This is a genomic window from Commensalibacter melissae (assembly GCF_003691365.1).
Taxonomy (GTDB): domain Bacteria; phylum Pseudomonadota; class Alphaproteobacteria; order Acetobacterales; family Acetobacteraceae; genus Commensalibacter; species Commensalibacter melissae.
Window position 1 is genome coordinate 1,770,001 of the sequence record NZ_CP033087.1, and the last position, 115,343, is coordinate 1,885,343.

General features: G+C 38.4%; 110 protein-coding genes and 1 tRNA gene (2 of these 111 only partly in view). 51 read left to right on the forward strand and 60 right to left on the reverse strand.

Features of this window, described 5'->3' with window-relative positions:
* From D9V35_RS08010 to spt, 3 genes are all read left to right on the forward strand, one after another.
* Positions 1-1,336, forward strand: partial view of a fatty acyl-AMP ligase gene (locus tag D9V35_RS08010; RefSeq protein WP_122124052.1) — the 3' portion only. 398 nt of this gene lie to the left of the window's left edge; the window shows 1,336 of its 1,734 coding nt (coding positions 399-1,734); its start codon lies off the left edge, out of view; it ends in the stop codon at positions 1,334-1,336.
* Between the two features lie 158 nt (positions 1,337-1,494).
* The gene (locus D9V35_RS08015; protein ID WP_122124053.1) at positions 1,495-1,737 is read left to right on the forward strand and encodes an acyl carrier protein; all 243 of its coding nucleotides are present in this window, start codon (positions 1,495-1,497) and stop codon (positions 1,735-1,737) included.
* Positions 1,738-1,749: 12 nt separating this feature from the next.
* Positions 1,750-2,949, forward strand: coding sequence for a serine palmitoyltransferase (gene spt, locus D9V35_RS08020; RefSeq protein ID WP_122124054.1), 1,200 nt, complete (start codon positions 1,750-1,752; stop codon positions 2,947-2,949).
* Positions 2,950-2,954: 5 nt separating this feature from the next.
* On the opposite strand, the gene D9V35_RS08025 is transcribed toward spt, so the two are convergent.
* Together D9V35_RS08025 and D9V35_RS08030 are read right to left on the reverse strand one after the other, a co-directional pair.
* Complete coding sequence (locus D9V35_RS08025; RefSeq protein WP_122124055.1) at positions 2,955-3,893, reverse strand: hypothetical protein; 939 nt, start codon at positions 3,891-3,893, stop codon at positions 2,955-2,957.
* Positions 3,894-3,909: 16 nt separating this feature from the next.
* Positions 3,910-4,884: a diacylglycerol/lipid kinase family protein gene (locus D9V35_RS08030; RefSeq protein WP_122124056.1), complete on the reverse strand. Its 975-nt coding sequence runs from the start codon at positions 4,882-4,884 to the stop codon at positions 3,910-3,912.
* A 195-nt stretch (positions 4,885-5,079) separates the two neighbouring features.
* On the opposite strand from D9V35_RS08030, the gene D9V35_RS08035 reads away from it, so the two are divergent.
* The 5 genes from D9V35_RS08035 to D9V35_RS08055 all read left to right on the forward strand — a co-directional run bounded on the left by D9V35_RS08035 (position 5,080) and on the right by D9V35_RS08055 (position 9,901).
* A complete protein-coding gene (locus D9V35_RS08035; RefSeq protein ID WP_122124057.1) occupies positions 5,080-5,967 on the forward strand; it encodes a metallophosphoesterase family protein in 888 nt (295 codons plus the stop codon).
* Positions 5,968-6,034: 67 nt separating this feature from the next.
* Positions 6,035-7,192: an LptF/LptG family permease gene (locus D9V35_RS08040; RefSeq protein WP_122124058.1), complete on the forward strand. Its 1,158-nt coding sequence runs from the start codon at positions 6,035-6,037 to the stop codon at positions 7,190-7,192.
* Entirely contained in the window at positions 7,192-8,289 is a 1,098-nt protein-coding gene (locus D9V35_RS08045; protein WP_122124059.1) for an LptF/LptG family permease, read from the forward strand. The genes D9V35_RS08040 and D9V35_RS08045 overlap by 1 nt, the downstream gene beginning before the upstream one ends.
* A complete protein-coding gene (locus tag D9V35_RS08050; RefSeq protein WP_240993363.1) occupies positions 8,286-9,110 on the forward strand; it encodes a sterol desaturase family protein in 825 nt (274 codons plus the stop codon). Before D9V35_RS08045 ends, D9V35_RS08050 begins: the two co-directional genes overlap by 4 nt.
* Positions 9,111-9,127: 17 nt before the next feature.
* Positions 9,128-9,901 carry a nucleotidyltransferase family protein gene (locus D9V35_RS08055; protein ID WP_122124060.1) on the forward strand — a complete coding sequence of 258 codons (774 nt, stop codon included), beginning with the start codon at positions 9,128-9,130 and terminating at the stop codon, positions 9,899-9,901.
* 52 nt (positions 9,902-9,953) lie between these two features.
* Here the strand turns inward: D9V35_RS08055 and D9V35_RS08060 are convergent, their stop codons facing one another.
* Together D9V35_RS08060 and D9V35_RS08065 are read right to left on the reverse strand one after the other, a co-directional pair.
* Positions 9,954-10,844, reverse strand: a complete 891-nt coding sequence (locus D9V35_RS08060; protein WP_122124061.1) for a glucosamine inositolphosphorylceramide transferase family protein — start codon at positions 10,842-10,844, stop codon at positions 9,954-9,956.
* Between the two features lie 13 nt (positions 10,845-10,857).
* The gene (locus D9V35_RS08065; RefSeq protein ID WP_122124062.1) at positions 10,858-11,154 is read right to left on the reverse strand and encodes a putative quinol monooxygenase; all 297 of its coding nucleotides are present in this window, start codon (positions 11,152-11,154) and stop codon (positions 10,858-10,860) included.
* Positions 11,155-11,320: 166 nt separating this feature from the next.
* On the opposite strand from D9V35_RS08065, the gene D9V35_RS08070 reads away from it, so the two are divergent.
* Positions 11,321-12,109, forward strand: a complete 789-nt coding sequence (locus tag D9V35_RS08070; RefSeq protein WP_122124063.1) for an inositol monophosphatase family protein — start codon at positions 11,321-11,323, stop codon at positions 12,107-12,109.
* Between the two features lie 70 nt (positions 12,110-12,179).
* Positions 12,180-13,040 carry a lipid-binding SYLF domain-containing protein gene (locus D9V35_RS08075; RefSeq protein ID WP_240993364.1) on the forward strand — a complete coding sequence of 287 codons (861 nt, stop codon included), beginning with the start codon at positions 12,180-12,182 and terminating at the stop codon, positions 13,038-13,040.
* A gap of 38 nt (positions 13,041-13,078) precedes the next feature.
* On the opposite strand, the gene mltG is transcribed toward D9V35_RS08075, so the two are convergent.
* From mltG to D9V35_RS08120, 9 genes are all read right to left on the reverse strand, one after another.
* Complete coding sequence (mltG, locus tag D9V35_RS08080) at positions 13,079-14,038, reverse strand: endolytic transglycosylase MltG (RefSeq protein ID WP_122124065.1); 960 nt, start codon at positions 14,036-14,038, stop codon at positions 13,079-13,081.
* Positions 14,039-14,072: 34 nt separating this feature from the next.
* Positions 14,073-15,353, reverse strand: a complete 1,281-nt coding sequence (gene fabF, locus D9V35_RS08085) for a beta-ketoacyl-ACP synthase II (protein WP_122124066.1) — start codon at positions 15,351-15,353, stop codon at positions 14,073-14,075.
* A gap of 48 nt (positions 15,354-15,401) precedes the next feature.
* Positions 15,402-15,644, reverse strand: coding sequence for an acyl carrier protein (locus D9V35_RS08090; RefSeq protein WP_110439039.1), 243 nt, complete (start codon positions 15,642-15,644; stop codon positions 15,402-15,404).
* A gap of 191 nt (positions 15,645-15,835) precedes the next feature.
* The gene (gene fabG, locus D9V35_RS08095) at positions 15,836-16,579 is read right to left on the reverse strand and encodes a 3-oxoacyl-ACP reductase FabG (protein WP_110439040.1); all 744 of its coding nucleotides are present in this window, start codon (positions 16,577-16,579) and stop codon (positions 15,836-15,838) included.
* 24 nt (positions 16,580-16,603) lie between these two features.
* On the reverse strand, positions 16,604-17,557 hold the full coding sequence (gene fabD / locus D9V35_RS08100) for an ACP S-malonyltransferase (protein ID WP_155568533.1): 954 nt from the start codon (positions 17,555-17,557) through the stop codon (positions 16,604-16,606).
* Positions 17,558-17,581: 24 nt separating this feature from the next.
* Positions 17,582-18,835 carry a class I SAM-dependent methyltransferase gene (locus D9V35_RS08105; RefSeq protein ID WP_122124067.1) on the reverse strand — a complete coding sequence of 418 codons (1,254 nt, stop codon included), beginning with the start codon at positions 18,833-18,835 and terminating at the stop codon, positions 17,582-17,584.
* Complete coding sequence (locus tag D9V35_RS08110) at positions 18,835-19,596, reverse strand: glycine betaine ABC transporter substrate-binding protein (RefSeq protein WP_122124068.1); 762 nt, start codon at positions 19,594-19,596, stop codon at positions 18,835-18,837. The genes D9V35_RS08105 and D9V35_RS08110 overlap by 1 nt, the downstream gene beginning before the upstream one ends.
* 34 nt (positions 19,597-19,630) lie before the next feature.
* Positions 19,631-20,458: a ferritin family protein gene (locus tag D9V35_RS08115; protein WP_122124069.1), complete on the reverse strand. Its 828-nt coding sequence runs from the start codon at positions 20,456-20,458 to the stop codon at positions 19,631-19,633.
* 101 nt (positions 20,459-20,559) lie between these two features.
* Complete coding sequence (locus tag D9V35_RS08120) at positions 20,560-21,558, reverse strand: enoyl-CoA hydratase/isomerase family protein (RefSeq protein WP_122124070.1); 999 nt, start codon at positions 21,556-21,558, stop codon at positions 20,560-20,562.
* Positions 21,559-21,806: 248 nt separating this feature from the next.
* Between D9V35_RS08120 and D9V35_RS08125 the strand changes: the two genes are divergently transcribed.
* On the forward strand, positions 21,807-22,721 hold the full coding sequence (locus tag D9V35_RS08125) for an acyltransferase family protein (RefSeq protein WP_122124071.1): 915 nt from the start codon (positions 21,807-21,809) through the stop codon (positions 22,719-22,721).
* A 54-nt stretch (positions 22,722-22,775) separates the two neighbouring features.
* A complete protein-coding gene (bioB, locus tag D9V35_RS08130; protein WP_122124072.1) occupies positions 22,776-23,783 on the forward strand; it encodes a biotin synthase BioB in 1,008 nt (335 codons plus the stop codon).
* Positions 23,784-23,833: 50 nt separating this feature from the next.
* Here the strand turns inward: bioB and D9V35_RS08135 are convergent, their stop codons facing one another.
* On the reverse strand, positions 23,834-26,056 hold the full coding sequence (locus D9V35_RS08135) for a heavy metal translocating P-type ATPase (protein ID WP_122124073.1): 2,223 nt from the start codon (positions 26,054-26,056) through the stop codon (positions 23,834-23,836).
* Between the two features lie 109 nt (positions 26,057-26,165).
* Between D9V35_RS08135 and D9V35_RS08140 the strand changes: the two genes are divergently transcribed.
* The gene (locus tag D9V35_RS08140; RefSeq protein ID WP_155565989.1) at positions 26,166-26,357 is read left to right on the forward strand and encodes a heavy-metal-associated domain-containing protein; all 192 of its coding nucleotides are present in this window, start codon (positions 26,166-26,168) and stop codon (positions 26,355-26,357) included.
* A 37-nt stretch (positions 26,358-26,394) separates the two neighbouring features.
* On the opposite strand, the gene D9V35_RS08145 is transcribed toward D9V35_RS08140, so the two are convergent.
* From D9V35_RS08145 to D9V35_RS08155, 3 genes are read right to left on the reverse strand one after another with little or no spacing between them, the layout of a single operon-like run.
* Positions 26,395-27,027: a phosphoribosylanthranilate isomerase gene (locus tag D9V35_RS08145; RefSeq protein WP_122124074.1), complete on the reverse strand. Its 633-nt coding sequence runs from the start codon at positions 27,025-27,027 to the stop codon at positions 26,395-26,397.
* A 4-nt stretch (positions 27,028-27,031) separates the two neighbouring features.
* Positions 27,032-27,733, reverse strand: a complete 702-nt coding sequence (pyrF, locus tag D9V35_RS08150; protein ID WP_122124075.1) for an orotidine-5'-phosphate decarboxylase — start codon at positions 27,731-27,733, stop codon at positions 27,032-27,034.
* Between the two features lie 52 nt (positions 27,734-27,785).
* On the reverse strand, positions 27,786-28,178 hold the full coding sequence (locus D9V35_RS08155; RefSeq protein ID WP_110439051.1) for a LapA family protein: 393 nt from the start codon (positions 28,176-28,178) through the stop codon (positions 27,786-27,788).
* Between the two features lie 570 nt (positions 28,179-28,748).
* On the opposite strand from D9V35_RS08155, the gene D9V35_RS08165 reads away from it, so the two are divergent.
* From D9V35_RS08165 to D9V35_RS08185, 5 genes are all read left to right on the forward strand, one after another.
* Positions 28,749-29,252: a protein-export chaperone SecB gene (locus tag D9V35_RS08165; RefSeq protein WP_122124077.1), complete on the forward strand. Its 504-nt coding sequence runs from the start codon at positions 28,749-28,751 to the stop codon at positions 29,250-29,252.
* Between the two features lie 26 nt (positions 29,253-29,278).
* Positions 29,279-29,881 carry an NUDIX domain-containing protein gene (locus D9V35_RS08170; RefSeq protein WP_122124307.1) on the forward strand — a complete coding sequence of 201 codons (603 nt, stop codon included), beginning with the start codon at positions 29,279-29,281 and terminating at the stop codon, positions 29,879-29,881.
* A gap of 68 nt (positions 29,882-29,949) precedes the next feature.
* Positions 29,950-31,260 carry a dicarboxylate/amino acid:cation symporter gene (locus tag D9V35_RS08175; protein WP_198185009.1) on the forward strand — a complete coding sequence of 437 codons (1,311 nt, stop codon included), beginning with the start codon at positions 29,950-29,952 and terminating at the stop codon, positions 31,258-31,260.
* 51 nt (positions 31,261-31,311) lie between these two features.
* Positions 31,312-32,181 (forward strand): bifunctional methylenetetrahydrofolate dehydrogenase/methenyltetrahydrofolate cyclohydrolase FolD, encoded by an 870-nt coding sequence (gene folD / locus D9V35_RS08180; RefSeq protein ID WP_122124078.1) that lies wholly within the window; start codon positions 31,312-31,314, stop codon positions 32,179-32,181.
* Positions 32,182-32,355: 174 nt separating this feature from the next.
* A complete protein-coding gene (locus tag D9V35_RS08185; RefSeq protein ID WP_122124079.1) occupies positions 32,356-32,949 on the forward strand; it encodes a hypothetical protein in 594 nt (197 codons plus the stop codon).
* Between the two features lie 36 nt (positions 32,950-32,985).
* Here the strand turns inward: D9V35_RS08185 and D9V35_RS08190 are convergent, their stop codons facing one another.
* The gene (locus D9V35_RS08190) at positions 32,986-33,489 is read right to left on the reverse strand and encodes a lytic transglycosylase domain-containing protein (protein WP_122124080.1); all 504 of its coding nucleotides are present in this window, start codon (positions 33,487-33,489) and stop codon (positions 32,986-32,988) included.
* 108 nt (positions 33,490-33,597) lie between these two features.
* On the opposite strand from D9V35_RS08190, the gene D9V35_RS08195 reads away from it, so the two are divergent.
* The gene (locus D9V35_RS08195) at positions 33,598-34,344 is read left to right on the forward strand and encodes a methylenetetrahydrofolate reductase (protein WP_110439058.1); all 747 of its coding nucleotides are present in this window, start codon (positions 33,598-33,600) and stop codon (positions 34,342-34,344) included.
* On the opposite strand, the gene D9V35_RS08200 is transcribed toward D9V35_RS08195, so the two are convergent.
* Positions 34,341-35,717, reverse strand: coding sequence for a dipeptidase (locus tag D9V35_RS08200; protein WP_122124081.1), 1,377 nt, complete (start codon positions 35,715-35,717; stop codon positions 34,341-34,343). The genes D9V35_RS08195 and D9V35_RS08200 overlap by 4 nt on opposite strands.
* A gap of 63 nt (positions 35,718-35,780) precedes the next feature.
* Between D9V35_RS08200 and D9V35_RS08205 the strand changes: the two genes are divergently transcribed.
* Positions 35,781-36,986 carry an MFS transporter gene (locus D9V35_RS08205; protein ID WP_122124082.1) on the forward strand — a complete coding sequence of 402 codons (1,206 nt, stop codon included), beginning with the start codon at positions 35,781-35,783 and terminating at the stop codon, positions 36,984-36,986.
* Between the two features lie 24 nt (positions 36,987-37,010).
* Positions 37,011-37,571: an LOG family protein gene (locus D9V35_RS08210; protein WP_122124083.1), complete on the forward strand. Its 561-nt coding sequence runs from the start codon at positions 37,011-37,013 to the stop codon at positions 37,569-37,571.
* Positions 37,572-37,635: 64 nt separating this feature from the next.
* Here the strand turns inward: D9V35_RS08210 and D9V35_RS08215 are convergent, their stop codons facing one another.
* The 7 genes from D9V35_RS08215 to hpnA all read right to left on the reverse strand — a co-directional run bounded on the left by D9V35_RS08215 (position 37,636) and on the right by hpnA (position 45,838).
* Positions 37,636-38,289: a phosphorylase family protein gene (locus D9V35_RS08215; RefSeq protein ID WP_122124084.1), complete on the reverse strand. Its 654-nt coding sequence runs from the start codon at positions 38,287-38,289 to the stop codon at positions 37,636-37,638.
* Positions 38,289-40,253: a squalene--hopene cyclase gene (gene shc / locus D9V35_RS08220; RefSeq protein WP_122124085.1), complete on the reverse strand. Its 1,965-nt coding sequence runs from the start codon at positions 40,251-40,253 to the stop codon at positions 38,289-38,291. Before shc ends, D9V35_RS08215 begins: the two co-directional genes overlap by 1 nt.
* 90 nt (positions 40,254-40,343) lie before the next feature.
* Complete coding sequence (hpnE, locus tag D9V35_RS08225; RefSeq protein ID WP_122124086.1) at positions 40,344-41,633, reverse strand: hydroxysqualene dehydroxylase HpnE; 1,290 nt, start codon at positions 41,631-41,633, stop codon at positions 40,344-40,346.
* An 11-nt stretch (positions 41,634-41,644) separates the two neighbouring features.
* Entirely contained in the window at positions 41,645-42,520 is an 876-nt protein-coding gene (hpnD, locus tag D9V35_RS08230; RefSeq protein ID WP_122124087.1) for a presqualene diphosphate synthase HpnD, read from the reverse strand.
* Between the two features lie 128 nt (positions 42,521-42,648).
* On the reverse strand, positions 42,649-43,536 hold the full coding sequence (locus D9V35_RS08235) for a squalene/phytoene synthase family protein (protein ID WP_122124088.1): 888 nt from the start codon (positions 43,534-43,536) through the stop codon (positions 42,649-42,651).
* 3 nt (positions 43,537-43,539) lie between these two features.
* Positions 43,540-44,796: a glycosyltransferase gene (locus D9V35_RS08240; RefSeq protein WP_240993365.1), complete on the reverse strand. Its 1,257-nt coding sequence runs from the start codon at positions 44,794-44,796 to the stop codon at positions 43,540-43,542.
* A 49-nt stretch (positions 44,797-44,845) separates the two neighbouring features.
* The gene (hpnA, locus tag D9V35_RS08245) at positions 44,846-45,838 is read right to left on the reverse strand and encodes a hopanoid-associated sugar epimerase (protein WP_122124090.1); all 993 of its coding nucleotides are present in this window, start codon (positions 45,836-45,838) and stop codon (positions 44,846-44,848) included.
* 156 nt (positions 45,839-45,994) lie between these two features.
* On the opposite strand from hpnA, the gene D9V35_RS08250 reads away from it, so the two are divergent.
* The 3 genes from D9V35_RS08250 to D9V35_RS08260 all read left to right on the forward strand — a co-directional run bounded on the left by D9V35_RS08250 (position 45,995) and on the right by D9V35_RS08260 (position 49,693).
* Positions 45,995-47,062 (forward strand): lysylphosphatidylglycerol synthase domain-containing protein, encoded by a 1,068-nt coding sequence (locus tag D9V35_RS08250; protein WP_155568557.1) that lies wholly within the window; start codon positions 45,995-45,997, stop codon positions 47,060-47,062.
* Between the two features lie 23 nt (positions 47,063-47,085).
* The gene (locus tag D9V35_RS08255) at positions 47,086-47,988 is read left to right on the forward strand and encodes a prephenate dehydrogenase/arogenate dehydrogenase family protein (protein ID WP_122124092.1); all 903 of its coding nucleotides are present in this window, start codon (positions 47,086-47,088) and stop codon (positions 47,986-47,988) included.
* 85 nt (positions 47,989-48,073) lie between these two features.
* Positions 48,074-49,693, forward strand: coding sequence for an ATP-binding response regulator (locus D9V35_RS08260; protein ID WP_122124093.1), 1,620 nt, complete (start codon positions 48,074-48,076; stop codon positions 49,691-49,693).
* Positions 49,694-49,724: 31 nt separating this feature from the next.
* On the opposite strand, the gene pyk is transcribed toward D9V35_RS08260, so the two are convergent.
* Together pyk and D9V35_RS08270 are read right to left on the reverse strand one after the other, a co-directional pair.
* On the reverse strand, positions 49,725-51,170 hold the full coding sequence (pyk, locus tag D9V35_RS08265) for a pyruvate kinase (protein WP_110439072.1): 1,446 nt from the start codon (positions 51,168-51,170) through the stop codon (positions 49,725-49,727).
* Between the two features lie 88 nt (positions 51,171-51,258).
* Positions 51,259-51,939, reverse strand: coding sequence for an SH3 domain-containing protein (locus D9V35_RS08270; protein ID WP_162988616.1), 681 nt, complete (start codon positions 51,937-51,939; stop codon positions 51,259-51,261).
* Positions 51,940-52,393: 454 nt separating this feature from the next.
* On the opposite strand from D9V35_RS08270, the gene D9V35_RS08275 reads away from it, so the two are divergent.
* Positions 52,394-52,924: a DUF2939 domain-containing protein gene (locus D9V35_RS08275; RefSeq protein WP_162988617.1), complete on the forward strand. Its 531-nt coding sequence runs from the start codon at positions 52,394-52,396 to the stop codon at positions 52,922-52,924.
* A gap of 11 nt (positions 52,925-52,935) precedes the next feature.
* Here D9V35_RS08275 and D9V35_RS08280 read toward each other — a convergent pair whose 3' ends face one another.
* The 6 genes from D9V35_RS08280 to zapE form a co-directional block, all read right to left on the reverse strand.
* Entirely contained in the window at positions 52,936-53,163 is a 228-nt protein-coding gene (locus D9V35_RS08280; protein ID WP_110439075.1) for a DUF3126 family protein, read from the reverse strand.
* 93 nt (positions 53,164-53,256) lie between these two features.
* A complete protein-coding gene (locus D9V35_RS08285; protein WP_146206666.1) occupies positions 53,257-54,267 on the reverse strand; it encodes a L,D-transpeptidase in 1,011 nt (336 codons plus the stop codon).
* Positions 54,268-54,349: 82 nt separating this feature from the next.
* On the reverse strand, positions 54,350-56,074 hold the full coding sequence (lpdA, locus tag D9V35_RS08290; protein WP_122124096.1) for a dihydrolipoyl dehydrogenase: 1,725 nt from the start codon (positions 56,072-56,074) through the stop codon (positions 54,350-54,352).
* A gap of 45 nt (positions 56,075-56,119) precedes the next feature.
* Positions 56,120-57,325 (reverse strand): 2-oxoglutarate dehydrogenase complex dihydrolipoyllysine-residue succinyltransferase, encoded by a 1,206-nt coding sequence (gene odhB / locus D9V35_RS08295; RefSeq protein ID WP_122124097.1) that lies wholly within the window; start codon positions 57,323-57,325, stop codon positions 56,120-56,122.
* 44 nt (positions 57,326-57,369) lie between these two features.
* Entirely contained in the window at positions 57,370-60,225 is a 2,856-nt protein-coding gene (locus D9V35_RS08300; RefSeq protein WP_122124098.1) for a 2-oxoglutarate dehydrogenase E1 component, read from the reverse strand.
* Between the two features lie 134 nt (positions 60,226-60,359).
* On the reverse strand, positions 60,360-61,463 hold the full coding sequence (gene zapE / locus D9V35_RS08305; protein WP_122124099.1) for a cell division protein ZapE: 1,104 nt from the start codon (positions 61,461-61,463) through the stop codon (positions 60,360-60,362).
* A gap of 216 nt (positions 61,464-61,679) precedes the next feature.
* Between zapE and D9V35_RS08310 the strand changes: the two genes are divergently transcribed.
* The 6 genes from D9V35_RS08310 to D9V35_RS08335 all read left to right on the forward strand — a co-directional run bounded on the left by D9V35_RS08310 (position 61,680) and on the right by D9V35_RS08335 (position 67,322).
* The gene (locus D9V35_RS08310) at positions 61,680-62,702 is read left to right on the forward strand and encodes an aspartate-semialdehyde dehydrogenase (RefSeq protein ID WP_110439081.1); all 1,023 of its coding nucleotides are present in this window, start codon (positions 61,680-61,682) and stop codon (positions 62,700-62,702) included.
* A gap of 351 nt (positions 62,703-63,053) precedes the next feature.
* Positions 63,054-63,506 (forward strand): succinate dehydrogenase, cytochrome b556 subunit, encoded by a 453-nt coding sequence (sdhC, locus tag D9V35_RS08315; RefSeq protein WP_230873109.1) that lies wholly within the window; start codon positions 63,054-63,056, stop codon positions 63,504-63,506.
* Between the two features lie 64 nt (positions 63,507-63,570).
* Positions 63,571-63,984 (forward strand): succinate dehydrogenase, hydrophobic membrane anchor protein, encoded by a 414-nt coding sequence (gene sdhD, locus D9V35_RS08320; RefSeq protein ID WP_230873110.1) that lies wholly within the window; start codon positions 63,571-63,573, stop codon positions 63,982-63,984.
* A 27-nt stretch (positions 63,985-64,011) separates the two neighbouring features.
* Positions 64,012-65,823, forward strand: coding sequence for a succinate dehydrogenase flavoprotein subunit (sdhA, locus tag D9V35_RS08325; RefSeq protein WP_122124100.1), 1,812 nt, complete (start codon positions 64,012-64,014; stop codon positions 65,821-65,823).
* 19 nt (positions 65,824-65,842) lie between these two features.
* Positions 65,843-66,625: a succinate dehydrogenase iron-sulfur subunit gene (locus tag D9V35_RS08330; protein ID WP_110439083.1), complete on the forward strand. Its 783-nt coding sequence runs from the start codon at positions 65,843-65,845 to the stop codon at positions 66,623-66,625.
* A 34-nt stretch (positions 66,626-66,659) separates the two neighbouring features.
* A complete protein-coding gene (locus D9V35_RS08335; RefSeq protein WP_408869342.1) occupies positions 66,660-67,322 on the forward strand; it encodes a tyrosine-protein phosphatase in 663 nt (220 codons plus the stop codon).
* 13 nt (positions 67,323-67,335) lie between these two features.
* Here the strand turns inward: D9V35_RS08335 and D9V35_RS08340 are convergent, their stop codons facing one another.
* Complete coding sequence (locus tag D9V35_RS08340; protein WP_122124102.1) at positions 67,336-67,839, reverse strand: helix-turn-helix domain-containing protein; 504 nt, start codon at positions 67,837-67,839, stop codon at positions 67,336-67,338.
* Positions 67,840-68,320: 481 nt separating this feature from the next.
* Here D9V35_RS08340 and D9V35_RS08345 point away from each other — a divergent pair, with 481 nt between their 5' ends.
* Complete coding sequence (locus tag D9V35_RS08345) at positions 68,321-69,103, forward strand: NAD kinase (protein ID WP_110439086.1); 783 nt, start codon at positions 68,321-68,323, stop codon at positions 69,101-69,103.
* Positions 69,104-69,129: 26 nt separating this feature from the next.
* On the opposite strand, the gene D9V35_RS08350 is transcribed toward D9V35_RS08345, so the two are convergent.
* From D9V35_RS08350 to D9V35_RS08360, 3 genes are all read right to left on the reverse strand, one after another.
* The gene (locus tag D9V35_RS08350; RefSeq protein WP_122124103.1) at positions 69,130-69,819 is read right to left on the reverse strand and encodes a response regulator transcription factor; all 690 of its coding nucleotides are present in this window, start codon (positions 69,817-69,819) and stop codon (positions 69,130-69,132) included.
* Between the two features lie 181 nt (positions 69,820-70,000).
* Complete coding sequence (locus D9V35_RS08355; RefSeq protein WP_122124104.1) at positions 70,001-70,438, reverse strand: hypothetical protein; 438 nt, start codon at positions 70,436-70,438, stop codon at positions 70,001-70,003.
* A 30-nt stretch (positions 70,439-70,468) separates the two neighbouring features.
* The gene (locus D9V35_RS08360; protein ID WP_122124105.1) at positions 70,469-70,726 is read right to left on the reverse strand and encodes a hypothetical protein; all 258 of its coding nucleotides are present in this window, start codon (positions 70,724-70,726) and stop codon (positions 70,469-70,471) included.
* 668 nt (positions 70,727-71,394) lie between these two features.
* Between D9V35_RS08360 and D9V35_RS08365 the strand changes: the two genes are divergently transcribed.
* The 4 genes from D9V35_RS08365 (at position 71,395) to D9V35_RS08380 (ending at position 75,883) form a co-directional block, all read left to right on the forward strand.
* Positions 71,395-71,589 carry a DUF1656 domain-containing protein gene (locus tag D9V35_RS08365; RefSeq protein WP_110439090.1) on the forward strand — a complete coding sequence of 65 codons (195 nt, stop codon included), beginning with the start codon at positions 71,395-71,397 and terminating at the stop codon, positions 71,587-71,589.
* A gap of 30 nt (positions 71,590-71,619) precedes the next feature.
* On the forward strand, positions 71,620-72,531 hold the full coding sequence (locus D9V35_RS08370) for an efflux RND transporter periplasmic adaptor subunit (RefSeq protein WP_110439091.1): 912 nt from the start codon (positions 71,620-71,622) through the stop codon (positions 72,529-72,531).
* On the forward strand, positions 72,528-74,057 hold the full coding sequence (locus D9V35_RS08375) for an efflux transporter outer membrane subunit (protein ID WP_122124106.1): 1,530 nt from the start codon (positions 72,528-72,530) through the stop codon (positions 74,055-74,057). The genes D9V35_RS08370 and D9V35_RS08375 overlap by 4 nt, the downstream gene beginning before the upstream one ends.
* Positions 74,058-74,203: 146 nt before the next feature.
* On the forward strand, positions 74,204-75,883 hold the full coding sequence (locus D9V35_RS08380; protein ID WP_122124107.1) for a DUF4435 domain-containing protein: 1,680 nt from the start codon (positions 74,204-74,206) through the stop codon (positions 75,881-75,883).
* 31 nt (positions 75,884-75,914) lie between these two features.
* On the opposite strand, the gene D9V35_RS08385 is transcribed toward D9V35_RS08380, so the two are convergent.
* The 3 genes from D9V35_RS08385 to xseA all read right to left on the reverse strand — a co-directional run bounded on the left by D9V35_RS08385 (position 75,915) and on the right by xseA (position 78,211).
* Positions 75,915-76,001, reverse strand: a tRNA-Leu gene (locus D9V35_RS08385).
* 163 nt (positions 76,002-76,164) lie between these two features.
* A complete protein-coding gene (locus tag D9V35_RS08390; protein WP_122124108.1) occupies positions 76,165-76,602 on the reverse strand; it encodes a YcgN family cysteine cluster protein in 438 nt (145 codons plus the stop codon).
* A gap of 157 nt (positions 76,603-76,759) precedes the next feature.
* Entirely contained in the window at positions 76,760-78,211 is a 1,452-nt protein-coding gene (gene xseA, locus D9V35_RS08395; protein ID WP_122124109.1) for an exodeoxyribonuclease VII large subunit, read from the reverse strand.
* Between the two features lie 53 nt (positions 78,212-78,264).
* Here xseA and purD point away from each other — a divergent pair, with 53 nt between their 5' ends.
* Positions 78,265-79,539, forward strand: a complete 1,275-nt coding sequence (gene purD / locus D9V35_RS08400; protein ID WP_122124110.1) for a phosphoribosylamine--glycine ligase — start codon at positions 78,265-78,267, stop codon at positions 79,537-79,539.
* Positions 79,540-79,703: 164 nt separating this feature from the next.
* Here purD and D9V35_RS08405 read toward each other — a convergent pair whose 3' ends face one another.
* Complete coding sequence (locus D9V35_RS08405; RefSeq protein WP_122124111.1) at positions 79,704-80,738, reverse strand: NAD(P)H-dependent flavin oxidoreductase; 1,035 nt, start codon at positions 80,736-80,738, stop codon at positions 79,704-79,706.
* Positions 80,739-80,921: 183 nt separating this feature from the next.
* On the opposite strand from D9V35_RS08405, the gene D9V35_RS08410 reads away from it, so the two are divergent.
* The gene (locus tag D9V35_RS08410; RefSeq protein ID WP_122124112.1) at positions 80,922-82,712 is read left to right on the forward strand and encodes an FAD/NAD(P)-binding protein; all 1,791 of its coding nucleotides are present in this window, start codon (positions 80,922-80,924) and stop codon (positions 82,710-82,712) included.
* A gap of 110 nt (positions 82,713-82,822) precedes the next feature.
* Here the strand turns inward: D9V35_RS08410 and D9V35_RS08415 are convergent, their stop codons facing one another.
* From D9V35_RS08415 to truB, 4 genes are all read right to left on the reverse strand, one after another.
* Entirely contained in the window at positions 82,823-84,241 is a 1,419-nt protein-coding gene (locus D9V35_RS08415; RefSeq protein WP_122124113.1) for an NAD(P)H-dependent flavin oxidoreductase, read from the reverse strand.
* 131 nt (positions 84,242-84,372) lie between these two features.
* Positions 84,373-86,541, reverse strand: a complete 2,169-nt coding sequence (pnp, locus tag D9V35_RS08420) for a polyribonucleotide nucleotidyltransferase (protein ID WP_122124114.1) — start codon at positions 86,539-86,541, stop codon at positions 84,373-84,375.
* A 238-nt stretch (positions 86,542-86,779) separates the two neighbouring features.
* On the reverse strand, positions 86,780-87,049 hold the full coding sequence (rpsO, locus tag D9V35_RS08425; RefSeq protein ID WP_110439101.1) for a 30S ribosomal protein S15: 270 nt from the start codon (positions 87,047-87,049) through the stop codon (positions 86,780-86,782).
* 19 nt (positions 87,050-87,068) lie between these two features.
* Complete coding sequence (gene truB, locus D9V35_RS08430) at positions 87,069-87,995, reverse strand: tRNA pseudouridine(55) synthase TruB (protein WP_110439102.1); 927 nt, start codon at positions 87,993-87,995, stop codon at positions 87,069-87,071.
* 219 nt (positions 87,996-88,214) lie between these two features.
* On the opposite strand from truB, the gene D9V35_RS08435 reads away from it, so the two are divergent.
* Genes D9V35_RS08435 through D9V35_RS08450 form a run of 4 tightly spaced genes read left to right on the forward strand, consistent with a single transcriptional unit; the run spans position 88,215 to position 91,686 of the window.
* Positions 88,215-89,354: an MlaE family ABC transporter permease gene (locus D9V35_RS08435; protein ID WP_110439103.1), complete on the forward strand. Its 1,140-nt coding sequence runs from the start codon at positions 88,215-88,217 to the stop codon at positions 89,352-89,354.
* A 3-nt stretch (positions 89,355-89,357) separates the two neighbouring features.
* Positions 89,358-90,149, forward strand: coding sequence for an ABC transporter ATP-binding protein (locus tag D9V35_RS08440; protein ID WP_122124115.1), 792 nt, complete (start codon positions 89,358-89,360; stop codon positions 90,147-90,149).
* A complete protein-coding gene (locus D9V35_RS08445; protein WP_122124116.1) occupies positions 90,146-91,096 on the forward strand; it encodes an MlaD family protein in 951 nt (316 codons plus the stop codon). Before D9V35_RS08440 ends, D9V35_RS08445 begins: the two co-directional genes overlap by 4 nt.
* Positions 91,093-91,686 carry a PqiC family protein gene (locus D9V35_RS08450; RefSeq protein WP_122124117.1) on the forward strand — a complete coding sequence of 198 codons (594 nt, stop codon included), beginning with the start codon at positions 91,093-91,095 and terminating at the stop codon, positions 91,684-91,686. Before D9V35_RS08445 ends, D9V35_RS08450 begins: the two co-directional genes overlap by 4 nt.
* A gap of 5 nt (positions 91,687-91,691) precedes the next feature.
* On the opposite strand, the gene rbfA is transcribed toward D9V35_RS08450, so the two are convergent.
* The 6 genes from rbfA to acnA form a co-directional block, all read right to left on the reverse strand.
* Entirely contained in the window at positions 91,692-92,117 is a 426-nt protein-coding gene (rbfA, locus tag D9V35_RS08455) for a 30S ribosome-binding factor RbfA (RefSeq protein WP_122124118.1), read from the reverse strand.
* A complete protein-coding gene (gene infB / locus D9V35_RS08460) occupies positions 92,117-94,933 on the reverse strand; it encodes a translation initiation factor IF-2 (protein WP_122124309.1) in 2,817 nt (938 codons plus the stop codon). Before infB ends, rbfA begins: the two co-directional genes overlap by 1 nt.
* 59 nt (positions 94,934-94,992) lie before the next feature.
* On the reverse strand, positions 94,993-95,577 hold the full coding sequence (locus tag D9V35_RS08465; protein WP_122124119.1) for an RNA-binding protein: 585 nt from the start codon (positions 95,575-95,577) through the stop codon (positions 94,993-94,995).
* Positions 95,578-95,669: 92 nt separating this feature from the next.
* Positions 95,670-97,199, reverse strand: coding sequence for a transcription termination factor NusA (nusA, locus tag D9V35_RS08470; RefSeq protein WP_122124120.1), 1,530 nt, complete (start codon positions 97,197-97,199; stop codon positions 95,670-95,672).
* A 61-nt stretch (positions 97,200-97,260) separates the two neighbouring features.
* Positions 97,261-97,725, reverse strand: a complete 465-nt coding sequence (gene rimP / locus D9V35_RS08475) for a ribosome maturation factor RimP (RefSeq protein ID WP_408869343.1) — start codon at positions 97,723-97,725, stop codon at positions 97,261-97,263.
* A 291-nt stretch (positions 97,726-98,016) separates the two neighbouring features.
* Positions 98,017-100,701, reverse strand: coding sequence for an aconitate hydratase AcnA (gene acnA / locus D9V35_RS08480; RefSeq protein WP_122124122.1), 2,685 nt, complete (start codon positions 100,699-100,701; stop codon positions 98,017-98,019).
* Positions 100,702-100,884: 183 nt separating this feature from the next.
* Here acnA and ccmA point away from each other — a divergent pair, with 183 nt between their 5' ends.
* A complete protein-coding gene (gene ccmA, locus D9V35_RS08485; RefSeq protein WP_122124123.1) occupies positions 100,885-101,505 on the forward strand; it encodes a heme ABC exporter ATP-binding protein CcmA in 621 nt (206 codons plus the stop codon).
* A gap of 12 nt (positions 101,506-101,517) precedes the next feature.
* The gene (gene ccmB / locus D9V35_RS08490; protein WP_122124124.1) at positions 101,518-102,180 is read left to right on the forward strand and encodes a heme exporter protein CcmB; all 663 of its coding nucleotides are present in this window, start codon (positions 101,518-101,520) and stop codon (positions 102,178-102,180) included.
* A 6-nt stretch (positions 102,181-102,186) separates the two neighbouring features.
* Here ccmB and D9V35_RS08495 read toward each other — a convergent pair whose 3' ends face one another.
* Entirely contained in the window at positions 102,187-102,552 is a 366-nt protein-coding gene (locus D9V35_RS08495; protein ID WP_110439115.1) for a copper resistance protein CopC, read from the reverse strand.
* Between the two features lie 131 nt (positions 102,553-102,683).
* Here D9V35_RS08495 and D9V35_RS08500 point away from each other — a divergent pair, with 131 nt between their 5' ends.
* Complete coding sequence (locus tag D9V35_RS08500; RefSeq protein WP_122124125.1) at positions 102,684-103,046, forward strand: hypothetical protein; 363 nt, start codon at positions 102,684-102,686, stop codon at positions 103,044-103,046.
* A gap of 125 nt (positions 103,047-103,171) precedes the next feature.
* Here the strand turns inward: D9V35_RS08500 and D9V35_RS08505 are convergent, their stop codons facing one another.
* A complete protein-coding gene (locus tag D9V35_RS08505; RefSeq protein WP_162988618.1) occupies positions 103,172-106,522 on the reverse strand; it encodes a S41 family peptidase in 3,351 nt (1,116 codons plus the stop codon).
* Positions 106,523-106,670: 148 nt separating this feature from the next.
* Here D9V35_RS08505 and D9V35_RS08510 point away from each other — a divergent pair, with 148 nt between their 5' ends.
* On the forward strand, positions 106,671-106,913 hold the full coding sequence (locus D9V35_RS08510) for a DUF3297 family protein (RefSeq protein WP_122124127.1): 243 nt from the start codon (positions 106,671-106,673) through the stop codon (positions 106,911-106,913).
* Between the two features lie 64 nt (positions 106,914-106,977).
* Here the strand turns inward: D9V35_RS08510 and D9V35_RS08515 are convergent, their stop codons facing one another.
* The 4 genes from D9V35_RS08515 to D9V35_RS08530 all read right to left on the reverse strand — a co-directional run bounded on the left by D9V35_RS08515 (position 106,978) and on the right by D9V35_RS08530 (position 110,068).
* Positions 106,978-107,715: a dienelactone hydrolase family protein gene (locus tag D9V35_RS08515; RefSeq protein WP_122124128.1), complete on the reverse strand. Its 738-nt coding sequence runs from the start codon at positions 107,713-107,715 to the stop codon at positions 106,978-106,980.
* A gap of 21 nt (positions 107,716-107,736) precedes the next feature.
* Positions 107,737-108,183: an META domain-containing protein gene (locus D9V35_RS08520; protein WP_122124129.1), complete on the reverse strand. Its 447-nt coding sequence runs from the start codon at positions 108,181-108,183 to the stop codon at positions 107,737-107,739.
* A gap of 91 nt (positions 108,184-108,274) precedes the next feature.
* Entirely contained in the window at positions 108,275-108,661 is a 387-nt protein-coding gene (gene crcB / locus D9V35_RS08525; RefSeq protein ID WP_110439121.1) for a fluoride efflux transporter CrcB, read from the reverse strand.
* A gap of 111 nt (positions 108,662-108,772) precedes the next feature.
* The gene (locus tag D9V35_RS08530) at positions 108,773-110,068 is read right to left on the reverse strand and encodes a radical SAM protein (protein WP_122124130.1); all 1,296 of its coding nucleotides are present in this window, start codon (positions 110,066-110,068) and stop codon (positions 108,773-108,775) included.
* A gap of 399 nt (positions 110,069-110,467) precedes the next feature.
* Here D9V35_RS08530 and D9V35_RS08535 point away from each other — a divergent pair, with 399 nt between their 5' ends.
* Positions 110,468-110,707, forward strand: a complete 240-nt coding sequence (locus tag D9V35_RS08535) for a TRL-like family protein (RefSeq protein WP_205910299.1) — start codon at positions 110,468-110,470, stop codon at positions 110,705-110,707.
* 142 nt (positions 110,708-110,849) lie between these two features.
* On the opposite strand, the gene D9V35_RS08540 is transcribed toward D9V35_RS08535, so the two are convergent.
* Both D9V35_RS08540 and D9V35_RS08545 read right to left on the reverse strand, forming a co-directional pair.
* Positions 110,850-112,403 carry a trypsin-like peptidase domain-containing protein gene (locus tag D9V35_RS08540; protein WP_122124132.1) on the reverse strand — a complete coding sequence of 518 codons (1,554 nt, stop codon included), beginning with the start codon at positions 112,401-112,403 and terminating at the stop codon, positions 110,850-110,852.
* Positions 112,404-112,492: 89 nt separating this feature from the next.
* Complete coding sequence (locus tag D9V35_RS08545; protein WP_110439125.1) at positions 112,493-112,924, reverse strand: nucleoside deaminase; 432 nt, start codon at positions 112,922-112,924, stop codon at positions 112,493-112,495.
* A gap of 233 nt (positions 112,925-113,157) precedes the next feature.
* Between D9V35_RS08545 and D9V35_RS08550 the strand changes: the two genes are divergently transcribed.
* The 4 genes from D9V35_RS08550 to D9V35_RS08565 all read left to right on the forward strand — a co-directional run.
* A complete protein-coding gene (locus D9V35_RS08550; protein ID WP_122124133.1) occupies positions 113,158-113,859 on the forward strand; it encodes a gamma-glutamyl-gamma-aminobutyrate hydrolase family protein in 702 nt (233 codons plus the stop codon).
* Positions 113,840-114,616 carry a pseudouridine synthase gene (locus tag D9V35_RS08555; RefSeq protein ID WP_122124134.1) on the forward strand — a complete coding sequence of 259 codons (777 nt, stop codon included), beginning with the start codon at positions 113,840-113,842 and terminating at the stop codon, positions 114,614-114,616. Before D9V35_RS08550 ends, D9V35_RS08555 begins: the two co-directional genes overlap by 20 nt.
* A 4-nt stretch (positions 114,617-114,620) precedes the next feature.
* Positions 114,621-115,178, forward strand: coding sequence for a 16S rRNA (guanine(966)-N(2))-methyltransferase RsmD (gene rsmD / locus D9V35_RS08560; RefSeq protein WP_122124135.1), 558 nt, complete (start codon positions 114,621-114,623; stop codon positions 115,176-115,178).
* A 70-nt stretch (positions 115,179-115,248) separates the two neighbouring features.
* Positions 115,249-115,343: the beginning of a DNA translocase FtsK gene (locus D9V35_RS08565; RefSeq protein WP_231504025.1), read on the forward strand. The gene runs 2,590 nt beyond the window's last position; the window shows 95 of its 2,685 coding nt (coding positions 1-95); its start codon is at positions 115,249-115,251; its stop codon lies off the right edge, out of view.

Below are 115,343 nucleotides of genomic sequence, written 5' to 3' on the forward strand. Positions count from 1 at the left end.
TATTATTCCACAAACAATTCAAAGCTGGACGCGGGAAATTATTGAAAAATTTCCTTTATTGTTCGGAGGAAGTCCTGCCCAGCTAAAAGAAATAAAAGTTAATAGCGCCATAGAATTACCAGTTATTCAGGCTGATGATCTTTCTTATCTTCAATTTTCTTCAGGAAGCACTCGCTTTCCTATGGGGGTTGCTGTCACCCAGAAAGCCTGTTTGGCCAATGCTCATGCAATCTCATATTATGGATTGGCAGTAAAAGAAACAGGAGACCGATGCGTTTCATGGTTACCCTTGTATCACGATATGGGGCTGGTTGGATTTTTCCTAACCCCTATGACATGCCAGTTAACCATTGATCTTTTGCCTACCAGGGATTTCGCAAGGCGTCCACATGTCTGGTTGGATCTGATCAGTCGTAATAAAGGGACCCTATCTTATAGTCCATCTTTTGGGTATGAACTTTGTACACGCCGTATGCCTTCCTCAACCCTGGAACTTGATTTATCCTCTTGGCGTGCGGCAGGTATTGGCGGAGATATGATACGTTCTCATATTTTAGAACAATTTGCCGAACAATATCAAAAATATGGTTTTAATTCAAAAGCTTTTGTCGCAAGCTATGGTATGGCGGAAGCGACATTAGCCCTTTCATTCGCACCTTTGGGAGAGGGACTTAAAACCGATACTATTGATTTGCCCCTTCTTGAAACGACAGGTATAGCAAAACCTTCTAATGATCCTTGCGTTACAACCAGAACTTTTACTCTTTGTGGTCCGATACTTCCTGATCATGAAATTGAAATACGGGACGAAAATGGAAATATTCTTCCCGAAAGAAGAGCGGGCAGCATTTACGTGCGAGGCCCAAGCCTTATGAAAGGTTATTTCAATAAAGAAAAAGAAACAGAAGCCGTTCTTGACAAAGAAGGATGGTTAAAAACAGGTGACCTAGGTTATATTTTAAATAACGAAATTGTCATAATTGGACGCGAAAAAGATTTGATTATCATTAATGGGCGAAATATATGGCCCCAGGATCTGGAATGGGCGGCTGAACATGCTTTTAACTCGCTAAGAAGCCGCGATGTCGCTGTATTCTCGGTTGATAAGAATAATCAGGAAACTGTCGTTGCACTTGTCCAATGCCGTGCCATTGATGAGTCTGAAAGAAAAAGACTTCAAGAAGATATGACCAGTCTGTTTAGAAGACAAAATGGTGTAGAAGTATCTGTCCTGTTAGTCCCTCCACATAGCCTGCCGCAAACCTCCTCTGGAAAATTGACACGGGCAAAAGCAAGACAAATGCTTTTAAAAGGAGAATTCGGATTTCATTTTTAAAAATTCAGGTATGAAATGAAATTTTATGGCCTCTTGAACAGAATTTAAAAGCTATTTACAATAAATCAATTCTTTCCTTAGGATATGCGACTGATTGCGTTAAATGTCATCCAATCAGTCATAATCGTTCAAATATTGATATTTAACAAGGTAACACTATGACTGAAACGGTTGAAGAAATTTCAAAAATAATTATTGATACATTATTAGAAAACCCAAAAGTTCCCAAAAACATTTCACCAGACAGCAAAATTATTGAAGATTTGGAATTCGATTCTCTAGCTGTCATGAATTTCGTCATGGAAATTGAAGATAAACTAGACGTATCCGTTCCTTTGGATCGCCTGACAGACGTAAGAACGATTCGTGATCTTGCAGATGCCATCGTTTCCCTTAAATAAAAGCCCTCTCCTATGGATATATTTACAAAATTCAAGCCACTTGAAACTGCTTTCAACCAACTTATTTCCTTTGCCCCGCACAATCCGTTTGGGGTTACAATCGAAAAAACACTTACTGCAACAGTTGGTACTATCAACGGGAAAGAAACACTTCTTTTTGGAACAAACAATTATCTAGGCCTCAGTCAATCCGAAGAGGCACGAAAAGCAGCTGCTGAAACAGCTATGCAATATGGTGTTGGAACAACGGGATCCAGAATTGCCAATGGCTCTTATTCCTTACATCAATCACTCGAACAAGAGCTGGCTCAGTTCTTCAACCGTCGTTCCTGCATGGTTTTTTCAACAGGATATCAAGCAACCCTCGGCATGGTATCAACTCTTGCCGGTAAGGATGATTACCTTTTCTTGGATGCGGACTGTCATGCCAGTATTTATGATGGCAGCAGACTCAGTCAGGCACAAATTATACGTTTCCGACACAATGACGCTGACGACTTACGTAAGAGATTACGCCGAGTTGGCAATATAAACGGTATTAAACTGGTTGTTGTGGAAGGAGTTTACTCCATGTTTGGAGATATCGTTCCCCTCAAAGAATTTATCCAGGTCAAGAAAGAGGAAAATGCTTATCTCATGATTGATGAGGCACATTCTTTTGGTGTTTTTGGTGAACATGGTCGAGGAATTGCAGAACGTGAAAACGTGGAACAAGACGTTGACTTCATCGTGGGAACTTTTTCTAAAAGCTTGGGTACTGTTGGAGGATATTGTGTTTCCGATTATCCACAAATGGATAAATTACGTCTTTGTACCAGACCCTACATGTTTACGGCCTCTTTACCTCCCGAAGTAATCGCCGCAACACGTGAAAACTTGAAAATCATCGCTAACCGTCCTGAATTGAGAAATAAACTAAAGAATAATGCCTCCCGGTTTTATCATGCATTACAGAATGCTGGTTTTCAAACTGGTCCAGATATCAGCTCTGTTGTTTCTGTCATCTTGAATGAATTACCTCAGGCTGCTCATTTCTGGAACAGGGTGTTAGAATTGGGGGCTTATATTAATCTTAGCCTGCCTCCCGCTACACCGGATAACAGACCTTTATTAAGAGCGAGTATCGCCGCGGCCCATACAGAAGAACAGATTGACCGACTAGTTCAAATCTACATTCAGGCGGCCAAAGATGTAGGGATGACTCTTAATTAAAATTATTACCTCTTGAATAAACCCTGTCGATATAATTTGAATAATATCCAGGGTGCATTTATAAGGGGATGTTTTTTTTGAAACACTGTCAACTCAAGATTAATGTCACGGTGTCGGTTAATTTTCCATACAATATACTGCGCACCTCCCTCAAACGTGAAAGCGGCCTTAATTAATCGGCAAATATTCAAGGGTCGGCCCAATATTTTCCGAATCTTCCAGCGTTTTCTAGCATATTCTCGTTGATCCTTTGACACAGATGGAAATAGAGAACAATCCTTTGTCTCGTTATAGAATATTCCTGCTTTTTGCCAGCCCAGTTTTAAAAGTTGCGTAAAGTAATCTTCTCTATTTTCCAAAATCAACATTGGACGATTATTTGATTCCACCCTTAACTCGACATTATAAGTATGACGGAATAATGAACACCAATATTTTTCCGCAGTCCCATATTCTGGCCCTAAAAAAGTGGCCCACCATATGGCTGTATTTACCGCTCTTATGAGACAATCCAACAATGCCTGTTTTCCTTTATCATCCTTCCACCAAAGAATCTTAACAGGCTGACAAAAACGCGCCCACATCGTTGTATCAATGGATTGTAAAGCAGTAGCTTTTTGAAGTTGATCTATTGATAATATCGCAACTTTGGCCCTCAAATTAACATTCCCCTCACTCCATTCATGATATTCAATATTCGGAGGTAGACAATAATTAATCACAATTTTAAAACAATCTTCCGGATACCAATCAGACAAATTTTGACAAACAACATAAAAATCAAGCAAACCTGTAAGTTCTTTTTTCCATAAAGAAGAACCGTAATAGATAACACCTATGGGTTGCCGATCTCCTATGATCTGTTTAACAAAGGCGGTAACAGATTCTGGAACAGAATGCTGATCAAATGAAGTGGCTAATAATTGTGACAAGGATGATGACATAAACAGCCGACATTATCTATAAACGGACAAACGAAAATTTGGGACCGGTCGAAAGAAGGATACAATGATCCTCGCCTGTATCAAACTGTTCTCCATCAAGAATAATATCCTCTTTGATTGACAGTTTTATTTTATTGGCGGTACCACTAAGATAATTAGGATCATTCAATAACCATTCCGGCGTTTTACCTCTTAATAAGGCGAAACATGCCGCCAACAGATGTGGAGGACGTGCTTTAACATTCAAATAATGAAGACTATCATCCCCTGCATATCGGTTAAAAAATGGCCACATTCCATGAGATAGGCTCTGTAAAGTCGTCGATAAAAACAAAAAGCAATTCTCCTGATATGATTTCTTTTCATCAATGAAAAAAGAGCATACATTACCGTTAAGCCACAAATCCCGTGTTTTTGAAAAAAATAATTTTAGTAAAGACGTTATTATGGTGATTGCCACAGCACCATCATGAGGAAAATTTTTTAAAATCGTCGGGTTATGTGCAATCTGAATAGCCTTCGTAAATGCCGCTGCACCTTGAAACATTCCCAAAACAGGCGGGCGAGAGGGATCAGACCATTCAATTTTTAATGCATGACGATGCTGAACCATAAAATGCAATCGCTGACGTTCTGCCAAAGTCCTGATACGCTTAAGAGCATTGATTCCCCGAATACCGAATCCAATATCCTTGGCTATTAAATTTGTATTTCCTGAAGGAAGAATAATGAGGCTTGGCAATTTATCATGTGGATAACAGCTATAAATAGCTGTCATGACATGACTAATCGTGCCATCTCCACCATCTATAATGATACAATCAACCCCTGTTGCGACAAAACGATTTAACGTTTGCATCATATCATCAACAGTTCGTGGCGTAGAATAATTTTCACCTAACCAGTTCAAGGCAAAATCTGTAAATTCCTTATCCTCTTTCTGATTTAATCGACTGACAGGATTTTTAATTAAGGCAATATTCTGATTCACGGATTGCTTCTAACATTCTATAGTATCTTGTTTTAATTTAATATGAGGAGTAATAAACGTTTTTATAGTTTTGATGTTATCATTCCTTCCCATTTGCTTCTTTTATGAAAAAAATTGTGCAAAAATCAACTATATTATCATGATTTCAAGTGTGTTACATAACATAGCATAGAATATATTTAAGGATAGTCTCTTTTGAAACGCTTTACAATTGCCCATATTTCGGACATTCATCTTCCCTTGGAAAGCATTCAATTTCCGAAATTATCCCTTGTCAATAAACGATTTTTAAGTTTTCTGTCCTGGAAAAAAAGACGCCTTTCTTTGCAAAAAAAGAGACTTGATATCATTATTGATGATATTTCCAGAGAATCTCCCGATCTTTTGTTAATATCGGGAGATCTCACCAACTTGGCTTTGCCTGAGGAATTTAAACAGGCAGCTGACTGGTTGCATCATCTTCCTTTTAAAAATATAAATATTATCCCAGGGAATCATGATGCGCTTGTTAAAACACAATGGCACAATAGCTACGCTTTTTGGTCACCCTGGTCACAGGCTTACAATCATGACGATTACCCTATCATAACCCGTTATGGTTCTATCGCTGTCATTGGCATTAATACAGCCGTTCCCACGCCTCCCTTTTTTGCAAATGGCCAGGTTGGAAATTATCAGCTGAATCAAATAAGATATGCACTCCAACGACTTAAAAAAGATAATTTATTCAGGATTGTTATTTTGCACCATCCCCCTGTATCAGGAATTGTTTCGGAAAGAAAGGCCTTAAAAGACAGGAAAAAATTGCAAAAAATATTATATGAAGAGGGTGTCGAGATTATTCTTTTTGGGCATGTCCATCGTACCATTACCCGAAAATTTCTTAACACCAATATACCGATGCTGGGAATTGCTTCAGCCTCTTCCAATTCAAACCGTCCGTATCACCAAGCCGCTTGGCGTAAAATCGTAATTGAAAAATTGGATGATCACTTTCATACATTTTCAACGGTACGCTTTATAGACAAAAATGGTGATTTTTCTCAAACCCACTCCTTTTATATAGATCACTATTTTCAGTAAGTCCTTGTTGAAATTTCATTTAAAAAACCAGAGTTTAACCAGATTTTTATCAACGATCCACATCAAGATGTTGGATTCCTACCTTTTTGCGCAAGCTCTACCAAGTTTTATTATTTCTCTTGGAGTTATCCTTGCCGCCTTGATGCTGGAAAGATTGCTTGTTTTACTTGACCTATTAGCGGCAGACAGCAGCCCCCTAAGTACTTTTCTTGGCTTACTGGCTGATCTGATCCCTCATTATCTTGGTCTTGCCATTCCGGCAGCCTTTTGCGTATCAATTTTTTCAAGTATTCGTCAGTTAAATCTTAATAATGAAATTGATGCATTATTAAATGCTGGAAAATCCCTTTTTCAATGTACACGGTCTTACATCATAAGTGGTATTGCCGTCAGTTTTTTTTGTATAATATTATATGGTTATATTCAGCCATATGCCCGATATGATTTTCGCGCAGCTTTTTTTTATGCCTCCCATGCTGGATGGGCACCCCATATTCAAAGCCATATGATTGTTCAACCCAATAACCACACTGTTATGATCGTTGACAAAGCTAGCCAAAATGGAACCCAGCTTTCAGGAATCTTCATAAGACAAACAAAATTAAATGATAAAAAACAACTGGTTGAACAAATTATTCTGGCCGATAAAGGGAATTTTTATTCACTGGCCGATCATTCAAAAATAATGCTGACCCTTTATGATGGTCAAAATCTTACATTAAATCCGAATAACAACAATAATATAACAGATTTTTCCAATGCTTCACGAATAATACAAAACACAAACAAGAAAAACATTTTTAGGGAAAGAGGCAGCGATGAACGCGAACTAACCCTGACAAATCTCTACGAACAAATTCAGCACCATACCTATCAAGACATTCCAATTTTAGATATAAAGGCTGAATTTCATTTTCGTTTAGTCCGCGCCTTATCAATTATTGCCATTCCTTTTCTTGCTGTCGCCTTAGCCATTACACCAAAACGTCGTAAAAGAAATTTAGGTCTTGGAATCGCGGCAATCATTCTTGTTGCCTATGATCATATTCAACAACTGGGTTTAACCCTTGTTTCACACGGACATGACAATGCTTTTGTCGCTTTATGGCTACCATTTTTTATATTCTTGTTTTTTTGCTTTAGCTGTCTATTCTTAAAAAACAATCCTTTTCTCCTTACCTCTCGCAATTTGTTAAGACACTTTTCAAAGTCTTCGGATAAATAATGAAAAAATTATTGAAACGTTATGTGTTAACCTTTTATTTATCCAGTCGCTTGTTATCAACGACTTTTACTACTGTCATTATTTTAACAGCAATCATGGAGGTTTTAACCCTATTGGAACAAACCTCTTCCATTTTGGAACGACAACTTGGGCTAAAAGGGGTTGTTCATTTCATGATGCTGAAATTACCTTTACTTTTTAATTCTGTTTTACCCTTAAGTACCCTTATCGGTTTCTTGATCGCCCTCACTCAATTGACAATCAACAATGAGATAACCATCCTACGATCCATAGGCCTATCGACATGGGGGCTGATAAAAAAATTAATACCTGTTACGCTATTGCTAAGTTTTCTATGTTTTATTATGTCTGACCAAATTACACCCAAAACGGAACTGGATCTGGCAACATGGTGGAACAAAACCAACCCGCATCCCGAAAAAGAAAATAATTTCTATTTTTACAGCAATCTTGATATCATCAATATTGATCATATTGCCTATGGAGGAAATAAAATTACAGGGCTGACGATCATCAAGCGTCGTGATTTATCTCATATTGACTCGGTGCTTATTGCTGATGAAGTCATTCATAAAAACCACCAATGGATTTTCTCTCATGCAAAATTCCTGCAAAACAAACCGGATATTCCATTAAAATTTCATGAATTAACAAATGAAAAAGAAAAAATATGGAATATTAACCTGACACCACATACCCTTATAAGACTATCTTCAAAATCAATGCCACAATCCATCCATAATATGGTTCTAGAATTATCATATCAACAACCTTTCAAAATGCCTACGAATTATATAAAAACAACAATTTGGGGAAGATTGTGTTTACCCTTTACTTTTATCATGATGCTAATTATTACTGTACTTGTAACCTACATTCCGCCACGTGCCGGGTTACGTAGCTGGATCCCCATCTATTGTTTGGGATATGGATTGTTATTTATTATATTCCAAGAAGTCCTGCATGCTTTGGGGAAAGCAGGAACCATACCCGCCCCAGTGGCTTCACTTTCTGCCTTCCTTGTCTTTATGTTAGCTACATGCACTATCATTCTATCAGTTGAAGAAAAACAATGAGCAACCAATCTATCTTTCAAATTATGCGCAATCAAGACCTACGTTCCGGACGTAGTTACGATTTAGGTAAAATGGGACTAAAACAATTATGGGTGGCCTATTTGACGCATCCAACCATCCTATTATATTTCAGCCTTATTATTGGATGTATTGTCGCCGTCTGCTACACGTTCAATGGATGGGTTTCTGTTTTAAGTTCAATTATCGTCATGATATTTGGTTTTCCATTAATCTGGTATATTATCCATCGCTGGATCATGCATGTTTCGTTACTATACAGAATGAAATGGTCGGCTTCACTATGGAAACGCATTCACTTTGATCATCATCAGGATCCCCATCTTTTAAATGTATTATTTGGATCACCCTTGAATACCATACCAACCATCATTATCATTGGGGGCGGCTTGGGATATTTAGTTGGTGGATTTTGCGGTTTCTTTGCCTCTATTGGTACAGCTGTGTACATGTCATGTTTTTATGAATTTTTTCATTGCATTCAACATTTGAATTATAAACCAAAATCCAGGTATGTAAGTCATATTAAACAGGTTCATGTTTTACACCACTTTCATTATGAAAAGGGAAACTTTGGTATTACCAACTATTTTTGGGATAAAGTCTTCGGTACCTATTATGAAGATGCCAAGGCACGCCCACGGAGCCCAACTGTATTTAACATGGGATATACTGTGAAAGAAGCTGAACATTATCCTTGGGTTATGCTAAAAACCGGGGCTCCTCCACGTGATCGTCCCGCAGGATCTAATTTTCGGGAGCATAAAAAAGATTGCACCCAACACACTCAAAAAGCAGCCTAAAAGGAATTGGGGCCATTATGGAACGTGAACCCATCAATGCTTTAATTCTGGCTGGGTCAAGGCAAGAGAAACAAGATCCTTTGGCTTTGCATGCTCACGTTTCGCACAAGGCGATTATTCCCGTATTGGGAAAACCAATGATCGAATATGTTACCGAAACCCTTGCAAAAATAGAATCCATTAATAAAATTGCTGTTTCAATTGAAAAGTTCGAGGTTGTTAGGGATATTCTACCCAATTTTATTAAGTATCTTCCCACCTGTCCTGGTCCAAGTGCAAGCATCATTCAAGCCATTCAAGCATTGGGAACCCCCCTATTAATAACAACCGCTGATAACCCCTTACTTCAACCGGAATGGGTGGAATATTTCATACAGGAAGCGGAGGCCTCACAATGTGACCTTGCTGTTGGTATCGCGCTAAAGGAACAGATTGAAAAAGATGTTCCAAACACAAAAAGAACTTACATCAAATTAGCTGACGGTTCTTTTTCTGGTTGCAATATTTTTATGTTTCGAACACCAAGGTCCATTCAAGTCGCAAAACTTTGGCAAAAATTGGAAAGTTATCGCAAAAGTCCACTAAAAATGGGCTTGCTATTGGGATATTCGATAATCTTGCGATATATCCTGCATCGCTTGACTAGAAAAGCACTTAAAAAAAGAATTTTCAAATTAACCAAGGTTAAGATCCATTTTGTAATTATACCCTGGGGGCAGGCTGCCGTGGATGTGGATAAACCTGATGATCTCCACTTGGTTAATAATTTGATGTCTGACCGATCAAATTAAATCAATTCTTACACATTTCATTGGTTTAAAATCAATAAATATTCCAAGTTTTTTAAAATGTTCCATGTATTTGATATCGCCTGTCAATCAAGAAACGCCTCACAGGCTGTCTAAGTATTTTTTTGCCATCTATCAGACTATAGGGGCCAGCCTTACTTAATGTATGCACCCCTTGATTATATTCGCCAAATATTGAACCTTTATTGAACTGACCTGTAATTCTTGCTTCAAATTGATCAGGGGTTAATTCAATAATGTTTAAAAATGTTAGTCCCCCTCCATACGTCAGGCTACAATCCTGTGTCGGTAAAATAATACCCTGAGATGTAATGACTGCATTACCACCAGGACGTGCACTTGAGGGGGAAATCCTTACGGGATTAAGTGAATGAGAATGCCATGTTCCTGCGAGACTTTCCGACCAGGCAACAGATAAAACGCTTTGCCGACTTAACCCTTCCCTTACAGGGGTATAAAACATCCACCATAAATCATTATAAAATAATACAGTCGGATCAATGGCCACTTCAGGAAAAGAAAAAGAAGATACCTTCTCCCAATGAAATGGAAACTCAACTGCTTTATATAAACTGGTTTCACCTGATTTGTATGCCTCTGGCAGCATGTAAACCAACCCCTGATCCTCAATTAACATTGGATAGGATAGATGCCAGGGTTTCTCCAATACAATTTTTCGATCAATAAGTGAAAGCTGTTGATCAAGAATTAATACCTCTATACGGCCATGACGATCTCTGTAATCATATGCTTCCGCAAAAACATATAGTTTATTATCTCTATAGAGGCCAAAAGGATCAGCAAGAAATTTGAACGTATCCTCCTCTTTTATCCAATGAATATCGCAAACATCACAAGCTATCACATCCTCAACCGGTGCCTTGACAATACCAATGCGCCATATATCCGTTTCAAAAATCGACATCAGAAATACAAATTTATTTTGCGGGTATTAAATTCAGTAATTCAAGGGGCTTCACAGCAAAAGGTTTTGCCACGCGCATCAGATTCTGGAAATGTTCCGTTTCGCAATGCGCATCCAAAGCCTGTTGATTTGCCCAACGTTCAATAAAAACAATTTTATTAGGCTTGTCACTTTGAAAATAGGCTGTATAGCTATGATTTCCTTTTTCCTCTCTTGAACGAGAAACACACACATTCACAGCATCTGAAATTTTTGACCAGGCCCCTTCATCAATTTCCAGTATAGCAACCAAATTAACTTCCTGAGACATAATTTGTTCCTTATTTTTTAAATAAAAATAATACGTTTCATCTTTATCAAATTTTTATCTTAAAATAGTAAACAATCTGATTCTATAAAAAATTAAATATTTCTGATAAAATTCACTATAATCATATGATTTAAATTCATTCAATCATTTAAGGTTAAGACCAATTATGAGTGACGCACTTTCACGTCGTTTTATAGCTGCACAAGAAATTGTCAAAAATGCATCTGAAATTGCCTTACAAATGCGGCCCAGTCCAGGGGGACCCCAAGGATCCCTTAAACATGCCCAAGACTGGTTGACCGAAACAGATGGCAAGATCGAAACCTATATTTCAAAAGCAATTCAATCCTTCTTTCCCGAAGATGGTTTTCAAGGAGAGGAAAAGGGGAAAACACGTTCAGGGTCGTTAAGATGGATTGTCGACCCTATCGATGGAACATCAAACTATGCACGTGGCAGAAATCGGTGGTGTATTTCTCTTGGCCTTATGGAAGAAAATGTTCCCACTCTCGGTATTATTGCAGCTCCATGCGTAAACGAATTCTATACTGCCCGTCTAGGAAAAGGGGCATTCATGAATGAAAAGCCCATTCATGTTTCCGATGTTAAAGATCCAAAAATATCCATGATTGAACTGGGCTGGAGTCACGTCAGTAAAATCGATGAATTTCTAAAAAATGCAGAAGCTATCTTAAAAACTGGCGCAATGATTCGCACTTTGGGTTCTGGCACCATGTCCCTCGTCGATGTTGCGAGCGGTAGACTGGATGGACATTTTGAAATGGCCATTAATTTATGGGATGTGGCGGCAGCACTCGTTTTACTTAGAGAAGCTGGTGCCTGTATTTCACCTTTCTTGGAAAATGGTGGCCTTCATCAAATGACACCTATTTTAACCGCAGCTCCAGGAATTTCGGATATCCTCTCGAAAACACTTCATATATCCTTATCATAAATCGCTTTTATGTTAAACTACCGATCTGTCTTTTCTTTTTCATCAAATCTGAACTATATTGTTTAATCCTATGAAAAATAATTTCATCTTTAAATATGGTACGATGTTTTGCTTTTCAATGCTGTCAATATTTTCTCTTCAGCATGCCAAGGCCAAAACTGACAAAGTACAATCTATTGTGGACCATTCTCTTTTAACAGTTGAGGATGTCTTTGCAAATATTCCCACATCCAGCCGTGTCTATACCCGTTTAAAAAACGCCAGGGCAGTGATGATTTGCCCAAATATTACACATATCTCCCTCGTGTTTGGAGGCTCCGGGGGAGATTGTGTGCTTCTTTCTAGGGATGCAAGAAATTCTTGGTCCAGTCCTGCTTTTTACAAAATGTCAAGTGGCTCTTTTGGTATACAGCTTGGTGTACAAAATACAGAAGTCATGCTTTTCATCATGAACGAACGCAGTTTGCGCAAATTGTTGGACAGCCAATTCACAATGGGAGCCAGTGCCTCTGCAACAGCAGCAAAATCCAGTAGCGATGCCAACAAGGATACAGCCGATATTTATAACCTGCAAAAAGCATCAGGATTATTTATCGGAGCATCTCTAAAAGGATCTAAATTAAAAATTAACAGTAGTGCCAATCATAAATATTATAACCAGATTGTGGGACCAGAAGATATTGTCATGGCAATGCGCGTTAATAATCCAGCGGCAAACCGTCTGCGTAAAATCCTGATCAAATATTCAAATATGGCAAAAAATGTCCAACCTGAAAAAAAATCATCCAAAAATCATAATGTAGAAGATGATAATGGCGATGCCAATACCAATGATGATTCAGGTGCGATTGACCTTGCCCCACAAAAAGGCTCCTCATCACATAATATTAAATCTGAAAATTTGCCCGCCCCTTCAAAATCCAGAAAATAAAAAAACCATACTATATTTTAAAAGATAGTTTTTAAAAACTATCTTTTTTTCTCCGCGGCAACATTGTGATTATGTTCTGCAAGACTTGTTGAAAAACTATGTCCACCCGTTCCATTTGCAACAAAATATAATATTTTTCCTTCTGCAGGATGTGCAACAGCCTCCATAGCGGCTTCACCAGGAGAGCATATTGGTGTAGGCGGTAAAGCGCTGGTCCAATAAGTGTTATATGGGTTGACAATTTCCAGATCCTGTCGAGTTAGCCTGCGATCAAAATCATTTTTTCCATCAGTCAGGGCATAAATCACTGTGGGATCTGATTGTAATCGCATGCCAAGATGCAGGCGATTGATAAATACACGGGCAACCATGGGACGTTCGCGTTTTAAAGCGGTTTCCCGCTCAACAATTGAGGCAAGGGTAACCAAATCCTGTTGCGTTTTTATCTCAGCAAGAACCTGTCGTTCACCCCAGATTTTTTGCAGTTTTTTCTGCATTGCCTGTTGCATACGGAATATCATCTTTTCACGAGACATACCCCATTCATAGGCATAGGTCTGGGGCAATACCGTTCCCTCTTCTGGTGGCTGTATCTGTCCTGTCATATAGGGGGCATCATTAACCAAATTCGCAATCTGATAGGCTGTCAGCCCTTCTGGAATGGTTAATTTATGCTGTACAGGTTTTGCATACCGCAAGATATCGATAACCTGTTGAATCGATGCCTGCTTTGGAAAAGAAAACTCAGCCGCGTGTAACGTCCCGGCCTTATCTGTCAGCTTTATGCCACTACGAAAAATAAAACTGCCCCAATAGGATTGAGTGACAACCTTTTCTTTCTGAAGTTGGTTTAATATTGCCGCGACATTTCCCTTGGCAATAACCACATTTTTAACATTATCCAAAGGACCGGGAGCAAAATAGGTATATTTTCCGTAAAAGAATACAGCAAGCAGGCATACAAGTAATGCACTGACCCCATATAACAATCGACGCATTACAATTTAACCCATGATATATCTTAGTAAATTTTCATATTCTTTTAAAAATCAGGCTCGCATTCGTGCCACCGAAACCGAAACTATTGGATAGGGCAGCATCAACTTTTCTTTGCTGGGCAGTATGAGCTATACGATCAATGACACTTTCCCTTGATGGATTATCAAGATTCAAAGTGGGAGGCACCTCATTATTACATATTGATAATAGAGAGAAGATCGCCTCAACCGCACCTGCTGCACCTAATAAATGACCAATAGCCGTTTTTGTTGAAGACATTGCCAAATGTTTGCTTGCATCCCCAAACAACCGCTCGACAGCTTCAAGTTCAAGATCATCCGCCATGGTTGATGTACCATGCGCATTAATATAATGGATATCTTCCAATGATAATCCTGAATGCTTAATGGCCGATGCCATTGCACGATAAGCACCTTCATGCCCTTCTGCTGGAGCAGTGATATGATACGCATCACCTGACATGCCATATCCAGCCACCTCACCATAAATTTTTGCGCCACGGGCTTTCGCATGTTCATATTCTTCTAACACAAGAACACCGGCACCTTCTCCCATAACAAATCCGTCACGATCCTTATCCCAGGTTCTTGACGCTTTTGTAGGTGTATCATTGAACCCCGTGGATAATGCTCTGGCAGAACAGAACCCTGCAATACCCAATTCACATACAGCCGCTTCCGCTCCTCCGGCAATCATTACATCAGCATCGCCAAGCGCAATCAAACGGCTTGCATCTCCAATAGCATGCACTCCTGTTGCACAGGCTGTCACTACCGCATGATTGGGCCCTTTAAAGCCATATTTGATGGAAACATATCCTGAAACCAAATTAATCAAGGCAGATGGAATAAAGAACGGAGAAACTTTTCGAGCCTGACCTTCATTAACCTTGATTGAGGTTTCATAAATGGTTTGCAGCCCACCAATTCCTGAACCAATCATGACACCGGTAGCCATTTGATCCGCTTCATTTTTGGGTGTCCAGCCAGAATCCTCCACTGCCTGAATAGCCGCCACTAAACCCAATTGAATAAAACGGTCCATTTTCTTTAAATCTTTAACGGGGATCCATTCAGACAGGTTTAACCTGCCCTCTTCCTTTGAACCTTCAGGAACTTCCCCAGCAATACGTGCAGCAACACGTGAAGCATCAAAACTTTTGATTTTGTCAATGCCGCTTTCGCTTGCAACAAGTCTTTTCCAAACATTATCGATACCAATTCCAAGAGGGCTTACAATCCCCATTCCAGTAACAACTACCCTGCGGTGTGGCCATGAACTTGTACTCGTCATTAAATTATCCTGTAAGTTTTATGAATCGATAATGTTATAGACTTTTAATTAAGATGCTTGTTTCTGTTTTTCAATATAATCGATAGCATCCTTGACTGTTGCAATCTTTTCTGCGGCATCCTCAGGAATTTCCACATTAAAAGCCTCTTCAAAAGCCATAACAAGTTCAACTGTATCCAAGCTGTCCGCACCCAAGTCATCAATAAAGGAAGCTTCAGGCGTTACCTTTGATTCTTCAACACCAAGATGTTCAACAACAATTTTTTTTACTTTGTCAGCAATTTCACTCATTATATTCGTCCTTTTACAGCTATAAAGCTTACATGTTTATACTATATTACCAAAGTTCCAAAGAATTTTTAGAACTTTATACGATTTTATCACAATGGTATTGGGGAAATATCACATTTCCCCCAAATAACCAAGCAAAAGCAATATTATAATTTTATAAAATGTTCAAATGGTTCACAAAGCAAGGATCTTTACACCATATACATACCACCGTTAACATGCAAACATGTTCCAGTAACCCAATCTGTCTCTTCAGAAGCCAGATAGACAGCTGCGGATGCAACATCCTCCACCTGTCCCATTCTATTTCTTGGAATTCTTTGTAATAATCTAGATTGTTGCTCTTCTGATAATACGGCAGTCATTGGTGTTTCAATAAAACCGGGGGCAATAACATTAACGGTAACGCCTTTTTTCGCCACTTCTAACGCCAGACTTTTACTCATAGCGATTAATCCGCCTTTTGCAGCTGAATAATTGGCCTGACCAACATTACCAATAAACCCAATGATCGAAGCGATATTGATAATGCGTCCTGAACGCCGGCGAACCATTCCCTTTAACGCAATCTGACATAATTGGAAGGGCACAGACAAATCCACATCCAGAACCTCGGACCATTCCGATTCCTTCATTCGGATTGAAAGATTGTCCCGCGTTAATCCGGCACTATTAACCAGGATATCGACAGGTGCATTTGCCTGCCTCTCTGCATTCGGGATAAGCGCTTTTAAAGATTCCTGATCCTTGAGGTTGGCTGTTTGAACAAATGCGTTCTGTTCACCCAACTCTTTTTGAACCTCTCTTAAAACGTTTTCCCTGGTTCCCGACAAAACAACCCTTGCCCCTTGCTGAACAAATGCCTTGGCAATCGCTTGACCAATTCCACCCGAGGCACCAGTAACCAATGCCACCTTATTATCTAGTCTGAACATAATCTTCATAATCCTTGTGTTCTTTTAAAAAGCAGAAAGAATTTTTGCAAATTCTTCAAGATCTGCAGGTGTATCAACAGAACAAACCTTGCTATCCCGTGCAGTACGCTGCATGATTTTAGACAAAACCTTACCTGCACCAACTTCAACAAAAAAATCAACTTCCTGATCAATCATATATCGCATAGTTTCTGCCCATCTTACAGAACCTGTTATTTGTCTAACCAATGAATCTCTGACAAAAGAAGAATTTTCATAAGGGCAGGCGGTTATATTTGCGATAACAGGAAAATTAAATGGTTTGGGATTTGTTTTAGCCAAGGCATCCCGCATTTCCCGGGCAGCGGGTTCCATTAACGGACTATGAAATGGTGCTGACACAGGCAATTTAACAACTCTACGGATACCAGCTTCCTTGGCTATGGCTATAATCCGTTCAATCGCGTCCATATGACCAGAAACCACAACCTGAGACGCACCATTATCATTGGCAACTACAACAACCGAATTTCCCTGCGTGGCCTGTTTACATAAATCCTGAACCTGTCCAATCGTGACGCCTATAAGTGCAGCCATTGCTCCCTGACCAACCGGTACCGCATTTTGCATTGCACTGCCGCGCGTCCGTAACAAATTGACTGTTGTAACAAAATCAAACACATTGGCAGCACAAAGAGCAGAATATTCACCCAAGGAATGTCCTGCTGCCATTGAAACCAGATGATTGGCATCAATATTAAATTCTTTTTCCAAAACCCTGATTACGGCCATGGAATGTGTCATTAATGCAGGTTGTGTATTTTGCGTTAAAGTCAACGCTTCCACAGGCCCCTCCATCATAATTTTGGATAATGGCTGCTTTAACGTTTCATCCAACGCTTCATAGACTTCTCTGGCAATTGGAAATGCTTCAGCCAATGCCTTACCCATACCAACATATTGGCTTCCCTGACCGGGGAATAAAAATGCACATTTCATAATAGATGATTCCAATAAAATAAATTAAACGGCAGATCTTACAAAAAGCTGGTTAATACTTCGTAAAATTTCAAAAGTCTGCTTCCACAAAGGTAAAATACGGTGTTCCTCAATACCCCGTTTTTTGACAATCTCAATTATTTCTCCAACCGAACGGCGATTGTCAACAAGTCCCAAAAACCCGCGTGCCTGTGCAGGTAAAGGAAGCATAATCGTCAACATTCCAAAAGAATAAGGAAGCAGATTGGATGGTAAAATCTGATTGGCAAGTATTTCACCAGGCGTTTCCCGCATAAAAGGAATTGAATCAGAGGCACATGGATCAGCAAATTGTATATTATCTTCCGCGCGACGCACATACACAACATGCGTTGACATATTCCCAGCCAAAGATTCAGCCAGACTAGCCTGTGTTCTTATATCAAACTGCCTGAATTTTTCTCTGATCTTTGGATCTGTTATTAAATAAGCAGGATCATAACGCGCAGGCTCCACCAAACAGTTTACCGCCAACTCATTTTTATCCAACAGATCCCATAATTCAGCAATTTTATAGGATCGGTCACGCGGGTTTAATAAAAGATCATACAGACCAGCGTCACCTCCAGTTAAATGATCACCAAAATTTCCATTAAATCTGAGCCAGGCAGTCGATGGAAGATGCTTCATGATTCTTTTTGCAACATCCAAACGCTTTACTGGTGGATCTGACAAAGAGGTCAGTTTGGATAATGCTTCCTGCACCATATAAACGCCAGTACGACCATAGGGAGCATAAACCATCAATCCCATCCCGCCGCCAGGATTTAGTTGTTCCCTTAATATTTGCAGGGCAGCAGCAGGATCAGGCAAATGATGCAAAACACCACAACAATCAATATAATCAAACAACCCGAGATTTAAATCTGGCAATTCAAGAATTGAACCCTGAACATAACGGATATTACTCAATTTCCGTGTAGCTGCCCGTTCTTTAACAATTTTCAAAACTGCCTCGGCCCGATCCAAACAGATCACTTCACCAGAACGTTGGTGTCGTGCCATTTGTTGAGCCACCATGATTGCTGCATCACCGGTTCCACAACCAGCAATCAAAATCCTTAATGGTTGCGTATAAGAACGATATCCTCCAAATACCCAATAATCAATTTCATTCAAATGGCTTGGACTGCCTATTAATAAGCGTTTGGTTTCATCCTTTGGATTGCGTTCGGGATATGGATAGGCCTCATATTGCCTTGCCAACCCCAAATCTTGCTGATCATTTTTATGGGCCATTACGCTCTTACAACCAATTTACCACGCTGCCAAGCTTCAGCCGCCTCATCGGCACTCATCCCTTGATTGCGTATTGCATTTTCCATGAACTGAACAATCTGATTACCCAACATCATTTCCTCAAGCTCATCAATCAAGTCACCTCCAAATCGCTGAATCCAATTGGGGTTTAATAGCATGGCCGCTTTTTGTTTCCGGATAAAAATATTCTCGGATTCCCTCAGACGATAAAAATTTCCTGAATCCGTGAACAATGCCGGTTCATAAAGCATCATTAACTCGGGTTCTTGTGAGTGGATTATTTCCTGATAATGAGTCAACGTCTCTTCATCTGCAATAGATTTCAATTGATAATCAGCCTCGATCAAACCATATTCTTTCATGATTTTATTCGCGAAAACCTGCAAAGTTTCACAAACCGTGATTTCACGATGAAGAAATGAAGCTGTTATAAGTTGATCAATAGAACCCACATGTTCTTGAAACTTTTTTGGCAAAGCAAAAGAGATAGAGGGTTGATAAAGATTTCCAATCACCTTGAAATTCGGATTGGATTGAATGATATCGGCATGAATATCAGGCAGCCATACACTTACAAACAAATCAATTTTCCCAGCAGTCAGCTCCTGCGTCAAATCCCTACATTCACCGGTAATTAATTCTATATCCGTTATTCCATGGGCCTCTAACACACGTGTTATAACTGCTGCTGTTGCTTCATGTATCAAATTATCAAAAAAACCAAGCTTTAAAGAATCCATCCCTGTTAATGTCCCACTCTTGTTCAGAAAATTGTTATATTATAGATAAAACTTGTTTGGTATAGGCTTTCTGTTGTTTATTAATAATCATTAGTATCAATTTAGACAAATATCTTTGCCATTTTTCTGAAGGCATCCACCCAATAACCTTACAAACCATATTAACCACCCTGACAATATGATGGATTTTATATAATGACATGGCCTTTTCCATATATAGGGCTATACATCGTTTATGATTATATGGCATTCCATGGGGCTCATTGGTGGCATGAAAGGCCGAGGCAAGCTCATCATCCTGACTTTCAATTATACGACCCAAGGCAATCCTGGCTCGTTGCAACCTGGAGAGCTTTTGAGATTTCAAATATAATTTAGCATAATCATAAAACAATTTATAATGACGATATTCATCTCCAGCAATCCGTCTGCATATCTCCTTCAGGACAGGTTCCTTTACATAATCTGCCAAGGCACTGTAATAAGATGAAGTGCCAACCTCAACCATAGCCCGGGCGATAAATTCTCCCGCCTGTGATCCACGGATTGAGTGATCCGTCTTTAAGTCAATTTTATAAAAATTTCTGAAACGCTTATAACTTTCCTGATAATCCCAAGCAGGATCAGCCATCATGGCCCATCGTCCCAATGTTTCACCATGTTGCACCTCTTCATCTTCCCATTTACTGAAAAGCTTTGTCAATTCAGGATCATGACCAAATACATTAGTCAAATAAACCGTATAGTCTACACTATTTCGTTCAACAACAGCGGCTGTTTTTATCAAAGGAACAATATCAGCATCTATTAATGAAGGGTCAAATTTATCCCAGTTAACCTGTTCAATATCCCAATGTTTCATAGTGCCACGCTTTCCTTATCAATTTTATTTTTAATTCAGAAATTATAAAATGACTATAGTAAACCGTAGTATGAGAAAATGACTAGATATTTTTATTAAATTCAATAGTCAAAACAGGAATTAATATCGGACTCTGAAATTGGCGCCTGATTCCATCTTGGGTTATGATCCTTGTCAATAATTGCAGCCCTCACCCCTTCTAAAAAATCGGCCCGTTGGATAAGATGACTAACTAACAATAAATCGCGTGTTAAAACAGCTTCTTGAGTTGGTAATTTCAAATGCCAAGCTCTATAAGTTACCTCTAAAGAAAATGGACAAGCTTTTAATATAGTTTTAAAATCACATACGGCCCAATTATATTTACTTTTTCGCAATTTCTCAATAATCTTTGCTACAGAAGAAGCTTGATAAATATCAGCAATTTGTTTTAAAGTTTTATTATCAAATTCATAGGATTGCTTATATGTTGAAAGAAAAAAATTAATTTCATTTGGCTGTAATTCTGTTAATTTTTGTAAAAAAAGTTCTAATTCACTTGAAAAAATCATATAATCTGCAAACCCCAACTTAATAGCAGTGTTACCATTAAAACGTTGTCCCGTTAACATAGCCCTTAATCCAGAAAAACCTGGAGCATTTTGAAATAAAAAAGAACTACCTGCATCTGGGGTTAATCCGATCATCACTTCTGGCATTGCTAAAATAGAACGTTCAGTAACAAAACGATATGTAGCAAACGCTCCTAATCCTATACCTCCCCCCATGGTAATGCCATCCATTACTGAAATAATGGGCTTAGAATAATGTAGTATATAATTAGCTAATACATAATTATATTTAAAAATTTCTAAACCTTTTTGTTTTTTACCTGAACGAACTAAATCAGCAATTTTCCGAATATCACCACCAGCACAAAAAGCTCGTTCACTACTACTATTAATTAAAATAATATAAATACTCGAATCGAATTTCCACTTTTCTAAAACATCTAATATTTGATTTTGTAACACATCATCAATCGCATTCAATGCTTGCGGTCTATTCAATGTTAATACACCAACATAATTTCTTTTTTGTACTACAACTAAATTAGACACTTAAAATATATCCAACAAAAATTTATAATCATTCATAAATATTGATAACAATTTAAAAAAGTTTATAAAAGTTAATAGTTTGAAAGTATATTTTTATAAGGTTGCGTCATGGACTTACTCCATAAAAGAAATGTATCCCTTGATTGTTTTCGTGGAATTATGGCTTTATTTGTCGCTTGTGGACATTTTTTTTATTGGAACCATAAACCAATAATTCCTTGTTCTTTTGTTTTAGCTGTTGATTTTTTTTGGTTCTCAGTGGTTTTGTCATTTGTCATTCCGTTTATCAAAAAAGAGAAAAATTTAACTCTATAAATTTTGCTTTTAAACGTTATCTAAGACTTTTTCCAGTATATATCGTTTGCGTAGTTATTTCTTATGTATTTAATATTTTTAATAATATCACTCAACCTAATTTATTTGATTGGTTTAAAATATTAACTATTTCAGAAATGATTCCTTTAAATACGCTTCACCCTTCAATACCTTTTGAACCAATAGGAATTTCATATACTATTTCAGCCGAACTTTGGGTTGGAATAATAATTTTTCCAATATTTGTAACATTATTAGATAAATTTACGCATTTGATATTTCCTGTTTTAATTCTAGTAATCTTATATTGTTTAATTGTATTAAATCAAACCTCTATAAACTATATGGATGCGCATCATAGGCTGTATAATTTATTTATAGATTATGCAATTATTAGATGTTTATTAGAATATTCACTAGGAATTCTTACTTATTTAATATTTATTAAGATTAATTTTAAACCAAACAATTTTATAATTTCTTTTTTTCAACTTTTTATAATTCTTTTATTTTCTATGACTTACTTAAAATTAAATTATAATAGAAATAATGAATTTATAGCTCCTTTTTTATTCGCTATATTTATCTATCTCTTGTCTTTTAAAACTGGAATTATTTACAAAATAACTTCTAATAATTTTGCAAAATTTTTAGGAGATATTTCATATTCTATTTACCTAATTCATCCTATTTGGATAAATATCTGTTCAAAATATTTTCATTTACATACCACAAAAGGAATTAATATCGTCATTTATATATTTTGCATATTAACATCTGCATATATAATTTATCAATTTGTTGATAAACCTTGCCTACAACTTCTACGATACAAAAATAATACTTAAAACCAATTTTCAGTAATCTCGTAAAATTATTTATGATAAATTAAGGACTTATATATGCCGCTTAAAAGAGATTTCTCAACAACGATTTTTAATAATTTTCCAATTCGTCACGACTGGGCCAAGGAGGAAATTGCTTCTTTGTTTCAGCTCCCGTTGCCCGAGCTTATTTACCAAGCACAAACTGCCCACCGATTAAATTTCGATCCAACGCAAATTCAGGTTTCAACCTTGCTCTCGATCAAAAGTGGAGGATGTCCTGAAGACTGTGCTTATTGTCCACAAAGTGCAAAACATGAAGAAAAAATTAAGGCAGACCGTCTTATGTCCGTTGAAAAAGTGCTTGAAAAAGCACGCGCTGCCAAAGCGGAAGGTGCGACACGTTTTTGTATGGGTGCCGCCTGGCGTTCCCCGAAAGATCACGATCTCGAGACCGTTTGTGCCATGATAGAAGGCATTAAAAATCTTGGGCTGGAAACATGCGTAACCTTAGGAATGCTTAATCTGGAACAAACTGAAAAACTTAAAAACGCTGGACTGGATTATTATAATCATAATCTTGATACTTCTGAAGAACATTATGAAAAGATCATCTCAACCCGTACATACCAGGATCGTCTGGATACCCTCGCTTTTGTTCGTGATGCCGGTATCAAAGTATGTTGTGGAGGTATTCTTGGAATGAATGAAGATGAAGCAGACCGTGTCAGCATGATTGCAACCCTTGCCAATTTACCCAGACATCCGGAAAGCGTGCCTATCAATATGCTTATCCGCGTCAAAGGAACACCTTTGGGTAATGCAGACCCCATAGATCCTATTGATTTTATTCGTACAATTGCTGTCGCCCGAATCACGATGCCTGAAAGCTATGTTCGATTGGCAGCCGGCAGAACGGAGATGAGTAATGAAATGCAGACCTTGTGCTATCTGGCTGGGGTCAATTCTATTTTTCTGGGTGAACGTTTGCTAACCTGTCCCAATCCGGAAAAAAGCAGTGATTTGACCTTATTCAACAAATTAGGACTGCAAATTGCCAACCAGCAAAACCGGGCCATATCCTAAATTAACAACGCTACTATAAGAATTAAGATTTTGAATTTTGGAAATCTTATCTAGATTCTTGCTTTCCAGCGTAATAACCTTAAAGCGTTCATAACAACACATACGCTACTTAAAGCCATGGCTCCCCCTGCAATAGCCGGATTTAAAAATCCGAGCATTGCCAAAGGAATACCGATAATATTATAGATAAACGCCCAAAACAACCCTTCCTTGATACGCTGACGAGTTCTTTTGGCAATGTCCAACGTATCAGCGACCAATTCAGGATTATTCCGCATCAATACGATCCCAGCCACCTCGGCCGCCACATCCGTCCCCTCGCCCATTGCAATGGCAAGATCCGCCTCTGCCAAGGCCGGAGCATCATTTATTCCATCTCCAACCATGGCAATTGACTGATGATCAATACCCTTTGAACCATGTTTCTTGATAAACTGTTGTTTATCTTCTGGTGTCAGATTCGCTTTAACGTCATCTATTCTCAATATATTACCAATTTTTTTGGCGACAGCTTCATTATCCCCCGTCAACATAATTGATTGGATTGAATGCTCTTTCAATCGTCGAACCGCCTCTACCGAACCAGACCGTACATGATCCTCAAAAACTACAATACCCAATAAACGATAGGAATCTTGCATCTTCTCAAGAAGCCAGGATAAAGTTGATGATCGGATTTCTGACGACACATCAGGAATTTTACACCCATGCGATTCAACCATCTGCTGATTGCCCAATAAGAAAACCCGTTCTTTTATCTTTCCCATGACACCACGTCCCTGTTCTTTTATAACCCGGAATTCTTCTGGTTGTTTCAAAGAAATAGTATAAGAGGAGGCTTCAGATAGCAGTGCCTTTGCCAAGGGATGTTCGCTTGATAAAGACAAACTGGCTGCATGATAGAGAATTTCTTTTTTTGAAAAATCGGATAAGGAAACAATTGAAACGACTGACAGTTTTCCTTCTGTTAAGGTTCCTGTTTTATCAAATGCCACCTTTTTGACATGCACCGCTCTCTCTAAAGTTTCAGCATCGCGAATTAAAATACCAGAACGAGCTGCTGCCCCGCATCCAGTGGCTAAAGCTGTCGGCGTTGCCAAACCCAATGCACAAGGACAGGCAATCACCAATACGGCAGCGGCATGCATTAACCCTATTACAAAAAGACCGTTTATCAACCACCAACTCAGAAAGGTTAATAATGCTAGAACAATAACAACAGGTACAAAAATACTGCTTATCCGATCCACCATTTTTTGGATTGGCGCCTTGGAGGCTTGTGCATTTTCAACCAATTGGATAATAGCGGACAATCTTGTCTGTCTCCCGGTTTTTTCAACCTTGATTGATAAACGCCCATTATCATTTAATGAACCACCAGTAACTTTATCCCCAATTTTTTTCTCGATTGGCAGGCTTTCCCCAGTCAGCATCGACTCATCAACTGCACTTTCACCCTGTATGACCACACCATCACAAGGAATTGTTTCACCTGGACGAACAACAACCTGATCACCAACCATTAATTGATCGAGGGGAACTGATATTTCTTTGTCATCAACAAGTTTACAAGCTGTATCAGGACGCAGAGCCTGTAATGCCCTAATTGAATCAGCGGCTTTATATCTTGCCCGCTTTTCCAACCAGTGCCCCAGTAAAATAAAGGTTATAATCAATGAGGCGCTTTCATAATAAAGATCAGGCTCAACCTTGCAATAACCCAACAACCATGAAAGCAATAAACATGTGCTCAGAATCCAGGCGGTACCCGAACCAAGTATCACCAGCAAATCCATATTTCCATTTCCTGATTTTACCGCACGATAAGCAGCAATATAAAATGGTTTTCCCAACCAGAATTGCACAGGAGTTGCCAATAAAAACTGAACCCAGCCTGGAAGCATCCAATGATGGTTGAAACCGCCAGCAATCATTGAACCCAATAATGGTGCGGAAAATAAAGCCGCGATAATCCAATGATATAAATCCTTTTCATCACGATCCCCATTCAGGTTGATAGCTGCATGACCAGGATCAAGCCATTCCGCATGATAACCAGCCTTTGTGACAGCCGTCTCAATCTCAGCGATTAAATTTTGTTGTTGGATAGCTGGTTTTGGAATGACCCTGGCCTGTTCCAATGTCAGATTCACATTGACATCTTCAACTCCTGCAACACGCTTAATGACTTTCTCAACACGTCTGACACAAGATGCACATGTCATTCCACGAATTACAAAATCAATTCCTTTATTTTCCAATGCTGCAGACATGATCGACCAATCCTACACTTTATCGGTATGCAAATAAGAATTAGTATAAAATATAAAACATGCTATAATAATTAACTTTCATAGTCATTAACTAAATAGGATTTTCATCATGAAAATATATCATGTCGAAGGAATGACATGTCAACATTGTGTCCACGCTGTAAAAGAAGCCGTTGAAGCCCTTCCAGATGTTCAGGAGGCTAATGTCGACTTGAAAACCGGAACATTAAAAATCACCGGTTCGGTCAATGAGAATGAACTCAAAAAAGCGATTGAAGAGGAAGGATACACACTCTCTTGAAATAATCCCATAATGAGCATTTCAGGTTCAATAATAATTATTCGCAATTATATTCTTGTCTGGCATTTTTTACAAACTGTTGAATTAGGATTGGATCCTTTTTCCCCGGTTCAGATTCAACCCCTGATGAGACATCAATTGCCTCTGTACCTGACTGCTGAATGGCTTCTTGCACATTATCGGGTGTTAATCCACCTGCCAGCAACCATGGCTTTGCCGGGTTCCAGTTTTTAGTCAGGGACCAATCAAACTTGCGTCCATTACCGCCCGGTCTTGTATCCGATTCATAAAATGGTGCCTCAATCACCATTCCATCAACCTGGGAAGGTTTAAGCAAATCATCATGCGTTTTAACGCCTCTTGCCAACCAAACTGGCAGACCGATTTCCTCTCGAATAATTGCCGCCTGCTTGTCAGAACAATAAAGTTGCAGAATATCCAGCCGAACCTTGTCAAGAATTCTTCTTATATCATCTAATTTTGGCCTAACAAACAAACCAACCCTTAACAGACCTTCCTTACCATAATCAGGCAACTGTCTTGCCTGGGTAACAGATAAAAAACGCGGAGACGCTGGATAAAAAACCAATCCCACCCAATTGACCCGTAATTTTAACAATAAATCACAAGTCGCCGTTTCTCTTACACCACATATCTTGATAGAAACCATAAAATTAATCTTGTAACTGACAAATGATTTCCTCAGCAACCTGTTGTGGATTAGCTGACTGTGTTATTGGCCGACCCACTACAATCCAATTTGCACCCGCCTTATGTGCCAACGCGGGTGTCATGATTCGCTTTTGATCATCTGTTTTGGCATTTTCCAACCTTATTCCCGGCACCACCAATACAACTTTATCTCCATAAATCTTACGCAAAGTTGCAACTTCCTCGGGTGAACAAACAAGACCATCGACACCAGCGTCCAAAGCCATTCCTGCCAGTTTCATTACTTGTTCAAGAGGTGTCGTATGAAGATTTACACTATTTAAATTCTCCTGATCCATACTGGTCAAAACCGTAACCCCAAGTAATAACGGTTTCTGATTATCAGGAAAATTGACATCTATTGCCTTACGTGCGGCTTTAATCATGTCTTTTCCGCCTAACGTATGAATAGTCAACATGGCTGGTTTTACAGAAACCAAACTGGCAATTGCAGATGCAACGGTATTGGGAATATCATGCAGTTTCAGATCAAGAAAAACTTGCCGACCCCTAGCCAGTTTCCTGACCGCATCAAAACCGCAAGCGTAGGTAAACTCCATACCTATTTTAATCATTTGCCCTGTTAAATCAGCAATTTGAGCCCATTGCTCAGCCAAATCATAATCTTTTGTATCAATCGCAAGAATCAAGCCGGTTTTTGTCATTATTTTTCTTAAGTGATCTATCAATTATTTATTATAATATGTGGAAATAAATCTATTCTTCTGAATTCTGTTGCGAAGGTTCAACCCTGTCAGGGGAAAGGGCAGACGTTGCTGTTGGAACTGGGGTCCCATTCTGTCCTGTTCCCTGCTGCGTTGTATTCTGTTGAGTCAGGGCTATATACTGGGCCCGCAATTCATTTAACTGTGTTTCCAAATCACGTATTTTCTGTTCTGCCTTTCTGGCTCTTTTCCATTGACTGACCAAGGAGGTGAAAACTGTTAAAGCTCCTATTGCAAAAGAAATGATTCCAGCCAGCAATACAATCATCCCAACAGAACTTTGCCAATTAGCAGAAAAGAAATTCATTGGCACAGGCGTCATATTTAACAAGAAAAAGATAATTAAAAGTACCAGGAATGGTACAACGATAATTAATCGCAACACGATATGATCTCCCTAACCCAACCATAATCAAACATTATGAATATGACCAGTATATAATACACAAACCCTTACATAAATAAGGAATTTTAATCCAGATAAAAAAAACATTTAAAATAATAATTTAAAAAAAACAAAAAATAACCATATAGTTATAAAAAGATAAATCGTTTTTTCTTATATAAATCAAAAAGCTATGCATGAAGTTGTTTCATTTAAAAAAATAAAGAACAAAATATGGGCCAACATTTTTTATATCGGAAACAAACGATACATCGCTAATATTTATCATTCTTATGAAAAAGCATATCAGGATTGCGAATGGCGGAAACAGGAAATTACTGCCTACAGACATTTACTAATCAATCATGAACAACCCGTACCACAATATTTGACAATCCCGATTCACCAATCAGAGATTCCAAAAAATTGGCAACCTTTGCCTGTATTCGGTTTTTTGCTTTCCTCAAAAAAACTTTCAAAAAAAACAATTTGATTTTATAAACAGGTCTTTCGATTCAATTTATTAATAATTTTATACCTATAAATATTTAATTTAAAAGAGAATGCTCAATGTCTAATAAACAACATGAAGAAAAAACGTTTTTTTTACCTATCATCCCAGTTAAGGATTTAGTTACCAACATTGAATATATTCGAGAATTAAACGTAAAAATTTTTAATACACCCAAAGTTTTTCTTAAGGTATCTCCAAAATCCGACATTACCGTAACCGTTAATGTCAATGCCCAGCAAATTGAAAAGGATTACCCCCAATTCGAAATTATCGTTATCCTAAATTGTACCAGCCAAAAACAACTTGAAGATGATGATAAACCAACTTCTATTTTTGAAATTGACTTGCAATATGGTGCAGTTGTGACCCTTCCCACTTTAAAGGCTGCCAATATAGAAGAATTGTTGATGATACATGCTCCAGAATTATTATTTCCAGAAATTCGCAATATCATCCTAAATATAAGCCGCACATCCAATCTACCTTCTATTCTTTTGCAATCCATTGATTTCGCAGAATTATGGAAAGAAAAAAAATCCACCATGAAAAACAAAGATTAAGAAACCCTACAAAAATGGATACAACAATGCCCCAAAAACTAGACACGGACAAAAAAATTATTGGTCAAACAGATCCAGGCGGGATTGTTCCGGAATCATCACGTATTGCCTATGAAAACCGTTGGCTAAAAATCCGTGAGGATATCATACGCTATCCCAACGGGTTAAAAGGCATGTTTGGTGTTGTAGAACGAAACGAATTCGCTGTTATTTTACCACTGCATATTAATAATGAAGGAATTAAAATAGTCACCCTTATTCGACAATACCGATATCCTGTGGGTAAATTTATGTGGGAACTGCCGATGGGAATGTGGGAATTAAAACCAGATGCCACCTCCGAGATGGTTGCTGCCGGAGAACTGGAAGAAGAAACAGGTTTGCGTGCCGCCAATATGGTACATGGAGGTATATTATATCAGGGGGCAGGCTATTCAACCCAAAAAGGTCACGTTTTCCTTGCCACTGATTTAACACAACATTCCCCGAAACGCGAAGAGACAGAACTGCATATGACCTGTCATACAATCCCGTTAACTCAATTTGAGGAAATGATTCAAAACGGACAAATAACTTGTATGGTCACAATCGCTGCATTCTGTTTGTTACGTAGTAAAAAATTAGTTTGACTCTCTCTTCCTTCGTTACCTAAAAAAAGAATTAATCGTGTAATTTATGACTTGAGGAAATATAAAGTATGGCAGAAACCCAGCTCCAATATAATAATCCTTCTACATCACGTACCCTTGTCAAACATGCGGTTACAATTGGTTCCACCATGATCTTGGGACTTGTTTTTGGGTTGATCTGTCATGCTTTTGGAGATGTTATTATCTATAAGTCAGCAAATGGCTCAATAACGTTATCAAATTTTATTCTGACCTTGTCTGAATTAATTGTCAATTTGTTTTTGCGCCTGATAAAGATGATCGTGGCACCTCTGGTTCTGGCCACGCTCATTGCCGGGATTGGGAACGTTCAAGATACTAAAACCATAAAAACCATCGGGATCAAGGTTATTTTTTGGTTTATCGGTGCCTCTATCGTTTCCTTGGGTGTTGGAATGCTTGCCGCCAATATCATCCAGCCAGGCAAGAATTTTACGCATAATTTACCACCTGTCTCTGAGTCTCATACAATTTATCATTTTGACCTTATTAAATTTACACTTCATATCGTTCCTGATAGTGTCATTGACGCAATGGCTCATAACGATATGTTACAGTTGGTAGTTTTCGCTGTCTTTTTCGGTTTGTCTTTAGCCGCTTTACCTGACAAACAATGTCAACTGGTAAGAGATGTAACAGATGGTGTAGGCAAAGTTATGCTAAAAGTCACCGATATGGTCATGATTATTGTACCATTGGTTGTCTTTGCTTCACTTCTTTCAATAGCAACCCGTAATGGATTACATGTAATTGAAAGCTATGGACTGTTTTTGATCGAGTTTTATGCTGTCATTCTCGTCATGTTCATTATTTTGATCGGAACTGGTTATTTCATGATGGGAAAAAAAGTGTTTAAGCTTCTTCCATTCATAGCCGAACCTGTAATGGTAGGATTTGCAACCGCCAGTAGTGAGTCTGCCTTTCCAAGATTGCTTGAACAACTTGAAAAATTCGGTGTTCCACCCAAAATATCTAGCTTTGTCGTTCCCTTAGGCTATAGCTTTAACCTTTGTGGAACCATGATGTTCATTTCATTTGCCGCCATTTTCATCGCACAAGCCTATGGTATTCATATGCCCATTGAAAAACAAATCATGATGCTCCTGGTCATGATGATCAGCAGTAAAGGCATCGCAGGAGTTCCACGCGCCTCAATGGTAATGCTCGCCGCTGTCATGCCAGGTTTTGGAATACCCGAAGCCGGACTGCTATTAATTGTCGGAATTGATCAGTTTCTTGATATGGCAAGAACTGCAACAAGTGTTTTGGGTAATGGAATTATTGCAGCAATCGCTAATGAATGGGACATCAGGGCAAACAATACAAAAGAGACAATATAATTTTATCCTTCCCCAAAAACAGTTGAATATAATAAAGGTCACTGATATCTTATGAAAACGCAATTAATTGATGGCAAAAGCTTTGCCACAAACATGACCCAGAAAATAGCTCTGGAAGTCAAGCAGCTGCAGCAGGAAAAAAATGTAACCCCCGGTCTTGCCGTCATTTTGGTCGGCAATGACCCTGCCAGCGAGATATATGTCAGAAACAAGACAAAACAGACACACAGGGTGGGAATGCGTTCGTTCATGCATCTTCTTCCTGAAACAACCACACAAGAAGAAATCCTGAATCTAATTGCAAGATTGAATAAAGATCCTGATATTCATGGAATTCTCGTACAACTACCTCTTCCAAAAGGGTTGAATGCAGACACCATTATTCAGGCAATCACCCCTCATAAAGATGTTGACGGCTTGACAGCCTATAATACAGGAAAACTTGCGCTTGGACATAAAGACGGATTTATACCCTGCACCCCACTTGGATGTCTAATGTTATTGCAAAAAGAACTTTCCAGTTTGAAAGGATTACATGCAGTCATTATTGGAGCGTCAAACTTGATGGGCAAACCCATGGCACAACTTTTATTACAAGAAGGTTGCACTGTAACTATTGCCCACATTCATACACGCAATCCTGAAAAACTTGCCCGTCAAGCAGACATTCTTATTGTTGCGACTGGTTGCAGTGAGCTCGTTAAGGGATCATGGATCAGTGAAGGTACGACTATTATAGATGTCGGCATTAACCGTATCACGACAAAAGATAGCAAGACCAAACTGATAGGTGATGTCGCTTTTGAAGAGGTTTTGGGTAAAGCTGCAAAAATTACACCTGTCCCTGGTGGTGTCGGTCCTGTCACTATTGCCTGTTTGTTGCATAATACATTACAAGCAGCAAGAAATACGATAAAATAATTTACACCAAAACTATTCCTTATTATAATTATTGCAATAATATAACAATAATTTCTTAAACCGCTTGATTAATATTAATAACTAAATCATTTAAAAGCGGTTTACAATTTATTAGATTGTTTTCTATAAACGAAACTAAAACTTGCTAATATAATATTTAAGTGAACAATTAAAATGACTGAAATTGATTTTCCCTCTTTACTGTTTGATTCAGCCTGGTATTTAAAAACCTATCCAGATATTGCAGCCGCCAATGCAGATCCTGTTGAACATTATCTGTTTTTCGGATTTCGAGAGGGACGAAATCCTAACCGTTTTTTTAATACCACCTTTTATCTGAATACCTATCCTGATGTTGCCGCAAGCACTATTAACCCTTTTATCCATTATATAATGTATGGTGCCGCGGAAGGGAGATTGCCCAGGGCTTCTGATCAACCACCTATACCTTCTACAACGGTAAGCACGGAATTATCAACCGGGACCGATATTCCGTATATGGTTGCCACCGAGCCCAACCCACAATCTAAATCTGAAATTAATTTAAGTTTTAAAATCAGTGATTCAGAACCTCCCCAGCAATTACAAGATAAAAAAACTGCATCCTATGATAAATTAACCTTGAATGCCACATCTGAGGTTACAACAAAATTACCAAACAAGAAAACGACTGTAAAACCAAAAAACTCATCGGTAGCATCCTCTCGAAAACGAAGTCCGAGAGTCAAAACGCAACGCGTAGCACATGGTAATAGTATAAGCAGATAAGCTGATTTTTGTATAAATTCAAAACTAGATAAATAATCAGTTTCTAACGGTTTTCTTTTTAAATTTTCTTCTTTTTTTTACATTCATTAAACGATGCTGATAAGGAGAGAGATATTTTCCAGCTTTTTTTCTCCTTATTGAAGAATTATTGTTCAAATAAAAGGCTTGAATGATTTGAAACTGATAATGATTGTTTAGTTCAGGTGTATGAGAATGATAATTGCCAATCGCCTGCATTAAATTTCCATTTGTCTCTGCAAGGTACAATTTAAGAATCGCCCCCGCCACGGCTATATTATAACAATTATCCTGTTTTAATCGTTGATAGATGACTTGACCAGTTTCGTGCGTTGTTTCCATCAATGGAACAATCCAACGTGTATTGATCTGCATTACCCCCAAATCCTGCGTGCCATTCTTGTTATTGGAGACAAGATTAGGAGCCCCACCCTCCACACGTTGTATTGCCGGTAAAACAGAAGAAGGCAAATGATGAAACGCAGCAACCATCATCATACATTTTAAATATGTCGCAACCATCTAACTAAATTAACTTTATTCTATTTTATTTTTATATTAACAGTTTAAACATTAAAGAAATTAAATCTATTATTTCAAATCCACTTATTTCATTACAAGGAATTCGTTATGACACGAATCTCGGTAGAGTTAATTCCTAGAGATAGAAATCATATCATTAGTGACATGAAACAAGTCAAGGAATGTTTCCCAATTGCCGACAGCATCAATATTCCAGATCTCATGCGTTTTTCTTTAAGAAGCTGGAACGCTTTTCAGATTACCTCTTCATATTATACACGTTCCATTCCTCATATAAGAGCAATTGATATTAATCCCGATCTTCCATTGCCCGGCCATGATATCAATAATTTACAAGAAATTCTGGTTATTCAGGGAGACCCTCCCTCCGATTTCAACAAACATACATATCCCAATTCAACTGAAAGCATTTTAAGACGATATCGAAGGGAACTCCCGCATCTGAAATTGTATGCCGCCTTTGACCCATACCGTCGTTCTCCCAAGGAAGAACTTGAACATGTCCTGTCAAAAAAAGAAGCGGGAGCCAGTGGTTTTTTTACACAACCCATTTTTGATGAGAAAATGCTTGAACTCTGTATGGATTGGTTACACAACAAAACCGTTTTTTGGGGTTTGTCACCTGTCATTGGACCAAAATCGAAATCATATTGGGAAATTACCAACAAAGTTGTCTTTCCACATAATTTTGAAACAAGTTTACAGGCTAACATTGATTTTGCAAAAAAAGCCTTACAAATGATCAAAAAAACAAACCAGAATGCTTATTTAATGCCTTTACGCGTCAAATTAACCACCTATCTATCACCATTACAGGAAATTTTTCAAAACTAGTCTCCCAACGCATATAAAATTCGAATCCAAGATCGTATCCCCTTATGAAATGAACAAAGATTATATTTTTCATTCGGGGAATGAATGCAATCATCAGCATTTGCAAACCCGATTAAAAAAGATTCTATTCCGAATTCACGCTGTAAATCATTAACCACAGGTATGGCGCCTCCACTGCCAATAATGGCTGTTTTATGAAGCCATTCATCTTCGAGCGCTTGACTAATTTTACTTAAATTCTTTCCTTCAAGGGAAACCATACTTGCATTTGAAACACCATGGGAAACAAATTCAACTTTACAATCTTCGGGTATTCTCGATTTTACAAACTGCCGAAAATTTTTCCGAATTTGAATTGGATCCTGTTCCCCAACCAAGCGAAAAGAAATTTTGGCTGAAGCCTGAGCTGGAATAACCGTTTTAAAGCCAAGTCCTTCATATCCCCCCGTAATTCCATTGATTTCACACGAAGGACGACACCATGTCTGTTCAACGGCATTGAATCCAATCTCACCCGCCGGATATTGCAAACCGATTGGATGAAGCAGTTCACTATCGGTTTTACCAATTTCCTGCCATTTTTGACGAATCGTTTCAGCAATTTCAGGCACCCCTTCATAAAAATTTGGAATGGTGACCCTTCCTGTATTATCACGTAATGCTGCAATAATTTCAGACAAAACCTGAATAGGGTTTTGAGCAGCATTTCCGTATAATCCCGAATGCAAATCCCGATTAGCCGCATAAACGGTAACCTCTTCCCCAACCAAGCCACGAACCATGGCAGTGATTGCTGGCACATCCGGAGTAGCCATATCCGTATCACAAATAAAAGCAATATCAGGATGCAAGATTTCTTTCTGTTGTGCTAAAAAGGTAGGTAAATGTTCTCCTCCACTTTCCTCTTCACCCTCCAAGATAAAGGTAATATTCAATGGAAATTGCTTGTCTTTCATATAAATCGCACGACAGGCTTCCAGGAAAGTAAGAATTTGACCTTTGTCATCTGATGATCCACGCCCATGAATAACCTCTTTTCCTGTTGCGTCGGTTCGGATACAAGGTTCAAAAGGTGGTATTTCCCATAATTCCAGTGGATCGACAGGTTGTACATCATAATGTCCATAAAATAAAACATGCGGGGCTCCCTTTATTTCAGGAGAATTTGCCATGACGATTGGATGTCCCCCAGTTTCACAAATCTGCACATCCAAATCCATATTACGCAAGTAATCATGTAACCACTGTGCTGCCTTTCGACAGTCTTGGTTATAGCTTGGAATAGCTGAAATACTTGGAATGCGTAAAAATTCGAATAAACGATCAAGAGATTCTGTTATCCTATGATCAACATTGCAAAGAATTGATTGCAAAATAAACTCCTATTATTATAAAATTTTATTTTAAAGAGATACTTTTTTATTTAATAACCAATAATGATTTTATCCTATCTGAAACCAAAACCCATTACATTAAAGATTCTTGCCGCGGCCATTTTTAATCTTGTATGTTTCATAAATATCGGTATGCCTTTGGCTACAATACCTGTATTTGTTCACAGACAACTCGGATATAATAGTATAATTGCCGGAATTGCTGTTTCCGCAGCCTATCTTGCCACCTTTATAAGTCGCCCGGGGGCGGGTCAATGGCTGGATACCAAAGGGGCCAAAAGTGCAGTCGTTATAGGTTTGGGAATTAGTGCATGCGGGGGACTTTTAACAATTTTGGCTTTATTTTTTATCCATCAACCTCTTATGGCGTTAATAATCATCCTTCTAGGCCGCTTTTGCATGGGTATTTCAGAAAGCTGGGCATCAACAGGTGTTAATGTCTGGAATATCGGCAGGGTAGGAATTGAAAACGCAACCCATGTCATATCATGGAATGGCGTAACCACTTATGGCGGCATGGCTATTGGTGCCCCCTTAGGGGTTTATCTTGCTTCACAACCCATCGGTTTTATTGGAGGGTTATCTGGATTTTCTATTCTTACTGTCATTCTGGCTTCAGCATCAATGCTTCTAGCATCAACCTATCCAGCCATCATTCCCGTTCCAACCGCTAGACGTTTACCTTTTACCAAGGTTTTCAAACGAATTTCAGCTTACGGCTGCTGTCTTGGTTTATCAACTATCGGATTTGGCAGTATTCAAACTTTCATTGCCTTATATTTTATTAGCAACCACTGGACAGGATCTGCCATTGCCTTGACAATTTTTGGCGTTTGCTTTGTCATGATCCGATTTATTTTCAAAAATTCACTTTTAAAATATGGTGGTTATATTGTCTCTATCATCTCCCTAATTACAGAAACCATTGGTCTTCTTCTGCTTGCCACACAAACCTCAATAATTGGTGCATATATTGGAGCGGCCTTGACAGGATGTGGTTTTTCACTCATCTATCCAGCCTTGGGTGTTATTGCCATATCAAAAGTCAGTAGTGAAAATAAAGGGGCGGCCCTTGCCTCATTTTCTTTATTTCTGGATATGGCCCTTTTTATTTCCGGTCCCCTACTGGGTTTAGTCCAAAGCCATCTTGGATATGATTATCTTTATTTGTCAGCCAGTTTTTTTGCTTTTTGTAGTGTTCTGTTAACCTATGGGCTATATTATCAGAATAAAAAATCCTCTATTTAACGATGATATATTAAAGAAAATTTCATGACTCATTACAATTACTCAATTACTGTTTTCTGCGGTTCAAAATGCGGAAACAAATCCATCTACATTCAGGCGGCAAAAGAATTGGCAAGCCATTTTGTTCACAATCAATTACGACTTGTCTTTGGCGGTGGCAGTGTGGGTTTGATGGGAATAATATCAAATACCATGATTGACCTTGGTGGATCCGTCAAAGGTATTATCCCGCAATTCCTTATCAAAAAAGAGGGACAACATTCTCGTGTAAATGATTTAACCGTTACCGAAGATATGCATTCCAGAAAAAAGATTCTTTATGACGAAGGAGATGCCTATCTGATTATGCCTGGAAGTATCGGGACTTTTGACGAATTCTTTGAAATACTTACTTGGCGCTATCTAAAACTCCATAATAAACCGATCATTATTGTAAATGTCGATAATTGGGCTAGGGGCATTCATGATCAATTAAACAATACCATCGAACAGGGATTTGCTGATAAGTCCCTGTTGAAACTTTTTGAAGTTGTTCCTGATGTACCTTCAGCAATAGAATCTTTGAAAAAACAGATGAAATTCTAGAAAATAAATATTCCTGTTACCATAAAATTCTGTAACAGGGATTTCACATATTATACAATATTTTCTAATGAAAATTGGCAAGATACCGTTTTAAATGCCAGTATGCTCGAGCCATATCCATACCCACGCCAAACAAATCCTTAATCTGGAATGGACAGGTTAACAGACTTCCGGCAATCCTGGAAAAATTCAACTTGCCATCTTGCGTCAAGACTGAAGAAACAAGAGGTGGAAGATTCCGACTTGCCGTATCGCATACAACACGTAAAACAGCAAACGGAATATGTTTCTCCTGAGCAAACTGCGCAACCAGACCACTTTCCATATCAACTGCCAAACAGGCCGAATCTTTAAAAAGCCTTTCTTTTTTTTGGGCAGAAGTCACAATTTCATTGCTATGCAATAAACTTCCGAGCTTGACTTCTGATTTTTCCGCCCCCAACCAGCTCCTTAATTCGGAATCCGCATGATATTCCCTATTCTCGGCAACTACACTATGCGACAATAATATTGTACCTGCCTTAATAACGGGATCCAAACCGGCAGCAAATCCAAAAGATACGATTGAATCAATTTTTTCCACCGACAATCGCTCAAGGGCCTTTTTTGCACCCAGATAGGTCGCCCCGCTGGCTTCAACAGCAGCGGGAGCTAAAGTTGAGGCTAACTTTGCCTCAAAATCCATTCCAACCAAAATACCAAGGCGGTTGTATATCATTAAAACCCAACCTCGACTTTTCCACTGTTACTCGCTTGAAGATTGCGAAAACGTGATAAGGCCAATAAAGGAAAAAACTGTTTATATCCATGATAACGAAGATAAAACACTTTTGGAAATCCCACGGCATTATAAGGGTCCTCTTCCCAGTGACCATTTTCTTTCTGGACGCTCATCAGCCAGGCCATTCCTTTTTGCACCGCTGGGTGTTTGACTTGTCCCGCCGCCATTAATCCGAGTAATGCCCAAGCAGTCTGAGAAGGCATGCCTTGATTATAAACGCCTTTTGGCGCATCCTCATAGGAGGCTTCATCTTCACCCCATCCTCCCTCCGGTCTCTGTACATAAAGTAACCATTTAACCGCACGTTTTACCATTGGATCTTCATGAGAAACTCCAGCTGCATTTAAGGCGCATAAAACCGACCATGTTCCATAAATATAATTCGTTCCCCAACGCCCGAACCAGCAACCTGCATCTTCCTGTTCAGAACGTAAATATTGAATTGCCTTATCGATTACCGCTTTATCTTCGGGATAATTAAGCTGTGCCAGGAAAGAAACACAACGCGCCGTTACATCAGCCGTAGGAGGATCCAGCAAAGCGCCATGATCAGCAAAAGGGATATGATTCAGGATCATTTTATTATTGTCGATATCAAAGGCCCCCCAACCACCATTCGAGCTTTGCATGCCAATTATCCACTGACGGGCACGTTCAATTGATTCGGCATGTTCCGGATTACAATCACGATGTAGCAACATACCGACAACAGCCGTATCATCAACATCTGGATAATAATCATTTCTATATTGAAATGCCCATCCTCCAGGAGCTGTTTCGGGAGAGTTAATAATCCAGTCTCCCTTTACATCCAAAATCTGGCGATCTTTCAGCCATTTCAAACTTTTCGCCAATTTTTGTGAGGTTACCTCTCGATCCACTGCTCGATTATGACTTATGGTTTCAATTACGGCATGGCCAGTCAAGGCAGTATCCCAAATAGGTGAAACACAAGGTTGACAATAGGCTTCTGTATCCGTTTCAATCAATAATTTTTTCACAGAACGCCAGGCAATCGCAGCGCGTGGATCATCATCGGCAATTCCCAACGCATGATATGCCATCACAGAATTTGCCATGGCTGGATAAATTGCTCCCAGCCCGTCTTCTCCATTCAATCGTGCATCAACGAATTCCAATGCTTTCTGAATGGATTTTTTCCGTAAAACAGATGGAATATATTTTTCAGCAGGTCTTACAACTTTATCCAGTCCTTTAAAGACATGTCCCCAATAAGACCGGAACGGACCTTTAATCCAGTTGCTGACCTGATCAGGCGGAGTTACAAATAATTCCTGAATATGAATATTACGAGGGTTAATCGCCTTGGGTTTCAAAGCGGCCAGAATCAATAAAGGAACAACAACTGTTCTGGACCAATATGACATATTCCAAATGGAAAACAATGCTTTCTTGGGCATCAGCATCAATTCAATCGGCATTGCAGGAGTGGCATGCCATGGAACCTCACCAAACAACGCCATTTGAATACGTGTGAAAACATTGGTTCTTTCCGCACCGCCATGCGCAAGAATGGCCTCTCTGGCACGTTTCATATGGAGTGCATCAATATCATCCCCAATAGCCTTTAAAGCAAAATAAGCCTTTACGGAAGCCGAAAGATCAAATTTTCCTTGATAATAAAGAGGCCATCCACCATGATCCCCTTGGATACGGCGCAAGTAAACGCCAATTTTATTTTCCAAATCCCGGTCTATACGATTCAGAAAATGTTCCAACAATACATATTCAGCAGGGATAGTTGCATCCGCCTCCAATTCAAATACCCAATGTCCATCTTCATTCTGATGTTCAGTTAATACATGCTGTGCTCGAGAAATTGCAGTGTCCAAATCGTCATTATCTATTCTCTTTCCCAAATCACCAGTATGATCTAGCATAATTGAATATTTCCTTATTTTATTATAAATAAACCATTACTATTTGAATTTTGATAAAAAATCTAACCTTAATTATCCCGAGTTTATAAGCTATAAAATCGCCTGAGCCGCCTTATATCCCGAACGGATAGCCCCCTCAATTGTTGAGGGAAGACCCGTAGCGGTCCAGTCTCCTGCCAAAAACAGGTTTGGACATATCGTATAACAGGAAGGACGACGTTTATTTTGTTCTATCGTTGCAGCAAAACTGGCCCTTTTTTCCCACAACAGACGATAGGTCGGTACGTCTTCAGGCAAAGGAGAAAAAAGGAAAGGTTCAAGAGTTTTCCTGATTTCCTGCCAAATTAATTTTGATAAATTTTCAGGATCGGACCCCGTAAAACGATTGGCTGCACTTACAGTTACCGAAATCACCCCGTCTTTAACAAAAATCCATTCACTAATTCCACCAATAACACCGATGAACCTTGCCTTTTCAACACTCCCCTTCATTTGCAAGGCAAAATCAACTTTATAATGAAGATTCAATATACTTTCAAATTCATCTGGCAAGGGAATGTCAGGTAAAATTGAAGATAAAACCTGTCTTGCCGTATAAGGATTAACCGCAAGAATAACCTGATCTTCTGAACTAAGTTCTATTTTTTCATTATTCACGATAAAATAATCAACATATCCGTCTTGCCGATGCAATTCAGAAAGGCGAGATGTCGCATGAATTTTGCCACCTTGCAATTTTATCAGAGATAAAGCCGGTTTTACAAAGGTTTCTGACAATCCCTCCCTTGGAAAATAGGGAACACAAGCCTTTCCTCCCTTTAGCAAAGACTGACGCACAACAGAACCCAGCAAAATTGCGCTACCAACCTCACAAGAAGTATTCAAAACAGAAATGGCAAACGGTTTCAGAAGACGGCGGGAAAATTCACCATTTACCAAACAATCGGCAACAGTTTGACTATGATTTGCCTTAATTAAATGCCACAAAGCCATCAATTCGGGAAATTTAAAACCTGGAACCCGACGGTTTTTACTAAATAGCCACCAAGGGAATCTTCCATTTGATAAACTAACATCCCAATGTTTGTTTTCATCAAGATCAAAAAAGGGAAATAGGGGAATTCCTGAACTGGTCAGACTATTCATGGAATCTATTTTGTTCAAATAATCAAAAACGGCATCATTTCCAGAAAGAATTAAATGATTACCGTTATCGATCAAACGATCCAATTTTGAATCATAAAAAGAACGGGCCCGCCCACCAAATGTTGGACTTCCTTCATAAAGCGCGATTTGCGCATCTGTCCTTGAAGATAAAAAGACAGCGGCAGACAAGCCAGCCAGCCCCCCACCAATAATATGAATATGTTTCTTTGCCATATTATTGAACGCTATACCATCAATCCAACCATACCAACAATAACTTTTTCCCCTGTCGATAAGGATGCTCTTTTAAAAGGTTTTTTCCACCCCAATTTTTTTTGTTTACCCAATAAAAAGCGATAAGTAGCTGCCATAATTTTTGCAGGCCGAATGGCATCAACTTTACATTGTTTCATATAGTTCGCAGCAGAATGAAAATGATCCAGGGCACGATATGACATAATATTGCAAACTTCTTGAATTGAGGGATTCTGCATACATCGTTCAGGAATCAGGGAAATATGAAAACGTTCCAACAATTCTTTCGGTAAATACAAGCGCCCTCGTTCGATATCTTCCTCTAGATCGCGCAAAATATTTGTTATCTGTAGTGCCCGGCCCAAATGATAAGCGACTTTTTCAGCCGCTTCTGATGAATCCCCAAAAATCCGGATTGCCAAACGACCCACTGCCGAAGCGACCCGATCACAATACAAATCGAGATTGGCTTCATCAGGAGCAATAACAGGATTTAATACATCCATTTCCATACCATCAATAATGGCAAGAAAATCTTCTTTCCTCAATCCAAACCGTTGAATTGAGCCCAGCAACACATTCTCAACGGAACCATCAGCCTTTCCATTATACAGAAGCTCAATTTTATCGCGCCATTTCTGCAATTGTTTCTGTTTAACCTCAGGTTCACCCATATCGTCCGCAATATCATCAACAATACGACAAAAACTGTACAAGGCGAACATACTGTAACGACGTTCAGGGGATAACATTTTCATGCCTGCGGCAAAAGATGTCTTTGCATGACGAACGATTGCCTCGACAAAGATCAAATCAAGCTCGCCACATCCCATTATCTGTGCAGTTTCAGCTAGCGGCTTTTGCATAATTTGATCGGACCTTTCCATAGTTAAAAATAAATTAAAACAGTTTTAAGCAAGAAAACAAAAATTAGCAAATTAAATAATAGGATAATCTATTACCCTATATCAATAATTTATCTTTTTCAGGACTATTATCTTAAAATATGTGGACAAGCATATAGAACAGCCTTGATCGCATCCTTATAATTCAGTTTCACTCTTGTTGCCAATGGATCCTCTTTTCTCAAATGCTCAGTCAAGGAACATGCAAGCGTAAGAATTACAGAAATCTCCATTCTTAACCGTCGATTGGACGTCAATCGTATTAATTGTTCAGCTTCCCTGTTTAAATCGTCAATATAGTCAAGAATATAATCAAATACATTCCTTAATCCGCTTATTGTTCCCTCGTCTTTAACCGCCTGTACATCAACATTTTCTGCACGCAGCATATCCAACGGGATATAACAGCGATCAAGGCGAATGAGGTCAGACCTACAATCCTGCAAATGATTAAGAATTTGTAAAGAGGTGCATAACGCATCTGCAGCTGGCTTTGTATCAGCATTTTCTTTATGAAGATCAAGTAGATAATGACCAACAGGATTGGCAGAATATCGACAATATTCGAGAAGCTCGGCAAAAGTTTCATACCTATTTTTTACTGCATCCTGACGAAATGCAATCAATAAATCCGTTGCGGTGTCAAAAGATACACCCGTTTCCAACAAACTGTTACGTAAATATCTTGCAGACTGGACATCAGCCCGATCGGGTGCCGGCACATCATCACATAAAACAGCCTGCATTCCATTCAATCGTTTAACTTTTTCTTCCGAACTTAACATTTCGGAATCAGCGATATCATCAATAACCCTTGCGAAATTATAATATGCCTGTACATGAGGTCTCAATTTACGGCTAATCAATAAAGATCCTACTGGAAAATTCTCATCTTTTACCCCCTTGCCAGAAGAAACATCTTCATTCCCCCAAATTGAAAAATCATATAGATCACAATGATTATTCACTGAACGCATAAATTAATCCTTCTGTTTTGCATTTTTGTGCCCATTCCGTACTGAAACCAGATCTCCTAAACCCATACCGGTTTCCTGTTCATGAGCTGTACCGGAATTGTCTGTATAAGCCCTGCCTTTCCAGACCATTCCCTTCCCCCGGTAATAATTAATTGCTGAACCAATTGTCGCAAACAAATAGAACAAAGCAATAAATGGTAAAACCAAAATCCATAAATAGGAAATTTGAAAACGAGATAACGTCGGAACAAATGACAAAATTGACATCATATAAGTGATAAATGCCAGTTGCTGCACACGTCCCTGGGAAAAAATAACCTGTATAAAAGGCGTGAACCAAATCAGCGTCATCAAGATAATGGTTACCATTAACCAAACCAATGAATAATTCAACTGAACATAAGCAGAACGTGTAATCATGTTCCAAATGGATTCAACAGATTCATAAGGCCTTAATGAAACAGCTTGAGAACTATGTCCCAAATAAATTCTTCCGCAATTTCTTTTAACCAAAGACGCCAAGGTTACATCATCAATCAATGCATCTTTCAGCGCTGCAATACCACCAATCCGATCCAAGGCCTCTTTTCGAATTAAAACTGTTCCGCCTGCCCCTGCCGCAACAGTGCTCGAAGCTTTATTCACCCTTGAAAAGGGATAAAGCATACAAAAGAAAAAAATAAAGGCAGGAATCAAGGCTTTTTCAAAAAAACTTTCACAACGAAGCTTTACCATTTCGGATACTAAATTCAAATTATCTCGTAAAGCCTTATTTACCAAAGAGGAAAGATGAGTCGGTTCATGAAAAATATCGGCATCAGTAAAAAAGAAAAAAGAATTTTTCATTGACCTCTGTTGGGTAACTTTTGTTATTCCTTGTGACAAGGCCCACAATTTACCACTCCATCCATCGGGACGAAAAGATGCATCAACAATTTGTAGTTTTTCACGTTGATCTTCCGACAAGGTCTCCCTCAGTTTCCTGACCAGTGTTCCGGTTCCATCAGTACTTCCATCATTAACCAATGTAACATCATACCGTCCAGCATAATCCTGATTTAACAAGGATAAAATGACGTTCTCGATTGTTTCCGCCTCATCACGCGCCGGGACAATAACATGCAATTCTGGCCAACAATCCTGCTTCTTTTGCTCTTCCCGAGATAGAGGATATAAAATCGGTCCCCTACTCCAAAAACGACCATGAAAAAAAATCAATCCTATCCAGATTGCAAAAGAAACACCTGCCAATACTAACATAATATTGCACCATTTATATTCATCTTAAATTTCAAGTCTTTAAATTATTTTATTGTTTAAGATATCCTTGCTTCCAAAACCATAACAGGGAATCTTTCAAGGCCTCTTTTGCAGGCCTGAATGTATAACCGAGTTCCCTTTCTGCCTTGGCAGGAGAGAAAAACATTTTTTTATAAGACATCATCAGCATTTCACGCGTAACCCGTGGCTCTATATTAAGTGTACGAGCCAACCACTCCGAAATAATAGCTACCGGCCACAAAACCTTCTGATTAAGTCTTATTAAGGGAGGTTTTACACCAGCAATTTCAGCGACAATTGAAAAGAGTTCCCGTAATAACATATTTTCACCACCTAAAATATATTTTTCACCAATACGTCCTTTTTCCAAAGCCAACCGATGCCCATTGGCAACATCATCAACATGCACAATATTTAAGCCTGTATCAACATAAGCGGGCATTTTTCCAGAGGCACAGTCCAAAATCATTTTTCCCGTAGGAGTGGGTTTTATATCGCCAGGACCAATGGGGGTAGAGGGATTAACAATCACCGCCGGCAATTTTTTGTTTTTTACAAGCTCCAATACAACCTGTTCAGCCTGATATTTGGACTGTTTATAAGCACCAATTATATGATGAACAGGTGTTGTTTCATCAGCAACACTGCCGTCCCCAACCAATCCAAGGGCTGCCACAGAAGAGCAGTAAACAATTTTTTCAATGCCGGCTTCCATTGCGGCCAGCATCAACTGACGTGTGCCTTCGACATTAATATGCATCATTCTGTTAGGATCCGGTACCCATAACCGGTAATCAGCTGCCACATGAAAAAGATATCGACACCCTTGCAACGTATCGGCAAAACTTTTGGGATTAGCCAGATCCCCCTCGACCAATTCAGCCTCCAATCCCTGCACATTTTGACGATTACTATTCGCCCGAACCAATAATTTAAGTTGATGTCCATGGGCAATTAAATTGCGGGCTACGGCAGAACCTACAAAGCCTGTTGCTCCTGTCACAAACGTTGGCGCGACCATCTTGACCTCATTCATCATGTTTATATTTTTTAAGTTTTGCAAATCAATAACTAAGATACGTAGGAACGTGTATTGTAATTAGCTCTATTTCTAACTAGTATGCAAATAATTTAATAATATAAAATAACTTTCTAATAAAATAACATACGGTTTGTTTTGAAAAAAATCTCAATTATTTTGTTCTTTCTCGGACTTACCCTTCTCATTGGCGGAGCTGTCTGGGTTGGTATGGACAGTATTGTTCAATCTTTTTCCTCGGTGGGAATAAAAGGATTACTCATTCTTTCTTCATGGCAGGTTATTGTCATTCTTTTACTAAGTTATGCCTGGCATGTCATCTGTCCTGATATAGGCATGCTGCGCTTGATATGGGCCCGTTTCTTACGGGAATCTGCGGCAACCTGTCTACCTTTTTCACAAGTTGGCGGAATTCTTTTAAGTATCCGCGCCGTATGTTTTAAAGGCTACCGTTATATTAAAAACCCTAAAGATCTTTCAATTGCCCATGCCGTCAGCTCGAATATCGTTGATATTACCACCGAGACACTTGGACAAATTGTTTTTATCATTGTTGGCATATGCTTCCTGATAATTGGACAATATCATGAGACCTTACAAAATATTACCGTTCCCGGCACCAAACTCAATCTTAAATGGTTTATCATCATTGGAATTTTTTTTCTGTTGATAGGCAGCATTTCCCTTATTTGGTCCCAACGACAAGGAAGTGCCTTAATTAAAAAACTTGTCAATTTTCTCAGCAAAAATATTGCCCAACAATGGGAGGATCAAGTTAATGCCAATGCAGATTCCTTTCAAAATTCAATCAATCAAATCTGGTCGAATCCAAAAAATGTTCTGTTAAGCTGTATTATCCATTTAATAGGCTGGTTGGCTGGTGCAGTTGGAACATGGCTTTGTTATAAATTCCTGGGAGCTTCAATCAACATTCAGGAGGCCGTCATTATCGAGGCTTTTGTATGTGTTGCCCTTTCCATCGGGTTTCTTGTTCCCGCTAGTGTTGGTATACAAGAAGGCGCATACGTTCTTTTAGGCAGTATATTTGGCATTGATCCCCATTTATCCTTCAGCCTCTCTCTCTTGCGCAGGGCCAGAGATATTTTAATTGGGGTGCCAACCCTTCTATTATGGCAAATTACTGAAATTCATTATTTGAATAAATATTCAAAAAATAAAAAAATTGTTGATCCCTCTTCTGAATAATTTCAAATAAACAAATTAACATTATGACCAATAAAATTACATCAATTCCAATTTTTAAAAATATCACCGTCATTGGCCCAGGATTAATCGGTTCTTCAATTCTTCGACGCATTCAAAAAGATACCACTATTTCAGAATATACGGTTGCTGTTGATAATCACCCTGAAGTTTGTCATCGCGTTAAGAAATTAAAAATCGCCAATAAAGTCAGTTCAGACCCTGTTGAGTCAGTTAAAAATGCAGATTGCGTCATCCTCGCAATACCTGTTGGTGCCATGCAAGAAGTTGCCAAACAAATTATTCCACATATGAAAAAAGGGGCCATTCTTACCGATACAGGATCCACCAAGGCTTCTGTCATCGCCGCCATTACTCCCTATCTTACTTCTGATATTTCCTTTGTTCCGGCACATCCCATGGCCGGAACAGAATTTTCCGGTCCTGATGCTGGTTTTGAATCTCTGTTTGAAAATCGTTGGTGCCTGATAACGCCCACCACCTCAACCGGAAAAGAAAGCGTTTATAAGATCGAGCGATTCTGGCAGGCCATGGGGGCGAATACGCGCATTCTTGATATAAGACATCATGATAAAATCTGCGCAATTGTAAGTCATTTGCCACATCTACTTGCCTTTACTATCTGCAATACAGCAGATAGTCTGGCCGATGAAACACGTTCCGAGGTATTGGATTACGCGGCGTCCGGATTTAGGGATTTTACACGGATTGCAGCATCTGACCCAATTATGTGGAAGGATATTTTTCTCAATAACCGTGAAGCCATTCTGGAAATGCTGGCTCGCTTTACCGAAGATGCCCAGGCAATGGCAAAAGCGATTCGCTGGCAAGATGAGGACTATATTGTAAAAACAATTAAAAAAGGACGGGAAATTCGTAAATCCCTTATCAATAATAAGCAAGCATAATCATTTTATTGGTCTTATTCATTAAGATATCTTATTTTAATTTATCGGCTTTTTCCTCAGCACCCTAAGATAAGATAATCATAAAATGAACGTACTGCCATCAAAACTCCCATCGATTCAAAAACTGATGAATACATTTGAATGGAAACACACAACGCTAGGAGAACAAAAAAATTGGCCGTCTACACTACATACAACGATTTCCCTGTTAATGAATTCTTCACTTCCCATGATTCTTTTTTGGGGAAAGAAGTATATCACATTTTATAATGAAGCCTACGTTCCCTTTATTGATTTTAAACATCCTGCCCTTTTGGGGCGTCCTCTACTGGAGGTTTGGCCAGAACAGAACAAGAATTTCAATAAAATTATCAAACTTGTTTATCAAGGAGAATCCTTCAGTTACACATTTCAACAGCAGCACGCCAAAAATTCATCCTCTCATCTCTTGCAAAAAATTACCATTACCTTTAATCCTGTTCATAATGAACATAATAAAATAAACGGTATCCTTGGAATCATTACAAATATAACCGATCACAAAAAACCAGAAACAGAATCAATCGAGCATTTAATCGGTGGCATAGCTCATGATTTCAACACTCTGCTTGGTGGAATAATTGGAAATCTGGAATTAATGGATTTGCGAATTCAACAAAAAAAACTGGAAAAATTACCCACTTATATCAATGCTGCCCAACAAGCGGCATCCCAAGCCTCAGTCATTACAAATCAGCTTCTTTCCTTCTCAAGAAGGCAAACTCTCATTCCGCACGTTACGAACCCCAATCACATCATTCAAATTCTGACTGATGTTTTTCAAAACATACTTCATAAGAATTCAGACAAAACCATTTTTCTTAATTTTTCTTTGAGTCAAGATATTTGGCCTGTTTTTTGCGATCCAGAACAATTTAAAACCGCACTGATCAATATTTTTACAAATGCTTGTGAAGCGATACAATCCCTGACAGGAAGAATAAATATATCCAGTAAAAATTTATCTATTGACCATACTCTTGCCAATCAGCTTTCCATTAAACCTGATGACTACGTAAAAATAAGTATAAAGGATAATGGTAAAGGCATCAAGCCTGAATATATTGACCGTGTTACAGATCCCTTTTTTACAACCAAACCTTTGGGAAAAAGAGCCGGACTCGGCCTTTCAATGGCTTATGGTTTTACCAGACAGTCACGCGGATATTTAAAGCTGCATTCCAGGTATATGGAAGGCACTATTATTGATTTATATCTTCCACGATATCGACGCCCTTTGGTTGTGGAAAATTTTTTCACAAATGATACCCGGCAATTATGCTATAAAACATTAATTATTTCACAAGATTACCATCTTCGTACACTTTTAGGCGAGGCATTTGAAGATCTTGGTTATACAGCGACCATGGTTAAAACTTATCCAGAGGCAACAACATTACTAAACAATAGCTCAAATTTCGATTTTATCACTATTGATACCAGGATATTACAGCAATTCAACAATCAAAATATAATTTCAACACTTCACAACAATTATCCAGATCTACTAATTCTTTTCATTACCGGTTATGAAAAGAACTTTGTAAATTTATCCGATTTTACAGACGAGAAAAATTTTATTATTCGACAACCGATAACGTATTCTCTTCTTGCCGATCAAATTGAAACAATAAAAAAAATACGGGAAAAGAAATTCCCGTATTAAAAAATTGAATTATTTTATTTTTATTAAAATACTAGTTGATTTCTGTAACACGAATCAAATTCGTGCTGCCTGTCTGACCAAAAGGAACACCGGCAACAACAACAATTTGGTCACCCTTTTTGACAATATTGTGTTCTTGCGTCGTTTTACGGGCTTCATCAACAATATGTTCAACAGTACAAGAAGGTATGCAAGCCTCATTTGTTGTACATGGATGAATACCCCACACCAATGCCAACCTACGAGCCACTTCAACACTTGGCGTTAGACTAAAAATCATACTGTTTGGACGTTCTCTCGACATGCGCAGGGCAGTTGTTCCCTTATGCGTATAGGCAACAACAGCGGGTGCAGACAAAGTCGCACAAATTTTCTGGGCAGCGGCAACAATGGCATCAGCAATATTACGTTGAGGCTGTTCACGCGTGGCTTCCATTAATTTTGTCCACTCTTTATCTTTTTCAACCCGTGTAATAATACGGTTCATAATGGAAACTGCTTCTTTCGGATACTGACCTGCCGCACTTTCAGCAGACAACATGACCGCATCAGCGCCCTCCAATACAGCAGTTGCAACATCAGAAGCTTCAGCACGGGTAGGTGTTGGTGATGAAATCATGCTTTCCAACATCTGAGTGGCCACAATCACTGGTTTACCAAGACTGCGCGCCTTGCGAATAATCTGAATTTGAACTAGGGGCACCTCTTCAGGAGGCATTTCAACACCAAGATCACCACGGGCAACCATTACACCATCTGTAACTTCAAGAATTGAATCAAGATTTTCAATTGCTTGTGGTTTTTCCATTTTGGTGATAATCCAGGCTCTACCATTGGAAATAGCCTTGGCTTCCTGAACATCCTCTGGACGCTGAACAAAGGAAAGCCCGATAAAATCAACACCCAGATCCAATGCAAAACGTAAATCTTTATGATCTTTTTCTGTCAATGCTGGAATGGGCAAAACCATATCAGGAACATTCACACCTTTATGATCAGATAAAACACCGCCGACGGTAACTTCGGTTTCCAAATAATCTGCACCAACATTCCGAACCGTTAAACGTAACTTACCGTCATCAAGCAATAATCTTGCCCCTGGCTTTGCACTTTGGATAATCTCTTTGTGAGGTAAACAGACACGATGTTCATCACCTAATGCCGGATCTAAATCTAAACGAAAAATTGCTCCATTTTTTAGAGTGACCTTACCATTTGCAAAATTCCCTACGCGCAATTTAGGTCCCTGAATATCGGCCAAAATACCAATAACCTTACCTGTTTCCTCTTCGATTTCACGGATAATACGATATCGTTCTGCATGATCCTCATGTGTACCATGGGAAAAATTCAAACGAAAAACATCAACCCCGGCCAAAAACAAAGCCTTGATCATTTCTTTTGTTGAGGAAGCAGGTCCCAAAGTTGATACAATTTTTGCCCGACGATCTCTTAAGATTAATGATTTATCTTTCATAATATTAGTTCCTTACATTTTTAATTGTGAATTCAAACGTATCAAATTTGAATTCTTTATTCCTATATATCATTATTCAATAAGAAAATTAATGAGGCTGGATAATTTCCTGTGGAAGCAAGCCCCAGATATTTGATCTTGGTATCCATCCTATATAGGTATTAATTTTAACTTTACACCAACTGGCGTTAGGTTGGCATTCTTTTATACTTCCAACAACTCCGGGTTTCAAAATCGCAACTGGATCAGCCGACTCTTGTGGAACAGTCCTTACAATAACACCCTGACCCGATAATTGGGAATTTTGTGTTTTGGATACATATTCTGAAATATAGCTGTCTGTGCTTTTTACTTCTGATTTCTCTTTTGTTTCATCTTGTAATTTATCTTTATCATCCATGACACTGAGCGGCATTCCAGTTGTAATGAAAAAACGCTCTCTGGATAAAATAGCCTGCTGGATCCATCCTTTTTGTCCATCCACGTCCTCAATAAGACGCCAGACATCAAATTCCCTAAGAATTTTTACTGGCATATGACGTCTGTGATAAATCATGATAATAGGATAACGGGTTCCAGGGCCTGCTCGCATGTTCACCACATCCGCACGTAAAGAAAGAAAATGAGGAATAGGCAAACCTGTAACAGAACCCTTTTCTGGTTCCTGAGATGGAATGCTGCTTGCAGCAGGGATTGCGGCCGCTGAAGCGGTTGCGACTCCCACTGCTGTTCCAGCTGCAGCTGTGCCCCCCCCCTCATTATTATTCACAGATTGAGTCTGAGAGTTTTCCTGTATATGAACCTTTTTTTTCTTGTGAGAAACTGGGTGGCTTTTTTTCCTGATACTTTTTTTATAAACAAGCTGTTTATGCTGATTTTTTTCCTGAGTAAAAGCGGTCGTGGAAAAACATAAAATATTTAAACAAAATATTGATATAAAAAATGAAATGTATAAAAAACAATTTAAGCTTTTTTTAATAAGATGATCTAAAAAACCGCATTGCATTTTATCTTGTCTTTCAAATATAAATCAAGGGATCAAATCGTTACTATAATATAAAATAATAATTATGTTATAATAAATTCAATGCCTTCTTTCAAAAAGGCAAGAGACATATTACCATAAATCTTATTCAAACAGGTTAAATAACAAGAATATGACTTTTTTATACATATCCCAAAAAAAATATAGAAAAAATCTGTTTTTATATATAAAATGGTTAATGGTTATAATTGTATTATGTACAATATACATTGCCTATCCGTATTTGACCCTATGGTCTATTTCTAAGGCGATACAGACCCACGATACTAAATATCTAACCAAAAGTTTGAACTGGCATTCTATTCAAGATCACTTAAAAAAATATCTCACTCAAGATTTTCACAGCCCTTCAAAAGAAGACCTGGATGAATTACCGGATTTTGGAACGTCTTTTGCGACTGAAGCGGTAAGTAATGCTATTGATCATCATATCAATCACAATAGTTTACATGTTTTACTTGATTATATATCCCCGCCTACATTATCATCATCCTCTTCTTTGAAAAATAAGAAGAATGCATTACAAATTTATATGTCGAGCCATATCTATTTTTCTTCGCCTTTTACAATGCACGCAAGAATCATAATTCCTGGTGAAAACATGCCACCCTTAAGCCTGACAATGAAATTACAAAGATGTCGTTGGAAAATTACAAACATATCTTTACCTGATCAGGTTATTGCCCAACTTTTCCAACAGAATAAATAGACTAGTTCTGATTATACAAGATCTTCTTCTAATATTGTCATTGAGATCGCATAAGAAATTTCACCTTCATCCTCATCACGATAAACTGTTCCAATTGACTCAAGTGTTTTTCCCTCTTGAATACATAATTCAACAGGCTGTCCCTGACGTTTAGGCAAAATAACCTTCAAATTGTTATTCCCTAATTTTTTCTGTAAATATGACTGTAATGACTTGCCTTCTTTTTCAGTAATATTCATAGACTTTACCTTATCTTGAAATCGAAAATTGAAAATGATTCCATATTAGTTAACCAACCCTTTACCAAATTACCAGTTCTTTATTTGAAATTATCATTTAATTTTCTCTGAAGAATCAACAACAACCAACAGGTCACCAGCAATTGGTGTAACCTGGCGATTTCTAGATAAAATAGCTTCAAACCGTTTATTCTGTTTTGCTGCCTGCTCATATAAAACATCTATGATACCATAATGATCTATAAAACGGTTCATATGGGCAGAAATACGAACGCATCCTTCAGATGCAGAATTGCCCAGTCTTGGTTCCAAATATACAGGATCTGTTGCATGCATTTCCAACCGAATCTGACCTTTTACATGATTAGGCAACCACCCTTTTTCAGCCCATTGCCAACCAAAATCCCATACTCGCATTCCTTTCGTTCCGTTACCACGAATCCCTAATTTATTCTTGGTACCCAACGCGCGATATCCCAACCTTTCCGTAGTATTCATGAATACACCTGTCGGTGTGACATAATATAATTTACGTCCTTTTTTTCCTGTAGATACATGTCCTCCCCCAAATGCCATCCATTGATCCGTGCCTTGAGGAAACGCCAGCACAAAACATAAAGCTTGAACCTTGGGATTGCGATCAACCACAACTAAAATCTGCGCCCGTTTCAAGAGAATACCTGATTTTTCAACTTCTTTTTTGGCCAGTCTAATCCATTCCATATTTTGTTTATTGCTATAAATTCGTGCACGGGGAACATTCTTGCTTAATAAACGCTGAAGCCTTCTGGCCTCTAAATAGGCCTTATCCGGCGCAAGGACTGGTAAAGGAGGTAAAGTGACAAAATGATTATTACCAAAGATCGAGAATTTATTTTCAAACTGAGTATAATCAATATGACATTGATTTCCTGTCAGACTTGAAAAACAGTCATATATAATTGGAGAAAAATCACGATCATCAATTGGACAATAATAATGTCGTCTTAAAGAGTTCAATTGATCAGTAACATTGAAAGAGGAGAGAGATGTTTTAGCAAAAGGCTGCATAATAAAGATTAAAGAGCACAATAATATGCAAACCCTTAATCGATAAAGCTTCATCCTCTCTCCTTATTATGTAAAATATTACAATTATTCATTAATTATATATAATATTTTACAAATAAAAACAGAATAATTTAGTTTACATATGGATTGCCTGGTTCTGTGTTGCCAAGGCCGCCTCTTTAACCGCTTCGGACAAGGTAGGATGCGCATGACAAGTCAAGGCAATATCTTCGGCAGAAGCACCAAAAGCCATTGCCAATACGACTTCTGCAATCATTTCACTGCAATTTGGACCAATCATATGAACACCCAAAATTCTGTTGGTATGCTTATCGGCCAGAATTTTTACAAAACCGTCTGTTTTACCCATTGCACGGGCACGACCATTAGCGCTGAATGGAAATTTGCCAACCGTATAGGCTACATTTTCTTTTTTCAATACTTCTTCTGTTTTACCAACCATGGCAACCTCAGGTTCTGTATAAACAACACCTGGAACAAGGTTGTAATCAACATGCGGCTTTTTACCTGCAATAAATTCTATGGCTGCCACACCATCCTCTTCTGCTTTATGCGCCAACATTGGACCAGCTATCACGTCTCCAATCGCGTAAATACCCGGAATATTGGTTTGGAATTGAGCGTCTGTTTTAATTCTTCCCCTTTCATCCAATTCCACACCAATTTTATCTAGTCCCAGACCTGCAGTTACAGGACGGCGACCAACTGCCATCAAGACCACATCTGCCTCAAGAGTTTCCTGATTCCCTCCTTGAGCGGCTTCAATTGCGATCTCAAGCTGTCCATTCATCTTGTCAATTTTACTAACTTTATGAGACAGTTTCAGTTCAAAACCTTGCTTGATCAAAAGACGGGCTAATGTAGATGAAATTTCCTGATCAAAACCAGGCACCAACCGATCAAAGTATTCAACCACAGTAACCCTGGCACCTAAACGTTTCCAAACACTTCCAAGTTCAACCCCGATCACACCACCACCAATAACGACCATATGACGAGGTATTTCAGAAAGAGCCAAGGCTCCTGTTGAACTTACAACCTGTTTTTCATCAATTTCAATTCCCGGCAATCCTGCCGTCTCACTGCCAGTTGCAATGATAATGGAACGCGCGCTAATCTCTTGCCCATTAACGGAAACTTTTCCTGCGGCAACAATGGTTGCCTCGCCCTCAATACGCGTTACCTTATTCTTTTTGAATAAGAACTCGATCCCATTAACATTCGCCTCAACGACTGACTGTTTGTGCTCCTGCATTTTTTTCAGATCAACTGAGACATTCTTAACAACAACCCCCAATTTTTCAAATTGATGCCGGGCAGCTTCATATTGCTCGGAAGCATATAATAAAGCTTTTGAAGGGATGCAGCCAACATTCAAGCATGTTCCACCCAATGTTTTGCGTTTTTCTACACATGCGACTTTCATGCCCAGTTGTGCGGCACGAATAGCGGCAACATATCCTCCTGGTCCCGCACCAATTACAAGAACATCATAATCATATTCACTTGCTGGCGCGGAAGCGTCAACTGGTTTTTGCTCAGGATTTGAGCCCGAAACAGATGACACTCTTGTATCATTTCTTGTGACTGTTTCTCCTTTTCCCAATGGTTCCAATGTCACCAATAATGCACCTACTGAAACCTCGCTGCCCGCTTCGACAACATGTTTGCCGACAATTCCCGCAGAAGGGGCCGGCACTTCAACATTTACTTTATCCGTTTCAAGCTCAACAATCGCCTCATCCGCAGCAACTTGATCGCCTGGCTGTTTCAACCATTTTGAAACAACAGCAGATGTTATACTTTCCCCCAAAACAGGTACGACAATATTTATGGTCATGTTTTTTACCTTTCCTATCCTTTATAATAAATTTCACACGACCCCTTAAACATCCAACAACAAGCGTTCTGGATTTTCAATACGTTCCTTGATATGCACCAAGAAACTGACCGCTTCCTTACCATCCACGATACGATGGTCATAAGAAAGAGCAAGATACATCATTGGACGGATAACAACCTGTCCATTGACTGCAACTGGACGCTCTTTGATCGCGTGCATCCCCAGAATTCCTGATTGCGGCATATTTAAAATTGGGGTGGACATCAGAGAGCCGTAAATTCCTCCATTTGTAATCGAGAAGGTACCCCCTGAAAGGTCAGCTAATTTCAACGTATTACTGCGTGCACGTTTTGCAAAATCAATGATCTGCCCCTCAATCTGAGCAAAACTCATTTGATCCGCATCTTTGAGCACGGGAACAACCAGCCCATTTGGGCCACCAACCGCAATTCCCATATTCACAAAATGACGATAGATAATATCTTCACCATCAATTTGTGCATTGATTGCAGGATATTCCTGAAGGGCAGATACAGTTGCCTTTACAAAAAAAGACATAAATCCCAAACGGCTACCTTCATGTTTCTTATTGAAGGCTTCCTTATACAGGGTCCGCATATTTATGACGGCAGACATGTCAACCTCATTAAAGGTCGTCAACATTGCCGCTGTTTCCTGTGCTTCTTTAAGGCGACGTGCAACCGTACGACGTAACCGGGTCATTTTGACACGCTCTTCACGAGGATCATCCTGACGGGGTACAACAGGACCAGATGCCTTGGCCGGATTTTCTTTTTGATCCAGAAATTGTACCACATCATCCCGTGTAATCCGGCCACCCCGTCCCGTACCAGCCACCTGATCAACCGTAATATTTTTTTCTTCCATCATTTTACGGGCAGCCGGCATTGAAGCTGGCTTATTACCAGCAGCCACTGAAACCAAGGGTTCTTCCTGTTTAGCATCCTGTACAGACACACTTTTGGATTGAGCCGATTCAATAACCGAAGCCCCATCCTCCAATACAGTCAATAAGGTCCCAACACTGACCTCCTGCCCTTCTTGTACCAGCTGTGCACCCATCACACCTGTTTTAGGCGAAGGAACCTCTACACTTACCTTATCTGTTTCAAGCTCTACAATCGCTTCATCCATATTCACAACCTCACCAGGTTTTTTTAACCACCTGGCAACTGTGGCCGTACTGATACTTTCGCCTAATTGCGGTACTTTAATTTCAATGGACATATTTGTTTTTCCTAATTAAATCTTATTATTTCTCAATATAGTTCTTATAAATTCAAGGCTTGTTTAACCAATTGTTCCTGACCTGCCTTATAAACAGACATCAACCCTGCTGCAGGACTTGCCTGAGCCGTACGCCCGGCATATTCAATTTTGATTGGACTCTTTTTAACTGTTTGCACAATCGCTTCAATCTTACCAGAAATAAACTGCCATGCCCCCATGTTCTGAGGTTCTTCCTGGCACCATACAAATTCCTGTGCCCCAGAATATGATTGTATCAATTTCTTAACAATATCGATTGGGAATGGATATAATTGTTCGACACGAACCAAAGCCACATCATTTTTCTTGGCTTCACGACGAGCTATCAACAAATCGTAATAAACCTTACCTGAACAGAATACAACTCGTTTGACTTTTTGACGATTTACAGAGGCATCTATTTCATCAATAACTTGTAAAAATTCTGTTTTATCCGCAAATTCTGCCAATGTTGATTGTGCAAGAGGATGTCTTAATAAAGATTTCGGGGACATGACAACCAACGGTTGACGATAATTCCGTTTCAACTGCCGACGCAAGGCATGAAAATAGTTTGCGGGAGTTGTAAAATTACAAACCTGCATATTTTCCTCTGCACATAGCTGCAAGTAACGTTCAAGTCGGGCAGATGAATGTTCAGCCCCTTGTCCTTCCTGGGCATGTGGCAATAAAAGCACCAACCCCGATTGCTGGAGCCATTTACTTTCAGCAGCCGAAACAAACTGGTCAATGATAATCTGTGCGCCATTGGCAAAATCACCGAATTGCGCCTCCCACAAGACCAAGGCATTTGCATTTTCACAAGAATAACCGTATTCAAATCCCAGAACCGCAAATTCAGACAGCAATGAATTATAGATGTCCAATTTCGCTTGATCAGTGGCAATATGATTTAAAGGAATATAAGGTTGCTGCGTCTTCTGATCAAACAGCATTGCATTACGATGACTGAATGTACCCCGTTGACAGTCTTCGCCGGAAAGACGAACCGGATGACCCTCCAATAAAAGGCTACCAAAGGCCAAGGCTTCACCAGTCGCCCAGTCAAACCCTTTTCCTGTTTCAAACATTTTGGCCTTAGCTTCAAGTTGACGAACCAATTTCGGATGGCAATTAAACCCTGTTTGGTATGAGCTAATCGCTTTACCAATCCGCTTTAAATCATCAATTGAAACTGCAGTGGAAAAATCTTTACGATTTTTTCCACGCCATTGCATTTTTTTCCAGTCACCTTTTAACCATTCTGGAGTTCCAGGATGATAATTATCAGCCTCTTCATAGGATTTTTGTAAATAATTCTGGAAATCAGACCAATATTTTTCCGTTTCTACAGCAGAAATCACTCCTTCATCTTGTAATTTCGCTGCATAAAGCTGATAAATATCCTTATGTTTATGAACAGCCTGATACATGATTGGCTGGGTAAATGTCGGTTCATCCGTTTCATTATGTCCAAATCGACGATAACAGACAATATCAACAACGATATCCGTTGCAAAACGTTCTCTATAATCAACGGCAAGCCGCATGATTGAAACAACAGCCTCAGGATCATCCCCGTTGACATGAATGACGGGAGCTTTAGCAACTTTAGCGACATCCGTACAATAATATCCCGAATGTCCATATTCTGTAGATGTGGTAAATCCAATCTGGTTATTTGTAACAACGTGAATTGTCCCGTTTGTTTTATATCCGGGAAGTCTGGACATGGCAAAAGTTTCATAAACCACACCCTGTCCGGCAAAGGCAGCATCACCATGCATTAAAACAGCCAGATGTTTCTGACCATTAGCATCTTGCATGGCACGAACCCTTCCCTCTACAACAGGATCAGCCGCCTCAAGATGGGACGGGTTAAATTCCAGGACAAGATCGACATCCTTTCCATTCATTTGAACCTGTTTTCGATATCCAAGATGGTATTTCACATCTCCAACACCAGGAATATCGTCAGATTTATAAGATTTACCTGCAAATTCACTAAATAAGGCAGGAAAGGACTTGCCAACGATATTGGTTAAAACATTTAAACGTCCACGATGTGCCATGCCCATCGCCACAGATTGAATATCATAATTTGCTACTGCATGTCGAATAAGGGTACGTAAGGCAGGAATAAGCGATTCCCCACCATCCAATCCAAACCGCTTTACACCAACGTAACGTTTTTGACAAAAAGTTTCAAACCCTACAGCCTCTGCAAGTTCCTGTAAGATTGTTTTCTTATCATCCGCATTCAGAACATGGTTTTTCTGACTTTCAACCTTTTCACGAAACCATTGCTGTTGTTCACTATTTTGCAGATATGTATATTCCCAGGCAATTGAACTGCAATAAATCCGCCTTAATACAGGAATGACTTCACCAAGAGTATGAATTTCACCTGGAAGGAAATTCTTAGCAACATCTCCCATAAAAACTGGGCGATCCAAATCCTCTTTTTTAAATCCATAAGTTTCAGGATTTAATTCCTTGCACTCTGTAGGCTTATGAATGGACAAGGGATCCAATACAGCATTAAAATGACCAAAGCTTCGATATGCATTTATAAGCTCTACGGCTCGCAGACTGTCATTCGCGGCCTGATAAAGTTGTTTGGCTGTTACTTTTCCCTCTTTCGTCAAGGCGGGCTTGTCATCGGGCTCCAATTCAATTTTTACAGGTTTGCGAGGGGCCCATGAAGGTCCCCTTACATCATCCATTACAACTGTCTTATCATCATTCATCGCAGAAAAAATCTGTGCAAATGACGGGTCAACACTATTAGCGTCCTGCCTCCACTTTGCATATAATTCCGCAAGATACGCAGCATTCGATCCACTGAATACACTGGCAATTTGATCAGCAATCGCCATAATATTTCCCCTTAATTATTTCTACTAAAAACTCACTATTCAGAGTTTAATTTACCTATTAATATAACAAGTGCACCTATAAGCCACTTCAATTTTTCTTTAACAAATGTCAGAGAACCTTTACTCTCGAATGCCTATTTTGTCCAATCTAGACTTTGCATTTCATACAAACGTGAAACAGTACGTTCAAAAAAAGCCGCCCTATTTTCCTCAGGATAAATATGCTCCCAATCCGTCTCCGCAGATGCATAAAGAATTGTATGCCGTTCGTACAATACATCAATCAAAGTGGTAAACCGTTCAATTACATTCATATTTTCAGGGTTAAATATCGGTATGTTATCAATAATCAATACTTCATATTTTTGAGCCAAAACCAAATAATCACCAGCTCCCAGTGCCGCATCACATAATTGTTCAAATTGAAACCGGGCCACCTTTCCTGCTGCGCAAGGTATAATAAATTGACGTCCCATAACGGTTAAGATTGTCTTTTCGCCCTCTTTGCCACCTGATTCCTGTAGGAATACTTTATCTAGAACAGCATGGTTTTCCGGATTACAGCCGATCAACCATTTGGTTTCAATTTCCTTGCGACCCAATCGATAGTCATGTACCGAACATAATTCAAGTTCAATCATATTTTGTGATAATAAAACAATAAACGGCTTGAAAGCATCAGCTCCCGGTCTGTTTTGAAATAAATCCCTGATGTGAACATTCGAAGTGGCAACAATAATAACTCCTAATTTAAAAAGATATTCAAACAGTCGTCCCAATATCATTGCATCAGCTATATCATTGACTTGAAATTCATCGAAACAAAGCAACCATGTCTTTTCGACAATTTCCTCAGCCAGTTTTGGAATGGGGTCTTCACCCTTTGGATACTGTATTTCCAACGCATGAAATTTCTTATGCACTTCCTGCATGAAAACATGAAAATGTGTTCTCATCTTTTTTTCAACAGGGGCCTGACTGTAAAATAAATCCATCAACATTGATTTACCTCTACCAACAGGCCCTACAAGATATATACCCTTGGGTTTTACAATGGGCTTTTTCCATAATTTTTTAAATGAATTCAAAAGCCCGCCAACGTTAGTCTGTTCTGGCACATAATCAGACAATTCAACACAAAGATGATCCAGTCGGTCTGCAATTTGTTCCTGTGCCTTGTCTGGTTTAAGCTCACCATTCTTTACTTTTTGTGCATACAACACATTTAAACGACTCATAAATAAAAAAAACCCTGATTAACAATTAGTATAAAGACCTTTTAAATTATTTCTAAGAAGAACATAGCTTCTTTTTTTTACCTAATAATTTTCTTTATTTTCAAACAATTTTGATAAAATTTATTTACATAAATAATAAAAGAGTTAAAATATTTGGCTGGTTTCTAAAGACTTCTTTAAAATTTATTAAACTTTATTATCTAAGGATTATATACTATGGGATATCGCATAGCCGTTATTGGAGCAACAGGGGCGGTAGGTAGAGAAATCTTGAAAATTCTGGCGGAACGTGATTTTCCAATTAAGGAAATTGTTGCCTTGGCTTCTCCACGTTCGGCAGGAAAAGAAATATCCTTTGGTGACAAAAGAATTCTAAAAGTCCAAAATCTTGAAACCTTTGATTTTAAAGGATGGGATATCGCTTTATCCTCTCCTGGCGCATCCATATCATCCGTCTATTCACCCAAAGCAGCCAAGGCAGGCTGTATCGTGATTGACAATACTTCCCATTTCCGTATGGAACCTGATGTTCCATTAGTGGTTCCAGAGGTTAATCCGGAAGATTTAAAGAAAATCAAGCGGAATATTGTTGCAAATCCAAACTGTTCAACCATTCAGATGGTTGTTGCCTTAAAACCTTTGCACGACCTGTTCAAAATTAAAAGAATTGTTGTTTCGACATATCAAGCCACAGGCGGGGCAGGCAAAAAAGGAATGGACGAATTATATATCCAAACCAAATCATCATTGGTTGGGGATTCCATTTCAATAAACAATTTTACCAAGCAAATTGCCTTTAACTGTATACCTCATATTGATAAATTCATGCCAGACGGATCGACAAAAGAAGAATGGAAAATGAATGTGGAAACCAAAAAAATTCTTGATCCAGATATCAATGTTTTTGCAACCTGTGTTCGGGTTCCTGTTTTTATTGGACATGGCGAGGCAATTACCATTGAATGTGAACGCCCCGTTGATCTTGCCAAGGCACAAAAAGCCTTACGCAACGCTGAAGGTGTCATTCTATTCGATAAACAGGAAGATGGCGGCTATATTACCCAGATTGAGGCGGCAGGAGAAGATGCCTCCTATGTTTCACGACTCCGTATCGATCCAACAGTTCCAAATGGCTTAGGACTATGGTGCGTTTCCGACAATTTACGTAAGGGCGCAGCATTGAATACAGTACAGATTGCCGAAAAATTAATAGAAATGAATCTAATTTCTAAACGGTAATTTTTAACCAACAGATCATAAAATTGATATGATTTGTTGGTATCGAAATTAAAAACATAAATAAATTAATGATTACCAATTTCACGTTTCTATAGCCATTAATCCAATTTATACAAATTAATTTGATATTTATTTTATTATCCTGAAAATTGTTATTATCATATTCTTATTGTTACTTTAGAAATAAAACAAAAAACTGTTTAGTCATCAAATAACAAAGACCCCGAATACTTCATACACAATCAATTGAATGTCCAAAAATTGACTGGATCAATCTTTTAGTGGGGTATAAAGTGCAATTAACTTAAATCGGTATCAGCCGTGTTATAAGGATTAATTAGGAAATCAAGAATGTCGGATATACGCAAAACTTTTTATGTAGGTTACAAAAGTGACGGATCATATCGAAACCGACCAATGTCGCCCCATTTACAAGTTTACAAACCCATTTTATCAATGGTCTTGTCAATCAGTAACCGCATTACAGGCGGTGCACTTTCCGCAGGAAGTGCATTAATGGTTGCTTGGCTGGTTTCAGCCGCAAAAGGACCAAAATCTTTTCAAAAAACTCAAAAATTTACAGGAAGTTTTCTAGGACAAATTATTTTATTTGGTTTTTCATCAGCATTCTTTCTCCATTTTATTGGCGGTATTCGTCATTTTATTTGGGATTTAAGTGGCAAACGTCTTGAAAAACCTGAAATTAATCAAGACAGTAAATCAGAGGTTATCGGTGTCGCTGCTTTAACTTTAGCTTTATGGACCATTATTCTTGGTAAAAAAATCAAAAAAAGAAAAAAATAGACAACCTTCGTATTGATTAAAAAATATCAAAATAATTTTCTATAAACAATTAGGAGAAACTCCAATGAATACCTCTGTAGAACGCCCCACCATTCTACGATCTTACCTTGGACGTATGCGTGGATTAGGGACAGGACACAATATTTTCGAACATTGGTGGACCGAACGCATAACCGCGGCAGGCAGTGCCCCTTTATCAATCTGGTTTATTATCCAAATGCTAAGATTGGGTGATGCAGATCATAAGGATGTTGTAAAATGGGCTGGAAAACCTACGAATACAATTTTATTACTCACACTTGTCTTGCTAACATTCCGTCATATGCAACTCGGCTTGGAAGTCATTACATCAGATTACGCACGTGAAAGAAAAAGATTGGCTCTTAATTACTGTATTAAAGGTGGGGCCTTATTTTTAGGTATTCTATCCGTAATTTCTATATTAAAATTATTTTTTACTGCATCCGCCAGTAAATAATTCAGCATTTAAAGGATATATATCGTAATGACTGATACTACTTTATCATTAAAAGATACGTATCGTATCGTGGATCATGCCTATGATGTCATTGTCATAGGGGCTGGCGGTTCTGGCTTGCGGGCAACATTGGGAATGGGTGCGGCCGGTTTTCATACAGCCTGTATCACAAAAGTATTTCCAACCCGCAGTCATACAACAGCAGCCCAGGGGGGAATTGCGGCTTCACTTGGAAATATGGGAGAGGATCACTGGCAATGGCACATGTACGATACCGTAAAGGGCTCTGACTGGCTTGGTGATCAGGACGCAATTGAATATTTATGCCGTGAAGCGGTTCCTGCCGTTTATGAACTGGAACATATGGGAGTTCCCTTTACCAGGAATAAAGATGGTAAAATCTATCAACGTCCATTTGGTGGACACATGCGCGACTTCGGAAAGGAACCCGTTCAACGCGCTTGTGCGGCGGCAGACAGAACTGGTCACGCTATATTGCATACACTTTATCAACAATGCTTGAAACACAATGTTGAATTCTTTGTTGAATATTTTGCTATTGATCTTATCATGGATGAAAATGGCACATGTCGCGGTGTTACGGCATGGTGTCTGGAGGATGGCAGTATACACCGTTTCCGTGCAAATCTGGTTGTTCTGGCGACAGGAGGATATGGACGCGCTTTTCAATCCTGTACTTCTGCCCATACTTGTACAGGTGATGGAAATGCCATGGTCATGCGTGCTGGCATCCCAACACAGGATATGGAATTCGTTCAATTCCATCCAACCGGTATTTTCCCAGCCGGCTGTTTGTTAACAGAAGGATGTCGCGGAGAAGGCGGCTATCTGACAAACAGTGAAGGTGAACGTTTCATGGAACGTTATGCGCCACATGCAAAGGACCTTGCTTCTCGTGACGTTGTCTCTCGTGCCATGATTGTGGAAATCAATGAAGGACGCGGATGTGGTCCCAATAAAGATCACATCATGTTACATCTTGAACATCTGGGGGCAGACCTTTTACACGAACGTTTACCTAGTATTGTTGAAACATCGCGCATTTTCTCCGGAATTGATGTAACCAAGGAACCCGTTCCTGTATTACCAACTGTCCATTATAATATGGGTGGTATCCCAACAAATCTTCAGGCCGAAGTTATTCGACCTACCAAAGACAATCCAGATGCAACCGTTCCGGGATTAATGGCAATCGGTGAATGTGCCTGTGTTTCCGTTCATGGTGCAAACCGCCTTGGTACGAATTCATTACTTGACTTGATTGTATTTGGTCGTGCAGCTGCCTTACGTGCAAAAGATATTCTTAAACCTGGCGCTCCTGTTGCTCCATTCCCTAAAAATGCCGGGGAAAATGCACTTGGCCGTTTAGATAAACTAAGATTTGCCAAAGGTGGAACCCGTGTGGCTCAAATGCGTGACACCCTGCAAAGAACCATGCAACGTCATGCAGCCGTTTTCCGGAACACTAAAAACATGGAAGCGGGCGTTGAAAAGATTAAGGATATCTGGTCTGGTCTGGGGGACATCTCTGTTTCCGATCAATCCCTGATTTGGAATACAGATTTAATGGAAGCCTTGGAATTCGAGAATCTATTGGCAAATGGTACCGTAACCATGGTAAGTGCAACCGCACGTCATGAAAGTCGTGGCGCACATGCCCATGATGATTATCCTGAACGTGACGATAAAAACTGGTTGAAACATACTGTTTCATATCTTAATGACAAGGGAGAGGTTTCACTTGATTATCGCCCAGTCCATATGAGAACTTTAACCGATGAAGTTCAGGTTTTCCCTCCTAAAAAACGGGTATATTAATCAGAGAAGGTGATGACTAATGGTTGAATTAAGACTACCCAAAAACAGTAAAATTGGAATTGGAAAAGTATTTTATGCCTCTTCACAGGCAAAAAATATTAAGAAATTTAGAATCTATCGTTGGAGCCCTGATGATAACAAAAATCCAGTTATCGACACTTACGAGGTGGATCTGGACAAAATCGGCCCAATGGTTTTAGACGCGTTAATTCATATTAAGAATGAAATTGATCCGACTTTATCATTCCGTCGTTCTTGCCGTGAAGGGGTTTGCGGATCTTGTGCCATGAACATTAACGGATTAAATACCTTAGCCTGTTCAAAACACATTAATGAATATGAGGGGGATATTGCAATTTATCCTCTCCCCCATATGCCCGTCATTAAGGATTTGATACCTGATCTTAATGGTCCATATGCACAATTAAGGGAAATTGATCCATGGCTTAAAGCTGATACCCCTCCCCCCCCCGATAAAGAACGGTTACAATCCATTGAGGAGCGTAAAAAACTGGATGGTTTATATGAATGTATCCTGTGTTTTTGCTGTTCAACCTCTTGCCCTTCATATTGGTGGAACGGGGACCAATATTTAGGCCCATCCGTTTTATTGGCTGCCATGCGTTGGGTTGCTGATAGCCGTGATGAGTATAAAGGCGAACGCCTTGATGAATTAGAGGATTCAATGCGTTTGTATGCATGCCGTACTATTATGAACTGTACACAGACATGTCCAAAAGGTCTTAATCCAGCTCATGCAATTGCTGAATTGAAAAGATTACAAATTGAACGTAAACTTTAAATAAGCTAAAAGATGAGTCATGAAAAAGAAATATATTTTTGACTCATCTTTTCCAAATCGTCGGGACTATCATATCGCATGGCTCAACAGCCTATTTGTTGATCATGCGATTTTTCGTTTATTATGGTCAAATTTTCAGACGGTTATTCCCGGTAAAGTGTATCGCAGCAACCATCCCACTCCAACCAGATTATTGAATTTAACAAAAAAATATCATCTTAAAACAATTATCAATTTACGGGGGAAAAGAAATTGTGGTTCTGATGCGCTATCCCGCCATATCAGTCATAAATTAAATTTAAAACATTACGACCTCCCTTTTGAAAGCCGTGGAGCACCACATACTGATCGAATTCTAAATCTTGCAAATATTTACAAAACTATTGAATTCCCTCTTTTAATCCACTGTAAATCTGGAGCTGATCGTGCAGGTTTAGTTTCCGCATTAATTCTTCTATTTGAAAACTACGATATTCATTCTGCAATGCGACAGCTTTCATGGAAATACGGTCATTTTAAATATTCCAGAACAGGAATTCTTGATGCTTTTTTTACCCAATATCTTCAGCAAACGCATGGAAAAGTGAAATTTTTATATTGGCTTCAATCCCAATATAATGAAAAGCAATTAAAAGACTCTTTCAAATCGAAAAAAATCTCCTCTTTTATTACAGATAACGTTTTACATAGAGAATGAAATATTTTTTAAATCATTCTGCCATAACCTTAATAAGATGTAGCAACTTTTTCCTGATTTCCTTATCTTTAATATGATAATACGCCTTTAACAAATCAACCGTTTCCTTATTATTCATAACATTCAAATCTGTAATTTTAATTTCCTCCTTAATGGCATTTTCCTTATCCTTGGTAATTAATATTTTTTTAACATCTAATGCCGTTGAAAATGATGGAGGAACCTGACTTTTATTTTCTTCGTTTCCGGTCAAAAACTCATCAAAGAAAAAATTAATCGGAACTTGCAAAAACTGTGCTATATAATAAAGTCTCGAAGCACCAACACGATTAAATCCTTTTTCATATTTTTGAATCTGTTGAAATGATAAACCTAAAGCTATAGCAAGTTTTTCTTGGGAAAAGCCCAATAACTTTCTTCTTAATCGGATACGGCTTCCTACTCGTTTATCTATAGGATTGGGAGGAATTTTTTTTTCTTTTGAAATACAGTTTGATAGCAATTCATTTGCTTTCATCAAATAATAAACTTTCACAATAAAATACTTGTAAAATCATATCCACAATAAATATTTATATTAAATAACTCTTTCAAAACATTATATATTACTAGACAAATATGATTGTTTACATTATTCTAAACTAATAAATATATATATATTTACATTCAGCCATAAAATATAATTTTAATTCAACACCATTATCTCTAATTGCATAATTTTTACCTAATTTATAAATATTAATAAATAATTAAATTGTTTACCTAAAATTAGCAAATAAATTTTAAATTTTGGTATATCAATCCTTTTTTAAGTATTATTCAGCTTACAAATCTATCTATTCAATCCAGTAGTTCTAGTAAAATTTTAATAATAAATTATATTTGATTTAATAATTTTGATTGATTAAAAAAGAAATTAATTAAACTAAAACAATATTGTTTATATGTTGCGTAATGTTTATAATTAATGAAATCTGTATAATTGCCGAGAACTATTTATGAGGTTTTTTGATAATCCACCCACAAAGTTTCATTTTTTATCCATGGATAAACCCGAGGCAATTCAATATAAAAATGACCTGGTAAAACAATATGGAAACGCAAGTATCGACCAAGCCGAAGTCATTATCTGTATTGGTGGTGATGGTTTTGTTCTAGAAACACTTCATACTTATATTAATTATCAGATTCCCATTTATTGTATCAATTTCGGTTCTGTTGGTTTCCTTACAAATCCCAAGATCAAGAAGGATCTTCCATCACTACTTCAAAAAACCCAACCAACTTGTCTTCATCCTTTGGCCATGTCAGCTAAAACAGTTGATGGTAAAACACACACAGCCCTAGCTTTTAATGATATATTTTTATACCGGCAAACCAGACAGGCAGCCAAAATAAAGGTGATAATTAATCATAAGATCAGGTTATCCGAACTGATTTGCGACGGTATCATTCTTTCAACACCCGCAGGATCGACAGCCTATAATTTATCAGCACATGGTCCAATCGTTCCCTTAAATTCTGATTTGTTACCCTTAACTCCTATTTGTCCTTTTCGGCCACGCCGATGGAGAGGCGCATTACTTCCTTCAACAACTCTTTTTCAATTCTTGACCCTGGAAGAAAATAAACGCCCTATAGCAGCTGTAGCCGATTTCACAGAGATACGTGACGTTGTCGAGATTACTGTCAAAGAAAACAAATCTATAAAATCTTGTTTACTATTCAATCCAAATCAAAGCTTGTCAGAACGGATTATTTCAGAACAATTTTCCGAATAAAGATTGGTGAAACATAATATCTATTTTCATTCACTATCCATTGTTGATTTACGGAAGATATAACCTTGTCCCCATATTGTTGAAATAAAATCTTCCGCACCAGCATCTTGTAATTTTTTTCTTAATTTACATACAAAGACATCAATAATTTTAATATCGGGTTCTACATTGCATTTGTATAAATGGTTTAAAAGTGCCGCCTTTGTAATTAAAGTGCCCCGTTGTAAAATAAGCAATTCCAAAATAAGATATTCCTTGCCTGTCAAATGAACCAATGCTTTATTAACGAATACTTCATGTGTTTCCAAATTGATACTTAATGCATCAATATGAATAATTTTTTTGGAAAATACTTTTTGGACACGTCTCAAAACCGCCTTGCATCTTGCAATCAGCTCATCCTCATAAAATGGAATTAACACATAATCATCCACACCTGCCTGAAAAGCTTTTATCTTATTTTCCAGATTATTTTGTCTGGAAACAACAATAATAGAAATCTTTTCATTTAATGCGCGCAATTCTCTAATGGTCGAAAAAAACAATTTATCCAAATTATTTCCTTCAACTATAATAAGATCATATTCATACAGATGAGCCGTTGATAATACCTCAATATCAAACGATACCCTATCGATAGAAAAATCTGTTACTTTAAGTTTTTGGTAGAATTCATGCTCTAAAAAAAAGATTTCTCCCATAAGAAGAACGTGCATACTTCTACTCCAGGTTATAAAATGAATTTAAAATACTACTATAAAGTGCATAAGTTTATAAAAAAAATCAACAAAAACTTAATAATGATAATGATAAATTTGGAAAAACAATTTTTTTTCAACAACTTCGTAAATAATGTTGAAGTATTTATTATAAAAACCCCAACATTATAAATAAAATCTATTCAGATTTTTTTCTAAATTTCTTTTTAATAAACTGCCATATAAAACTTCGTAAATATCCACCCAACGGCCCTGTAAGTGCAGTAATTAAAGTTGTCAGGGCAATTGAATCACGCAATTGCTTTAAATTATGGTTCCGAATCACCTTGGCTTCTATCTCTTCTTCACCAATTTTTGCCTGCAAGGCCAGATAGAAAAAGATACCAGCACACAAAATATCAAAAATTAGGATAATTAATGATGATCCCAAAAAACCAATATGAAACAACCAGCAACACAGCGCCGCCAAAACAGCATGCAAGGAAATTAAAACAAATAATCCAAATACTGCCCCTATACAGCATAACAGGATTTGCTTGCTTACTCTAATTGACTTTTTTTTCAAAAGCAGGAGCTCTGCATTCACTGCTGCTTTGCCAAATTCAACAATCTTCATGTATATAGACCATTTCTACAACAAATATTACTAGCGCGTCATCCGACCCAGTACAAAACCTATAATCGTGGAGATCAAAACCGCTTTGATCGGTTTGGATTGAACTTTTTTAGAAAGCTGCTCTACTTGTTCTTCTGCAACATCCTTCATATCATCCTTAATCTTATCTGCTTTATCTGCCATTTCAGCCAGAGCAGGATTAAGCTGTTCTTTTGAAGCCATGACATTATTTTGAACCTGATTTTTATTTTGCTTTAAATTTGTTTTTTTTTTCTTGCAAAAAAACATTTTAATTCCTTCTACATATCCGATAAAACTTGTTTCCAAGTTTAATATATATTTAAATTAATAATAATAAAAAAAGACAAGAAATATTATTTATTTTACTTTGAATAATGTAATAAGACTTAATGACAAGATCTAAACATACAATTAGATTTATTACTAATAAATGATATAACTCATAAAATGCTTTTTTTATCTATAATTGCATATTAAAATTACTTGATTTTAATATGCAATTTAATTTTTTCTATTCAAATTTTCCAATTATGGACCAAATATTTCCTTTCTATTTTAACCTAAATTTTATTTACTGCAAAACGCATTGTAAAATAAAATTAATGTACATATACAATGAAAATATCTTGACTTGAAAATAATTTAGGCATAATCCGCACGGAGAGCATTTAATAATTCTTGATTTATTTCCTTACTTAAATATGTTTTAAATGCTATCCATATCATTATCCGTTTCTATCATAAATGGATTATATTATAAACAATATTAGAGTTAATTTTTTAAATCAAATTGATTGATTCATGTTTTGTGCTTTAAAGAAAATTTTGTCCATAAAAAAAACAAATTTATATTACTCTTTTTTATTTTTCTGGGAATTTACAAACTATCCATTAAAAATTAGTAAAAATGTTTCCTTTTTTCTGAGTGCAACAAGATGATCGCAGAATTTGATTTTTTTGGTGTCTATATCGCCCCTTTTGTTGTTTATGCTTTATTTGCATTCGCCTTAACTGTTATTATCCGTTCTTTCCTGTGGAAAACAGGTTTAATAAAATTATTTTGGCATCTTGCTTTATTTGAAGTAGCTTTATATTTCAGTATCCTATGTTTGCTTATCTTATATGTATAACTTCTGACTTTAAGAATTTGTTTTTCAATCATGGCACCCATTAGTAATATCATCCGCATCATCTTGACCCTAATCATTGTAGCCATGGCTATAATTCTAGGGGTAGCCTTGTGGGACACTTACATGATTGCCCCATGGACCCGTGATGGTCGTGTCAGAGTATACGTCGTTAAAATCGCCCCGGAAATTTCGGGCACCATTGTACAGGTTCCTGTCAGGGACAACCAGTTTGTTCGCAAGGGTGATCCCCTTTTCGTAATTGACCCTTTACGTTTTAAAATCGCCATTCAACAGGCAGAGGCAAATTTGGAAAATGCGGAGGCCAATCTTGCCTTACAACGTCGTAATGCAATGCGTCGCAAAGGATTGGAAGGCATTGTTTCAACAGAAGAAAAAGAAGATTTCAATACAAAGGTTAGAACCGCACAGGCAAGTGTAGATACAGCAAAAGCAGCCCTGACAGAAGCCAAGTTAAATTTGCAGCGTTCCATACTTTATTCACCTGTCAATGGCTATATTACAAATCTAAATTTACGGGTTGGTGATTACGTCAATACAGGCAATTCATATTTATCCGTTATTGATGCCGATTCTTTCTGGGTCTATGGCTATTTTGAAGAAACCAAAATGTGGGGCATTCATGTCGGCGATGTCGCCCGGATCAAGTTAATGGGATATAAACAGATACTGCCCGGACATGTTGTCAGTATTGCCCGTGGTATCAATGACTCTAATGCCAACGCTGATAATTTTGGTTTGCAAAATGTTAATCCCATTTTTACCTGGGTTCGTTTGGCTCAACGTATTCCCGTAAGAATTCATATTGATCATATTCCAGACACGATCCATCTTTCCGCCGGCATGACCGCAACAATCAGTGTCGGCCCACAAACAAGTGGCAGAAAAGGAAAACTGGCCACCTGGTTACAAGATCATCTATGAGTATTTCAAACATGTTCCGTCTAAAATCTATCTTGCAGAAAGCAATTACATTTTCCTTGATTGGATTGAATGCCTGCACGGTTGGCCCCAATTTTCATCGGGATCACATGAAAATTCCGGAACAATGGACTGAAAAAGTATGGAAAAGACCAGCCACAGCCCAAGAGATTGTCCAGGCAGCGAACAACATGCGTCGTTGGTGGGAACAGTTTCATGATCCATTGTTAAATCAACTTGTTGAAAAAGCCATCCAGAACAATTATGACCTTCAGATGGCGGGACAACGGATTTTGGCCGCTCAATCCTTGCGTGATCAGCAGGCGTCTAAATGGTATCCCCAACTGGATGGTTCTGGCGGATTTGGATATCAGACATCTTCCAATACCTTATCCAGCAATATCTCGATATCAAAAGGAAATCCAAATAATGCCGTTATACGTCGTTATGGCGCGACATTCAGCTGGCAACTGGATACATTCGGTTTGATCAGACGAATGGTTCAATCCCAAGAAGAGGCTGTAAAGGCCTCGATCGAGGATAGAAGAGCCGTTCTTTTAGCCATGCTTTCTCAACTGGCCAATAACTATGTAACCCTCCGCACCATGCAGCTACGGTTACGCATAGCGGATGAAAATGTTGCAATCGCCCAGTATATCTATAATCTGGCACAAAAACAGTATATTGAGGGTACAGGCACGACTCTAAGCACTGCCCAGGCAGAAGCCGAGCTTGAAACCCAGCGAGCAAGTCGAGAGCCCTTGAAAACCAGCATTACCCAGATTACCCATACAATTGATGTTTTGCTGGGACAAACGCCGGGAACCACAGAAACACTTCTTAAGATAGAACAGCCTTTACCAGACTTACCCCCATTTCCACCCTCCATTCCTTCCATTGCCCTGGCCAATCGTCCAGACATACGTATGGCCGAAAGGCAATACGCCATGGCAACGGCAAATATCGGTGTTGCGGTTGCAGAACTCTATCCACAATTCACCATTGACATGAGTGCGATGCCAACGACTTCTTTTACCAGTCAAATGGCCAATATTGCCAGTCTGGTATCCAGCAGCTTTATCAATCTTTCCATTCCAGGTCTGCATGGTGGCCGCCTTAGTGCCGCAGTTAAGCAAGCGCAGGCTCAGGCAGAAGAGGCACGGTTAAATTACCGTCAAACAATCCTGACATCCCTGAAAGAAATCGAGGATGTTATCGCGGCCTGGGGTGATGATTCCGAACATGTTGATCTGTTGCACAAATCCAAAGTAAGCAGCCAGACCGCCCTTATCCGTGCCCAAAAACTCTATAAGGCAGGACTTACAGGATATCTGGATGTCCTGACCGCGCAACGTACAGCCACAAATGCCGCCAATGAAGAGGCTGTGGCCATTTTGGAACGTTTCCAGGATTCCATCAATTTGTTCACGGCCCTTGGAGCCGGCTGGCAGGGTGTGGATATAACAAAAACGGAACTTCCCATGACCATCGAACAACAAAATCTGTTAGCGAAACTGGTCAAACAATAAATCTTCCTTTTCTCTCCATTATCCAGCAATTGTCTGAATCTATAAAAGAAAAGTCAGATCAAACAATTTTCATTTTTATTATTCAACAATATGTTTAATATTCCAAAGATATTTTAACCATCTTTGATATAAATCCATGTTCAATTATGACAAGTGAAAATTTATTTGAAATCCCTGTACCTCTTATTATTGACGAGACCAACAAGAATGATTCCCTTAAAATCACTTTAAATAAAGGAAAAACAATTTATATTGTTGGAGCGAATGGTTCCGGCAAAACCCGTCTGGCACGATTTATTGAAAAATATATCATCAAAAACAACGATAAAAATAAAATATATCGTATCAACGCACACCGTGCGATATTTTTAAATTCTTCCCAAATTCAAATAACAGAAGAAAAAGCAAAACAAACTTTGCTAGATAATTTTAAAAAAAATCGACCTCAAATATTAACTCATGAACATACTAATCAACTAGAATTTTACAATGATAGTGATATTTTATTACAATACCTATTTTCAGAATTTGATAAAGTTGCCAAAGAATTTTATAATGATTACAACTCTAATCGTCCTCCTGAACAAAAACCGACAAGCAAACTAGCACAACTAAAATCCATATTTGAAAAGATCCTCCCTAATAAACAATTAGAATACACCCTAGATACAATTCGAATTAAGGACACCGATAAAGAAGATTATTACCCCATTATAGAAGCAAGTGAGGGAGAACGTTCTGTTTTTTATTTAATCGGTCAAATCCTTTTTCCGGATCCTGGTACCCTGATTATTTTTGATGAACCTGAACAACATTTACATCCTTCCATCTTAACACCACTATGGAATGAACTGAAAAAAATACGTCCAGATTGTGCTTTTATAACCATTTCACACGATTTAAATTTTATCGCCAATCAGGCAGGAAAAAAATATATTCTCAAAAAATACCAAAGAAATTTTCCTGAATCTGATAAATGGGATATAAAACCGCTTCCAGATAATATGCCGTTATCAGAGGAAATTGTTACTTTGATTTTGGGTAGTCGTCGTCCCATCCTATTTGTTGAGGGACAAGAAAACAGTTTAGATCAAGCTGTTTACCGCGCATGTTATCCAGAATGGACAATTATTCCAAGCAATTCATGTACAGAAGTTATTCATGCGGTTAATTCGCTTAACAACCATCCATCTTTAACTCGTATTAATTGTGCGGGTATCGTGGATGCTGATTATCGTGGTACAGATGAAATACAAAAACTGAATAATCAAAATATTTATGTGCTCAACGTCCTTGAAATTGAAAATCTTTTCTTATTATATGATGTTCTCGAGATTATTGCTGAACTAGAGCAATATAACGATAAAACGAAAAAAGACAATCTGATTCAAGAGATAACCTCTCAACTTCTCGATACTATCAATAAAAATAGAAATTCGTATATCGTGGAATATGGAAAATTACAATTAAGCAGATCATTTGCTAGACTTTCACCTTCTGATGATAAAATCAAGAAGCAGGAATCTTTAATTGAATTTTTTAACAAAAGCTTTGATGAATTAAAAAATTCTTTTCAAGAAGATCTACAAAAAACTGAATACAATATTAACAAAGCAATTGAGGAAAAAAATATAAAAGAGCTATTAAAATGGTATAATGGCAAAGGTGAAGGATTATCAATTATCAGCAAAATCTTGAAGAAACAAAAAAAGGAAGATTTTCTTAAATGGATAAAACGCTTACTAGAAAATAGTAATGAAAATTTGATTGATGTATTAAAAAAACATTTACCAGAAATAAAAAATAATGCCAGAAATAAAAAATAATGTCTGACAGATCATTCAAATATGATTCAGGTGGTGCGAACTGTGGGACTTGAACCCACACGTCCAAAACGGACACAAGATTTTAAGTCTTGAGCGTCTACCATTCCGCCAAGCTCGCCCATATTTTGTAAAAGGATTAATAGCATGAAGAACGAAAAGGTCAAAGAGTAAATTTAAAAAAAATTAATTATTTGAAAAAAGATTTCAAATCCATGTAAAATTCTCCAATACAAGTAAATATACAGCCTACAATGAAGAAAGAAAACCGCTCATTGTGTTTTTCAATCGATCCACTCCACTATATAATCCTCCAATTCCCCTGCATCATGTTCACTCACAACCTTTCCCCGCACGGAAATACCGACTTTATGCATGGCTTCAAAATTACCGGCAATCAAATAATGCCAAGAATAAAGTGTCTTGCCTTCCGCTATTAAACGATATGCACAGGTGGAGGGCAGCCAGTCAATCCTTGATAAATTCTTTCGGGTCAATTGGATACAGTCCGGAATCCTGATTTTACGATGACAGTAATCCGAACATTGCCCTGTTTTTATATCCAGCAACCAACAGGCAACATTTGTATAATAAATTTCATTCGTATCATCATCCCGCAATTTATGCAGGCAACACCGACCGCAACGGTCACATAAAGCCTCCCATTGCTCCTTGTTCATTTCTTGAAGTGACAAGTTTTCCCAATAACGATCCGTAACCATAACAACCAATATAATATTCTGATCAAAAAAATGATTTACAATATTTCAAAATTCAATTTTTCAATAAATCAACATTCATCTCAATTTATATAATTCAGGTTACGATTTAATTAAATTGAATAATTCAACAGGATTGATTATAAACCGTTTAATTAATTTACAGATCAAAACTTTCCTGACGGTTTTCCTGCCGCTTCAAAACACGCACGTCTTTCTGCCCATCATAAAAAGTTAAGATCAAATCAGATCCAGCCCTCAATCCTCTTGCTTCAGTTACAGCCTGACCTTTCTTATTCTGTACCAAGACATATCCCCGTGCCAATACAGCCTTGGGGGAAAGGGCTTCCAATCTTGCCGTGACACTTTCCAATTTCAGCTGCCTTTCTCTCAATAAATTACGTACATTCGATATGGAGAACAGGGGTAAATTATTTTCCAGCTGACGCATGTAATGCAGCCAAGAAATTGCATATTGTTTTTCATTAAAGGCCAGTTGTCTCTTGAAACGATCAATCAGTCCCAAAAGATATTGATCAACAGCCTGAATGGAAGAAAGCTGATGTCTCCTTTTCAGAACCAATGCTGGAAGCGCCAAATCCAGACGATAGGAACGGTCATCCAGGCGCATACGGTTTTGCGCCAATAGAGTGGGAACGTCCGGCAATCTGGTAATGGCCTTGTTCAAACGCAGTTGATAAGATTGAATAACCTGTATTAATGCTTTATTCAAACGCGTAACCAGCTGCATTATTCCAGCAGCAAGATCAACCTGCGAAGGAACAGCCATTTCCGCAGCTGCAGTTGGAGTCGGGGCCCGACGGTCAGATGCGAAATCAATCAAGGTTGTATCTGTTTCATGTCCAACTGCTGAGATCAGGGGAATTTTCGACTCTGCTGCGGCCCTTACAACAGCCTCATCATTAAAGGCCATCAAGTCTTCCAGTGATCCACCCCCTCGTGCAACAATCAAGATATCAGGACGTGGAATTTTACCATTAACAGAAAGGGTGTTAAATCCAATAATAGCCCTGACAATCTGTTCACTTGCCCCCTCTCCCTGAACCGCCACTGGCCAGACCAGGATATCCCTGGGAAAACGTCGTTGAATTGTTGTGCGAATATCGTGCAAAACCGCGCCTTTAGAGGATGTAATCACACCTATTACTTTTGGCAATAGAGGAAAAGGACGCTTTTTTTCCTGGTCAAATAAACCTTCAGCTTCCAATCTCTTTCTTAATTTTTCGATACGGGCCAATAAAGCCCCTTCGCCGGCATAATCAATCTGATCAACAATAAGCTGATATGATGAACGTTCCCCATAAGAAGAAATCTTGCCTGTTGCAATAACCTCAATACCGTTTTCGAGTTTTATAGTAAGTTTTGCCGCCTTGAACCGCCAGATAATTGCTGTCAGTTTTCCATTTTCATCTTTTAGGGAAAAATAAATATGTCCAGACGGATACTGTTTTAACTCGGTAATTTCCCCCCTCACTTTAATCCGAGAAAAATTTCCTTCCAAAACTCGCTTAATCGCTGTAGAAATATCCCCTACACTAAATTCTGGTATATTATCCGTCATTCGATCAGAAAGTTGCTCATCTATCGACATAAATATGATACAGCCTTATCCCAAAAAAAGAAACATCAGTAAAGGAAATCTCTATGCGCGTTTTACTCGTCGGTTCTGGGGGAAGAGAACACGCCCTTGCCATGGCTCTTGCTTGCTCACCCAATCTTACCGAGCTTTTTATCGCACCAGGAAACCCAGGTACTGCACAATATGGTAAAAATATAAACATTAAGGTAGATAATATTACCGATTTAGTAAAATTTGCACAAGACAATCATATTGATCTTGTTATTCCCGGACCAGAATTACCTTTGGTTAAAGGATTAACCGATGCTTGCGAGCACGCCGGGATCCTCTGTGCAGGTCCCAGCCAAGCGGCTGCACAGCTGGAGGGAAGCAAGAGTTTCACAAAAATGATCAGCGATGCCGCCCGGATCCCAACTGCAGCATGGAAAGAGTTTTCAGATAGTGAACAAGCGGTTGCTTATTTGAAAACCCAATCTTTTCCAATTGTCATCAAGGCAGATGGTTTGGCGGCAGGAAAAGGCGTTATTATCGCCTATACCTTTAAGGAAGCTGAAGAAGCGATCGAAACAATCCTGCAAGATAACCGTTTTGGCGAAGCAGGCAATAAAATCGTTATCGAGGAATTTCTGACAGGAGAGGAAATTTCCCTATTTGCCTTTTGCGATGGAGAACATGCGGTTTTAATCGGAGCGGCTCAGGATCACAAACGCATTGGCGATAATGATACAGGACCCAATACTGGCGGAATGGGTGCAATATCCCCACCACCCTTTTTTGATCACGCAGCCCAAGAGAAAGCGTTGGATATAACAGTCAGACCCATGCTGCGCGAAATGGTAAAACGTGGAATTCCTTTCCGTGGCATCATTTTTGCCGGATTGATGATTACAAATGATGGGCCCTATCTAATTGAATATAATGTTCGTTTTGGAGACCCGGAAGCAGAAGTTCTGCTTCCTCGACTGGAAACAGATTTGTTAGATATTCTCTATAATCTCAGTCAGGGAAAATTAAAAAAATCAGAAATCAAATTCTCTGATCAAGCAGGGATTTGTATTGTTATGGCGGCAAAAGGATATCCGGGAACACCAGTTGTAGGCGGAATTATCAAAAATATTGACCAAGCTGAATCCATACCCCATGTAAAAGTCTTTCATGCTGGAACCAATTATAACGCTCAACAAGAACTTTGTGCAGCAGGAGGTCGTGTCTTATGCATTGCCGCTTTTGATAAAACACTCAAACAAGCACAGACAACCGCATATAATGCCGTTAACAAAATTAACTGGAAAGATGGTATCTGGCGCACGGATATCGGTAATAAAGCTTTAAAACAGTAGAATAATACAAAAACGATATTTCAAAACAGGTTAAATTGAATGTATCTTAAAATACGTTCAATTTTTACAATTCAGCAAATATGCATTTTATTTTCTAAAAATTATAGTAAAAAATATTGCTATTTAATTTAACTCTATCTTCATACTCTAAATAATGATTAAGATCAAAAATCAACATTTTCAATAAAAGACTTCATTAGATCTGGCGCTTCCATTTTTTTAATTTTTGAAACCTTTGATCCTGCCCAAAATGCGGCATATTGAGGCTGTCTAGTATATTCGTAAATTTTCTTGGCAAAATAATAAGTATAAGGATAAGGTGGTGTTAAAGGCCGATCTGGTGAATCAATTTTTAAATGCCAATCATTGACCAACCCCCTGGCAGGTCGACCAGAAATGGTCGCGGTAATTTGCGTAACTTTTGAATTAAATAATGATTGTCTATAGGTTTCACTCGCTTTTGACGAACTGCATTGGACGAATGCTGTTCCTAACTGAACACCATTTGCCCCCACACTAAGACAATCATGAATATCTCGCGCATCCATAATACCACCGGCAGCCACAACTGGTATTGATAAATTATTTTTAATCAGAAAAACCAGTTCTAGTGTTGGTATCGCCGAATCAATATTTGGATTAAAAACACCCCGATGACCACCCGCTTCTATACCCTGCGCTATTATTATATCTATACCAGACCTTGCTATGTATGAAGCCTCTATCAAATTTGTCGCAGAAGCCATCGTAACAATATTGGCTTGTTTCAATCTGTAAATTTGACTTTTGCTTGGGATTCCAAAATGAAAACTAACAGCGGGAACTTTTTCTTGAATTACTAAATCCAGAAAATTGTCATTCTCTAAAAAACTGGAATAAAGACAGGAAAAAGCCTGACTAAAATTATTCATCAGATCTATCCTGCCAAATTTTGAACAGCAATATTGAACCCACTGATTTTCAAGTGTAGCGTCTGATTTCTCTGGTTGATGACAGAAAAAATTGACCTGAAAAGGTAAGGAGGTCAGCTGTTTCAGCTGTTCAATTTGCTTTTTCGCCTCTTCATGATTGCAGGATCCCAGTCCCAATGATCCCAATCCACCAGAATTTGAAACCTCAGCTGCCAGTTTTGGTGTTGATACACCCGCCATTGGTGCAAGAAAAATAGGATATTGAATATTCAAAAATTTTCGTAACATTTTTTATACACTTAAATACTAATAATATACTTCTTAATAAAACCAATTAAATTATAACTTTATTAGTTATTTTAATTTGTATTATATTTCGTTTCAATGTGTTATTTATTATAAAATAATAATTATATTAATAATGCATTAATTTTATTTAAAAATATTAATATATTAATAGAAGAAAAAATTATGAATAATGATTATAATAAGATTAAGATATCTATAATAGGATTGGGATCAAGAGGCCTCAACGTACTTGAAAGAATTATATCCCATTGTATTTGGGATGAGAAACTAAAAGATAGGCAGATTATTTTACAACTATTTAACGAAAATAAAGATTATGGTGCCGGTTGTCATGATATCAATCAATCAGAAAATTTATTAGTTAACACTATTTGCAGTCAGATCACTGTTTTCCCTGATGATACGGTTAAAAACTACAAATATGCAATCCGGGGACCAACCTTTTATGAATGGTTAAAAATCAAATATAAATCACAAGATAAAACAATCAACCCTTTAAACTATTATTCACGAAAGGATCTTGGCGAATACCTATGCTGGGTCTTTAATTATTTATGTTCTATCAAGGTACAAAACCTTCAGATCATCAAAATACAGGAAAAAGTTATAAACATTTTCGGAAGTGATAAAAAAAAATGGAGTATCGTTACGAAAAATAATACTTACTCATCTGATATTATTTGTATAACCACCGGTCACGATACCCAAAATTGCGAATTTCCAAATAAGAAAAAAATATATGCTTATCCTTTGGAAAAATTAGACCATATCATTACGAATAAAGAAACCGTTGCAATACAGGGACTTGGCTTGACCACATTTGACGTTATTTCCAAATTGACTGAAGACAGAGGGGGGAAATTCATTAAGGAAAAAGATCACCTAATCTATCAACCCTCTGGAAAGGAACCTAAAATTATAGCCTTTTCCAGATCAGGATTGCCCTTGAATGCACGGGGGAGAACGCAAAAAGAATTAAGAGAACAATACAAGCCCCAAATTTTTACCAAAGAAAAAATAATTGAGTTAAAAAACAATAAAAAAATTGATTTTGAAAAGGATTATCTCCCGTTATTGATTGAAGAAATGGAATGTGTTTACAGCTTTACCTATCTCAAGAATCAGGACATAATCAAGGCTTATAATTTCCTTAATGACTATCTAAGAAACAAATCACAAAGAAACGCGATTGTAAAAGCCTATATTCCCGATGAAAAAGAAAGATTCTCATGGGAAAAAATTAGCGATCCGCTTGCCCATACTTCCTTCAAAAGTCAAGAAGAATTTCATGACTGGCTTTTAAACTATTTACAGGAAGATATACATAACGCTTTACAGGGCAATATAGACAATCCCACCAAGGCAAGCACTGATATTTTAAGGGATGTACGTGATTGGATTAGATTAACCGTTGACCATTGTGGCCTGTCGGAAAAAAGTGCTATCTGGTTCAATGAAGTATTTAAACCTATCATGATCCGAATTTGTGTTGGTCCACCCCTTGAGAGGATTCAGCAAATGATCGCTTTAATCAAGGCCAACATATTGCGCATAGATTTGGGACCGAATGTTAAAGTAGAAGAAAAAGAGGAAAGCTTTTACCTAACAACACAATTTAACGAAGTCATTCGTGCTGATTATTATATTGTTGCCATGGTCAATGCACCCATTGCAAAGGAAAGCAAAGACATTCTTTTTCAAAATATCCTGAAAAACAATATAGGCTGTCAGTTCCATATTGGCAATTATGCTCTAGGAGAATTTAATGTCAATGCAAACTTCAATTTGATCAATCAAAACAATCAGATAATCAAGTCTATTTATGCTCTAGGTGTTCCCACTGAAGGCAGTAAATTTTATACTTATATTTTACCAAGACCTTTTGTTAATTCGACAGCTTTATTTGATGCAGAAGTCTGTACCAATAATTTGTTATCGCAAATTGCCGAATAATATTTTAACAAATAATCAATAGTTTTTTTAAAAACTAGTTTAATACAAAAATTCTAAATTATTTGAACAGTAATTTAGAATTTAACATTCGATACTGGATAAATTTATCATTAATATCCGGTTATAATTCGATCAACCAACTGTTTAACTGTTGGAATAAACCCATTATCATAAAATGGGTCAGATCCAAATCGCCACCCTGTGGTTCCACTAAACATCAAATTATGATCAACCACCTCTTTTGCGTCAGGACCATTCGCATGAGCTATTGCCTGTAATGTTTTCTGGATACAAAAAGAGCGGGGATCGGGTCGATTTCCTGTCGTATAACTGGGACCAACCTGTGACCAATTTGAAAACTGGCACATTGACAGGCATCCCATGCAGTTATTCTGATCCTGTTGTATCTCTCCTGCTTTTTCAGGAGTTACAAAAATAAATGTATGATCTGGAGTCTGGAGAGGCTGAGTAAACCCCTCGCTTTCCCATTTCTTAATATTTTCAAAACTCGTCTGGGTAACATAAATCAAACGTTTTCTAACCCCATATTCATATGGAACATTCATCATTTCTGTAGCTTCCCTTGAAAAAGGAACTTGCCTTTGAGACCGTTCCCTCAATTCATTAAGAAAACTATTTTGAACTGCCGATGAATAAAAACCTGTAGGAGAGAAATGATTAAGATATACATCACCCTTTTTCAATGTCCGCAAACGATCTTTCCAAGCTTGAGGGATTTGGCTTTCCCTCGTTAACAAAGGTCTTGTACCGAACTGAAATGCAATCATACCCAAATCTGGATTATCAATCCAATCTTCCCATTCAGAAAGCCACCAGACATTACCTGCCATAATGATTGGAACATGATCCAGTCCATATTGGCGCATGACTCTTCTCAACTCTACAACGCGTGGAAAAGGATCCTGCGGTTCTAATGGATTTTCACTATTTGATAACCCATTATGCCCCCCAGCCTTCCATGGATCTTCATAAACCACCCCACCAAGCCATTCTGGCGTTTTTCTATAAGATCGACGCCATAACGCATTGAATGCACGTCCAGAGGAAACAATGGGATAGTAATATAATGCATGTTTTGCAGCAATTTCTGATAAACGATAGGGCATTCCCGCTCCACAGGTAACACCATTAATCAAGCCTTTCGATTGTTCCAAAACCTGAGATGCAATCAATTCACTTGCTGCCATTTCCCACATAATATTGACATGAAGAGGCACTTTTGGCCCCGCAATATCACGGGCAACCCTTATTTGGGTTATTCCGCCCTTAATTGCATATTGAATGAGTTCTTCATGTCGTTCACGCCGTGTTTTTGCATGATAGATCTGGGGAATAACATTGCCATTTTCATCATAACTATCAGCATTTACAATGGAAATGGTTCCAATTCCACCCGCAGCAGACCAATGACCAGCAGATACTCCTGTAGAAACAGAAACCCCTTTACCCCCTTCAATCAAAGGGAGGACTTCTTTATTTCCCATACGAATTGAATTAACTGCTTTCATTATTACTCCTGCTCTATATGCAGTGGACTAAACAATCTAAACCAAAAAAACTTTGAATAGCCCACTTATATTTATTCCAATAAAAAAATCAAGAATCATCTTTTTATTGAAAAAATGATACACATAAAAACCTATGAGCGTTTGGACTGGTTATCATTGCGATTACGAGATGACGAGCTGTTTTTGACTCCAACGACCTCACTGATGTCAGTACCTGTTTCCTGATCTACCTCACGCATGGAAAGCTTGATTTTTCCTCGATCATCAAAACCTACAACCTTTACCTTGACAGTATCCCCCATTTTGACAACGTCACTTGTACGACCGACACGCCCGGCTGATAATTCAGAAATATGAACTAGCCCGTCACGAGCCCCCATAAAATTGACAAATGCTCCGAAATCGGCAACCTTTACAACTTTTCCTGTATAAATGCGGCCAACTTCTGGTTCAGCAATGATTGCAGTGATACGCTCCTTGGCTTTTTCCGCCTGTTCATTCGATGTAACAGCAATTTGTATTGTACCATCATCATCAATATCAATTTTACAACCTGCATATTCAACAATTTCACGAATTGTTTTACCGCCAGATCCAATAATATCCCTGATCTTTTCCTTGGGCACATTCATAATGATTACATGTGGTGCATTCTCTGCAATGTCATTACGGCTTTCTGTCAAGGCTTTTGCCATTTCACCCAAAATATGAATTCTTCCTTCACGAGCCTGTTCCAAGGCCTGTTCCATAATTGCTGGTGTAATGGATGTAATTTTAATATCCATTTGTAAAGCGGTGACACCAACTTCAGTACCAGCAACTTTAAAATCCATATCTCCCAGATGATCTTCATCACCAAGGATATCACTCAATACAGCAACACCCTTTTTCTCCTTGATCAATCCCATGGCAATTCCCGCTACAGGACGTTCCAGTGGCACACCTGCATCCATCAGGGATAAAGAGGTTCCACAAACCGTAGCCATAGAGGACGAACCGTTACTTTCCGTAATTTCAGAAACTACACGCATGGTATATGGAAATTTTTCCTTGCTTGGCAACAGAGGATGAATAGCTCTCCATGCCAGTTTTCCATGACCAATTTCACGACGCCCAGGTGAACCCAACCGTCCACATTCCCCCACAGAATAAGGAGGAAAATTATAATGCAACATGAAATTAGAACGATATTCCCCTTCTAACGCATCCACAACCTGTTCATCTTGAGTTGTACCTAAAGTTGTCACAACCAGAGCTTGCGTTTCACCCCGGGTAAAAAGAGCGGATCCGTGTGTTCTAGGTAAAACACCAACCTCACTGATAATGGGTCGAATCGTGGTTAAATCACGTCCGTCAATCCGCAATCCTGTCTTTAACACTGAATTACGAACAATATCGGCTTCCAATTTATCAATCAAGGAACCCGCCTTGGCTGTATCAAATTCTTCCTCAACAAGCTTATCAATAATTTTGGTACGTGCCGCATTCAGTAAAGTGTAACGTTTTTGCTTTTCCTTTTCCTTATAGGCTTCCGCCAAAGGTTTGCGTCCAATCTTGTCAATACGAGTTTTTAATTTCTTCTCTTCTGCAGTAGGTTCAGACAATTCCCAAGGTTGACGGGCAGCATGCTCGGCCAAAGCGATAATTGCATCAATAACAGGCTGACAGGCCTCGTGACCAAAATTAACAGCCCCCAACATTGCTTCTTCACTTAATTCCTGGGCTTCGGATTCAACCATCAGAACCCCTTCGGAAGTACCCGCCACAACCAAGTCCAATTTGGTTTGATCCATTTCCGCCAAAACCGGATTTAGAACATATTCATTATCAATATATCCAACCCGGCAACCCGCAATGGGTCCAAAGAAAGGAATACCGGACAGGGTCAGCGCTGCAGAACAGCCAATCATGGCAACAATGGCAGGATCATTTTCCATATCATGACTTAAAACAGTCGCTATAACCTGCACTTCATTACAAAAATTATCAGGAAATAATGGACGAATAGGCCGATCAATAAGTCGAGAGATCAATGTCTCGATTTCAGAAGCGCGCCCCTCACGTTTGAAAAAACCGCCAGGAATTTTTCCAACTGCAAAAGCCTTTTCCTGATAATGCACGGTTAATGGAAAGAAATCCTGATCTGGATTGGCTTTCTTATTTCCAACAGCTGTACATAATACTGTAGTCCCGCCATAAGTGGCCATCACTGCACCATCTGCCTGACGCGCTATTTTACCTGTTTCCAGAATAAGAGGACGTCCCCCCCATTCAATTTCCTTACGATAATATTTAAACATTTTTTATCCTATGAAGTTATACGCAAGAAAATTTTTTTAACCATCATTACATTCAATGCTGTAAATAACAGCGTTTCGGACGGCATGGAGCATTTATATTTTGTTATTTTCACACCATGTGGCCTGAAACGCTGTAAAGCTGGATTTCAAAAAACTTTCCTGTTTTGATTATAATATACTCAATATTCTTAATTTATAAAATAAAGACTGGTTTAATAGATAAACCAGTCTTTATTTTTTAACGACGCAAACCTAGACGCTTGATCAGGTTTTCATAACGGCTTTTATTAACCCGACTGATGTAGGCCAGCAAACGACGACGTTGACCAACCAATTTCAATAACCCACGCCGGGAATGAAAATCCTTGGCGTGTTCTTTCATATGTTCAGTTAAATTATTAATTCTTTCTGTTAACAAAGCAATCTGAACCTCAGGAGACCCTGTATCATTTTCTTTGGTTTGGTATTCTTTAATTAGCTGGGTACGACGATCCGGTGTAATCGACATCGTATATCCTTTCATCAATTTAAATATTAAAAATACGAACAGGACGCAGCCATTTATTGTTTAAATGGCACAATCCTATAAAATGCTCCTTTTTCATTGCACGAACAATGCCATCATATGAATTCACATCCAGTGCAAAACGATTCCGTATCTCGGTCAGATCAATAGATTTGCCAAAATTCAGGGATTCAGCCTCCTCTTCAGTCATAGCTAGAGCCGGGATGTCGTCCAGCGCAGTTTGAACGGGAAGAAGCATATCTAAAGAAACAATTCCTTTTTTGCCATTTTCAACGAGTTTGTCCAGTAAAAAAGCATTTGCAATATCAAATGGACCCACGCGAAGGCGGCGTAATTCAGAAACATAACCAACTGTATTACAGGCAACCGCCAAATCCCTGGCTAAAGAACGCATATAAACGCCTTTACCAGAAACAACTTCAAACTTTGCACGATCTTTATCAATCCGTTCTATCATTCGAAAAGAATCAATACGTGCCAACCGTTCTTTTAGTTGAGGTTTTTCCCCTTGACGTGCTAAGTCATAAGAACGTCTACCTTGCACCTTTACCGCTGAGTAAATAGGAGGTACCTGATATATTTCTCCTTGAAAGGACTGTAAAGCCTTATTGATTTGTTCATCACCCGGTCTGAACTCTGAATGGTCAAGAACCTCACCTTCAGCATCATCCGTTGTACGAGATTCTCCAAAAGTAAGTTCAAAATGATAAACTTTTGTCTTATCCATAATGTAAGGGATTGTTTTGGTTGCCTGGCCAAAAGCGATGGGTAACAACCCTGTCGCCAATGGATCCAAGGTACCACTATGCCCTACCTTACAGGCATTAAAAGCATATTTCACCCTATTTACAACGTAAGCAGATGTCACATTTAATGGTTTATCAACAAGAAGCCATCCATCCAACTTCTGTTTACGTTTTGTATGCATCAATCAATCAAAAATCCTAATTCTCTGAAAAGTAACTTTTATATTACCAATACTTCTCTTTTTTACATAGTTACTTTTTACAAAAAAAACCATATTATATAAAAAATTAAAATGATAATAAATTCACCTACATTTCATATAAGTATATAATGTTTTATATATTTACCTTTTTAGTATAATTTTATGAAATAAAATTATTCAACATTATTCAGACAAAGCATGAGCGATATAAATTCAGATCAGCAGCCTCAGTGGAAACTAGAGCAGCAAGAAAATCATTATGTTATTTCCTTAAGTGGGCAATGGTTAGCAAAAAACAATAACATTCCCCGATTTTCTCCAAAAAATCTAGAAAGGATCCCTGCTCATCAAACGCTTTATTTTGATGCTAGAAATCTTAAAAACTGGGATAGTGGATTGATTGTCTTTCTTTGGGATATCAAATGTCAGGCCACCAAACATTCCATAAAATTCTCTGACAAGGATCTGCCTGCTTCCGCACAAGAACTTCTTTCCCTGTTGCATGAAAGCAAAGATGAGGCACCTGTTAAACATTCATCTCCCTTTCGTCCGTTATATATGATTGGTGAATGGACTATCAACGGACTGACCAATCTTGGCATAACTGTCCAGATGCTTAAGGAAGTTATTATTGGTATTTTAAAATCCCTCACCGGCCGTTCTTACATGCGAATTGTGGATTTGATTTCTGATGTCCAGAACGCTGGTCCGTCTGCCCTCTTAATCATCAGTGTTGTTAATTTTCTAGTCGGGGCAATTCTTGGTTTTGTCGGTGCAGTACAATTACGCAGGTTTGCAGCTGACGCTTATGTGGCAAACTTGGTCAGCATTGCAACTGTTCGGGAAATGGCTGCCGTCATGAGTGCTATTGTTATTTCAGGCCGAACAGGTGGGGCCTATGCAGCCCGTATTTCAACAATGCAGGGCAATGAGGAAATCGATGCGTTAAAAGTCATGGGTGTTTCCATTATGGAATATCTTATTCTTCCATCAATGCTCTCACTTGTAATCACCATGCCGATTTTATATCTTTATGGCTGTTTTATGGGAATTCTTGGCGGATTGATTGTTTCCATTTTCATGTTAAAAGTTTCAATCATAGGATTTTTACAACAAAGTTTCGGAGCGGTTGCTTTCAACCAATTTGTGTTTGGTGGTCTCAAAACCATTTCATTTGCAATATTTATAGGGGTAAGCAGCTGTTACATCGGGTTAAAATCAGGACGAAGTGCGGTTGATGTCGGCTTGGCTGCGACCAAAGCTGTGGTTACTGGCATTGTAGGGGTGATCGCTATTGATGCCATATTTGCCGTTATTGCTGACATGATTGGAATATAAATAATGAGTAACCAATCCAGCAATATACTTCTATCCGTTAAAAATCTCACCATTGGTTACGGTACAAAGGTTATCCAGAAAAACATTAATTTTGACGTTAAGCAAGGCAGCATTTTTGCCCTAATGGGTGGTAGTGGATGTGGAAAAAGTACACTTCTTAAATCCATGATAGGGCTTTTAGAACCAATAGCGGGTGATTATCTTGTCAAGAATGAAAATTACTGGAGAGTTTCGAGAAAACATCGCATAAAAATCGCGCATAATTTTGGTATTTTGTTTCAAAATGCTGCTCTATGGAGCTCTATGACAGTAGGTGAAAATGTTGCGCTTCCATTGCAACTTTTTACCAACCTTTCTCCAGAAATGATTCATCGATTGGTAGAATTAAAACTGGGGCTGGTTGGAATGGAATATGCCATTAACCTGTATCCCTCTGAATTAAGCGGAGGAATGAGAAAACGGTGTGGCTTGGCTAGAGCTCTTGCCCTTGATCCAGAAATCCTATTTTTTGATGAACCCTCAGCCGGACTTGATCCCATCACTTCTAAGAGACTTGATGATTTAATTCTCACCTTACGAAATGGATTGGGAACCACAATCATCATAGTCAGTCACGAATTATCAAGTTTATTTACAATTGCAGATGATGGTATATTCCTTGACGCGGAATCAAAGACACCCCTTGCCCATGGTTCACCACAAGAAATGCACGATCATCCATCCTGTCAATTGGTATACGATTTTATGCATAGACAACGTTATGAAAATGCAGAAGAGAAAGAAGAACAAAGATGACCATTAATAAACAAACCACAATCGGGGCTTTTGTATTAGGAGGAATAATTCTTGCTCTTTGTGCTGTTATTTTTTTCAGTAATTTTAATCTTTTTTCAAAAAAAGAGCATGCCATAATCGTTTTTCCAAGCTCAATATCAGGATTATCCATTGGAGCGCCTGTTACGTTCAGAGGAGTACAGGTAGGAACCGTTGATTCCATTAATCTCCAATTCGATCAAGGTAGTCACAAAGCCTATATCCCTGTAGTAATCAATATTGATCCCAGAAAAATCCGCATAGGATATAAATATAATAATTTTAAAAAACTATTGGAAAAAATGATAGAAAATGGACTTTGTGCAGAAATTAGCACAGAAAGTTTTGTTACCGGTACGTCCAATATTTTTCTTGATTTTGATTTGCAGAATGCCCCTCACTTTCATCCTGTGATTGCAAAAAATCTTACAGAAATACCTTCCCGTCCCTCTACGTTTCAAAAAATCAAATCCGAATTAATGAATCTACAACTTGAACAACTTTCCAGAAACCTAAATGACACTGCGCAAAAAATAGGACAACTTGCCGAAACTTTAAACAAGCAAACCCCTGATCTTATTAATAGCGTCAAGAAAACATCAGATAGTACAAATATTCTGGTGACTCATATCAACAAAAACATAGATGGTTTATTGAAGAACTTTAATAAATTGCTTGTTGATGGAGATGTCCAACTTCGTTCACGCGGAAAAGAGCTTCACATTTTATTAAACAATTCAAACAAAGCCGTGTCATCAGCATCAGAAATGATTGATAATGTGAAAACGCTTACCTCATCCCGTTCACCTTCACGAAACAATCTTGAAATTATCCTGAAGAACCTTGCTGATGCTTCCACTTCACTTCGAGGATTTTCGCGGGAAATAGAACGTAATCCTAAATTATTACTGATTGGTCGAAAACAATGAATAAATTCATCGCTTTATCCTCATTAATTACCTTATTTATTCTCGGGGGATGTAGTGCTCCCCCTCTTAAATATTACACTTTCAATGAAAATATTATAAATCAGTCGACAAACAAAATTACACAATATTCTGAAACTTCCCCCACAATTATCATTACACCGATCACAGTACCGGATTACCTTGACACAACCGATATTGTTACCCGAGAAAACAGCAGTCTTTATCATAGTGTCAACGGAAGAATGAGTAGCGTTTTATCCGTTGCCGTAACCGATTATGTTACACATTTGCTATCCATAAAAAATCCAACTCTATTCATAACCAATCAAAGACAGGTTGGTATGCCAACAAGTCAGATCCTGATCAATATCAGCCACTTGGATGTACAAAATCTGGGGAATCAAAATGGCTCAGCAATCTTGGAAGCTGATTGGTCCATTATTCCCAGAAATGAACATCTACCCATCAACAAACAAAAAGGAACCTTTTTTGCATCGGGGTCCATTGCTTCTGACAGTGATGTAATCAAAATAGAACAGGCTCTATTAATCCAACTGGTTAATCAAATCAGTAAAAATCCTTTGTACTAACTTGATTATTGATTTTCTTTTTCAAGGTCTCTCAAAACTTCCGGACTATTCAGCACTGCATCAATCTTAGCTGCATAGTCCAAAGTTGTATCAGGCTGAAATCTCAAATCAGGTAAAAATTTAAGTCTAATTTTTTGTGACAGCTGGTTTCTCAAATAAGGTGCAACTCGTTTTAACGCAGGTAAAAAATCCCCTACATCACTTTTCCCTAAGTGAGAAATATATACAATTGCATGACGCAAATCAGGCGTCATGCGCACTTCCGTTACTGTAAATTTCTGTCCCTGAAGTTCAGGCACACGAAATTCGATCCGGATGAATAAATCTGCCAAAATATGCCTGATTTCTTCAGCAACGCGCAATTGCCGTTGAGAAGGGCCTTTTGAATCCTTTTTCAAAAAATCCTTCCCAGTTACTATAAATTTATCCATCAAGCCTGTACTGTTTCAATTTCATAACATTCAACAACGTCTCCCTCTCGCAAGTCATTGTATCCTGCAAAAGAAAGTCCACATTCATAATCATGTGCCACTTCTTTGACATCATCCTTGAAACGTTTAAGCTGGCTTAAATTACCCTGATGAATAACAACATTGTCACGCAACAACCGAACACCGCAACCTCGACGAACCACCCCCTGTGTTACGTAACATCCTGCAACCTTACCAGTTTTACTGATGGTAAAGACTTTACGAATTTCTGCATAACCCAAGAATTTCTCACGCTGTTTTGGTGCAATACGTCCTTTAATAATCTGTTCAATATCATCAACGACCTGATAAATAATTGAATAATAATGAATATCAACACCTTCATGCTGTGCAAGTTCTCTAGCCTGCGTTGTTGCCCTTACATTAAAGGCGATAATGATAGCCTGTGATGCTTTGGCAAGTTGAACATCACTTTCCGTAATCTGACCAACTGTTGCGGATAAAACGCGAACTTTAATTTCCTCATGTTCAAGTTTCTGAACTGTTGCCTGAATAGCCTCAGCAGATCCCTGAACATCAGCCTTGATTAAGACAGCAATTTCTTTTTGCTCATTTGCTTGAATACGCGCAAGCATCTGATCCAAGGTTCCACGTGCAGCCATTCTAACCGCTGCCTGTTTTTCACGAGCCTTACGTTGCCTAAATTCAGAAATTTCACGAGCTTTACTTTCACTATCCACAACAACAAAAGGCTCACCAGCACGAGGTACACCCGTTAAACCCAAAAGCTCTACGGGTGTGGAAGGTCCAGCTTTTTTCATATTCTTGCTTTTATCATCCAGCATCGCACGAACACGACCCCATTCAGAACCAGCGACAATAACATCTCCTTTATTCAAAGTTCCTTTCTGAACCAATAAAGTCGCAACAGGTCCACGTCCCTTGTCCAAACGGCTTTCAATAACAGCACCCTCTGCCACTCTATTCGGGTTTGCTTTTAATTCCAACAATTCAGCCAGCAAAATGATTGCTTCTTCCAGTTTGTCCAAGCCGATATGTTTTTTAGCCGAAACTTCAACATCCTGAGTATCACCGCCCATTTTCTCAACGACGATTTCATGATTCAAAAGCTCCTGTCTTACACGGTCAGGATTGGCCCCAGGCAAATCACATTTATTAATGGCGACAATAATTGGAACATTTGCAGCTTTAGCATGTTTAATTGCCTCAATTGTCTGAGGCATGACCCCATCATCCGCAGCAACAACAAGAACAACGATATCCGTCACTGACGCTCCCCTAGAACGCATCGCCGTGAATGCCTCATGACCAGGCGTATCTAAAAAGGTGATTTTAGCACCTGACTGCATTCTAACCTGATAGGCGCCAATATGCTGGGTAATCCCACCAGCCTCCTTATGCGCAATATCCGTTGTCCGCAGAGCATCCAGCAAAGAGGTTTTACCATGATCAACATGTCCCATCACCGCTACAACAGGTGGACGGGGCAATTTATCCTCATCCTTATCCTCTACACCTTCAATACCAAGTTCAACATCACTATCGGCAACCCTATGCACACGATGACCAAATTCCTCGATAATCAATTCGGCCGTGTCTGCATCCAATGACTGATTAACTGTTGCCATCACACCCATTTTCATCAGGGCTTTAATAACGACTCCTTGGCGTGCCGCCATACGATTGGCAAGTTCTTGTACGGTAATTGTTTCTGGAAGAGTGACATCACGAACAACCTTTACCTGATCCGTACGTAATTTCTCCAACTCTGCTTGACGGCGTTCACGTTCTCTTTGACGACGTACCGAAGCCAACGAACGAATTTTATTATCATCCTCGCCCTCAATCGCTGCCTGAATATCTATTTTACCAGAACGTCGACCATCCCCCTTGCCTCGACTACTGCTTTTACGATTTACACCGCTTCCACGACGGGATGAACCACGACGACCTTCCCCTTCATCAGAATCCATATCATCCTGAACATTAATCCTGCGTGAAGATTCAACAGATTTCTTATTTATTTTTCCATCTTTTTCAGATGTTTTGACATTGAGAACAGATTCACTTGAATTTTTTACTGAGGTTTTACCAGAAACGGATTCTCCATTCTTAACAGACTCACTCACCACAGGTTTTTCAGGCAAAATAGCTCTTTTTGCCAAAGGTTCCACAGGAACAGGCTCTGGTGCCAAGGTAATTTCACCAGGAATAGGAACCTTGGAAACCTTGACCCGACGTAATGGAGGTTCAGATGCAATTTTCGTTTTTTTAGATTTTATAGTTTTTTTAGATTCTTCTATCTCAGATACAGCAATTTTTTCCTGCTCAACAGTTTCTTTACCTTCTTCCTGCGCAGCCTTTTCAGCCTCTGCCTGTGCCTTGGCTAGAACTTTCTCTTCTTCCTGTTTTTTACGTAATCTCTCCGCTTCTGAAAGAATAGATATTTTTTCCTGTTCTTGACGTTCAAGATTTTTACGCTGCTGTTCAAGCTTTTGTTCTTCCAGAACACGCTGTCTGATGGCTAATTCTGCAGCTGTCAAAGAGCGTTTACTCGAACCAGCAGATGCTTTTTTTGCCGCAGGTTTACGGACACTATTAACCTGTTTTTCCTTACTGCCAGGCGCACTACGCTTTTTACGCACTTCAACCTGGACAACCTTGCTGCGTCCATGGCTAAAACTTTGCCTAATAGATCCGGCATCGACAGTCTGCCCCACGTCCCTTTTTACTGATGAACGTAAAGATAAACGTTTTTTACCCTGTCCTTGTTCTTGATCGTTGCCTTCGCTCATATACCTGCCTGTTCTTAAATCCATTTTCGATGGGTTGACTTATTCCATCGATTTATACCCTAATTTATTATTCCTGATAACCGTTTATTATCAAAAAGAATTTGTTTTACAAACGGTCCCCTGTAAATTGCTGCATGAACTATATATTCTCGACCAAAAATCATTCCCAATTCTTTTGCCGTAAAAACTGCCATGACAGGTAAAAGACCCGTTCCTGATAATATACGCTTTTTTTCTTCTTCACTACCATCTATAGCCTGTATAATCAATCCAGCAATATTCTGAGAAATCTTTTCTCTTACTTTTACAAAACCGTACGTAATCTGTCCAGCACGTCTTGCAAAACCAAATGTATCCTTAATTTTATTCCGCAAACCATCCCTAACTATTGACACCAAATTTTCCGGAACCGTAACCTGACATTGCATTGCACGTGAGAACGAACGCATTTCTATCGCCTTATGTATGATATTTTTATCGGCTTTCAACCACATCCCTCTTCCAGGAAGCCGTTCTGTCAAATCTGGAACAATATATCCATCTGGCGACAAAACAAAACGAATTAAATTTTCAGGATCATCTCTTTCCCTTGTAACCACACAGAAACGTTGACGATTCGCCGAGCTATCAGGCCTTTTATTCATTAGCGTAAACTATTCAAAATTAAAAGAAAATAATAAATCAAAATGATTAGGCCTCCCATGAAGCCTAATCATTTAAATATCATTATCAAATTTTATTCTTTATTTTGACTTTCCTCGCTTCCCTCTTCTTCAAACCAATGTTCTCTGGCCTGCATAATAATTGCATTGGCTGTTTCTTCATCAATTGCATCTGCACCAAGAATCTCGATCAATTCATCACTGGCAAGGTCAGCTAAATCATCAAGCGTTTTCACCCCTTTTTCACCCAATAAGATCAACATTTGTGGTGTAAAGCAATCAAGTTCCACAAGCTCATCCGAAACCCCAAGAGCCTGCCTTTTTTCATCCAGAGAACGATGTTGTTTTTCCAAACATTCTTCTGCCCTCTGGACAAGCTCTTGCGCGATATTTGCATCAAAACCTTCAATTTCAGCCAATTCCTGAGGATCGGCGAAAGCAAGCTCCTCAATAGTATGAAAACCTTCTGTAACCAACAGGCCGGCAATCACATCATCAACATCCAGCTCTTCGGCAAAAATAGCGGATCTGCGACGGAATTCTTCTTGTCTACGATCTGATTCTTCTGTTTCGGTCAGAATATCAATGTCCCATCGTGTCAATTGACTGGCCAAACGAACATTTTGTCCACGACGTCCAATAGCTAAACTCAATTGATCATCTGGAACCACAACCTCCACACGCCCAGCTTCCTCATCCATGACAACTTTTGTAACTTCCGCCGGTGCCAAGGCATTCACGACAAAGGTGGCCGCCTGACCGCTCCAAGGAATGATATCAATTTTTTCCCCTTGCAATTCCTGTACTACAGCTTGTACGCGAGATCCCCTGACCCCAACACAAGCACCAACAGGATCAATGGTACTGTCTTTTGAAATAACAGCCATTTTCGCTCGGGAACCCGGATCTCTGGCGACTGCCTTAATCTCGATAATACCATCATAGATTTCAGGCACTTCCTGTGCAAACAATTTCGCCAAAAATGCGGGGTGCGTCCTAGATAAAAAGATCTGTGGACCACGTGGCTCCTTACGGACATCACAAATATAGGCTCTTACACGCTCTGAATTCCGAAAGTTTTCTCTTGAAATCAATTCATCACGCCTTAACAAAGCTTCGACACTGCCAATTTCCACCAACAAATTACCATATTCAGTTCGTTTCACTGTTCCGTTCACAATTTCACCAATACGATCCTTGAAATCCTCATATTGACGATTCCGTTCACATTCACGAACACGTTGCACGATAACCTGCTTTGCAGTCTGTGCAGCGATACGGCCAAAATCTATGGGTGGCAATGGATCAATAAGATATTCACCAACCTTAATATCAGGCTGTATCTTGAGCGCAATTTTATATGGAATTTGTGAAGCCTCATTTTCAACTTCCTCCACGACTTCTGTCCATCGGGAAAGGCGCACCTCTCCCGTCTTACGATCAATTATCGCACGAATGTCTTTTTCATGACCATATTTAGCGCGTCCAGCCTTTTGAATGGCCTGTTCCATCGCTTCGAGAATCTCTTCCCGGCTAATGGCTTTTTCACGAGCAACAGCATCAGCAACCAATAACAATTCAGGACGAGCAACAGACGTATCCATTTTAACCTCACAATCTATTGTACCGGATTAAACCGGTTTTGATTTTATTTTCACTTATGCTTTATTCGGTTTCCGACCCAGATAAAACATTGACCATATGACTGCATGCATCAATTAAAGAATCAGTCAGCACCAATTTAGCCTTGCGTATTTCTGACAAAGGTAATTCAACTTCAGAACCTGTATCTAAACGCATACGCGCATTCTGTTCATCCGCTCCCAAGGCAATCCCGGAAAAGCGTCTTCTGCCTTCAATTGGAATCATCATTTCCACTTTGGTAAGATGACCCGCAAAACGGTTCCAATCTTTTACACGCACCAAGGGGCGATCGATTCCGGCGGAGGAAACCTCCAATGTCCAGGCACCTTCCATAGGATCATGAACATCCATTACAGCACTTACAGCATGACTGATCTGTTCACAATCCTCAACATTAATCAGACTACCATCAGCCCGATCCACCATAATCTGTAAGGTCAAAGCTTGTTTGCCCAACAAAGCCACTCTAACCAACTCATATCCCATATCAATCAAAATGGGTTCAACCAAAGCGATAACACGTTGTTCAATACGTAAATCAGAAATATTTTCTACGGATTCCAAAATAAAAAAGGCGGCCGACTAAGGCCACCCCCCACATCAAACGGAAGACAATTTTGTATTAATTTAACAATCTTATAAATGCTTTACAAGTAACAAATCCAAATATTTATAATTCCATGATAATGACACGTTATGTTTGGACATATTACAAATGAAAAGTGACCTGTTTAACAAATAAACAGGTCACTTACACTTTAAAACGGATTTTAAGACTTAGGCCATTAATCTGAGAACATAAGGTAAAATGCCACCATTACGATAATATTCTACCTCTTCTTGTGTATCAACACGACAGATTACAGGAATATCCTGATGTGAACCATCATTGCGAGTTATTCTCATAATCATTTTTTGACGCGGTTTTAAAGTTTCTATACCCAAAATATCGATTTTTTCATCACCCTTCAATCCCAACGTTTTACGTGTTGTACCCTCTTCAAATAAGAGTGGCAATACACCCATTCCAACAAGATTAGAACGATGAATACGTTCAAAACTTTCAGCAATAACGGCTTTTACACCCAACAACGTCGTACCTTTTGCCGCCCAGTCACGGGAGGAACCCATTCCGTATTCTTTACCGCCAAAAACAACCAATGGTGTATTTTCTTTTTGGTATTCCATGGCAACATCATAGATTGCCCCTTCCTTACCATCAGGATAATGCTTGCTATATCCACCTTCAACCCCTGGAACCATTTCATTACGAATACGGATATTGGCAAAAGTGCCACGCATCATGACTTCATGATTACCACGACGTGAACCATACGAGTTAAAGTCCTCCACCCTGACTCCATGTTCAGTCAAATATCTGCCGGCAGGGGAATCTTTACGAATGGAACCAGCTGGAGATATATGATCTGTTGTAACATTATCCCCTAATAACGCCAATATTCTTGCCCCTTTAATATCATGACGGGCTTCAGGATGCTGCTTCATTCCTTCAAAATAGGGAGGATTACGAACATAGGTTGATTTTGAATCCCAATCATAAGTCTGAGATCCAGTTGCCACAGCCAATCTCTGCCATTCAACCGTACCTTTACTGATATTATCATATCCCTTACGGAATTCTTCACGCGTAATCGCTGCTGCCATTACCTCTTTGATTTCCTCTGTTGAAGGCCAAATATCATGTAGATAAATTTCCTTACCATCCTTGGAAACACCAATAGGATCCTTTGTAATATCCTTACGCAAGGTTCCCAATAAAGCATAAGCGACTACCAACGGTGGACTTGCCAGATAGTTTGCGCGAACGTTTGGAGAAATACGTCCCTCAAAGTTACGGTTTCCCGAAAGAACCGCTGTTGCCACCAAATTGTTATTTTCGATAGTGTCAACAATTTCTGGTGCCAGGGGACCAGAATTTCCGATACAGGTTGTACAACCATATCCAACAATATTGAATCCAAGCGCATCAAGAGATGGAATTAACCCGGCCTTTTCTAAATATTCAGTAACAACTTTTGAACCAGGTGCAAGAGACGTTTTAACCCAAGGCTTCCGCTTCAATCCCAAAGCATGTGCTTTTTTCGCCAATAAACCAGCAGCAATCATCACTTCCGTATTAGAGGTATTGGTGCATGAAGTAATTGCCGCAATTACAACTGAACCATGTTCGAGTTTGAAATCTTTACCGGCAACGGCACAAGCGGCATCTTGATCTTTACCTTCAACATGGAATCCTGAAGACAGCTCTTTGACGAATGCAGAGGTTGCATCGCTGAGGCTGATACGATCTTGTGGACGACGAGGACCTGAAATAGAGGGAACAACATTACCAATATCCAGTTCCAAAGTATCAGTAAATTCTGGCTCTTCCGCATTCGCTTCACGAAACATACCCTGTGCTTTAAGGTAAGCTTCCACCAACTTAATCTGATGATCGTCACGACCGGTTAATTTGAGGTAATCCAAAGCTTGCTGGTCAACCGGGAAGAACCCACATGTTGCGCCATATTCGGGTGCCATGTTTGCAATTGTAGCCCGTGTATAAAGTGGTAAATGATCCAAAGCCGGACCATAAAATTCAACAAACTTGCCAACAACACCCTTCTTACGTAACATCTGTGTAATCGTTAGAACAAGATCTGTTGCAGTTACACCCTTTGCCAATTTTCCTGTTAACCGGAAGCCGATAACATCCGGTATTAACATTGTAATCGGTTGCCCCAACATGGCTGCTTCAGCTTCGATACCTCCAACACCCCAGCCAAGGACACCCAATCCGTTGACCATTGTTGTATGGGAATCTGTTCCAAAAAGAGTGTCTGGATAGGCATAGGTTTTTCCATCTTCATCACGAAGCCAAACAACCTTGGCAATATGTTCCAAATTAACCTGATGACAAATTCCAGTATCAGGTGGAACAACGGAAAAACCCTTGAACGCTTCTTGTCCCCAACGAAGAAAAGCATACCGCTCAGCGTTTCGTTCAAATTCAAGCGTTATATTTTCTTTCAGTGCCGCATCAGATCCAAATTTATCGACCATTACAGAATGATCAATCACCAGATTTACCGGAATTAGTGGATTAACCTTTTGCGGATCACCTTTTAACTGGGTCATTCCTTCACGCATGGCAGCCAAATCGACAACAGCTGGAACCCCTGTAAAATCCTGCATCAAAATACGGGAAGGACGAAAAGGCACTTCGGACTGGCTATGATGATTCTTTTGCCATTCTATAATTGCCTTGGCATTGTCTACCGTAAAAGATTGACCATTTTCAAAGCGTAAAACATTTTCCAGCAATACTTTTAAGGTATTTGGTAAACGACGAAAATTACCCAATTTTTTCTCTGCTTCAACCAGTGAAAAATAATGATAGGTTTTTCCATCGACTTCCAACGTTTTACATGTTTTTAAATTATCCTGACCAATCAGTTTCATAATGATATCCTTAAATTATGTCGTTAGATAATCGTGTATAAACAACATTTTATATTTGTTATCTCGCCAATTACACTATACTTATTATATCTTGAATATCATAAAAGCAATTATTCATGGGCTTTTACAATTTCACTAAACAGTGTACTTTTGTAACTTAAAATCATTTTTGAAACCCTTTTCATGACCGTATCTATTGTCAATCTAACCACATTTCGAAATGAAAAACTGGTCCTGAACAATATCAATTTTTCTCTATCTGCAGGGGAAAGTCTCTGTATCCGTGGTCCAAATGGCGTTGGCAAAAGTACGTTATTAAGAATTCTCGCAGGGTTTAGAAAACCAGATTCAGGTAATGTTTTATGGAACTCCAGAAACATCTTTGAACATCATGAAACTTATGAAAATTATCTTCAAACTATTGCCTGGTTGGGTCATTCAAACGCCTTAAAACCGATTATGACTGTGAGAGAGAACCTGCAGTTATATTCAAAATTTTACAAAACCAATCTTCACGATTGTTTGAAAAAATTTAATTTATACCATTTAATTGATACTCCCGTTCGATTATTATCCGCTGGTCAAAAACGTCGCACAGCCCTGGCTCGCATTTTGCTTAAACCTGCAACAATTTGGTTGCTAGATGAACCAACCGTTGGATTGGATAGAGAAAACATGATCAATCTTGCTGAAATATTTACCTCTTTTCAAAAAAACGGTGGCATGATTTTAGTCAGTACACATACAGATCTTCCATTGATCAACACAAAATCTCTTAATCTTTCACTTCCTTCCTTACATTAAGATATCTTTCCCATGCCTTTCATTCTTCTTTTACAACGAGAAATATTACTTTCTTTCCGGCATGCCAGTGATACCATTGGAACAATCCTGTTTTTTATTTTGACAGCGACTCTTTTCCCGCTTGCGCTTGGACCAGAACCTCAAAGACTTCAGCAAATAGCCCCTGCCATTTTGTGGGTTTGCGCCCTGTTGGCCGCTTTGTTGCCTATGGAACGCATATACCAGCAAGATTATGAGGATGGGTCCCTAGATCAATTTTTTTTGCTTGGAATATCTCCCTCTACCTTGGCTTTCACCAAAATGACAGGTCACTGGTTATGTACAGGAATCCCTCTTCTCTGCGCCAGTATCCCCTTAACAATTTTATATAACTTACCCATATCAATCCTGCCCATTTTTATTATCAGCCTTTCACTTGGAACCGCCTGTCAATCTCTTGTCGGGGGAATGACAAATTCTATTGCCCTTGGAGCCAAGAAAAACTCTTTTTTGCTCCCTTTATTAACTTTTCCCTTGTTAACCCCCGTCCTTATTTTTGGCACCATGCTTATTGATGCAAAATTAAATAATCTCGCATTCCTACCCAATCTTCAATTACTCGGGGCATGTTTTGCTATTGCTTTACCTTTTTGCCCACTTGCTGCTGGGGCAGGTTTACGATTGGCAATAGAATGAACAAAATCAGGGATTAACAGCCTCAAAAGGAATTTCACCTGTACTTTCCTCCCCCTTCCAATTCCAAACATGCCATTGCAAGATATATTGCCCCGCCTTTAACGGATATGATGTTTTGACTTCCCTGTGATTTAATGCAGTTGTTGCGGGAATCAAATCAGGTTGTCCAGATTGATTTATCAATAACAAACGACTGCGGAAAGGATCAAATTCATGGTCATAAATCAAATGAATTTCTTGATTCCCAGCCTTAATTTTCTGATGTGGCTGAGGATTGGAAAACTTTAAACCGATTGCATTAGCTGTACCAGTCGATAATAACAAGACAGTGCAGCAAGCCATAAATATTAATTTATTTTGTTTTTTACTCATTTTGAAAGTCCTTATTAAATTTATTCTTTCAAATCTTTCAAAAAAAACTATAGCCCTATAAAATGGTTAAAACCAGTCCTTACAATAATGACTGCGATCACTTACCTAATTAACCTCAACTGGAAAGATAAATGATCTTTCATCTGCGCTCTTTGGCTGTAACCATAATTGCTGGAATTAGCCTAAATATCCTGTTTACCTATAAAGGTGTCGCCCAATATAAACGATGCTGGCTGGAAAATGGTGTTGTTACTATCAACTGCGCCCCTGCTGATGGTTATTTTTTCATAAATAAACAAAATATATATAAAAAATGTCCAATAGTTGCAGGTATTTTAAAAAAATCCTGCAATATAGAAGATGGTTATGGGTTATTTTATAAAAATTATCATTGGTATCAATGTCCCGTACAACAAGGTAAAAAATTGGATCATTGCACTTTGGCTTCCGGATACCAGATTGTTAAACTACATCAAACTTTTTTAAAAGACTAACAATCTTTCAACGTTTTGAACATTCAAAAGTCAAATATGACGGCTGTTATCTCTTCTTACTGCTTATATAAACTCTAAAAATGATAACTGTATGGCTTATATTAAGATACCATACAGTTTGAACCCTATTTCCTGTTAAAGGGGATACCGTTCTCAGGATAAGCGGTTTTCCAGGAAGGAGACTGAGGCATAGATACAGGATGATCTCTTAACTCTTTTAGCAAATAATCTATTGCCGTTTCCAATTGTCTATCATGCCCATGCTGTAATTCATCTGGAGTATTCTCAATTTCAATATCTGGATCGACCCCGTGATTTTCAATAATCCATTCTGATTGTAATCCATACAAGCTTTCTTCTGGAATAGTAATATATCCTCCATCCCTTAGCGACCAAAAACCGCGAATACCACGTACGCCACCCCAGGTTCGCTTGCCAATCAGTTTACCCAAACCATATTTACGAAAATAATAAGGAAAGATATCACCATCAGATGCAGAATACTGGTTGATTAACGTGACCTTAGGTCCAACAATCAACTGTTCAGGCAAGGAATGAGTCATTTTTTCACGGTTTGTGGTCATTCCCACCAAGATTCTCCTTAAACGCTCAAGAAGAATTTCATCGATAAAACCGCCACCGTTCCAGCGATCATCAATAATAACGGCCTGTCTATCCAGCTGGGCATAAAACTGACGGATAAACTGCTGCAATCCAAGCTCTTCCATATCTGAAAGATAGATATAGGCTATTTTCCCACCTGATAAACGATCAACCAGTCGACGATTATGTTCAATCCAGTCTTTCTCTCTTAATGACAGTTCACTTTTAATCGTATTGACTGTTACATTTTTCACGGCTTTTGTTTGCCGATCCTCAAAAGAGAGTTGGACAGGATTTTCGAGCCCGACAAAAAACCGGTAAGGGTTGGTATCACTCTTTACCTCTTGACCATTTACCCTTAACAGATAATCACCTGCATGAATATTAAATCCGGGTTCGGATAAAGGACTGCGATAGGCTTTGCGGCTATTATCCCCGGAATATATTTTTGCCAAATAATAACGCTGCTTCTGTGCATCATAGGCAAAGTCAACCCCCAATAAGGCTGTGGGAACTGTTTTTATCAAATTCTGTTGATCTCCACCTCCAACATATGTATGTGAATTACCGATTTCTCCAACCATCTGACCAATAAGATAATTGATATCCGACCTTGATCCAGCCAATGGCAATAATTTGGCATAACGGTCATGAATTTCATGCCAGTTCTGTCCATTCATTTGGGGATTAACGAAAAGATCACGCTGTAGACGCCAGGCATTATCAAACATTTCCCGCCACTCTTCAGACGGAATGACAAAACTTGTTAAGGATTCAAGCTTTAATGATTTATCTTCCGTATGTTTTTCCTTGGCATCACTAATAACCCACTGGTTATTCTTGTTATATAAAAATTTCTGACCGTCATACGAAAGACTATAATTCTGAATACCCTGTTCAATTATAGTATCTTTCCTCTGTTTAACGTCATAAACATGCAACGCAGGTTTTTCACCCGGAAATTCACTAGAAATCGTTTGTGGAGGACTCATCAAGTAATAAACCTTATCCCCTGCAATCTGCATATCTGTAATCATGCCACCTTCAATTGGTAGGGGAACAATTCGATCTTCCAATCCTTTTTCATCGATCTGAATTGAAGAGATCGTTTTTCCATCCTTCTCTCTTATAACCCTATCTTTATCTGTAATTCCCTCATCAGAACGAGGGGCGAATAAGGATGGGGTTGCAACCTGTAGGGTTGCCACATATATTCCCGCGCTTTTAACCGTCAGGGCGTTCATTTCGTTGTCAGCAAAAACAGTATTTTCATGACGATTGGAAACAAAATATAAATATTTTCCATCAGCAGAAAATAGTGGCAAATAATCATTATTGTTTCCAGATGTTAGCTGAACAAACTTATTCGTAGCAAAGTTATAAGCCCAAATTGCCCGTTGCTGATTGGATTGAGTTAAACTATAAACCAACCAATGACTGTCAGGAGAAAAACTAAAATCATGTATTTCCGCATGAATATCGGTGGCAATTTTTTTTACGGATTTACCCTCAAAATCAACTGTCCATAAATTATGGTTGCCATCTGAAAAGGCAAGCTGTTTTCCATCGGGAGAAAAACGCGGAGCATAATAATAACCTGACTTGAAATGGGTTAAAAGCCGTTCGGCCCCTCCCAGAGATGGACGAACAGCAATATTCTGTTCACCATCACTATCTGTTGTATAGGCGATCCATTTCCCATCCGGTGACCAGACGGGATGATCTGCATCTACATTACTTGCATTAATCAAATTTCGGATAGCTCCATTTTCAACAGGAACGGTGAATATATTTCCCCTTGCGGCAAAAGCGGCCCGTTTTCCATTTGGAGCAATCGAGAAATCAGGTTGTTGGGCAGAATCAGTTTTACGTACATCATCAGTCAAAAACACATGATGACGCATGATTTTTATACCATCATCCGGTACAATAACATGGATTTCATGCAGGTGCTCCGATGGAAGATCAAGCACGTATAAATGACCGCCCTGTTGAAAGACAATGCCTTGATCACCCAATGACGGAAAATCAATATCATAATCGGTGAAATGCGTTACCTGGCGTTTTTTTCCTGTCGTCTTGTCATAAACCCATAAATTAACGCGTCGATTTGCATCCCTGTCAGATAAAAAATAAATTTTGTCCTGATACCACATCGGAATGGTATCTGTGCCTTTCCAATGAGTTATTTGTTCCAGTTTTTTTGTATCAAAATCATAAATATAAATATCCTGTGCCAGACCACCATCATAACGTTTCCAGGTTCGAAAATCACGATAGATACGGGTATAAGCAATTTTTTTTCCATCAGAATCATAACTTAAAAATCCAGAACGATCCAGGGGAAGCGCTTTTGGCAATCCACCTTTTATGGATACGGAAAACGGCAAACTCATCCAGCTGTTCCACGCATTGCGACGAGATAAAAATACGATTGATTTCGAATCAGGTGTCCAGGTGACAACCATATTATCAGGTCCCCAACGTTCCGGTGCAGAAGCAACAATGTCAGAATGATAGGTTAATCGTTTGACCTCTCCACCCGCAGCGGGCATAAGATAGACGTCTCTATTGCCTTGATAGCTTCCTGTAAAAGCTAGCCATTGACCATCCGGTGAAAATCTCGGCATCAAATCCTCCCCCTGTTCGGAAGTCAACCGAACGGCCATTCCACCTGATTTTGAAACCTGCCAAAGATTACCCCGTGCCGAAAAAACAATTTTATTCCCATGTAAAGTTGGATAACGCATGAGAACTTGATTGTTTAAAGTTTGACTTTCCTGGGCAAGACCTGGAAAAAAAGTTCCTGCACAACCGATCATTCCGACATGAAACAATATCGTATTTACTATTAACCTATTCCATCTGTTCATGCCAAATCCACGCACTTTATTATCTCCATCTGTTCATGCCCTTTTCAGCCATTAAAATCTTCAATAGCAAAATTGCTTGTCAGGCCGAATCCTTTTTTTGTAATAAGTTAAAAACTTATCGCTAAAATCACAACAAGGAAACCTAAAAATGACAGACGCACTTCCCGATCGCCTTTCTGCCGATCCGCAAAGCCCATACTATAATGAAGAGCTTTTAAACCGTGGAGTTGGTATTCGCTTTAAAGGAGTGGAAAAAGATAATGTTATTGAATATTGTCTGAGCGAACAATGGGTCAAGGTATCCATCGGCAATACATTGACACGCAGTGGCAAGCCCATGAGCATGAAACTCAACGGTCCTGTTGAAGCATACCTCAAAGAGGAAAAATAATATTAAAAATTAAAGTAACGTAAATTTAAATATCATTCATACGTTACTTTATATCGACATCAATCTAAAAAGAATCCCTTAAAAACCGAATGACAAGCCCCATACAGGTTTGAAACAGGGCGGGATCATAGCGTGGCCCTTCATCCCTTAAAAAAGCGTGCTGGGCATTGAATTCATGCCATTCGTACTGAACCTCTGCTTTTTCCAGGGCTTCACGAATCAATTGCCGACCCGCAAAAGGGATATGGGGATCCTGTTTTCCCCATGTAAACATAACCTTTCCCTTGATATCCTGAAATCGTTTCAAGGTATCATCCCTTTGCCCCTTACCAAGGGTGGCATCATGCACATTGGTGGCATAAAAACAGACAGCTGCTGATATTTCAGGGTTCAGGGCAGCTCTTAACGCTAAATGCCCTCCTAGACATACCCCCATTGATCCAATCTTGCCATTAGAATAAGGATAGGTTTTTAACCATTCAATAACTGACGTCGTATCGGAATCATAAGCGGAAACAGGTTTTTCAAATTTCAAACAGTTACCCCGATCCGTCCCTTCCTTATCATATTCAAAGGCAACACCTGGATTTTCATATTCATGATAGACTTCTGGAACAATAACAATATAACCCTGCCCTGCTATATAAGATGCCAAACGACGAATTGGCTGAGTTACCTGATAAATTTCGGAGTAAAATATGATCGCTGCATATTTTCCCTCTTTGACAGGTCGGAAAATATGACAACGCATCAAGCCTGTTGGCGTGTTAAGATCCTCTGTCTCATTCGAATAAATAATCACCCATTCATCCTTTTGTTATCATTATTTAAAATATTTTGCGGTTATTAATATCTTATTATTTTCATCAAGCAACCTTAGATATTTTCCACCAATGGAAACTGATTTAACCAATTTTAACTTGTCAAAGAAAAATTCATCCTGCGCATTAACCTGGGGATCCAAACAGGTATTTTGCTGACGTTCAATTTTACTGATTGTAATCTGGTTTCCATTGTTTTGAAAAAATCCAAGAAATTTATTACATAAACCACTTCCATTAATTCGATGTGTATAAGGATTAAAACTTAAATATGTGAATTTCTGATCATTTTGATAGGATTTAATAAATGTTTTTTGATGACTTAAATGTTCAACACGCCATATTGATTCATCAAAAGGAGCTTTACTTTTTGAATCTTGGGCAAAAGCTGAATTTATTCCTGCCCCCAATAACCCCATACCGAAAATCATTACAATAATTTTTTTCATTTAAATTTATCCTTCTATTGCGCTTTCCCATTCAAGTAAATCTACCTAATCATACGAATGAGTTGAAGTAAACAAAATGAATGCAAAACAATCAATGAAAACAAGATCTCATCATATAAACCGTTGCAATTCCGAGAATGGTCAATCCTATTGAACAAATAAGATGCGTAAACACTATAATTCCTGCCCACATAAAACGCCCTTCTTGCATGGAAAGAACAACTTCTGCAGAAAAAGATGAAAAGGTTGATAAACCACCCAAAAAACCCGTAATAATGAAGAGGCGCCATGGTAGCAGGACTGGAATTACCACAAAAATTGCCACGGCAATACCAATAAAATAACCAGCAAGACAATTGGCAGCCAAAGTTCCAAGGGGCAAATAAGGAAAAAAAGCGTTCAAGGCAATCCCCAACCACCAGCGCAACAGACAGCCCAAAGCCCCACCTATACTGACCATCATAATTGAATTGATCATTCATTTACCTTGTTCATACAATTTATTGAATCAATCCTATAAATAAATCATTCAAAATATTAATAATAATTTGATAATCATAAATAAAACTATTCATCAAATTGATATAATTTATTTTTTTATTATCATATTATTACTTATTTCAATTAACTGATCATAAAAATCATGAATATTAACAATATCTTTTATATTAGTTTCAAAGATATTTCTCTCCACTTTTTTTCCCTGTATATTTGAATAGGCCTCAACAAATACCTTTAGATGACCATCCCATGATAATCTAAGCATAAATTGACCGACAAATCTATTTACTGATATTTTCCTTTGATCCGCCTCTTCAACCTGAAGATCCTGTAAAAAAAATAACTTGTCATTATTTGGCAAGGTCTTACACAACCTTCTTAAATTCACCCAATCACTATCATTTAAAAATTCTCTCTCTTTGAAATCCTTTGAAAGATAAGGGGTATCGAATGTATTGCGAATTTCCACTTTAGAAGCATTATAATCCTTAACAAGCCTATTAAATAAATCTGGCAATTCTTTCACGTTGGACTGATATGCCATGATTATAAATTGTATTCTAATTGGATGAACAGATGTCAGGACCGCTTTTTTCAACTTCTCCATATTTTCCAAAAAAATATGTTGTTTGGCACCTTTTCTCAATTGTTCATAAATTACAGAATCAAAGGATTCAAGGGAAATATTGATATGATCTATCCCGGAATTAACAAGCCAATTAAAAAACTGATCTGACATTCTCTTGGCCAGATTAGTTGTAAAAAAAATTTTATTTCTATAAATTTCAGGAACCTTCTCTATATAATCCTTTAATTTGGGATGAAGAGTAGGTTCATGCAGACATGAAAACCAAAATTCACTGTTCCGAATATAAGGCAAAAAACGTAAAGCTGACTCTATAACCTCTTCACTCATAAAATATGTTTTATTTGTCGAGGTATAATCATACAAACAGAATGGGCAGCGTAAGTTACAATTATTAACAATATCCATTGCCATATGTACAAATGGTTGAAATTCCAATCTAATATTTGATGCAAAAGGTATTTTATAATTTGAATTTTTTACTCGAATAACAACATTTTCATGCTCTTTCACACTGATTACACGTGGGAATTTCATATAGAATGCATAATAACAGCTCCCATCTCCAATTTCTTTAATCGTTTCATAATGCAATTTATCAGCTACAGAAGAGACCAGTATTTCATTTGTCTTCTGCAAAATTGCTTCACAAATCAAACGCTGATTAGGAAAATCCTGATTGCATACCCAACCATATGCATATGAATCACTCAATTCATCTACAAATCCTATAAAAGGCTCATGAACTGTAAATAAGGATTTTAATTTCTTTAATAGTTTTTTAGAAATATTATACATTATGCAGATTCATAAAAATGAAGGCTGGCTTTATATAATACATATTCGAAAAAATTACGATAAATAAAATATATTTGTACAGAAATAAAATTGGTGAGCCATAAAAAACAATAAATTATTTATAAAATTTCATGAACGGTTATATATGATCTTCAATTTGATTGATCAATCCTGTACAAAACCAGTAATAATTTCATAATGTTTATATTTATAATATGCAATATTTATGATTGAAATTCAATAAAAGAACCGCTATTAAAAACCCGTAATTAATTTATTAATAAATAATTACATATTTTAGTACTTATTTTAATATATTATTGGATTTATAATGAAAAACTGTTTTTTTTACTAGCAACCACGGGATTACTAGCCGGATGTGCGGGTGGTAAATCACCCGTGGGACTAGCTTTAATCAGTAATGTAAAAGGCTCTATTTCAGCAACTGATCACACTGTCACCTCAAAAAAAGGCGCAAGTTGTGCCCACAATCTACTAGGTATTGTTGCAAGCGGGGATGCATCAATTGATTCTGCCAAAAAGAAGGCAGGCATAACAAAAGTTTCTTCTGTTGATTATAAAACCACAGGTATTTTCCCTTTTTATGGAAAAACCTGTGTCAATATAAAAGGGGAATAACTTCCTTTATATAAATAATTAACTTTTTTGGAAGTTGTTTATGAATTATTAATATAAACAATTTCTAAAAAGTGTTTTTTTCGCTTTATAAATAAGAAACAACACTTTGCGATCACTTTTAACTTACTGATAATCATGCGATTTAATCATTATCTCCGAGTGTGACAGCGATAAATATGGACTGGCCATCTCTTAAAATCCTCAATAAAACAGTTTTGTCTGTTTTTAGAGATGAACTAATCAACCGGTTCGCCATTTCCGGTTTATCAACATCTTGGTTATTAACGGATACAATGACATCACCGTTCTGCAATCCGGCATGATCAGCTGGGGAATCGTTTTTAATCGAGGTAACAATTACCCCCTTGATTTTTTCATCAATACCAGCCTGTTGCCTTATTTCAGGGGTTAATAATGATAAGGAGACACCCAAACTGCCAGGAGCAGGAGCTGGTGTTTTTTTACTCTTGGTATCCTCGTTTAGATTACCTACCTGAACCTTTACAACTTTCCGCGTGCCATTTCGCAAAATATTCAGATCAATCATTGTATTTGGAGTAATAGCCGCAACCTGGTTGGCAAGATCCCTCGGATTTTCAACCTTTTTATCATTCAAAGAAAGAATGACGTCCCCAACCTTCAATTGGGCCTTTTCAGCAGGACTATTGTTTGCAACAGATGCAATCAAAACCCCTTTTGGTGGAATACCATGCTCAGATGGAGGCAATTTTAACATTTTCACCATTGAAGGTGTGATCATCTGGCCCATAACCCCTAAATAACCACGGGTAACATGTCCTGTCTTTTCCAATTGAGTAACGACATTTTTCACCGTATTTGATGGAATGGCAAACCCGATACCGATTGATCCTCCTGATGGAGATAAAATTGCTGTATTAACACCGATAACCTTACCATCTTGAGAAAAAAGAGGCCCTCCCGAATTTCCACGATTGATTGGAGCATCAACCTGGATAAAGGAATCGTAAGGAGTATCACCGATATCCCTTCCCCGGGCAGATACAATCCCTGCGGTAACGGTACCCCCCAAACCATATGGATCTCCAACTGCAATTACCCATTCACCAGGTTCAATACCATTTGAATCTCCAAGCTGGATAAATGGCAAAGGTTTTTCAGACTGGATTTTTAACAACGCCAAATCTGTTTTTGAATCCCTTCCAATAATTTTTGCCTGATATTTCGCACCAGTCTCCAGGGCAATCGTTATTTTCTTCGCCCCTTTAACAACATGATTATTGGTTACGATATAACCATCAGGCGAAATGATAAATCCTGATCCACGTGCCTCAGCCACCTGCTTGGGCATTTGTTGTGGAAACATGGGAAAGGGAAAAGGAAACGGAAACGGATTCATATTATCATCGCCATTGGGAAATCCATTTCCCATCATTGAATCATCATTGTCTCCGACAACAACCCGTGAGGTAATGGATACAACGGCAGGTTTGACCTGTTTAACCAAATTTACAAAATTAGGCAGATTTTGCGTTGAGGTTACCGGCTTGATCGCATCAGAATGATCCTTTAACAAATCTGTTGCCTGGGCTGAATTATAACCTGTGACTGCACTGCCCAGCACTAAAGAAGCCAATAAACCCTGTTTAATTTTTTTTCCACAAACATGATTTATAAGCTCTAGAACCGTTTGCTTTTTTTTAGAATATTTATCCATAAAATTCCTCGTAATTTCTTTATTTTTACATAAAATTAATTATTTAAGAAATAATATGATGATCAATTATGGCAAAAATTAAAAATTTTTTACCGTAAATTCATAAAAAAATTTCTTAATAATTTTTGACAGGCATGCTCCCGAACACCTCCAATTATTTCGGGATGATACATCGTTTGCTGGTGTGAAAATATACGCGCCCCGTGCTCTATTCCCCCACCTTTTGAATCATATGCTCCAAATACAATTCTTGCGATCCGAGCATGCATTGCAGCAGCGGCACACATAGGACAGGGTTCTAATGTAACGACCAGACTATATCCCATAAGCCGTTTACTCTTGACTTTTAGACAAGCTTTTTTCAAAACGATCATTTCAGCATGCGCCAAAGGATTTTGATGCGCCTCTACCTGATTAAAAGCCTGCGCAACAATCTTGTTTTCCGGTGATAAAACAAGCGCTCCAACCGGAATCTCTCCCCGCTGATATGCTTTCCTCGCAAGATGCAGAGCCTGATCCATTCTCCAGTAAGATTGTTTAGGATACAATGATATCATATCTTAAAATTAATACATGTTATAATTCTATAGTAAATTTTGAATATAGAATATGTCATCTAAATCACCAATTCTTTCAATTAGAAGAACTATTTTCATCTTTAGTTAAAAGATACTTTGACAAAAATATCTTTTTCTTATTAAAAACGTCTATCCAATATATTCCCCTTAATATTCACCGTCTCCATGATTCTTGTATGACAAATTCTTCTTTACCCTTGATTGGCATCACGCTGGATAGTAGTACAATTCCCTTTACAGATAATCACAACATTTGTTCCTATATTCTAGACAGAAACTTAAAAACAAGTGTTCTTGAGGCAGGTGGAATTCCGTTGGGTATTTTTCCAGTCAATCAAAAGAATTTATCAATGATTCTTGACAAAATGGATGGGCTTGTCCTTTATAAAAATAAATTTTCCGACTCTTCAAAAAATCATGATCCCTTTGAACAAAATCTTCTTCAATATGCTTGGGAAAAAAACATTCCCATTCTGGCCATTGCAGGTGGGGCCTGTCACATGACCTTTTTTCTCCAAGGGGAATTATATAAAAATATTCAAACGGAATTGCCTGAAAGCCTTCCCCATATTCAAATAAATTCTCCCTATCAAGGAAGTCACTGCATTCAACTTCAGCCAAAAAGCTGTTTATATTCTTTAACCAAACGAACAAAATGGATGGTAAATTCTTTTCATCAATCTGGAATAAAATCTGCAGGAAAAGGGATCCCAAGTGCCCTTGCCGAAGATAGCACTATCGAAGCAATTGAAGATCCTTCAAGGTTTTTTTTTGTTGGTGTACAATGGCATCCTGAATTTGCTGTTGATTATACTGATCGCAAATTATTTTCAGCACTAATTGCCAAGGCCAGAACCTATGCCCAAAACAGATCCTGATTCTCCCAATCTCTCATTTTCAAAAGGAGAACGCATTGCCAAATGGCTTGCACGTGCAGGTGTGGCATCCAGAAGAGATGCTGAGAAACTGGTTTCGGAAGGTAAAGTCTTTATTAACCAACAGCAAATCACCCAACCCGCCACCTTTGTCTCGAATAATGACAATGTCTATGTTAATGGAAAACTCATTGCTTATCCAGAACATTCTCGTTTGTGGCGATATCACAAACCTGTTGGCCTGATAACCACCCACAAAGACCCAGAGGGACGACCCACTGTTTTCGGTGCACTCCCGCCCAACATGCCGCGTGTTATCAGTGTAGGTAGATTGGATTTAAATAGTGAAGGCCTTCTACTACTCACCAACGATGGCTCCCTGGCAAGGCAGCTGGAACTTCCCTCCAATCACTGGGTGCGTCGGTATCGGGTCCGGGTATTTGGTCATATCGTACAAGCAAAACTGGATCAGCTAAAATATGGCATTACAGTTGAAGGAATACACTATTCCCCAATCATTGCCAAAATCGATTCACAAAAAGGAATGAATGCTTGGCTTACAGTTTCATTACAAGAAGGTCGTAACCGGGAAATCAGACGTGTTATGCAACATTTTGATTTACAAGTTAATCGTCTAATCCGAATTGCCTATGGACCTTTCCAGCTGGGTTCATTACCAAAAAATAGTCTTGATGAGGTTTCAGGAAAAGTCATTAAAGAGCAAACGGGTAAACACATACCTTTATCCAGAAATAAATAGATATATGCGAATTATTGCCGGTAAATATAAGGGTACACATTTGTACCCCCCTGCTGGTCTGGAAACCCGTCCAACGGCCGATCGTGTAAGACAAACATTATTTGACATGCTTATACATGCAGAATGGGGAGGACAATATTTTTTGCAGGACAGCCTTGTTCTCGATGCTTTTGCCGGAACGGGTGCCTTGGGTATTGAAGCTTTGTCCAGGGGGGCAAGAAAAGGTTTTTTTTGTGAAAAAAATAAATCAACTCGTCAGATTTTAGAAAAAAACTTGACCCGTTGTCATTGCCATTTGAATAGTGTAATTTACAGTGATTATCAGGCCCTGCCAATAACTGAACACCACTGCAACCTGGTTTTCTTGGATCCCCCATATCGAAAAAACCTTATACCTTATACACTCAAGACGCTAGAAAATAAAAATTGGCTTTCCACCCGATCCATTATCATTACAGAAATTGCACAAGATGAAAATCTTATGCTAAATGATAATTATCATATGTTAGCTGAACGAAATTTCAAAAATACATGCCTAAAATTTTGGGTAAAAAGAAAATAACCAAGGGTATATTTCAGTTTTATAACCATATAAAAATAAATAAACCCCTGTAAGGATTTGGATAATTACTGTGCCTAACCAGAATAAAATTGGAAAAAACACGACTTCAAAATTTCAATCTTCATTCAGTAAAAGGCTGATACAGGCAAGCGGCTGGATTCTATG

Excerpts from the sequence above, each read along its gene's own strand:
- D9V35_RS08215 (WP_122124084.1), bottom strand. The coding sequence starts at position 38,289 with ATGATATACAACCGCCTTGGTATTTTGGTTGGAATGGATTTTGAGGCA.
- pyrF (WP_122124075.1), bottom strand. The coding sequence starts at position 27,733 with ATGACAAAAACCGGCTTGATTCTTGCGATTGATACAAAAGATTATGAT.
- D9V35_RS08285 (WP_146206666.1), bottom strand. The coding sequence starts at position 54,267 with ATGAAGCTTTATCGATTAAGGGTTTGCATATTATTGTGCTCTTTAATC.
- D9V35_RS08310 (WP_110439081.1), top strand. The coding sequence starts at position 61,680 with ATGGGATATCGCATAGCCGTTATTGGAGCAACAGGGGCGGTAGGTAGA.
- D9V35_RS08205 (WP_122124082.1), top strand. The coding sequence starts at position 35,781 with ATGATTTTATCCTATCTGAAACCAAAACCCATTACATTAAAGATTCTT.
- shc (WP_122124085.1), bottom strand. The coding sequence starts at position 40,253 with ATGCTAGATCATACTGGTGATTTGGGAAAGAGAATAGATAATGACGAT.
- D9V35_RS08505 (WP_162988618.1), bottom strand. The coding sequence starts at position 106,522 with ATGAACAGATGGAATAGGTTAATAGTAAATACGATATTGTTTCATGTC.
- D9V35_RS08045 (WP_122124059.1), top strand. The coding sequence starts at position 7,192 with ATGAAAAAATTATTGAAACGTTATGTGTTAACCTTTTATTTATCCAGT.
- hpnE (WP_122124086.1), bottom strand. The coding sequence starts at position 41,633 with ATGGCAAAGAAACATATTCATATTATTGGTGGGGGGCTGGCTGGCTTG.
- sdhC (WP_230873109.1), top strand. The coding sequence starts at position 63,054 with ATGTCGGATATACGCAAAACTTTTTATGTAGGTTACAAAAGTGACGGA.
- D9V35_RS08060 (WP_122124061.1), bottom strand. The coding sequence starts at position 10,844 with ATGTCGATTTTTGAAACGGATATATGGCGCATTGGTATTGTCAAGGCA.
- D9V35_RS08235 (WP_122124088.1), bottom strand. The coding sequence starts at position 43,536 with ATGCGTTCAGTGAATAATCATTGTGATCTATATGATTTTTCAATTTGG.
- infB (WP_122124309.1), bottom strand. The coding sequence starts at position 94,933 with ATGAGCGAAGGCAACGATCAAGAACAAGGACAGGGTAAAAAACGTTTA.
- D9V35_RS08540 (WP_122124132.1), bottom strand. The coding sequence starts at position 112,403 with ATGGATAAATATTCTAAAAAAAAGCAAACGGTTCTAGAGCTTATAAAT.
- D9V35_RS08110 (WP_122124068.1), bottom strand. The coding sequence starts at position 19,596 with ATGGATTCTTTAAAGCTTGGTTTTTTTGATAATTTGATACATGAAGCA.
- spt (WP_122124054.1), top strand. The coding sequence starts at position 1,750 with ATGGATATATTTACAAAATTCAAGCCACTTGAAACTGCTTTCAACCAA.
- D9V35_RS08055 (WP_122124060.1), top strand. The coding sequence starts at position 9,128 with ATGGAACGTGAACCCATCAATGCTTTAATTCTGGCTGGGTCAAGGCAA.
- acnA (WP_122124122.1), bottom strand. The coding sequence starts at position 100,701 with ATGAAACTGATTGGTCAGGATAATTTAAAAACATGTAAAACGTTGGAA.
- D9V35_RS08520 (WP_122124129.1), bottom strand. The coding sequence starts at position 108,183 with ATGAAAAAAATTATTGTAATGATTTTCGGTATGGGGTTATTGGGGGCA.
- odhB (WP_122124097.1), bottom strand. The coding sequence starts at position 57,325 with ATGTCCATTGAAATTAAAGTACCGCAATTAGGCGAAAGTATCAGTACG.
- D9V35_RS08380 (WP_122124107.1), top strand. The coding sequence starts at position 74,204 with ATGACAAGTGAAAATTTATTTGAAATCCCTGTACCTCTTATTATTGAC.
- D9V35_RS08275 (WP_162988617.1), top strand. The coding sequence starts at position 52,394 with ATGGTTATAATTGTATTATGTACAATATACATTGCCTATCCGTATTTG.
- folD (WP_122124078.1), top strand. The coding sequence starts at position 31,312 with ATGAAAACGCAATTAATTGATGGCAAAAGCTTTGCCACAAACATGACC.
- D9V35_RS08040 (WP_122124058.1), top strand. The coding sequence starts at position 6,035 with ATGTTGGATTCCTACCTTTTTGCGCAAGCTCTACCAAGTTTTATTATT.
- D9V35_RS08495 (WP_110439115.1), bottom strand. The coding sequence starts at position 102,552 with ATGAGTAAAAAACAAAATAAATTAATATTTATGGCTTGCTGCACTGTC.
- D9V35_RS08190 (WP_122124080.1), bottom strand. The coding sequence starts at position 33,489 with ATGGTTGCGACATATTTAAAATGTATGATGATGGTTGCTGCGTTTCAT.
- D9V35_RS08410 (WP_122124112.1), top strand. The coding sequence starts at position 80,922 with ATGAATAATGATTATAATAAGATTAAGATATCTATAATAGGATTGGGA.
- D9V35_RS08145 (WP_122124074.1), bottom strand. The coding sequence starts at position 27,027 with ATGGTTTCTATCAAGATATGTGGTGTAAGAGAAACGGCGACTTGTGAT.
- pnp (WP_122124114.1), bottom strand. The coding sequence starts at position 86,541 with ATGTTTAAATATTATCGTAAGGAAATTGAATGGGGGGGACGTCCTCTT.
- D9V35_RS08195 (WP_110439058.1), top strand. The coding sequence starts at position 33,598 with ATGACACGAATCTCGGTAGAGTTAATTCCTAGAGATAGAAATCATATC.
- D9V35_RS08445 (WP_122124116.1), top strand. The coding sequence starts at position 90,146 with ATGACCATTAATAAACAAACCACAATCGGGGCTTTTGTATTAGGAGGA.
- D9V35_RS08435 (WP_110439103.1), top strand. The coding sequence starts at position 88,215 with ATGAGCGATATAAATTCAGATCAGCAGCCTCAGTGGAAACTAGAGCAG.
- D9V35_RS08340 (WP_122124102.1), bottom strand. The coding sequence starts at position 67,839 with ATGAAAGCAAATGAATTGCTATCAAACTGTATTTCAAAAGAAAAAAAA.
- purD (WP_122124110.1), top strand. The coding sequence starts at position 78,265 with ATGCGCGTTTTACTCGTCGGTTCTGGGGGAAGAGAACACGCCCTTGCC.
- D9V35_RS08065 (WP_122124062.1), bottom strand. The coding sequence starts at position 11,154 with ATGTCTCAGGAAGTTAATTTGGTTGCTATACTGGAAATTGATGAAGGG.
- D9V35_RS08440 (WP_122124115.1), top strand. The coding sequence starts at position 89,358 with ATGAGTAACCAATCCAGCAATATACTTCTATCCGTTAAAAATCTCACC.
- D9V35_RS08370 (WP_110439091.1), top strand. The coding sequence starts at position 71,620 with ATGGCACCCATTAGTAATATCATCCGCATCATCTTGACCCTAATCATT.
- D9V35_RS08555 (WP_122124134.1), top strand. The coding sequence starts at position 113,840 with ATGCCCAAAACAGATCCTGATTCTCCCAATCTCTCATTTTCAAAAGGA.
- sdhA (WP_122124100.1), top strand. The coding sequence starts at position 64,012 with ATGACTGATACTACTTTATCATTAAAAGATACGTATCGTATCGTGGAT.
- D9V35_RS08090 (WP_110439039.1), bottom strand. The coding sequence starts at position 15,644 with ATGAGTGAAATTGCTGACAAAGTAAAAAAAATTGTTGTTGAACATCTT.
- hpnD (WP_122124087.1), bottom strand. The coding sequence starts at position 42,520 with ATGCAAAAGCCGCTAGCTGAAACTGCACAGATAATGGGATGTGGCGAG.
- ccmA (WP_122124123.1), top strand. The coding sequence starts at position 100,885 with ATGACCGTATCTATTGTCAATCTAACCACATTTCGAAATGAAAAACTG.
- D9V35_RS08185 (WP_122124079.1), top strand. The coding sequence starts at position 32,356 with ATGACTGAAATTGATTTTCCCTCTTTACTGTTTGATTCAGCCTGGTAT.
- D9V35_RS08240 (WP_240993365.1), bottom strand. The coding sequence starts at position 44,796 with ATGTTAGTATTGGCAGGTGTTTCTTTTGCAATCTGGATAGGATTGATT.
- D9V35_RS08170 (WP_122124307.1), top strand. The coding sequence starts at position 29,279 with ATGCCCCAAAAACTAGACACGGACAAAAAAATTATTGGTCAAACAGAT.
- mltG (WP_122124065.1), bottom strand. The coding sequence starts at position 14,038 with ATGCGTCGATTGTTATATGGGGTCAGTGCATTACTTGTATGCCTGCTT.
- zapE (WP_122124099.1), bottom strand. The coding sequence starts at position 61,463 with ATGAGTCGTTTAAATGTGTTGTATGCACAAAAAGTAAAGAATGGTGAG.
- lpdA (WP_122124096.1), bottom strand. The coding sequence starts at position 56,074 with ATGACCATAAATATTGTCGTACCTGTTTTGGGGGAAAGTATAACATCT.
- rbfA (WP_122124118.1), bottom strand. The coding sequence starts at position 92,117 with ATGGATAAATTTATAGTAACTGGGAAGGATTTTTTGAAAAAGGATTCA.
- rpsO (WP_110439101.1), bottom strand. The coding sequence starts at position 87,049 with ATGTCGATTACACCGGATCGTCGTACCCAGCTAATTAAAGAATACCAA.
- D9V35_RS08075 (WP_240993364.1), top strand. The coding sequence starts at position 12,180 with ATGAAAAATAATTTCATCTTTAAATATGGTACGATGTTTTGCTTTTCA.
- crcB (WP_110439121.1), bottom strand. The coding sequence starts at position 108,661 with ATGATCAATTCAATTATGATGGTCAGTATAGGTGGGGCTTTGGGCTGT.
- bioB (WP_122124072.1), top strand. The coding sequence starts at position 22,776 with ATGCCGCTTAAAAGAGATTTCTCAACAACGATTTTTAATAATTTTCCA.
- D9V35_RS08350 (WP_122124103.1), bottom strand. The coding sequence starts at position 69,819 with ATGCACGTTCTTCTTATGGGAGAAATCTTTTTTTTAGAGCATGAATTC.
- D9V35_RS08140 (WP_155565989.1), top strand. The coding sequence starts at position 26,166 with ATGAAAATATATCATGTCGAAGGAATGACATGTCAACATTGTGTCCAC.
- D9V35_RS08360 (WP_122124105.1), bottom strand. The coding sequence starts at position 70,726 with ATGTTTTTTTGCAAGAAAAAAAAAACAAATTTAAAGCAAAATAAAAAT.
- D9V35_RS08210 (WP_122124083.1), top strand. The coding sequence starts at position 37,011 with ATGACTCATTACAATTACTCAATTACTGTTTTCTGCGGTTCAAAATGC.
- D9V35_RS08015 (WP_122124053.1), top strand. The coding sequence starts at position 1,495 with ATGACTGAAACGGTTGAAGAAATTTCAAAAATAATTATTGATACATTA.
- D9V35_RS08105 (WP_122124067.1), bottom strand. The coding sequence starts at position 18,835 with ATGGCCCATAAAAATGATCAGCAAGATTTGGGGTTGGCAAGGCAATAT.
- D9V35_RS08550 (WP_122124133.1), top strand. The coding sequence starts at position 113,158 with ATGACAAATTCTTCTTTACCCTTGATTGGCATCACGCTGGATAGTAGT.
- D9V35_RS08135 (WP_122124073.1), bottom strand. The coding sequence starts at position 26,056 with ATGTCTGCAGCATTGGAAAATAAAGGAATTGATTTTGTAATTCGTGGA.
- D9V35_RS08115 (WP_122124069.1), bottom strand. The coding sequence starts at position 20,458 with ATGAAACATTGGGATATTGAACAGGTTAACTGGGATAAATTTGACCCT.
- pyk (WP_110439072.1), bottom strand. The coding sequence starts at position 51,170 with ATGAAAGATAAATCATTAATCTTAAGAGATCGTCGGGCAAAAATTGTA.
- fabD (WP_155568533.1), bottom strand. The coding sequence starts at position 17,557 with ATGAAATGTGCATTTTTATTCCCCGGTCAGGGAAGCCAATATGTTGGT.
- ccmB (WP_122124124.1), top strand. The coding sequence starts at position 101,518 with ATGCCTTTCATTCTTCTTTTACAACGAGAAATATTACTTTCTTTCCGG.
- D9V35_RS08175 (WP_198185009.1), top strand. The coding sequence starts at position 29,950 with ATGGCAGAAACCCAGCTCCAATATAATAATCCTTCTACATCACGTACC.
- truB (WP_110439102.1), bottom strand. The coding sequence starts at position 87,995 with ATGCATACAAAACGTAAACAGAAGTTGGATGGATGGCTTCTTGTTGAT.
- D9V35_RS08530 (WP_122124130.1), bottom strand. The coding sequence starts at position 110,068 with ATGTATAATATTTCTAAAAAACTATTAAAGAAATTAAAATCCTTATTT.
- sdhD (WP_230873110.1), top strand. The coding sequence starts at position 63,571 with ATGAATACCTCTGTAGAACGCCCCACCATTCTACGATCTTACCTTGGA.
- D9V35_RS08415 (WP_122124113.1), bottom strand. The coding sequence starts at position 84,241 with ATGAAAGCAGTTAATTCAATTCGTATGGGAAATAAAGAAGTCCTCCCT.
- D9V35_RS08510 (WP_122124127.1), top strand. The coding sequence starts at position 106,671 with ATGACAGACGCACTTCCCGATCGCCTTTCTGCCGATCCGCAAAGCCCA.
- D9V35_RS08280 (WP_110439075.1), bottom strand. The coding sequence starts at position 53,163 with ATGAATATTACTGAAAAAGAAGGCAAGTCATTACAGTCATATTTACAG.
- hpnA (WP_122124090.1), bottom strand. The coding sequence starts at position 45,838 with ATGGTCGCGCCAACGTTTGTGACAGGAGCAACAGGCTTTGTAGGTTCT.
- D9V35_RS08450 (WP_122124117.1), top strand. The coding sequence starts at position 91,093 with ATGAATAAATTCATCGCTTTATCCTCATTAATTACCTTATTTATTCTC.
- nusA (WP_122124120.1), bottom strand. The coding sequence starts at position 97,199 with ATGGATACGTCTGTTGCTCGTCCTGAATTGTTATTGGTTGCTGATGCT.
- D9V35_RS08070 (WP_122124063.1), top strand. The coding sequence starts at position 11,321 with ATGAGTGACGCACTTTCACGTCGTTTTATAGCTGCACAAGAAATTGTC.
- D9V35_RS08165 (WP_122124077.1), top strand. The coding sequence starts at position 28,749 with ATGTCTAATAAACAACATGAAGAAAAAACGTTTTTTTTACCTATCATC.
- D9V35_RS08405 (WP_122124111.1), bottom strand. The coding sequence starts at position 80,738 with ATGTTACGAAAATTTTTGAATATTCAATATCCTATTTTTCTTGCACCA.
- D9V35_RS08300 (WP_122124098.1), bottom strand. The coding sequence starts at position 60,225 with ATGGCGATTGCTGATCAAATTGCCAGTGTATTCAGTGGATCGAATGCT.
- D9V35_RS08365 (WP_110439090.1), top strand. The coding sequence starts at position 71,395 with ATGATCGCAGAATTTGATTTTTTTGGTGTCTATATCGCCCCTTTTGTT.
- rsmD (WP_122124135.1), top strand. The coding sequence starts at position 114,621 with ATGCGAATTATTGCCGGTAAATATAAGGGTACACATTTGTACCCCCCT.
- D9V35_RS08255 (WP_122124092.1), top strand. The coding sequence starts at position 47,086 with ATGACCAATAAAATTACATCAATTCCAATTTTTAAAAATATCACCGTC.
- D9V35_RS08345 (WP_110439086.1), top strand. The coding sequence starts at position 68,321 with ATGAGGTTTTTTGATAATCCACCCACAAAGTTTCATTTTTTATCCATG.
- D9V35_RS08500 (WP_122124125.1), top strand. The coding sequence starts at position 102,684 with ATGATCTTTCATCTGCGCTCTTTGGCTGTAACCATAATTGCTGGAATT.
- fabG (WP_110439040.1), bottom strand. The coding sequence starts at position 16,579 with ATGTTCAGACTAGATAATAAGGTGGCATTGGTTACTGGTGCCTCGGGT.
- D9V35_RS08355 (WP_122124104.1), bottom strand. The coding sequence starts at position 70,438 with ATGAAGATTGTTGAATTTGGCAAAGCAGCAGTGAATGCAGAGCTCCTG.
- xseA (WP_122124109.1), bottom strand. The coding sequence starts at position 78,211 with ATGTCGATAGATGAGCAACTTTCTGATCGAATGACGGATAATATACCA.
- D9V35_RS08545 (WP_110439125.1), bottom strand. The coding sequence starts at position 112,924 with ATGGATCAGGCTCTGCATCTTGCGAGGAAAGCATATCAGCGGGGAGAG.
- D9V35_RS08025 (WP_122124055.1), bottom strand. The coding sequence starts at position 3,893 with ATGTCATCATCCTTGTCACAATTATTAGCCACTTCATTTGATCAGCAT.
- D9V35_RS08330 (WP_110439083.1), top strand. The coding sequence starts at position 65,843 with ATGGTTGAATTAAGACTACCCAAAAACAGTAAAATTGGAATTGGAAAA.
- fabF (WP_122124066.1), bottom strand. The coding sequence starts at position 15,353 with ATGACGAGTACAAGTTCATGGCCACACCGCAGGGTAGTTGTTACTGGA.
- D9V35_RS08465 (WP_122124119.1), bottom strand. The coding sequence starts at position 95,577 with ATGAATAAAAGGCCTGATAGCTCGGCGAATCGTCAACGTTTCTGTGTG.
- rimP (WP_408869343.1), bottom strand. The coding sequence starts at position 97,725 with ATGGGATATGAGTTGGTTAGAGTGGCTTTGTTGGGCAAACAAGCTTTG.
- D9V35_RS08050 (WP_240993363.1), top strand. The coding sequence starts at position 8,286 with ATGAGCAACCAATCTATCTTTCAAATTATGCGCAATCAAGACCTACGT.
- D9V35_RS08390 (WP_122124108.1), bottom strand. The coding sequence starts at position 76,602 with ATGGTTACGGATCGTTATTGGGAAAACTTGTCACTTCAAGAAATGAAC.
- D9V35_RS08375 (WP_122124106.1), top strand. The coding sequence starts at position 72,528 with ATGAGTATTTCAAACATGTTCCGTCTAAAATCTATCTTGCAGAAAGCA.
- D9V35_RS08260 (WP_122124093.1), top strand. The coding sequence starts at position 48,074 with ATGAACGTACTGCCATCAAAACTCCCATCGATTCAAAAACTGATGAAT.